The organism is uncultured Tateyamaria sp., from assembly GCF_947488715.1.
Lineage (GTDB): Bacteria > Pseudomonadota > Alphaproteobacteria > Rhodobacterales > Rhodobacteraceae > Tateyamaria.
The window spans coordinates 1-82,242 of the sequence record NZ_CANLAG010000011.1; the positions used below are offsets into that span (position 1 = coordinate 1).

82 protein-coding genes, 4 tRNA genes and 1 pseudogene are annotated in these 82,242 nt (G+C 58.6%); 47 read left to right on the forward strand and 40 right to left on the reverse strand.

Annotated elements, in window-relative coordinates; translation table 11 throughout:
• The first annotated feature begins 738 nt into the window (after window positions 1-738).
• The 3 genes and pseudogenes from Q0936_RS18655 to Q0936_RS18660 all read left to right on the forward strand — a co-directional run bounded on the left by Q0936_RS18655 (window position 739) and on the right by Q0936_RS18660 (window position 5,061).
• Window positions 739-2,790, forward strand: coding sequence for a calcium-binding protein (locus Q0936_RS18655; protein ID WP_299298071.1), 2,052 nt, complete (start codon window positions 739-741; stop codon window positions 2,788-2,790).
• Between the two features lie 12 nt (window positions 2,791-2,802).
• Window positions 2,803-2,943 (forward strand): annotated as a pseudogene (locus Q0936_RS20425) (calcium-binding protein); the annotation flags it as partial.
• A gap of 90 nt (window positions 2,944-3,033) precedes the next feature.
• Window positions 3,034-5,061, forward strand: a complete 2,028-nt coding sequence (locus Q0936_RS18660) for a calcium-binding protein (RefSeq protein ID WP_299298073.1) — start codon at window positions 3,034-3,036, stop codon at window positions 5,059-5,061.
• A 474-nt stretch (window positions 5,062-5,535) separates the two neighbouring features.
• On the opposite strand, the gene Q0936_RS18665 is transcribed toward Q0936_RS18660, so the two are convergent.
• The 6 genes from Q0936_RS18665 to Q0936_RS18685 all read right to left on the reverse strand — a co-directional run bounded on the left by Q0936_RS18665 (window position 5,536) and on the right by Q0936_RS18685 (window position 8,164).
• The gene (locus Q0936_RS18665) at window positions 5,536-5,964 is read right to left on the reverse strand and encodes a site-specific integrase (RefSeq protein WP_299298075.1); all 429 of its coding nucleotides are present in this window, start codon (window positions 5,962-5,964) and stop codon (window positions 5,536-5,538) included.
• On the reverse strand, window positions 5,888-6,466 hold the full coding sequence (locus tag Q0936_RS18670; protein WP_299298077.1) for a site-specific integrase: 579 nt from the start codon (window positions 6,464-6,466) through the stop codon (window positions 5,888-5,890). Before Q0936_RS18670 ends, Q0936_RS18665 begins: the two co-directional genes overlap by 77 nt.
• Before the next feature lie 132 nt (window positions 6,467-6,598).
• Entirely contained in the window at window positions 6,599-6,946 is a 348-nt protein-coding gene (locus tag Q0936_RS18675) for a DUF3768 domain-containing protein (RefSeq protein ID WP_299298079.1), read from the reverse strand.
• Between the two features lie 32 nt (window positions 6,947-6,978).
• Entirely contained in the window at window positions 6,979-7,620 is a 642-nt protein-coding gene (locus Q0936_RS18680) for a hypothetical protein (protein ID WP_299145880.1), read from the reverse strand.
• A complete protein-coding gene (locus Q0936_RS20430) occupies window positions 7,596-7,778 on the reverse strand; it encodes an integrase arm-type DNA-binding domain-containing protein (protein WP_363323320.1) in 183 nt (60 codons plus the stop codon). The genes Q0936_RS18680 and Q0936_RS20430 overlap by 25 nt, the downstream gene beginning before the upstream one ends.
• Before the next feature lie 310 nt (window positions 7,779-8,088).
• A tRNA-Thr gene (locus tag Q0936_RS18685) sits at window positions 8,089-8,164 on the reverse strand.
• A gap of 134 nt (window positions 8,165-8,298) precedes the next feature.
• On the opposite strand from Q0936_RS18685, the gene Q0936_RS18690 reads away from it, so the two are divergent.
• The gene (locus Q0936_RS18690; RefSeq protein ID WP_299145882.1) at window positions 8,299-9,174 is read left to right on the forward strand and encodes a hypothetical protein; all 876 of its coding nucleotides are present in this window, start codon (window positions 8,299-8,301) and stop codon (window positions 9,172-9,174) included.
• Here Q0936_RS18690 and Q0936_RS18695 read toward each other — a convergent pair.
• Window positions 9,171-9,602: a GFA family protein gene (locus tag Q0936_RS18695; protein ID WP_299298081.1), complete on the reverse strand. Its 432-nt coding sequence runs from the start codon at window positions 9,600-9,602 to the stop codon at window positions 9,171-9,173. The genes Q0936_RS18690 and Q0936_RS18695 overlap by 4 nt on opposite strands.
• 51 nt (window positions 9,603-9,653) lie before the next feature.
• Between Q0936_RS18695 and Q0936_RS18700 the strand changes: the two genes are divergently transcribed.
• Window positions 9,654-10,139, forward strand: coding sequence for a helix-turn-helix domain-containing protein (locus tag Q0936_RS18700; RefSeq protein ID WP_299298083.1), 486 nt, complete (start codon window positions 9,654-9,656; stop codon window positions 10,137-10,139).
• Between the two features lie 11 nt (window positions 10,140-10,150).
• Here Q0936_RS18700 and Q0936_RS18705 read toward each other — a convergent pair whose 3' ends face one another.
• Window positions 10,151-10,414 (reverse strand): DUF2312 domain-containing protein, encoded by a 264-nt coding sequence (locus Q0936_RS18705; RefSeq protein ID WP_299145888.1) that lies wholly within the window; start codon window positions 10,412-10,414, stop codon window positions 10,151-10,153.
• Window positions 10,415-10,521: 107 nt separating this feature from the next.
• On the opposite strand from Q0936_RS18705, the gene Q0936_RS18710 reads away from it, so the two are divergent.
• Genes Q0936_RS18710 through Q0936_RS18725 form a run of 4 tightly spaced genes read left to right on the forward strand, consistent with a single transcriptional unit; the run spans window position 10,522 to window position 12,080 of the window.
• Complete coding sequence (locus Q0936_RS18710) at window positions 10,522-10,764, forward strand: hypothetical protein (RefSeq protein ID WP_299145890.1); 243 nt, start codon at window positions 10,522-10,524, stop codon at window positions 10,762-10,764.
• Between the two features lie 14 nt (window positions 10,765-10,778).
• The gene (locus tag Q0936_RS18715) at window positions 10,779-11,198 is read left to right on the forward strand and encodes a YeeE/YedE thiosulfate transporter family protein (protein ID WP_299298097.1); all 420 of its coding nucleotides are present in this window, start codon (window positions 10,779-10,781) and stop codon (window positions 11,196-11,198) included.
• The gene (locus Q0936_RS18720; RefSeq protein WP_299298085.1) at window positions 11,198-11,629 is read left to right on the forward strand and encodes a DUF6691 family protein; all 432 of its coding nucleotides are present in this window, start codon (window positions 11,198-11,200) and stop codon (window positions 11,627-11,629) included. The genes Q0936_RS18715 and Q0936_RS18720 overlap by 1 nt, the downstream gene beginning before the upstream one ends.
• Window positions 11,630-11,639: 10 nt before the next feature.
• Window positions 11,640-12,080, forward strand: coding sequence for a TIGR01244 family sulfur transferase (locus Q0936_RS18725; RefSeq protein ID WP_299298087.1), 441 nt, complete (start codon window positions 11,640-11,642; stop codon window positions 12,078-12,080).
• Between the two features lie 4 nt (window positions 12,081-12,084).
• Here the strand turns inward: Q0936_RS18725 and Q0936_RS18730 are convergent, their stop codons facing one another.
• The 5 genes from Q0936_RS18730 to Q0936_RS18750 all read right to left on the reverse strand — a co-directional run bounded on the left by Q0936_RS18730 (window position 12,085) and on the right by Q0936_RS18750 (window position 18,103).
• Window positions 12,085-13,269 (reverse strand): hypothetical protein, encoded by a 1,185-nt coding sequence (locus Q0936_RS18730; RefSeq protein ID WP_299298089.1) that lies wholly within the window; start codon window positions 13,267-13,269, stop codon window positions 12,085-12,087.
• A gap of 96 nt (window positions 13,270-13,365) precedes the next feature.
• Window positions 13,366-16,047: a sensor histidine kinase gene (locus tag Q0936_RS18735; protein ID WP_299298091.1), complete on the reverse strand. Its 2,682-nt coding sequence runs from the start codon at window positions 16,045-16,047 to the stop codon at window positions 13,366-13,368.
• Window positions 16,047-16,340, reverse strand: coding sequence for a hypothetical protein (locus tag Q0936_RS18740; protein WP_299145899.1), 294 nt, complete (start codon window positions 16,338-16,340; stop codon window positions 16,047-16,049). The genes Q0936_RS18735 and Q0936_RS18740 overlap by 1 nt, the downstream gene beginning before the upstream one ends.
• A complete protein-coding gene (locus tag Q0936_RS18745) occupies window positions 16,337-16,711 on the reverse strand; it encodes a response regulator (RefSeq protein WP_299145900.1) in 375 nt (124 codons plus the stop codon). The genes Q0936_RS18740 and Q0936_RS18745 overlap by 4 nt, the downstream gene beginning before the upstream one ends.
• A gap of 93 nt (window positions 16,712-16,804) precedes the next feature.
• Window positions 16,805-18,103, reverse strand: a complete 1,299-nt coding sequence (locus Q0936_RS18750) for a helix-turn-helix domain-containing protein (RefSeq protein WP_299298093.1) — start codon at window positions 18,101-18,103, stop codon at window positions 16,805-16,807.
• Between the two features lie 232 nt (window positions 18,104-18,335).
• Between Q0936_RS18750 and Q0936_RS18755 the strand changes: the two genes are divergently transcribed.
• From Q0936_RS18755 to aat, 9 genes are all read left to right on the forward strand, one after another.
• Window positions 18,336-19,676, forward strand: coding sequence for a substrate-binding protein (locus Q0936_RS18755; protein WP_299298095.1), 1,341 nt, complete (start codon window positions 18,336-18,338; stop codon window positions 19,674-19,676).
• An 83-nt stretch (window positions 19,677-19,759) separates the two neighbouring features.
• Window positions 19,760-20,791: a branched-chain amino acid ABC transporter permease gene (locus tag Q0936_RS18760; protein WP_299298037.1), complete on the forward strand. Its 1,032-nt coding sequence runs from the start codon at window positions 19,760-19,762 to the stop codon at window positions 20,789-20,791.
• A 3-nt stretch (window positions 20,792-20,794) separates the two neighbouring features.
• On the forward strand, window positions 20,795-21,994 hold the full coding sequence (locus tag Q0936_RS18765) for a branched-chain amino acid ABC transporter permease (protein ID WP_299298035.1): 1,200 nt from the start codon (window positions 20,795-20,797) through the stop codon (window positions 21,992-21,994).
• Between the two features lie 12 nt (window positions 21,995-22,006).
• Window positions 22,007-22,771 carry an ABC transporter ATP-binding protein gene (locus Q0936_RS18770; RefSeq protein WP_299145911.1) on the forward strand — a complete coding sequence of 255 codons (765 nt, stop codon included), beginning with the start codon at window positions 22,007-22,009 and terminating at the stop codon, window positions 22,769-22,771.
• Window positions 22,772-22,783: 12 nt separating this feature from the next.
• Complete coding sequence (locus Q0936_RS18775; protein WP_299145913.1) at window positions 22,784-23,539, forward strand: ABC transporter ATP-binding protein; 756 nt, start codon at window positions 22,784-22,786, stop codon at window positions 23,537-23,539.
• 170 nt (window positions 23,540-23,709) lie between these two features.
• Complete coding sequence (locus tag Q0936_RS18780; protein ID WP_299298033.1) at window positions 23,710-24,921, forward strand: calcium-binding protein; 1,212 nt, start codon at window positions 23,710-23,712, stop codon at window positions 24,919-24,921.
• A 189-nt stretch (window positions 24,922-25,110) separates the two neighbouring features.
• Window positions 25,111-25,605, forward strand: coding sequence for an acetyl-CoA carboxylase biotin carboxyl carrier protein (accB, locus tag Q0936_RS18785; RefSeq protein WP_299298031.1), 495 nt, complete (start codon window positions 25,111-25,113; stop codon window positions 25,603-25,605).
• A 10-nt stretch (window positions 25,606-25,615) separates the two neighbouring features.
• A complete protein-coding gene (accC, locus tag Q0936_RS18790) occupies window positions 25,616-26,965 on the forward strand; it encodes an acetyl-CoA carboxylase biotin carboxylase subunit (protein ID WP_299298029.1) in 1,350 nt (449 codons plus the stop codon).
• A 102-nt stretch (window positions 26,966-27,067) separates the two neighbouring features.
• Window positions 27,068-27,709 (forward strand): leucyl/phenylalanyl-tRNA--protein transferase, encoded by a 642-nt coding sequence (gene aat, locus Q0936_RS18795; protein WP_299298027.1) that lies wholly within the window; start codon window positions 27,068-27,070, stop codon window positions 27,707-27,709.
• On the opposite strand, the gene Q0936_RS18800 is transcribed toward aat, so the two are convergent.
• From Q0936_RS18800 to Q0936_RS18825, 6 genes are all read right to left on the reverse strand, one after another.
• Complete coding sequence (locus Q0936_RS18800) at window positions 27,673-28,029, reverse strand: DUF2155 domain-containing protein (protein ID WP_299378349.1); 357 nt, start codon at window positions 28,027-28,029, stop codon at window positions 27,673-27,675. The two genes, aat and Q0936_RS18800, sit on opposite strands and share 37 nt — an antisense overlap.
• Complete coding sequence (gene mlaD / locus Q0936_RS18805) at window positions 28,026-28,478, reverse strand: outer membrane lipid asymmetry maintenance protein MlaD (RefSeq protein WP_299298023.1); 453 nt, start codon at window positions 28,476-28,478, stop codon at window positions 28,026-28,028. The genes Q0936_RS18800 and mlaD overlap by 4 nt, the downstream gene beginning before the upstream one ends.
• A complete protein-coding gene (locus tag Q0936_RS18810) occupies window positions 28,479-28,862 on the reverse strand; it encodes an NADH:ubiquinone oxidoreductase subunit NDUFA12 (RefSeq protein WP_299145930.1) in 384 nt (127 codons plus the stop codon).
• Between the two features lie 80 nt (window positions 28,863-28,942).
• A complete protein-coding gene (locus Q0936_RS18815; protein ID WP_299298021.1) occupies window positions 28,943-29,305 on the reverse strand; it encodes a RidA family protein in 363 nt (120 codons plus the stop codon).
• Between the two features lie 139 nt (window positions 29,306-29,444).
• Window positions 29,445-30,710: an ATP-dependent Clp protease ATP-binding subunit ClpX gene (gene clpX / locus Q0936_RS18820; protein WP_299145936.1), complete on the reverse strand. Its 1,266-nt coding sequence runs from the start codon at window positions 30,708-30,710 to the stop codon at window positions 29,445-29,447.
• A gap of 163 nt (window positions 30,711-30,873) precedes the next feature.
• Window positions 30,874-31,515 (reverse strand): ATP-dependent Clp protease proteolytic subunit, encoded by a 642-nt coding sequence (locus tag Q0936_RS18825; RefSeq protein WP_299145938.1) that lies wholly within the window; start codon window positions 31,513-31,515, stop codon window positions 30,874-30,876.
• Window positions 31,516-31,647: 132 nt separating this feature from the next.
• Between Q0936_RS18825 and Q0936_RS18830 the strand changes: the two genes are divergently transcribed.
• Both Q0936_RS18830 and Q0936_RS18835 read left to right on the forward strand, forming a co-directional pair.
• The gene (locus Q0936_RS18830) at window positions 31,648-32,856 is read left to right on the forward strand and encodes an FAD-binding domain-containing protein (protein ID WP_299298019.1); all 1,209 of its coding nucleotides are present in this window, start codon (window positions 31,648-31,650) and stop codon (window positions 32,854-32,856) included.
• 363 nt (window positions 32,857-33,219) lie between these two features.
• The gene (locus Q0936_RS18835; RefSeq protein ID WP_299298017.1) at window positions 33,220-34,713 is read left to right on the forward strand and encodes a malonyl-CoA synthase; all 1,494 of its coding nucleotides are present in this window, start codon (window positions 33,220-33,222) and stop codon (window positions 34,711-34,713) included.
• A 24-nt stretch (window positions 34,714-34,737) separates the two neighbouring features.
• On the opposite strand, the gene Q0936_RS18840 is transcribed toward Q0936_RS18835, so the two are convergent.
• Together Q0936_RS18840 and Q0936_RS18845 are read right to left on the reverse strand one after the other, a co-directional pair.
• Window positions 34,738-36,252, reverse strand: coding sequence for a response regulator (locus Q0936_RS18840; protein ID WP_299298015.1), 1,515 nt, complete (start codon window positions 36,250-36,252; stop codon window positions 34,738-34,740).
• Between the two features lie 39 nt (window positions 36,253-36,291).
• Entirely contained in the window at window positions 36,292-36,642 is a 351-nt protein-coding gene (locus Q0936_RS18845; protein WP_299298013.1) for an Hpt domain-containing protein, read from the reverse strand.
• A gap of 245 nt (window positions 36,643-36,887) precedes the next feature.
• Here Q0936_RS18845 and Q0936_RS18850 point away from each other — a divergent pair, with 245 nt between their 5' ends.
• Window positions 36,888-37,925: an adenylate/guanylate cyclase domain-containing protein gene (locus Q0936_RS18850; protein ID WP_299298011.1), complete on the forward strand. Its 1,038-nt coding sequence runs from the start codon at window positions 36,888-36,890 to the stop codon at window positions 37,923-37,925.
• Here Q0936_RS18850 and Q0936_RS18855 read toward each other — a convergent pair.
• Window positions 37,922-40,558, reverse strand: coding sequence for a response regulator (locus tag Q0936_RS18855; protein ID WP_299378351.1), 2,637 nt, complete (start codon window positions 40,556-40,558; stop codon window positions 37,922-37,924). The genes Q0936_RS18850 and Q0936_RS18855 overlap by 4 nt on opposite strands.
• 223 nt (window positions 40,559-40,781) lie before the next feature.
• On the opposite strand from Q0936_RS18855, the gene Q0936_RS18860 reads away from it, so the two are divergent.
• Window positions 40,782-41,513, forward strand: a complete 732-nt coding sequence (locus Q0936_RS18860; protein ID WP_299298007.1) for an ABC transporter substrate-binding protein — start codon at window positions 40,782-40,784, stop codon at window positions 41,511-41,513.
• On the opposite strand, the gene Q0936_RS18865 is transcribed toward Q0936_RS18860, so the two are convergent.
• Window positions 41,510-43,243 carry an alpha/beta hydrolase gene (locus tag Q0936_RS18865; protein WP_299298005.1) on the reverse strand — a complete coding sequence of 578 codons (1,734 nt, stop codon included), beginning with the start codon at window positions 43,241-43,243 and terminating at the stop codon, window positions 41,510-41,512. The two genes, Q0936_RS18860 and Q0936_RS18865, sit on opposite strands and share 4 nt — an antisense overlap.
• A gap of 222 nt (window positions 43,244-43,465) precedes the next feature.
• Here Q0936_RS18865 and Q0936_RS18870 point away from each other — a divergent pair, with 222 nt between their 5' ends.
• Window positions 43,466-45,355 (forward strand): SLC13 family permease, encoded by a 1,890-nt coding sequence (locus Q0936_RS18870; RefSeq protein WP_299298003.1) that lies wholly within the window; start codon window positions 43,466-43,468, stop codon window positions 45,353-45,355.
• A 119-nt stretch (window positions 45,356-45,474) separates the two neighbouring features.
• Here the strand turns inward: Q0936_RS18870 and Q0936_RS18875 are convergent, their stop codons facing one another.
• The 5 genes from Q0936_RS18875 to Q0936_RS18895 all read right to left on the reverse strand — a co-directional run bounded on the left by Q0936_RS18875 (window position 45,475) and on the right by Q0936_RS18895 (window position 49,522).
• Window positions 45,475-45,786 carry a cupin domain-containing protein gene (locus tag Q0936_RS18875; RefSeq protein WP_299298001.1) on the reverse strand — a complete coding sequence of 104 codons (312 nt, stop codon included), beginning with the start codon at window positions 45,784-45,786 and terminating at the stop codon, window positions 45,475-45,477.
• A 17-nt stretch (window positions 45,787-45,803) separates the two neighbouring features.
• The gene (locus tag Q0936_RS18880; protein ID WP_299297999.1) at window positions 45,804-46,547 is read right to left on the reverse strand and encodes a glucose 1-dehydrogenase; all 744 of its coding nucleotides are present in this window, start codon (window positions 46,545-46,547) and stop codon (window positions 45,804-45,806) included.
• Window positions 46,548-46,640: 93 nt separating this feature from the next.
• Window positions 46,641-47,951 carry a TRAP transporter large permease gene (locus Q0936_RS18885; RefSeq protein ID WP_299297997.1) on the reverse strand — a complete coding sequence of 437 codons (1,311 nt, stop codon included), beginning with the start codon at window positions 47,949-47,951 and terminating at the stop codon, window positions 46,641-46,643.
• Complete coding sequence (locus Q0936_RS18890; RefSeq protein ID WP_299297995.1) at window positions 47,948-48,442, reverse strand: TRAP transporter small permease subunit; 495 nt, start codon at window positions 48,440-48,442, stop codon at window positions 47,948-47,950. Before Q0936_RS18890 ends, Q0936_RS18885 begins: the two co-directional genes overlap by 4 nt.
• 96 nt (window positions 48,443-48,538) lie before the next feature.
• On the reverse strand, window positions 48,539-49,522 hold the full coding sequence (locus tag Q0936_RS18895) for a TRAP transporter substrate-binding protein (protein WP_299145958.1): 984 nt from the start codon (window positions 49,520-49,522) through the stop codon (window positions 48,539-48,541).
• Between the two features lie 329 nt (window positions 49,523-49,851).
• On the opposite strand from Q0936_RS18895, the gene Q0936_RS18900 reads away from it, so the two are divergent.
• The 3 genes from Q0936_RS18900 (at window position 49,852) to Q0936_RS18910 (ending at window position 51,244) form a co-directional block, all read left to right on the forward strand.
• Window positions 49,852-50,544 (forward strand): GntR family transcriptional regulator, encoded by a 693-nt coding sequence (locus Q0936_RS18900; RefSeq protein ID WP_299145959.1) that lies wholly within the window; start codon window positions 49,852-49,854, stop codon window positions 50,542-50,544.
• 9 nt (window positions 50,545-50,553) lie between these two features.
• Complete coding sequence (locus Q0936_RS18905; RefSeq protein WP_299297993.1) at window positions 50,554-50,940, forward strand: DUF1304 domain-containing protein; 387 nt, start codon at window positions 50,554-50,556, stop codon at window positions 50,938-50,940.
• 133 nt (window positions 50,941-51,073) lie between these two features.
• A complete protein-coding gene (locus tag Q0936_RS18910) occupies window positions 51,074-51,244 on the forward strand; it encodes a hypothetical protein (RefSeq protein ID WP_299297991.1) in 171 nt (56 codons plus the stop codon).
• Between the two features lie 158 nt (window positions 51,245-51,402).
• On the opposite strand, the gene Q0936_RS18915 is transcribed toward Q0936_RS18910, so the two are convergent.
• The 3 genes from Q0936_RS18915 to Q0936_RS18925 all read right to left on the reverse strand — a co-directional run bounded on the left by Q0936_RS18915 (window position 51,403) and on the right by Q0936_RS18925 (window position 53,725).
• Entirely contained in the window at window positions 51,403-52,596 is a 1,194-nt protein-coding gene (locus Q0936_RS18915; RefSeq protein WP_299297989.1) for a S8 family serine peptidase, read from the reverse strand.
• Window positions 52,523-53,086 carry a hypothetical protein gene (locus tag Q0936_RS18920; RefSeq protein ID WP_299297987.1) on the reverse strand — a complete coding sequence of 188 codons (564 nt, stop codon included), beginning with the start codon at window positions 53,084-53,086 and terminating at the stop codon, window positions 52,523-52,525. The genes Q0936_RS18915 and Q0936_RS18920 overlap by 74 nt, the downstream gene beginning before the upstream one ends.
• Window positions 53,087-53,149: 63 nt before the next feature.
• The gene (locus Q0936_RS18925) at window positions 53,150-53,725 is read right to left on the reverse strand and encodes a sigma-70 family RNA polymerase sigma factor (RefSeq protein ID WP_299378353.1); all 576 of its coding nucleotides are present in this window, start codon (window positions 53,723-53,725) and stop codon (window positions 53,150-53,152) included.
• A 150-nt stretch (window positions 53,726-53,875) separates the two neighbouring features.
• On the opposite strand from Q0936_RS18925, the gene Q0936_RS18930 reads away from it, so the two are divergent.
• The gene (locus Q0936_RS18930) at window positions 53,876-57,805 is read left to right on the forward strand and encodes a calcium-binding protein (RefSeq protein WP_299297983.1); all 3,930 of its coding nucleotides are present in this window, start codon (window positions 53,876-53,878) and stop codon (window positions 57,803-57,805) included.
• 662 nt (window positions 57,806-58,467) lie between these two features.
• Here Q0936_RS18930 and Q0936_RS18935 read toward each other — a convergent pair.
• Window positions 58,468-58,557: transfer RNA gene (locus Q0936_RS18935), tRNA-Ser, on the reverse strand.
• Between the two features lie 206 nt (window positions 58,558-58,763).
• Between Q0936_RS18935 and Q0936_RS18940 the strand changes: the two genes are divergently transcribed.
• The 7 genes from Q0936_RS18940 to Q0936_RS18970 are packed head-to-tail and all read left to right on the forward strand — an operon-like array spanning window position 58,764 to window position 65,236.
• Complete coding sequence (locus Q0936_RS18940) at window positions 58,764-59,660, forward strand: SPOR domain-containing protein (RefSeq protein ID WP_299146016.1); 897 nt, start codon at window positions 58,764-58,766, stop codon at window positions 59,658-59,660.
• Between the two features lie 18 nt (window positions 59,661-59,678).
• Window positions 59,679-60,842 carry a D-alanyl-D-alanine carboxypeptidase family protein gene (locus tag Q0936_RS18945; RefSeq protein WP_299297979.1) on the forward strand — a complete coding sequence of 388 codons (1,164 nt, stop codon included), beginning with the start codon at window positions 59,679-59,681 and terminating at the stop codon, window positions 60,840-60,842.
• Window positions 60,839-61,486, forward strand: coding sequence for a dTMP kinase (gene tmk, locus Q0936_RS18950; protein WP_299297977.1), 648 nt, complete (start codon window positions 60,839-60,841; stop codon window positions 61,484-61,486). Before Q0936_RS18945 ends, tmk begins: the two co-directional genes overlap by 4 nt.
• Window positions 61,487-61,543: 57 nt before the next feature.
• On the forward strand, window positions 61,544-62,659 hold the full coding sequence (locus Q0936_RS18955) for a DNA polymerase III subunit delta' (protein ID WP_299378355.1): 1,116 nt from the start codon (window positions 61,544-61,546) through the stop codon (window positions 62,657-62,659).
• Complete coding sequence (locus Q0936_RS18960) at window positions 62,656-63,456, forward strand: TatD family hydrolase (RefSeq protein WP_299146020.1); 801 nt, start codon at window positions 62,656-62,658, stop codon at window positions 63,454-63,456. The genes Q0936_RS18955 and Q0936_RS18960 overlap by 4 nt, the downstream gene beginning before the upstream one ends.
• Window positions 63,453-64,256, forward strand: coding sequence for an MBL fold metallo-hydrolase (locus Q0936_RS18965; RefSeq protein ID WP_299294933.1), 804 nt, complete (start codon window positions 63,453-63,455; stop codon window positions 64,254-64,256). Before Q0936_RS18960 ends, Q0936_RS18965 begins: the two co-directional genes overlap by 4 nt.
• A gap of 50 nt (window positions 64,257-64,306) precedes the next feature.
• Window positions 64,307-65,236 (forward strand): AEC family transporter, encoded by a 930-nt coding sequence (locus Q0936_RS18970; RefSeq protein WP_299146022.1) that lies wholly within the window; start codon window positions 64,307-64,309, stop codon window positions 65,234-65,236.
• Here Q0936_RS18970 and Q0936_RS18975 read toward each other — a convergent pair.
• The 3 genes from Q0936_RS18975 to Q0936_RS18985 form a co-directional block, all read right to left on the reverse strand.
• Complete coding sequence (locus Q0936_RS18975) at window positions 65,220-66,104, reverse strand: YihY/virulence factor BrkB family protein (protein WP_299294931.1); 885 nt, start codon at window positions 66,102-66,104, stop codon at window positions 65,220-65,222. The two genes, Q0936_RS18970 and Q0936_RS18975, sit on opposite strands and share 17 nt — an antisense overlap.
• A 153-nt stretch (window positions 66,105-66,257) precedes the next feature.
• Window positions 66,258-66,334, reverse strand: a tRNA-His gene (locus tag Q0936_RS18980).
• A 43-nt stretch (window positions 66,335-66,377) separates the two neighbouring features.
• Window positions 66,378-66,860: a GNAT family N-acetyltransferase gene (locus Q0936_RS18985; RefSeq protein WP_299294929.1), complete on the reverse strand. Its 483-nt coding sequence runs from the start codon at window positions 66,858-66,860 to the stop codon at window positions 66,378-66,380.
• Window positions 66,861-66,942: 82 nt separating this feature from the next.
• On the opposite strand from Q0936_RS18985, the gene Q0936_RS18990 reads away from it, so the two are divergent.
• Window positions 66,943-67,131: a DUF6324 family protein gene (locus tag Q0936_RS18990; RefSeq protein WP_299146024.1), complete on the forward strand. Its 189-nt coding sequence runs from the start codon at window positions 66,943-66,945 to the stop codon at window positions 67,129-67,131.
• A gap of 6 nt (window positions 67,132-67,137) precedes the next feature.
• Here the strand turns inward: Q0936_RS18990 and Q0936_RS18995 are convergent, their stop codons facing one another.
• From Q0936_RS18995 to Q0936_RS19005, 3 genes are all read right to left on the reverse strand, one after another.
• Window positions 67,138-67,920 carry a hypothetical protein gene (locus Q0936_RS18995; protein WP_299294928.1) on the reverse strand — a complete coding sequence of 261 codons (783 nt, stop codon included), beginning with the start codon at window positions 67,918-67,920 and terminating at the stop codon, window positions 67,138-67,140.
• 188 nt (window positions 67,921-68,108) lie between these two features.
• Window positions 68,109-68,813, reverse strand: coding sequence for an outer membrane beta-barrel protein (locus tag Q0936_RS19000; protein ID WP_299294927.1), 705 nt, complete (start codon window positions 68,811-68,813; stop codon window positions 68,109-68,111).
• Window positions 68,814-68,923: 110 nt separating this feature from the next.
• On the reverse strand, window positions 68,924-69,352 hold the full coding sequence (locus tag Q0936_RS19005) for an MmcB family DNA repair protein (protein ID WP_299146027.1): 429 nt from the start codon (window positions 69,350-69,352) through the stop codon (window positions 68,924-68,926).
• 152 nt (window positions 69,353-69,504) lie between these two features.
• Here Q0936_RS19005 and Q0936_RS19010 point away from each other — a divergent pair, with 152 nt between their 5' ends.
• The 6 genes from Q0936_RS19010 to Q0936_RS19035 all read left to right on the forward strand — a co-directional run bounded on the left by Q0936_RS19010 (window position 69,505) and on the right by Q0936_RS19035 (window position 74,092).
• Complete coding sequence (locus Q0936_RS19010) at window positions 69,505-70,791, forward strand: hypothetical protein (protein WP_299294925.1); 1,287 nt, start codon at window positions 69,505-69,507, stop codon at window positions 70,789-70,791.
• The gene (locus Q0936_RS19015; RefSeq protein WP_299294924.1) at window positions 70,788-71,543 is read left to right on the forward strand and encodes a hypothetical protein; all 756 of its coding nucleotides are present in this window, start codon (window positions 70,788-70,790) and stop codon (window positions 71,541-71,543) included. The genes Q0936_RS19010 and Q0936_RS19015 overlap by 4 nt, the downstream gene beginning before the upstream one ends.
• Before the next feature lie 98 nt (window positions 71,544-71,641).
• Entirely contained in the window at window positions 71,642-72,055 is a 414-nt protein-coding gene (locus Q0936_RS19020) for a DUF4437 domain-containing protein (RefSeq protein ID WP_299294923.1), read from the forward strand.
• Window positions 72,052-72,372, forward strand: coding sequence for a metalloregulator ArsR/SmtB family transcription factor (locus Q0936_RS19025; RefSeq protein WP_299146031.1), 321 nt, complete (start codon window positions 72,052-72,054; stop codon window positions 72,370-72,372). The genes Q0936_RS19020 and Q0936_RS19025 overlap by 4 nt, the downstream gene beginning before the upstream one ends.
• On the forward strand, window positions 72,369-72,788 hold the full coding sequence (locus tag Q0936_RS19030) for an SRPBCC domain-containing protein (RefSeq protein WP_299294922.1): 420 nt from the start codon (window positions 72,369-72,371) through the stop codon (window positions 72,786-72,788). Before Q0936_RS19025 ends, Q0936_RS19030 begins: the two co-directional genes overlap by 4 nt.
• A 392-nt stretch (window positions 72,789-73,180) precedes the next feature.
• Complete coding sequence (locus tag Q0936_RS19035) at window positions 73,181-74,092, forward strand: pirin family protein (RefSeq protein WP_299146033.1); 912 nt, start codon at window positions 73,181-73,183, stop codon at window positions 74,090-74,092.
• A gap of 40 nt (window positions 74,093-74,132) precedes the next feature.
• Here Q0936_RS19035 and Q0936_RS19040 read toward each other — a convergent pair whose 3' ends face one another.
• Complete coding sequence (locus Q0936_RS19040; protein ID WP_299294921.1) at window positions 74,133-74,732, reverse strand: TetR/AcrR family transcriptional regulator; 600 nt, start codon at window positions 74,730-74,732, stop codon at window positions 74,133-74,135.
• A 106-nt stretch (window positions 74,733-74,838) separates the two neighbouring features.
• On the opposite strand from Q0936_RS19040, the gene Q0936_RS19045 reads away from it, so the two are divergent.
• From Q0936_RS19045 to Q0936_RS19065, 5 genes are all read left to right on the forward strand, one after another.
• Entirely contained in the window at window positions 74,839-75,123 is a 285-nt protein-coding gene (locus Q0936_RS19045; RefSeq protein ID WP_299146035.1) for a hypothetical protein, read from the forward strand.
• Between the two features lie 136 nt (window positions 75,124-75,259).
• A complete protein-coding gene (locus tag Q0936_RS19050; RefSeq protein WP_299146036.1) occupies window positions 75,260-76,546 on the forward strand; it encodes a homoserine dehydrogenase in 1,287 nt (428 codons plus the stop codon).
• Between the two features lie 33 nt (window positions 76,547-76,579).
• Window positions 76,580-77,548 (forward strand): class II fructose-bisphosphatase, encoded by a 969-nt coding sequence (gene glpX, locus Q0936_RS19055; protein WP_299294920.1) that lies wholly within the window; start codon window positions 76,580-76,582, stop codon window positions 77,546-77,548.
• An 88-nt stretch (window positions 77,549-77,636) separates the two neighbouring features.
• Window positions 77,637-79,376: a single-stranded-DNA-specific exonuclease RecJ gene (recJ, locus tag Q0936_RS19060; protein WP_299294919.1), complete on the forward strand. Its 1,740-nt coding sequence runs from the start codon at window positions 77,637-77,639 to the stop codon at window positions 79,374-79,376.
• Between the two features lie 91 nt (window positions 79,377-79,467).
• Window positions 79,468-79,542 (forward strand) — tRNA-Glu (locus Q0936_RS19065).
• A gap of 481 nt (window positions 79,543-80,023) precedes the next feature.
• Here Q0936_RS19065 and Q0936_RS19070 read toward each other — a convergent pair.
• Complete coding sequence (locus tag Q0936_RS19070; protein WP_299294918.1) at window positions 80,024-80,701, reverse strand: NAD(P)H-binding protein; 678 nt, start codon at window positions 80,699-80,701, stop codon at window positions 80,024-80,026.
• 114 nt (window positions 80,702-80,815) lie between these two features.
• Here Q0936_RS19070 and Q0936_RS19075 point away from each other — a divergent pair, with 114 nt between their 5' ends.
• Window positions 80,816-81,718, forward strand: a complete 903-nt coding sequence (locus tag Q0936_RS19075; RefSeq protein WP_299294917.1) for a LysR family transcriptional regulator — start codon at window positions 80,816-80,818, stop codon at window positions 81,716-81,718.
• The last annotated feature ends 524 nt before the right edge of the window (window positions 81,719-82,242 follow it).

The window sequence follows — 82,242 nt, forward strand, 5'->3', positions numbered from 1 at the left end:
AAGATCAGACATACTAACCGCTCGTTTGTGAATCGTGAATCACCACAATAAGCGGAAATCAATGGGTCATAACCCTAATACGAACGTAGGCGCAGCACTTCGATCTGCGTGTCAGTGACGCGGTAGTAGAGGGTGAAAGGGATGCGGTTGATGTTCAGCTTATATACGCCGTCCACGCTCTCCAATGGATGGCCGAAAGATGCGCTTGACCTATCCTAGGGCATCTAGAGTACCAGTTAAGCTCCTTGCGGGCTTAAAATAGTTGCTCCAATTCATACACGAACACGGTTCCGACCGACGTTCGCACGGTGCCTCGATGGTCACCCTTAGCCTGGCAGATAACATCTCTCAAAATGTGTTCCGGATAGTGTGTACACTGGAACGTTAGGCGATCGCCCGCCGTCGCTGACCCTCACCTTTGAGTGGCAATTCAGTCTTGTCGGTGGACCACATTCAGCGCGTCGTTCTTGCTGTACGCAGGGAAAAAGCCAGCCGAATTGGAGACATTCGACGTAAGCCTCGATCTTTCCTTGCAGGCACTGCGACGTAAGGAAACAACAGAGATGCCATTTAGCGCTCTTTACCACATAGCTCTTCTATGATGACGTGTGCGGGCATCATAGAATTCTATTTTGAATGGTTTGCTGGTTTGCGCTCAAATGAACCTCGGGCAACGCTCCGAAACTGTAAACGTAAACGGCCACTGCTCTATACAGACTAAAAAGAAACGGGAACGCTTTGCCTGACCAGACTGCCACGCCGACCAAGCCTGCAATCGCAACTGGACCGTCTTTCGCAACGGTTACGGGCACAACAGGTGCCGATACATTGGACGGCACAATACGAGATGACACCCTGATCGGCGGTGGCGGAAATGATGTTCTGCAGGGCGGAGACGGCAACGATACATATGTTTTTGAACTTGGTTGGGGCTCTGACAGCATTGGTGAGTTTCCCGAAACAGCCACCACAAGTACACGCGACACTATTATGTTCGGCGAGGGTATCGCCTCAGATGACATTACTGTCGCGAGACAGGATGGGCACCTTTTTCTGACGCATTCGAATGGAGATCAAATTCAGGTCTTCTTTCAGTTCTACGCCTTGTCAGTGAATAGCCCCACCACGCGCCACCAGATTGAAGAGGTACATTTTTCTGACGGGACCGTTTGGAACCTGAACGATTTGCATCGGTTTCTCACGTCTGGAACGCCTGAAAATGACTATATAGTAGGCAATGGTACCGCCGAAACACTGGATGGGGGTGCCGGCAACGACCACATTTCTGGTTACGGTGCGTCGGACACGATCACTGGAGGCGCAGGAGATGACCGTCTCTATGGCGGACAGGGCGTAGATTTTTTCCATTACGGTTTGGGGTGGGGCAACGATACCATCCTGCCGTTTGACCGTGATATTGTGGTGTTTCACTTGGGCATCCTTCCCGATGACATCACACTATCCCGCGTTGGCAGCGATCTGCTTGTCACCCACACTGCTGGCGATAGTATCTTATTCGATAACCTCTACTACCCGGTAGTCGGCAATGACCTATTTGAAATTCGATTTGAAAACGGCACAGTCTGGACAATCGATGACATTGTGCAAATGGCGAATGTACCATCAATCGGCGATGATTATTTGGTTGGTGATGGCGTCAACAATGACATCGATGGGTTGGCTGGCAATGACACCATTGTCGGAACGGACGGTGATGACAGCCTGTTTGGCAATGACGGGAATGACACGATTTCAGGAGCGCGCGGGAACGATACGCTTCTCGGCGGCGACGGCGACGACTTTCTAAGTGACGGTTTCAATGACGGAGATGACGACAGCCTATCGGGGGGTGCCGGAAATGATACTCTTCTGAGTGGCTTCGGCGACGATGTGTTGTCCGGGGGCACCGGTAACGACAGACTGGAAGGCAATGACGGTGACGACGTCTATCTCTTTTCGCTTGGGTGGGGCAACGATACCATTGCTGACAATGACCCCAGAATTGCCAGTGGCATCACCTCAAGCTTTGACATACTCCGTTTTGATGCGTCGGTATTGCACACAGACATCACCATCGAACGCGTTGGAGATCACCTGATCCTGCGGCATGTCAACGGTGAGCAGATCCGGATTGTGTCCCAGTTCGACAGCCATTTCGCGCAGATTGACGAAATACACTTTGCTGACGGCACTGTTTGGACCGAAGCTTCTATCCGCTTGCTTCTCAACCCCGCCACAACCGGCGACGATAACCGTGTAGGCGGAGAAGGCGCGGATTTGATCGTTGGATTAGATGGCAACGATTCACTGTCGGGGCTGAACGGCGATGACACATTGTCTGGCGATGCCGGCGATGATCGATTGGTGGGTGGCGAAGGCGCCGATACCTATCTTTTTGAACTCGGGTGGGGCAACGACACGATTTCCGATACCTATTCATCGCTGTCCGCATCAGGCTCTTCGACGTCGGACGTTCTGATGTTCGGAGCGGGCATTCAGCCAGATGACTTCACCGCCACACGCGTCGGCAATGACGTGTTGTTGACGCATGTCAGCGGCAGCACAATTCTGTTGCAAAGCTACCTGTTCAGGCCAACGGACGGGATCACTGTGGATGCCATGTTTGCCGATGGTACAGTCTGGACAAGCGTTGATATTGAATCGCTATTGCTGGCTGGCTCGGAAGGCGATGACAGCATCATTGGCTTTGACCGCGACGAAGAGATTTTCGGGCTGGCGGGCGATGACACAATCCGTGCCGGTGAAGGCAACGATACAATCGGCGGATGATCAGGGAACGACCGGCTTTCCGGGAACGAAGGCAGCGACCTGATTGATGGCGCCACTGGACACGACACCCTCCGCGGCGATGCTGGTAGCGACACACTCATCGGCGGTGCAGGCAATGACTACCTGGACGGTGGAACGTCGTCTGACATTTACAGGTTTAACCTGGGCTGGGGTTACGACACCATCGCCCATGTACCTTCACCGTCAGACACCGAATTTGACGTCATAGAATTCGGCGCTGGCGTGTTTCTGTCCGACATTACCATCCGCTTTGCCCTGGGCGATTTGTACCTGTTCCACGAGAATGGTGATAGCATTCAGGTTTGGGATAGCAACGGTGCCTCAAATGGCATCTCTGAGATCCGATTTGCCAACGGGGATGTTGTCACTGCCAACGAATTGATGAGCCTGTTCTACGCATTCGCTTGGGCAACGTCGAGCATTCTCGGCAGCAGCGACGACGAAGATATCTTGGGAACTTTGTCCGATGACAGTATCGACGGGGGGGACGGAGCAGACCTAATCGCGGGGTTTGACGGCTATGACACGCTGGACGGCGGTTTCGGCTTCGACATCTTAGTAGGCGGGCTTGGCAATGACTCTCTGATCGGCGGTGAAGGAGAGGACGTTTATGCCTTTTCCCTGGGATGGGGACGCGACACTGTCAGCAATGTTGAAGCATTTCTGACCGATGAGAGTGCAGCGCTCACTCTTGAGTACATCTTGTTCGACACGGATGTGGACTTTGCAGATCTGGCGTTTTGGCGTCGTGGGGACGATTTTATTATCTTTCACCAAAACGGCGACTCTATCTTCGTGCGGGATCATTTTGCGCATGCGGCATTCGAGGTTGCCGCACTTGTGTTTGAAGGCGAAACAGGCGGGTTCATAGAGTATGATATTGATGGCCTTTCCATCGGTTTGCTGGGAAATTCCCCCCATGACAGCCTGGTGGGTGGCGCCAATGACGACACGATTTCTCTTGGGATCGGCAACGACAGCGCCGATGGAGGGGCCGGAAACGACAGCATCAATGGCGGCATCGGGTCTGACACTATTCGCGGCGGCGCAGGCAACGATACGCTTGTGGGAGAGGACGGCAACGACGCGCTATTCGGCGACGACGGCAACGACACTCTGATCGGCGGTAGCGGTAGCGATACGCTGATTGGCGGAGCGGGCAATGACACGATAGATCCAGATTCCGGTGATGACAGTATCGAAGGTGGCGGTGGGTTCGATCTGTTGGAAATCGATGCCAATGAAGCGGACCTGACGTTTGAAGCGCTAGACAACGAGCGCATTCAAATTATTGCCGATGGGATCGATACAATCTCTGGCATTGAAGAAATCGAACTTTTTGACACCGTGCTGACCTTCGAAGACTTGTTGGAAGGTTTAGGCATAGTCGGTATCAGCATAGGAGGCGCCGGCGCTTCTGCCATGCTTGAAGGCACATTGACTGACGACGCAATCGCGGGCGGCGGCGGAAATGACCCGGTCTATGGAGGAGCAGGCAACGATTTTGTAAATGGCGGCATCGGAGCCGACGAACTCAACGGTGGAACAGGCAATGACACTTTGTTGGGTTTGAACGGCTTTGACATAATCAACGGCGGCGATGGGAACGACAGCCTGAACTCTGGTTTTGGCAACGACACGCTTGATGGCGGAGCCGGCGATGACACCCTGTCAGGAGGGCTCGGCTTTGACAGTCTCGAAGGTGGAGGCGGAAACGACATTCTGCTCGGACTTAATGGCCGTGACACGCTGAGCGGTGGTTCAGGCGATGACAGTCTGACCGGTGGCAACGGCAATGACCTGCTAGAGGGTGGCGCGGGCAACGATACGCTCAACGGCGGGCTCTCCTTCGATACCTTGAATGGTGGGGATGGTGACGATCTGATCCGCGGGCTGAATGGTCTTGACGTTCTCAATGGCGGTGCGGGCAACGACGATCTTGAAGGTAACGCGGGCAGTGACACACTTGACGGTGGCTTGGGAGACGATCGCTTGCGTGGTGGTCAGGATGCTGATGTGTTTGTGTTCTCCAGCGGCGATGATGTCATCAGAGACTACTCAGTAATTGTCGACAGTTTACAAATTGATGCGGATCTCCTGGACGAGGCGGCGCCAGTGGGCTCTGACCTGGGCAACTATGCGTCAGTGTCGAACGGGAATTTGTTGCTGGATTTCGGTGAAGGTAACACCCTGACCTTGAACAATGTGACTAACGTCAACTTTCTTTTTGATGACGTGACTTTCTTCTAGCCGTTGGTGCGAATTTTGAAGCTGTACCGTTTTCGAGCCTGCCCACGCGCTCGTCTAAGCTTGATTTCTGTGTCCAAAGCTCTTTGTTGTTCGCGCGTTTGCAATAAAACTTGCTTGGTTGTTTTGGAATCCTCCAGCGTGGGTCTACTGCAATTCTTAGGTGTTTACTGCTTATGGTTTTTAATCACAGCGAAGGTCAGAAATACGGGCTGCGGCAGCATTAATTTCAAGGGTTGATGAATGTTGTTTACCTGCCGCGCATGTTCTTGGTTTTGCAGTTTTGCAAAGTCCGCTTTCTACGCTTCGTAGGCATTCATACAAGACGCAGCATTTTGCACTTTAGGCTCGCTGCTGTCATTTTCTGCATCACGGACAGCCGTGCGACCTTAGCACAGGATGTCGCCCCTATCCGCAACTGACCCTTAGTATCCGATCCTCAGACTCGCGCTATTTCTGTGCTTCTTGGCAGTGTGGTTATACCCTTCGGTTGGTCGTGATCGATGAGTGACCCACCGTGCGCTGGATATCTTCGCCCGTTGCCCCGGCCTCATAGGCGGCCGTATTCATGGTTGCCCGCGACATGTGCGGGAATGCTCGCACATCCCGCGCCGCTTTCTCCGCATACCACTGAAACAAATAGGCCAACGTGCTGCGATCCATCGGATGCCCCGGTTTACCGTTTATGCAGGCCTGGAAGAGATAGGCGTCCGCATCATCCCGATGGGGCGCAACATCCAGATACGCCCGGATCGCCGCCGCGCACTCCAGAATGATCGCCACCATATTCGTTTTTCCACCCTTGATCGTGAGATGCAGTATTGGGAACTCAGCATCGTAGGTAAAATCGCGAACCCGGAGGTTGGTGGGTTCTGACACCCGCGCCCCGGCGTAGAATAAAGACACGCAACAGCGCGCGGTCGCGCAGGCCTTGGGCGGTTTCGACGTTTGGCGCATCGAGCATGGCGCGCACTTGCCGCTTAGAAAGGGTGGGAGATTTACCTGCACCCATCCCGGCGTTGCCGGTTCTGGGCCGTCGCACCTCGGCCACCGGACTACTATACGTAAGCTGCTGGTCGGTCAGGTGTTTGTAGAGCGACGACAAAGCCGCCAAGCTGGCGGCGATGCTGGCAGGGGAGAAGCCTGCGGCTTCCATCGATGCACGCCATGCTAAAACATGGGCTTGTTTGACGCCATAGAGATCGTCTGGTGTTGTCATGCCTGTGGTGGCAACAAAAGAGTCAACAGCGCGATTATACGCATCACGCGTGTGGGATGATGAGAAATTCGCCAGCCAGACATTTTCAGCCCGCACGTCAGCCAGGGCGGTAAACGTATCAGTCTCTGTCATCTCGCGGTTGGTGACCTCAATGAGCTGCTTTACGGGTGCGCTCTCATAGTTGTTCATGCTCCTCCAATGGTAGCATAAATATTCCTGCATAAAGCAAGTATTGATGGAAGAATGGGAGCGATCTACTGAAAAGCAAATCCGGCAACAACCGCACATGAAAACCCCCGGGCAGGTGGCCGAGGGCTTTTCTCAATACTCTGACGCAAGCATGATCGTCAGCACGCGTGTCGTCTTCGAAAGATCCGTAGCTTCTGGTGAGCCACATTCGAGCCGGTTGTCATAAAGATCAATTTTCCAAAAGCAGGCCTCGCCCGCGAATTGAAACGAGCCAAACTCGTGCGTTCCGTAGGGACCGTCGTCTTCAGTGAAAGTGTCGAAGGCCTGCACAATTGCGATGACATCAAGCGGTGCCCCGCCTGTCTCCTCCAAGGTGCCTGCTATGCCAAGTGTTAAAACAATTTGGCCCAGAATGCCGGGTTCCCCCCTTCTGAACCGGTCGTTAGCGTCCTGAATGATTTGTGTTGCTTTGTCTGGCATGCCGTCCTCGCTGTCTTGACACGCCCGACCATTCAGGCGCATCGATCAAGCGAGGACGCAGCTGGTCTATGCCACTCCGGTTGCGGCTGTTGATAGCTGTTAGTTGGCTCGATTTCCGAAACGACTGACGGGTCTTCTGGCTGCCTCTCGTCTTCCGGAAGAAGCTGCACTGCCTCTGGCCCATCGCTTGGCGGGTTTGTGACCCCATGCAGCGCAAGTGCATTATTTGTCTCTGATTGCATCTCAAAGCTACAGACAATTCGGTCAATTGTCTTAAGCGCCTCGTCAGTTGACGTCCCGCGCCGTTCTATTTCAGCGTGCGCCCTTTCGAGTTGCTCGCGCAAAAACTTGTTCTCTTCTTCCTTGTCATGCAACCGCTCACGTACTTCGTCGAGCACGCTTGCAGAAGCATCCGCCTGCCGAATATCGAGCGCGCCAGTGCGCACCGGTTCGGACGCGTTCGCACTCAGTTCGTTTTTCTTTACAAACTTGTGGCCGTCTGAGTTGTCCGAGATCTGGTTCAAACCAGTTCGAACCGGGTCGAACATGTTCTCGGGTTTTTCCTGCATATTCTCTGTTTCATTTGGCGCACCTGTTCGGACAGGTTCGGACGGGTGCGCACCGGCAAGCGAGAATTCCTGATCGACCTTCAGGGCTGCCGCGCCGCGAAGCACCGTTCAATCGCATCCGCTACAGTTAGCCGTTGCTCATGACGCATCGCAGCTTGCCGCGCTTGGATCGGGTCAACACCATCGCGCAGTTGCCTACGCGCGGCAGATGCCCGCTCCCGAGCTTCGGAAAGCGGCACATCCGGCCACCGACCCAGACCCATTTCCCTTCACTTTCCTGCAACGTTGAGGCGTAACGTCCACTTCCCGGTCTCTTTCCGGCTCTTCACCAACATCAATCCTTGGCCGTCACAATGTTTGCACGGACCAAGGTTTTTGACCTGGAGTTGTGTCAACGCGTTCAAAAGTGTCATAGCCCACCTTTCCGCACCTAACTCCAGCCCACCCTTCGGACCACCTCAATATTTGGAAAAACAGTGAGGTGCTGTAAGGTGGTATGTTCAGGTTGCAACAAAAAATACCTATAAATCAAAGGTATTTGGACGTGACTTGCGTATCTATGAAAAAGTAGAATGGTGCCCCCACACGGACTCGAACCGCGGACCTACTGATTACAAATCAGTTGCTCTACCAGCTGAGCTATAGGGGCTTCGGAGCGGGTGTCTAATCATTGTGCAACAGACTGGCAAGATGAAAATTGCTCCCTTTGCAGAGGTTTTCTCTGTCCCGTTTTGCGGTATAGCTGACCTTCGAACGGGCAAAGCAAAAACTAGGCGGTGCAATATGCAACTGGTCCTGCACGCAGGCGCACATTTTACCGAAGAAGAACGGGTTATGCGCTGTTTGCTGCGCAACAAGGAAGACTTCTCCAAGCGCGGCGTTGCGGTGCCTGGACCTGGAAAATACCGGACGCTGCTCAAGGAAACACTGGCCGCTCTGCAGGACGCTGCTCCGGCTGTGGATGCGCGCGATGTGATGCTGGACCTGATTCTCGACGAAGAAAACGCCGACAGGATGATTCTGAGCCACATGTTCCTGTTCGGAGCACCACGGGCATGTGTGCGCAACGGGATGATCTACGAATCTGCCCCTGCCCGCCTGGCCGACCTGGCCAAGCTGTTTGTGCATGACGACATCGAAGTGTTTCTGGCGTTGCGCAATCCCGCGACCTTCCTGCCGGCCCTTTTCGAAAACGCACCCCAAGAAGACATGAACGCGTTCCTGCGCGGCGCTGACCCGTTTGCCATCCGCTGGTCCGACACAATCGCAGCCATCCGCAGCGCAGCGCCGGAGATCACCATTACAACTTGGTGTTTCGAGGACATGCCGATGATCTGGGCACAGATCATTCGCGAAATGGCCGGGCTGGAGCACGGTGAGAAAATCATCGGTGGTTTCGATCTGCTGTCCGACATCATGTCCGACGAGGGCATGAAGCGGTTCCGCGCTTATCTCAAGTCACACCCCACCATGACCGAAATGCAAAAGCGCCGCGTGATCTCGGCTTTTCTGGACAAGTTCGCCATCGAGGACGAAATCGAAGAAGAGCTGAATGCGCCCGGCTGGACCGAAGAAACGATCGACGCGCTGACCGACCTCTACGAAGAAGACATGCACAACGTCGCACGCATCCCCGGCGTCACGTTTATCGCGCCCTAACCGCGCGGCGGCAGACCGTCAAAGACGGGGATGTTGTCGGGCACCATATGGAACGCTTGAGCGTCACCATGGCATATCGCGACATGTGGTCGGAAACGCGCAGGGTCATCCAATGTCCCCACCTTGAGCACCAGCGCCGCCTGATCCTGCCGACGGGTCAAGACCTGCGTTCCGCACGTTGCACAAAAAAACCGGGTGACTGCGTTCTCAAGATCATCCAGCGCAAAGGATGCGGGCGTGCCATGGGTCCAGTCAAAGCTGTCAGGCGCCACCAGCTCGAAATACTGCGGACCGCCCCCGGCAAATTGCTGGCACGGGCGGCAATGGCACTGCCCCTTGACCAGCGGCTGTCCGGACACAGCATAACGCAAGGCCCCACAATAACATCCCCCCGTGCGCGGCGCGAATTTTGTGGTGTGTTCTGCCATGTCGCGATACCCTCTGTGCCAATAAGAGCAAAATGACAGGCCTGAGTTCACGTGTCAAACCCAGAATCCGACCCGATCCGCCAAAGCCCCGTACCCATGGACCAATGCGGCGCAGCACTCGCCCTTGATGTGCTGCCTGACCGATGGACATGGATGATCCTGCGCGAATTGTTTTACGGCGTGGGACGGTTTGCAGACATTCAGGACGACATCGGTATTCCGAAATCGGTGCTGTCTGGCCGACTTGCCAAGATGGTCGACAACGACCTGATCCTCAAGGAAGCATACCGCGACGGCACATCCCGCACCCGCCACGCATATGTGCTGACCCAAAAGGGGCGCGAGCTGGTGCCGGTGATCGTTGCGCTGATGCAGTGGGGTGACAAGCACATCAAAGGCGGCAAACCCGCGCTGGAATTCTCTGACCGGCGGAACGGCAATGCGGTCAAGTTCGGGATTGCACCAGAGGGCGGCGTGCTGCCGCTCAGACGGCTGACCTATACACCGGTTTGGGACCGGCCTGAAAACAAGGTCTGAGCCGCAGGCCCTCAGCTCATGCCGAGGGCTTCTTTGTACATTTCCAAGACCGCCTCTTCTTCGGCGATGTCATCCTTGTCGCGCTTGCGCAGGGCAATCACCTTGCGCATGACGCGGGTGTCGTAGCCGCGCGCCTTGGCCTCGGCCATGACCTCTTTTTGCTGGTCGGCCAGGTCTTTCTTTTCCATCTCCAGACGCTCGAACCGTTCAATAAACTGACGCAATTCGTCGGCGGTGACTCGGTAGCTCTCAGCGTTGGTGGATGTGTCAGACATGCGCGGCTCCTCGTGGCGGATGAACCCGCTGGATAACGGGGCGGACCGCCACCTGCAAGAGGCTCTGCGGCTTGCCATCTCTGCGCGGGTCCGATAGCCGATGCAGCATGGAACAAGAAGCCTCGTTTACCCTGTTTGACGGCCTGATCTGGGCCGGTGCGTCGCTGTCACTTTTGGGCCTGATTGGCCTGTTGTGGTGCATTGTGACTGTCTGGCGCGCGCGGCGTGCGAAGCTGCCCGACGAAGAAATGCGCGCCGTGATGTCACGCGTCCTGCCACGCAATATGGGCGCGCTCTTTGTGTCCGTGATTGGCCTCATGCTGGTGATCGTGGGTATTTTTCTCGGCTAAGGAGGCGCATGGGGATGCAAATCGCATGGATTTACGGCTTGATCGGGGGCCTGTGCATCGGCTCTGCGGCTGCCCTTTTGTTGCTTGGCACCGGTCGGATCATGGGCGCCAGCGGAATTGTCGGCGGATTGATTGACGGGAGCGGTTCCAACCGCGGCGCAACAGTTGCGTTTGTTGCAGGCCTGATCGGATTGCCCGCACTGATGTCGATGGGCGGCTGGCACGGCGACACCCAAGCCAGCTCAAACGTCGCCCTTCTGGTGCTTGGTGGCCTCACTGTCGGGATCGGGACGCGGTTTGCCAACGGATGTACATCTGGCCATGGCGTCTGTGGGTTGTCGCGCTTTTCCCTGCGCGGTCTGGTCGCCACAATCGCCTATATTGGCGCAGGCGCGATCACCGTCACCCTTTTGCGGTGGGGGTTGGGCCTGTGATGAAACTGGTAATCTCATTGCTCAGTGGTGCACTGTTCGGCGCGGGCCTGCATGTGTCCGGCATGACCGACACGGCGCGCGTGCGCGGGTTTCTGGATTTTGCAGGCAACTGGGATCCGACATTGATGTTCGTGATGGGCGGGGCGATTTTGCCGATGCTCTTGGCCTGGCGTCTGACCCGTGGCCGCGCCCCGTTAACAGGCGGTACATTTCCAACGCAGGCCCCGCAGGTCATTTCCCGACCACTGATTGCCGGTTCTGTCCTCTTTGGCATCGGCTGGGGGTTGGTCGGGCTGTGCCCAGGTCCCGCGCTTGCGTCGCTCAGCTATGGCGGCTGGCAAGGCATTGTGTTTCTCGGCGCGATGCTGACAGGCATGCGGAGCGTCCCACGCTTGCGCCGTGTACTGGACACCCGGACCACACACGCATAACTCTGTGCACATGGATATCAGGCAAATCACCCCGCAGTATTTCGTCGCCCCTCAGGTAGATCCGGCTGACATGGTCGACATCGCAGCCGCTGGAATAACCACCGTCATCTGCAACCGCCCGGACGAAGAAGTCCCGCCCGCATTTCAGGCTGACGCCGTCGAAGCCGCGGTACTTGCAGCAGGCATGCAATTTGTGCGCCTGCCTCTGACACACCAAACAATGACACCGGAAAACGTGCTGTTGCAGGCGAACACTGCCAGCGATGCCGACGGTCCGGTCCTTGCCTATTGCGCGTCCGGCACACGATCGACAGTCGTTTGGTGCCTGGGTCAAGCGGGTCAGATGCCCACGGCAGAAATCCTCGCGACAGCACAACGGGGCGGATATGACCTTGGGGCTTTGACACCAACGCTGGAGGCTTTGGCGCAAAACGCGGCCTCGTCCGAGTGACAGGCTAGCTCGCCACCTTCAGGTCCAGATCGGGCATATCCGCGAGGTCGGGCAGATCAGCCAGGTCCGGAATATCAGTGAGGTCAGGCAAGTTGTCCAAATCGGGCAACGCCGCGTCGACGTCCATGTTCACATCATCGGCAAGCGCCGGCAAATTGGTGACGTCAGGTAGATCGGCAATGGGCTCTGGCGCTGGTTCTTCGCGTGCAGCGGTTTGGTTTGTACGCCGACCCTGGTTGGTCAAATCCTCAACCTCGGGCATATCAACCATCGGGGCGTCACTGGCCCGGCGCAGCGGTTGTGTCGCATGGGCCGGTTTGCGCTGGGGTTTCACGGCGCGCACGCCGTCGACATGGCCCACCACCCCTTTGCCGACGATCCTGCCCGTGCAGGTCGAAATCTGGACATCCGGAAAATGACCGGGCGGCAAGACGAGCTCCTGACCCACTTTCAGCGCGTGCAGGGCGCTCAGCGGCATTTGCAGGCGACAGACAACCATGTTCAGGTCGGTGTTCAGGTCCATCACCGTCTTTACGAAATCCGGGCGATTTGATGTGTCAGCGTCATCGGATTCATCATCCGGGGCTGCATCCATCAAACCGGGTTTGGGGAGCACAAATTCGATGTCCCCCTGACGCGCACCACGCGATACATCAACGGTCAGACGGATCACCACATAGTCTTGGGCATCAAGGCTCATCGCCAAAGTGCGCGCATCGTCGGCCTTGGCTCCAAACCGGAACCCTTCGATCAGCGCCCTGTCATCCGGTTCGTCCAGAATGGGCGCGACACGTTCAATCAGTGTATCCAACAGCGGCGCACAGATTGCAGCATCCGTGCGGGTCATCGCACGGGTATCGCCCAGATCCGGGCGCACGGTGCCCATCGTCTGTTGCTGGATCAGCCCGCCAACAACCACCGGATCAATGGTTGCCGCAGCCGCGTAGCGACCCGGCCCATCAAGCAGCAGCAAGAGTTTGTCATCCGACAGAGCCGCCTCGACCGCGTCGCCCTCCACGGGCTGCACGACAGCACCGATCACAGCCATGGGCAGTTCCATCAGCGCATCCGCAACCCGCGCCAACGTCACGCGCATCGCCTTTTGCAACGTCATGGCCCGCGCCTTGCGCTCTTCACGCCCGGCGGCCGCAATGCGCCCAAGAACAGTGTCTTTTGTCGTGTCGCTCATATCCCCCGCCGGCATGCCGTCGTTGATGATGCCGTCAGGTTTAGGTCGGATTGGTTACCAACCGCTTTATGACCACGTTGCGTTGATGAAAATGACCTACTGCGCGGCCAGTGCCGCCAGTTGCGGCAATCGGACCACGAACACGTTCCCTTTCAGGGTGGGATCAAGCGTGATGTCCCCCCCCAAACGGGTCATGATCTCGCGGCAAATGGCAAGACCCAAGCCTGCGCCCGACCCATCCTGATCGTTGATGCGGGCAAATTTCTCGAAAATGAGGGCGCGTGCCTCGGGCGCAATGGGCGTGCCATTGTCACGGAACACAACTTCAACTGCGGTGTCCGTGCGGCGCACGTCGATCTCCAGGCGCGGTTCGGCCGCGTCGCAGTATTTCTGCGCATTGGTGATCAGGTTGATGAACACCTGATTCAGACGGTCCAGATCCGTCATGAGCCGTACAGGGTCCTCGCCCGGATGGCGCACAACCTCCAGATGCCGGGCCGAGCCCGCCTGCGCCGTCAGGATGGATTGCGCCAAAACATCCCCAAGCTGACCGGTGTCGAGGTTCAGGCTGACCTGACCGTTTTCCAGCACGCTCAAATCCAGCAAATCGTCCAAAAGGCGGGTCAGACGGATCGCCTCACCATGGATGATTGAGGCGTATTTCGTCTGCTCAACCTCACCCAAACCTTCGGTATCGCGCAAAATCTCGGAAAACGACCGGATCGATGTCATGGGCGTACGCAACTCATGGCTGATCTGGCTGAGAAACGCGTCCTTTTGCACCGAAAGAGCCGTCAATTTCTGGTTCGCCTCGCGCAACTGGCGCGCGGTGCGGGTCAGTTCATCCGATTTCGCCTCCAACCGGTTGGAGTATTCGAGGATCTGGGCAGATTCGTCGGCCACCGCCATCAGCTCTTGCACCGACACAGACGCGCCCCCAACCAACTGGCTGATCATCGCGTGGGCTGTCGCCGCCCCCACGGATGCAGCCAACTCACGCTCCAGATGTTGCAAAAACGCCTGTGTGGGTTCTGGCAATTGACCGTGCACGCCCTGCCGACGTGCCTCCGCGCGAAAGAGGATCTGTGCCTCTTCGGCGCCAAGGATCCTCTGTGTCATGATCATCAGGTCTTCGGATGTGGCGAGTGCCGCGTCCCAGCCGCGCGCCTGCGTCGAGTGGTCGAACACATTCACGAACTGTGCCCCCTGCAGGCGCTCAAGAGGCTCGGGGAAGGTGACAAGCGAGACGATCAGAAACACCGCCGTGTTCAGCGTCAGCGACCACGCAACCGCATGCACTGTTGGATCAATCCCCTCGATCCCGAACAGCGCAAGCGGGCGCAACCACCCAATCCCCCACAACCCGTTGTCAAATGTCGCCACGCTGAGAACCGCGCCGGGGCCGAAACTGGGCAGCAGCGAACAATACACCCAGACAGTGAACCCAACGACCAATCCCGCCAAGGCCCCCCAACGCGTTGCACCGCGCCAGAAAATGCCGCCCAACATGGCAGGCAAAAACTGTGCCACGCCAGCGAAGGAGATCAGGCCAATGGCCGCCAGCGCCGCTCCGCCCCCTGAAAAGCGATAGTAGAGGTATCCCAACCCAATGATCATCAGGATGGACGCGCGCCGAGCCAGGATCACAACATCGCGCACGTCACCCGACACCTGCGCACCCTCTGCCCGTGCACTCAACCAAACGGGCATCACCACGTGGTTGGACATCATAGTCGACAGCGCAAGTGTGGCCACAATCACCATCGACGTCGCTGACGAAAAGCCGCCAAGAAAGCTGAGTGTCGCCAAACCCACGCGCCCCTCGGACAGCGGCACAGTCAGAACAAACAAATCCGGGTTCGATCCTGCGGGCATCAGGTCGAGGCCGATCACGGCGATCGGCACCACAAACAGGCTCATCAACATCAGATACAGCGGAAAGGCCCAGCTTGCGATCTGCAGGTGCCGTTCATCCTCGTTCTCGACAACCATGACCTGAAACATCCGGGGCAAGGCCAGAAATGCCGCCGCCGACAGGGCCGTCAACGCGACCCAGCGGCTGCGGTCCATGTTCCATTGCCCGATGGGCGATGTGTCAATCCGGTCCATCATCGGGCCAAGGCCACCCGCGATGCCCCAGACCACAAACACACCCACTGCCAGCAACGCCACCAGTTTGACCACAGCCTCGACAGCGATGGCGATCACCACTCCGTCATGGCGTTCGTTGGCATTCAGGTTGCGGGTCCCAAACAACACCGTGAAAATGGCAAGACCAAAGGCCACCCAGAACGCCGCGCGAAACTGGTTCAGGCTGCCGGCGCCTTCGGGGCCGGAAAAGATCGACAATGACAGTGTGACGGATTGCAATTGCAGCGCGATGTAAGGCGTCACCCCGATCACCGCCATCACCGTGACGACAATCGCCAGCAAGTTCGATTTGCCGTAACGGGCCGAAATCAGGTCAGCCACCGATGTGGCCCGATGCACCCGGCCAATGCGCACCAACTTGCGCAGCGCCCACCACCACCCGATCATCACGAGGCTTGGCCCCAGGTAGATTGTCACGAACTCCATCCCCGACCGCGCGGCGTAGCCAACCGCACCGTAGAATGTCCACGCCGTGCAGTAGATCGACAGAGACAGCGTGTAGACCAAAGGCGACCGCAACCAGCCACCGCGCCCACGTGCAGCGGCCCGTTCTGCGAAAAACGCAATTGCAAAGAGAAACGCGACATAGCCGAGGCTGACGGCAATCAGCTGATTGACCGACGCCATCAGCGGTCGTCCCGTACAATGCCCTCGGTCGGGTCGGCACTGGCACGCAGCGCCCACCAAAGCGCCGCACCCGCCAAGATTAACACAACCCAGACGAAAAAGACGTAGACCACTGCGTCAGACATCGCCAAAGGCGCAGGCGCATCCGGCCCATCCGCAGCAGTCGGCCAAAACAGCGGGAGCAACCACAGCAGCACACCCGCAACAGGCAACAGGCGGAGCGCATCCATGATGCGCCGCCTGCGGTAACTGCGCCGCTCAAGAAACACCGGCGGAGGCGACGGTTCGGTCATTGCGCCAACTGCACCAGGTCGCGCACGGCCGTCATCACCTCGGTGTTGGAAAACGGTTTGGTCATGAACCGGCTGACCCCGGCCCGCTCAGCCATTTCGCGGTCACGGGACTGGCCGCGCGCCGTCAACATCAGAACCGGCAACGCCTGAAAGGCAGGGTCGGCGCGCAACTCGGTCAGGATGTCCAGACCGCTCTTGCCCGGCAACATATAGTCCAGCACGACGAGGTCCGGCCGCATGTCCTTGATCGTGGCAAGGGCCGTCGCGCCGTCCGAATGCGTATCCACCTGCCAGCCCTCACGGCTCAGCAAAAACCGGATTGCCTCGATGATGTTCAACTCGTCCTCAACGAGCAGCACATGCTTGCCCATGTCTGCGGTTCCTCCCTATTCGGCCGGCGGCGCGGGTTTTCCCGTCTGTCGCGCGCGGGCACTATGTGCGGTTTTCAGAAAGCTGTCAAAAGATCAGAAGCCATCGCTCAGGATAGATGGCTCGCGTCGACCCGCACAGGCCTGCACCGGACAAATGCGGCAGGCGCCACCCACATCGCGCATCTCCGGCCCGCCGCGCAGGTCCATTTCCGGCACCGGCAGCATCAACATCGTAGACTGCGCCAAAGGGGGCGCATTCAGCGTCACGGGCCCAAGCGTTTCGGACGCCGCATAGCAGTCGAACACAGCATTTGACCGCCCCGGCATACGCACCCTTTGAAACAACACCTGACCGGGTTGACCTAACGCCTGAAACAGCGGCCACAATGGGCAGGCGGACCCGTATCGCGGAATGATGAACCCCGGTATCCCCTTACGAAACAACAGGCTGCCCGCGCGGTCCGCCACAACCAATCCACACGCCAGGCCCGGCACAGCAGACAAACGGCGCAGAATGCACGGGACGGACACCCCAAAGCGGCGCGCAAGGGCCAGTGGGTCCGGCGGCGCATCTGCCAATGCCGCCCTTAGATCCGCCATCGCCACCCGCGCGGCATCACTGGACACACGGGTCAACACACCATGCGCAATGTGCCGTGCGGCCACGGACGTCAGCTCAGTCGCGGCACGCACCACGTCCTCAATCGCCGCCGTGCCCGCTTCCAGTTCAGGAAAGGCATAGTCATTCGCTTCCAGAAAGGCCTCGACATCTTCCTGCGCGGAATTGGGGGCTGCGGCATCTCCGGTCTCTGCATCCAGAAACCCCACAAGCGTCTTGGAACTCTCGGCCAGTCGTCGGCTGTCTGCGTCGATGTTCACATGGAAACGGTCGCGCCACTCTGGGTCCAGGTCCTTGTCCTCGGCCAGAATCGAAGCCGTGGACCGGATCGCAGCAGCGGTCGACAGCACCTCATGCACAGATGCAGCCAATTCGGGATCATGCGCGAGACGGTCGCTCAGGCTCTCGACCGTCCGCTCAAGGGCCGCAACCTTGCGGTGCGACGCCGCCAGCGCATCGGCCCAACCGGGAAAGCGCCCGGCGAACTCTTCGGCGCGCTCGACCTCAACATCGGTCATCGGTGTGCCCTGCGCCGCCTCGCGCAATGTCGCGATCAACGCGGCCTCTGCCCCTTCGGTCAGAGCCGATGCCTCGACCCCAAGCGCGCCCGCAATATCAAGGAGCAGCTTGCCCCCGATTCTGCGCCGATTGTGTTCGATCAGGTTGAGATAAGAAGCGGAAATGCCAATCTGGCGCGCAAGATTGGCCTGCTTGACGCCCGCCATCACCCGACGCTCGCGTATCCGTGTCCCGGTCAGTCCCTCACGCGCCATACCCGCCCCCTCGTGCCTTTGCCTGCCTTTTCAACGCTTTTCTGCGATGCAACATAAGAAAATTTACAATGTGTACCGTCGTATTGTGCATATGTTTACAAAATAGTTGTGAAAAACAAGGGGGTTATTGCGCAATTTTCTGACTTCGCCCCATAACGTATTTGCATCAAAAGGTGCCGTATGCCCCCGTTGAGGAGCGGGGTCATACACTTCAACACATGGGAGGATATTTATGTCCAAGATGAACCTGACACGTCGTGGTCTGATCCAGACCGGCGCGGTTGCCGGTGCTGCAAGCCTGACACTGCCGACGTATCTGCGCGCGGATGGCCACGCTGGCTTTACCAATGCGCCGACCGGCAGCACGGTCACACTCGGCTTCAACGTGCCTCAGTCCGGCCCCTACGCCGACGAAGGTGCAGACGAGCTGCGCGCCTATGAACTCGCAGTCGAGCACCTGAACGGTGGCGGCGACGGCGGCCTGATGAACACATTCTCGTCCAAAGCCCTGCAAGGCAACGGCATCCTGGGCAAGAAAGTCGAATACGTCACAGGCGACACGCAGACGAAATCTGACGCGGCCCGCGCTTCGGCCCGGTCGATGATCGAAAAAGACGGCGCCGTGATGATCACGGGCGGTTCGTCCTCGGGTGTGGCTGTGGCCGTGCAGGCGCTCTGCCAAGAGGCTGGCGTCATCTTCATGGCGGGTCTCACGCACTCCAACGACACAACGGGTAAAGACAAGAAAGCCAACGGTTTCCGTCACTTCTTTAACTCGTACATGTCCGGTGCCGCCCTCGCGCCCATCCTGGCCAACAACTACGGCACGGACCGCAAGGCCTATCACCTGACCGCCGACTACAACTGGGGCTACACGACCGAAGAAGCCGTGCGCACCTCGACCGAAGCCATGGGTTGGGAAACTGTTGCAGCTGTGAAAACACCGCTGACACAGACCGACTTCTCCTCCTACATCGCGCCTGTTCTGCAGTCCGGTGCCGACGTTCTGGTTCTGAACCACTACGGCGGGAACATGGTGAACTCGCTGACCAACGCGGTTCAGTTCGGCCTGCGCGACAAGCTGGTGAACAACAAGAACTTCGAGATCGTCGTTCCGCTCTACTCCCGCCTGATGGCGAAGGGTGCTGGCGCAAACGTCAAAGGCATCTTTGGTTCGACAAACTGGCACTGGTCGCTGCAGGACGAAGGCTCCAAGGCGTTCGTTCAGTCGTTCGGCACCAAGTACGGCTTCCCGCCGTCGCAGGCCGCGCACACATGCTACGTTCAGGCCCTGCTCTATGCAGATGCCGTGGAACGTGCCGGGTCGTTCAACCCATGTGCGGTTGCCGAAGCGCTCGAGGACTTCCAGTTCGACGGCATGGGCAACGGTCCAACGCTCTATCGCGGCGAAGACCACCAGTGCTTCAAAGACGTGCTGGTCGTGAAAGGGAAAGAGAACCCGACATCCGAGTTCGACCTTCTCGAAATCGTCGAAGTCACACCGACAAGCCAGGTGACTTACGACGCGTCGATCTTCGGTGGTGAGCTGGGTTCCTGTAACCCCGGCGCATAAGCCACTGAAAACATTGGGTGGGCAGTCATGCCCACCCCTCTGTCCCCGCGGGGACACGTCTCTCTCAACCAAAGGTTAAGCCGATGGAAGCGATCGTCCTTCAAATTTTAAACGGGCTCGACAAGGGCTCGGCCTATGCGCTGATCGCGCTGGGTCTCACGCTGATCTTCGGCACGCTTGGTGTGGTGAACTTTGCCCACGGCGCGCTGTTCATGATCGGGGCGTTCTGCGCCGTTACGCTCAGCCGCATCATCTCGGCCAGCCATACGGTCATCGACGAGACGCAAAAGGATTTTCTGGGCAACCCGCTCAAGGTGGACGTGCCCTATGTCTACGACTGGTTCGGCCAAGCCACCGGTGACGCCATTATCGACTGGGCTGTGCCGCTCTCGATCCTCTTTGCCATTCCGGTGATGATCGCAATCGGCGTCATCATGGAACGCGGTCTGATCAAACACTTCTACAAACGCCCGCACGCCGACCAGATCCTCGTGACCTTTGGCCTGGCGATTGTTCTGCAAGAGATCATCAAGTTTTACTACGGCGCCAACCCCATTCCGACCCCCGCCCCCGAGGCGTTCAAAGGGTCGTTCGATTTCGGGGCGATGCTGGGCTTTGACCCGAATATCATCATCTACCCCTACTGGCGCATCATCTACTTTGCCTTTGCCGCCATCATCATCGGTGCCGTGTTTGCCTTCCTGCAATTCACCACCTTTGGCATGGTTGTACGCGCTGGCATGGCCGACCGTGAAACCGTGCAGTTGCTGGGCATCAACATCGACCGCCGCTTTACGCTGATGTTCGGCATCGCGGCCGCCGTCGCTGGCCTCGCCGGTGTCATGTACACGCCCATCAACTCGCCCAACTACCACATGGGCATGGACTTCCTCGTGCTGTCCTTTGTCGTGGTCGTTGTGGGCGGCATGGGCTCCCTGCCCGGCGCTGTTGCTGCGGGCTTCCTGCTTGGCATCCTCGAAAGCTTTGCCTCGATGCGCGAAGTGCTGGCCGTGTTGCCCGGCATCAACCAGATCGTCATCTACCTGGTGGCCATCATCATTCTGTTGACCCGTCCTCGGGGCCTTATGGGCCGCAAGGGCGTGATGGAGGACTGACCCATGTTCGGATTGGACGCAAAAGACACCCGCCTGCTTATCCTGGTGGCCATCCTCGTGGCGCTGGCCCCCTTCATCCTCAACCCATTCCCCGAAGGCTCTGGCCTGGCGCAGTTCAACGCGGGCTACCCCGACCTGATGCAGCGTTTCGTGATCTTCGGGATCTTTGCCATCGGCTTCAACATCCTGTTCGGCCTGACCGGTTACCTCTCGTTCGGTCACGCTGCATTCCTCGGTGTCGGTTCTTATGCCGCCATCTGGATGATGAAGCTGCTGACCATGAACGTCGTCCCGGCCATCATCGTGTCGGTGATCGTCGCGGGCCTGTTCAGCCTTGCCGTCGGGTGGATCAGCCTGCGTCGCTCGGGCATCTACTTTTCGATCCTGACGCTTGCCTTTGCGCAGATGTCCTACAGCCTCGCCTATTCGGTGCTGACACCGATCACGGGTGGTGAAACGGGCCTGCAACCCAAGGTCAACGACCCCCGTGTTCTCGACGGCGCACTGGCCGAAGGGGCAACGCCCAAAGCCAACCTCTTTGGCCTGGAAATGGGATCAAGCTTTGACCTGAATGTCGGTGCATGGGCGTTTACGTTCAACGCGGGCTACTACCTCGCGGGCATCGTGATGCTGCTGGCCTTCTATCTGTCGATCCGCATCTTCCGATCGCCCTTTGGCATGATGCTGCGCGCGGTAAAATCGAACCAACAGCGCCTGAACTACACGGGCCTGAACTCCAAGCCTTACACACTGGCCGCCTTTGTGATCTCGGGCATGTATGCCGGTCTGGCCGGTGGCCTGATGGTGGCGATGGACACGCAGGTGGGCGCGGAACGCATGTTCTGGACCGCATCCGGCGAAGTTGTCCTGATGTCCATCTTGGGCGGTGTCGGCACGCTGATTGGCCCAGTGCTGGGTGCGGGTGCGATCAAGTACATGGAAAACATCCTGTCCAAGATCAACTCGGACATCCTGCACACCTGGTTCGCTTTCCTGCCTGACGGTCTCGAGGACTTTGTTGTCACGCTGATCTACCCGTTCATCGGCAAGGGCTGGCACCTGACACTTGGCCTGATCTTCATGCTGGTCGTGATCTTCCTGCCCGGTGGTCTGGTCGAAGGGGGTCAACGCATCGCCCGCCTGTTCGGTCGCAAGAAAAAGACCACAGACACGCCTGATGGCAAAACCACGCCTGCGGAATAAGGAGAGAAACCAATGGGTATTCTTGAAGTCAAAAACGTCGGCAAACGGTTTGGTGGCCTGCAAGCGCTGGGGGACGTGAACCTCAGCGTGGCCGAAAACTCGGTGCATGCCATCATCGGTCCCAACGGGGCGGGCAAGTCCACATTGCTGAACTGTCTTGTGGGCAAACTGATCCCCGACACCGGGTCGGTCATGTTCGACGGACAATCCGTGCTGGGCCGCAAACCCTACGAGATCAACCAGATGGGCATCAGCCGCGTGTTTCAGACGCCCGAGATCTTTGGCGATCTGACGGTTCTGGAAAACATGATGATCCCCTGCTTTGCCAAACGCGACGGGGCGTTCACGCCCAACGCATTTGTCGCGATGATGAAAGACAAGGAAATCATCGAAAAAGCCGAACAGATGCTCGAAGAGATGAACATGGCCGATGCGCGCACCGAGACTGCGGCGACCATGTCGCGCGGCAACAAACGGCGACTTGAGATTGGCATGTGTCTGGCGCAAGAGCCGCGCCTTCTGTTGCTGGACGAGCCCACCGCGGGCATGGCGCGAGCCGACACCAACAACACCATCGACCTGCTCAAGCAGATCAAAGACGAGCGGGACATCACCATCTCGATCATCGAACACGACATGCACGTGGTGTTCTCTCTGGCTGAACGGATCACCGTGCTGGCCCAGGGCACGCCGCTGGTCGAAGACACGCCCGAAAACATCAAGGGTCACCCCAAGGTGCGCGAAGCGTATCTGGGCGAAACCCAAGACGCGGCCTAAAGGAGCGATCAGATGAACGTCAAACCCGACTTTTCCAAGGGCATCAACCACGCCCAGACCGCGCCCGCGTTCCTGAGTGTCTGGGACATGCACGCCTACTACGGCGAAAGCTACATCGTGCAGGGCATTAGCTTTAACGTGCACGAAGGCGAGATCCTGGCCCTGCTGGGACGCAACGGTGCGGGCAAGACGTCGACCCTGCGGTCGATTGCGCGCATCGGTGATCCACAGGTCACGCATGGTGAAATCTGGCTGGACCACCAGCCGCTGCACAAGATGGCAAGCCACGAGGCCAGCCAGGCGGGTCTGGGCCTTGTCCCCGAAGATCGCCGCATCATCCCCGGCCTGACGGTCGAAGAGAACCTCAAGCTGGCGCAGATCGCCCCGCCCATCGGGTGGTCGATTGAGCGTCTCTATGACCTGTTCCCACGTCTGGGCGAGCGCCGCACCCAAGAGGGCACAACCCTGTCGGGCGGCGAACAGCAAATGCTGGCCATCGCCCGCGCCTTGGCGCGTGACATCAAGGTGCTGCTTTTGGATGAACCCTACGAAGGACTTGCCCCCGTTATCGTCGACGAAATCGAGAAGACCCTCGGCATTATCAAAGAGCAGGGAATCACAACCGTGATCGTCGAACAGAACGCGGTGCGCGCTCTGCAATTGGCCGATCGTGCGGTTATCCTGGACACCGGTGGAATCGTTTTCGACGGCACAGCGTCCGAAGTTTTGGAAAATGCCGAATTGCGGGCCGAATACCTCGCAATCTGAACGGGATACTTCCCGCAATACACGAAAAGCCGGCCCTATTGGGTCGGCTTTTTCATTTAGTGCGCAGTGTTCCGTCGTTCTGTTTCCAATCCGGAAACGTTGACGCGGAACTGTGGCAAAGGTGGCCAATTTAAGGCAAAATAGGGGCAGTTATCCTGGGGAATTATAACATGCCAATAGCACTGCCTGCACTTGCAATAACTTCGGCGCGAGGCCGTTTTGACCCGGCCACACTGAATGGCGCCACATACAACGGCTTCACGTACACAATAGATTTCAACCCTGTGCTGGAGATTGAGCAATTCAGCACGCAAGCCCGGAACTTTGTCTTTTTCGAAGACAACGAGGGTATCTTTTTTAACGACGGGATCGTGCGCGATCTCATCTCTGGCGCCGGAGATGCGGATGTGGTGATCGTCAATGACGGTATCATCGGCGAAAGCGACCGCACCGACCCGACCATCCTCCTCACTGGCACAGGCCAGCGCGTCGTGTCGAACGAAGGTTCGATCATCGGCAGCATCCAACTGGGAACCGGCTCGGATGTGGTTCACACCGCCGGTTTGATTGACGGTGACGTGAATACCAGCGGCGGCGATGACTACGTGGTCGTTGCCGACTTTTTCCGCGACGGCATCGCCTTTGAAGGCGAGATCACCGGGCGGCTCAACACAGGGTCGGGCGACGATGTTGTGGTGAATGGCGGCGTGATCGGCGACATCAACCTGGGCAGCGGCGACGACCTCTACCTTGGGCTGGCTGGCGAAGGCGACATCGCCGACGGCGGGCGCATCATTGCGGGTGACGGCAATGACACCGTGCGCGGCTCCAGCTCGGACGAGCTGATCTTTGGTGGCGCAGGTCGTGACGAGCTGGAAGGCAATGACGGTGACGACCGCCTCGCCGGTGGCGGCAACAAGGACACCCTGCGTGGCGGTGAGGGCGACGACAGCCTGATCGGCGGCGGGGGCAGCGACTTCCTTGCCGGTGGCAACGGGGACGATTTCCTGAATGGCAACAGCGGCCGTGACGACCTGGTCGGTGGACGTGGTGACGACACGATGCACGGCGGGTCGGGTGACGACGTTTTCTTCTTTACCCGTCAAAGCGGCGCGGATGTCATCTCTGACTTTCAGGACGGCGATCTGATCCGTCTGGTGCAGGTTGGCGTGGATGATGGGTTTGGCGGCACTGTCGATCTGGTGACATTTGACGCGGTGAACGCCTTTACCAGCTACGCCGATGGTAATGCGGTGATCGACCTTGACGGTCTCTATACGTCGTTGGGTCTGGATTACCTTGTCGGTGGCAACGAAGAGGACAGCATCACGCTGTTGAACGTCGCAGCCGACAGCCTGACCGAGGACGACTTCATCCTCTGACCTATGCTCAACCAACAGGCAAAGGGCGGTTGTTTCGGCAGCCGCCCTTTGTTTTTGCCGCATCCGCGATGCCGCTACGTCAGCAACGGCGCTTTCCACCGCGAAATTCCAACGCTATAAGCGGCGCTGAGCATCGCGGCGCGACCTTGGACGGTCCACGACGCACAAGCCAATCGGTTGAGGACGACAATGACAAAAAGCAATCACGACGCAGACGTGGCCTTTATCCAGGCGCTGGCCGAGCTGCTGCGCGAAAATGATCTGACGGAATTGCAGGTCAAACGTGAGTACGGTGAAGACGACAGCCTGAACGTGCGCGTGTCCCGGCATATGGCCCAGGCGGTCACCGCACAAGTCGCGGCCCCGATTGCAGCCGCCGCACCCGTTGCTGCATCAGCCCCCGCCCCGGCGGCCCCTGCTGCCGAGGCGGCCGCAGATCCTGCGGATCACCCCGGCGCGGTTACGTCGCCTATGGTTGGCACCATCTACATGCAGGCCGAGCCTGGCGCGCCCTCTTTCATCTCGGTAGGTCAGAAAGTGGCCGAAGGCGACACGTTGCTGATCGTCGAAGCGATGAAAACGATGAACCACATTCCCGCCCCCCGGTCCGGCACAGTCAAACGGATTTTGGTCGACGATGGCGCCGCCGTGGAATTTGGTGCGCCGCTTGTGATCCTCGAATAAGGGGCGAACGATGTTCAACAAGATCCTTATTGCCAACCGCGGTGAGATTGCCCTGCGGGTGATCCGCGCCGCCCGCGAGATGGGCATCGCCACGGTCGCTGTGCATTCGACTGCGGACGCGGACGCGATGCATGTGCGTATGGCAGACGAATCCGTCTGCATCGGTCCCCCCGCCTCGCCGCAGTCCTATCTGAGCTTTCCGGCCATCATCTCGGCCTGCGAGATCACGGGCGCCGAAGCGATCCACCCCGGCTATGGCTTTTTGTCCGAAAACGCGCAGTTCGTGCAGATCGTCGAAGATCACGGCCTGACCTTTATCGGCCCCACCGCCGAGCACATCCGCGTCATGGGCGACAAGATCACCGCCAAGGACACGATGAAGGCACTGGGTGTGCCCTGTGTTCCCGGATCGGATGGCGGCGTATCGACGCTGGAAGAAGCCAAGAAGCTGGGTGATGAAATGGGCTATCCCGTCATCATCAAAGCCACTGCCGGTGGTGGTGGTCGCGGCATGAAGGTGGCACAAACCGCCGCCGACATGGAAAGCGCGTTTATGACCGCGCGGGCCGAAGGCAAAGCCGCGTTTGGCAATGACGAAGTCTATATCGAGAAATACCTGACCACACCCCGCCATATCGAAATTCAGGTCTTTGGCGACGGCAAAGGCCGCGCGGTCCATTTGGGCGAACGCGACTGTTCGCTGCAACGCCGTCACCAGAAGGTGTTCGAGGAGGCCCCCGGCCCCGCCATCAGCGCCGAAGAGCGTGCGGCCATCGGCAAGGTTTGTGCCGATGCTGTGGCCAAGATCAACTATATCGGCGCGGGCACCATCGAGTTCCTCTATGAGAACGGCGAGTTCTATTTCATCGAGATGAACACCCGCCTTCAGGTCGAACACCCTGTGACCGAGGCAATTTTTGGTGTCGATCTGGTGCGGGAGCAAATTCGGGTTGCCGCGGGCCTCGACATGACGTTCCAGCAGGACGACCTGACGATCAATGGCCACTCTATCGAAGTGCGCCTGAACGCGGAAAAACTGCCGAACTTTTCCCCGTCGCCGGGGCGCATCACGCAGTATCACGCCCCTGGCGGTCTGGGCGTACGGATGGATTCCGCGCTCTATGACGGCTATGCGATCCCGCCCTATTACGACAGCCTGATCGGCAAACTGATTGTGCATGGCCGCGACCGCGCCGAGGCATTGTCGCGCCTGAACCGCGCGCTGGGAGAGCTGATCATCGACGGCGTCGACACGACGGTGCCGCTGTTCCACGCACTGCTCGCGGAAAAAGACATCCATACCGGCGAGTACAACATTCACTGGCTGGAACATTGGCTGGAGCGTCAGACCGATTGGTGACGGCAAATACATCGAATACAGGGCCGTCCCTCGGGGCGGCCTTTTCCATTTGAAACGAACGCGGTAGCGTCGTCGGCACGGGCCACAGGTGCAATCCACGACATGGAAGACCTAGCGATCACAACCAGCCTGCTGTTGCAGGGATACGCGTCCGGCATCTTTCCGATGGCGGAATCGCGGGATGATCCCGAGATATTCTGGGTCGACCCCCGGTTGCGCGGGGTTATGCCGCTGGACGGTTTCCATGTCTCTCGGTCGCTGGCCCGCGCGATGCGGCGCAGCACTTGGCAACTGCGCATGGACCATGACTTTGAGGCGGTTCTGGACGGATGTGCCGACCGGGCAGACACATGGATCAACCCGGAAATACGCAGGCTTTACATTGCCTTACACCACCAAGGTAACGCGCATTCCGTCGAATTGTGGGAGGATGAAACCCTGATCGGCGGCGTTTACGGTGTCACGTTGGGACGCGCGTTTTTTGGGGAAAGCATGTTTTCGCGGCGCACAAACGCATCCAAGATGGCACTGGCAGCAACAGTGGATCACTTGAACCGGGCCGGGTTTACCCTCTTTGACACACAGTTTCTGACGCCGCATCTGGCCAGCCTGGGTGCTGTCGAAATCACCCGCACCGCCTATCGCACCCGGTTGGAAGACGCGCTGAACGGCGAAAACACGTTTGAGGAAACCGACGTTGCGACGCTTTATGACGTGGTGCAGCGCATGACCCAAACGTCATAGCGCGCGTGTTCCATCGCATTCAGCGCGGGGGCTGACGCGATCATCCAGCCGGAAAACACGACGCCGTCGCGGCCCACTTCGGTGATTTGCAGCCCCGCATAGGCATTGCCGGACGGGTTGCCCGATGGGTAGCGACATTCGGTCAAGGTGATGTTCAGGCGCTCGAATTGAACGGTGCGACCGGCGGGCAATTCGATGTCGACCACTTGGCCGCTGAACTTGTCCAAGCCCCGCAACACCGCCCCTTCGGCGGTCTGGGTTTGTTGCTGCGCCATGGCGCCGCTTGCACATAGAACAAGCGCCGTGACCAGCCGTTTCATTGGCTGTCGCCGCCCGATACGAACTTGAGCAACAGCGAAATCAAGCTGACTGCGCCCTGTGTGTCGGTGATTTCATCGCCAGCGCCGAAATAGAACGGGGACCCACCGGGGACAATTTCGACAAAGTTGCCACCCAGCAGCCCTTCGGAGCTGATGATGATAGAGCTGTCGTCGGGGATTTGCGTGTCTGAGCGCACCGAGACCACGGTGTCCGCGCGGTACGTTTCGCTGTTCAGTGCGACGTCTGTGACGGTTCCGATTTTGACCCCGGCCAGACGGACATCCGTGCCAACATTCACGCCTTCGAGGCTGCGGAAACTGGCGGTCAGAGGGTATGCCGCCGACCCGCCAGAGCCGACGCCCGCCACCTGCGCGCCGTAGACACCAAAGGCAAAGGCCGCCGCAAGCACGACGCCTCCAACGAGAACTTCGGTGGTGTTCTCAGCCATTTATTCCGGCGTCCACGCTTCGTAGTCGGAGCGATCCGCGGGATCAGCGCGCCGGATCGAACCCGCTGGCGCGTAGGCCATTGCCGTTCCGGTCAGGTTCGGCTGGTGCGGTTTTTCCCAATCCTTGCGCGCCAGCGGCTTGTCCGTCGGCGGCTCGTCCCAGGTCCGGTGCAACCACCCGTGCCACTCAGGGTCAACACGGCTGGCCTCCGCCTCACCGTTGAAGATCACCCAACGCTTGCTGTCGTCTGATGTCTTGTAGAATACGTTGCCCTGCGCATCTTCGCCGACACGCTGGCCTTTGCGCCAAGTGAACAACTGGGTGTTGAGCGTCTGCCCGTTCCACCAGGTGACTGCACGCAGCAGGGTGTTGAGAATGCCCATGTTTCGCCTCCGACGCTTTGTTCCTGTCTATGCCGTATCACGGCCGCGCCGTCCAGTGGACACGCGCGCACATCTGCGCACTAGGCTGGCAACAGCGCAGTCACTTCGATCTCGATACGGAACTTGGGGTCAATCAGCCCACATTCGATCATCGTGGCCGCAGGTGGATTAGCCCCAAATGTCTCCGAGAGGATCGGCCAGCAGGGTTCAAACTCGCGGCGATCCGGCAGCATATAGGTCACGCGCACCACGTCCTGCCAATCCGCACCAGCATTGACCAAAGCGGCATGGATTGTGGCCAGAGCGTCGCGGCACTGATCCGTGACTGTGTCGCCCTGCCCCACGGTCCCGGCGACATGAACCCAGCCACCTGCCACCACGGCCCTGCAATAGCCGATCTTTGGTTCGAATGGGCCACCGGAATGAATGCGTTTGATCGCCATGACATGTCTCCTCTTGATGCGTTGCTATAGGGTGCAGAAGTGCAGGAAACGTCAACGCGTCGCGGACAAGAAATGCGCCCAGACATGCAAAAGGGCGGGAAAACCCGCCCCTTTTTCGAAGGTCTGACTGAGCGGAGGGTCAACCGGCCGAAGCAGGCTCTTTCTCCGCGTCGGCGTGGATCATCAAAGGAGCGGCATCCGAATTCACCGCCTCTTCGTTCACCACGACTTCGGTTACCGACTCGAGGCCCGGCAGTTCGAACATGGTGTCGAGCAGGATGTCCTCAAGAATGGACCGCAGGCCACGCGCACCGGTTTTGCGTTCGATGGCGCGTTTGGCAATTGCGCTGAGTGCGTCCTCGGTGAAGGTCAGCGTCGTATCTTCCAACTCGAACAGACGCTGGTATTGCTTGACCAGGGCGTTCTTGGGTTGGGTCAGGATGGTGACAAGCGCGTCTTCGTCCAGATCCTCAAGCGTGGCCAGAACCGGCAGACGTCCGACAAATTCGGGGATCAGACCGAATTTCAACAAGTCTTCGGGCTCGAGATCGGTAAAGACCTCACCCACGCCGCGTTCGTCGTTGTCACGCACATCGGCGCCGAAGCCCATGGCCGACCCTTTGCCGCGCTGTGCGATGATCTTGTCTAGGCCGGCAAAAGCACCACCGCAGATAAATAGGATGTTCGTGGTGTCCACTTGCAGGAATTCCTGCTGCGGATGCTTGCGCCCACCTTGCGGCGGGACAGAGGCAACCGTGCCTTCCATCAGTTTCAGCAAAGCTTGCTGCACACCTTCGCCCGACACATCGCGGGTGATCGACGGGTTCTCGGACTTGCGGGTGATCTTGTCGACCTCGTCGATGTAAACGATGCCGCGTTGGGCACGTTCAACGTTGTACTCGGACGACTGCAGCAGTTTGAGGATGATGTTCTCGACATCTTCGCCCACATAGCCTGCTTCGGTCAGCGTGGTCGCATCGGCCATGGTGAAAGGCACATCGAGAATACGTGCCAGCGTCTGGGCCAGCAGCGTCTTGCCGCAGCCGGTGGGGCCGATCAGCAGGATGTTGGATTTCGCCAGTTCTATATCCCCGCCTTTCTGGGCGTGGTTGAGGCGTTTGTAGTGGTTGTGGACAGCGACAGACAGGACACGCTTAGCCATCGCCTGACCAATCACGTAGTCGTCCAGCACGCCACAGATGTCTTTTGGCGTCGGCACACCGTCGGTCGACTTCAGGCCCGACGCCTTTGTCTCTTCGCGGATGATGTCCATGCACAGTTCGACGCATTCATCACAGATGAACACTGTTGGACCGGCAATCAGCTTGCGCACCTCATGCTGGCTCTTGCCGCAAAAGCTGCAATACAGCGTGTTTTTGCTGTCCCCGCCTGAATTCGTGGCCATGTCGCGTCCTTCCCGGCTTAATGCCGCCGTTTCTCAGGTGCCGGATGCCCCGGCCTACCCCGCGTTCCCGTCCAGCTTAGGACAGGGCCGCGGGGTCCACAATCGTCTTTTTAGCCGACCCTTAGGTCAAATCGCGCAAGCGTGAAAACCGGCGCAATTTTGATCAACTGCTCTCGTCATCGCCTTTGGCGCGGTTCTCGACGATCTCGTCGAGATGACCCCATTCCTTGGCTTCTTCGGGGGTCATCCACGTGTCACGATCCAGCGCACTTTGCACGGTTTCATAGTCCTGACCGGCGTGTTTGACATACAGCTGGTAGATCCGCTCGCGGGTGCGTTCGATGTGACGCGCCGAGATCAGCATATCAGCGGCCATCCCCTGTGCCCCACCGGACGGCTGGTGCACCATCACTTCGGAGTTGGGCAGCGCAAAACGCATCCCCGGCTCGCCACCAATCGCGATGACAGAGCCCATGGACGCGGCCATCCCGCAGATCAGCGTGGACACCTTGGGTTTGATGTACTGCATCGTGTCGTAGATCGAGAAGCCCGCTGTCACTTCGCCACCGGGCGAGTTGACGTACATGCTGATTTCCTTGGACGGGTTTTCCGCCTCGAGGTGCAGCAGCTGTGCCACGACAAGGTGGCTCATCCCGCTGTGGATCGGGCCGTTGATAAAGATAATCCGCTCTTTCAGCAGGCGCGAAAAGATATCATAGGCCCGTTCGCCGCGACTGGTCTGTTCAACGACCATCGGCACAAGGTTGTTGGTGAAATCGGTATATTGATCGATGGGATCGCGCATGGTGTCCTGCCTCGTCACACTTTGCGAGACCATACCCGCAAAGAAGTTACTTGAGTCTTAGTATCGCCGTTTGGGACCTGCAAGAGCACCTGATCGCTTGAAGCGTCTATTCCGCCCGCTAGCTGGGGCGACATGACAGAAGCACTTGAACGATTTTCACCAACCCGCACGGCCGGTCTTGAGCGGCTGCAAGCCTTTGTCCCGCGGGCCGGGTCGAAATACGCCGCGCGTCGCAACTTCGATCTTGGCCGGGATGGCCACCGGGGAGTGTCGACCCTGTCGCCCTATCTGCGCGCGCGCCTTGTTACGGAAGCCGAGGTGCTGCGCGCCGTTCTGAACCGCCACAGCGCGAACACGGCGGAAAAATTCATCCAGGAAGTGTACTGGCGCACCTATTGGAAAGGGTGGCTGGAGATGCGGCCCGGCGTGTGGCGTCAGTACCAATCCGAGGTTACCTCTGCCTTGAACGCTGTCCAGACGCAGTCCGGCTTGCGCCAAAACTGGGAGGCTGCGTGTCGCGGTGAGACGGAGATCGAATGCTTTAACACATGGGCACAAGAGCTTGTTCAAACGGGATATCTCCACAACCACGCGCGGATGTGGTTTGCTTCCATTTGGGTGTTTACGCTGAAATTGCCCTGGGCCTTGGGGGCGGATTTTTTCCTGAGGCACTTGCTGGACGGTGATCCAGCATCAAACACGCTTGGCTGGCGTTGGGTCGCGGGCATTCAGACCGTGGGCAAGACCTATCTGGCGCGCCCGTCCAACATCGAACGCTATACCGAAGGGCGTTTTGCCAACATCACCGGCCTCGCGCCCGAGGCACAACCCTTGTCGCCACCGCCGACGGTTGAACGTATGGCAATTCCCGCAATGCGGGCTTTTGACAAGAAGTTGCGCACCGGTCTGATTGTTCACGAGGAGGACCTGGGCATTGGTCATCTGTTGGATCAGGGCATAGAGCCTGTTGCGACGGCCTGTATCGGGACAAGAGACAGGTTATCGCCGCTTGCGGTTGCGCCCCATGTCCCTGCGTTTAACAAACTTGCGATTGAAGACACGGTGCAACGGTTTGCCCCACGTCTGGGCGACATCGCAGACCAGCCTGCGACACCTGAGGATTTGATGGCGTGGGCCAGCGAATACCAACTGGAGCAGATCGTGACGATGTACGCGCCTGTTGGTCCCACGGCAGATGTTCTGGCCGCTCTGTCTACCGGCGACGCGCCGCCATTGGTTCAGGTGCGTAGACCATTCGATACCAAGGCGTGGCCCCACGCAACGCATGGCTTTTTTCGGTTTAAGGCGCAGATTCCCAAACTGCTGGAGCAGATTGGGTGAATTGGGCTATTTTGGTTTTTCTACAAACACTTAAATCACACATCTAACAAACGACTCAAAGTCAACGCCGGATGATCCGGTAAATTGGAAATTGCATTTGAGTGACCACGCAGTTCTCAGTGAGATGTGCGCCGTAATCAAATGATTTAATGAAATACTTGTAGATATCCACAGGCATGGCGCCTTAGAAAATGGCAGTCCATTTGCGCGCAAGTCAAGCTGTGAAAAGAAAGCCTCGGTCGCGCATCCACCTGCACGGATACACTTGATCAAAATGAGCAACGGTTTGTACAAGTCTGAAGGGCGTCTACGACGCCTGCACCTGTCCACGTCGAGGGGCACCAACCAAAGGATGTCCGCACCGTGACAAACCATCTTTTTGATCACCTCATTGCGCCACATGCGGGCAACCCGGCGCCGTTTTTGGTTCAGGACGGCCAGTCGGATGTGACATACGCCGCTTTTGTAGAACGCACCGCGCAAATGGCGCACCGCCTGCGTCAGAGTGGGCTCGGGGTTGGTGACCGGGTTGTGGTGCAAGCCGCCAAGTCCATCGAGATGGTCATTCTGTACGCCGCCACTATTCAGGCAGGCGGGGTCTTTTTGCCGTTGAACACTGCCTACACCCGCGACGAGGTCTCTTACTTTGTCAACGATGCAACACCTGCCCTGATCGTGTGCGATGGCGCGGACCTGGCGCAGATGCGCGAGATTGCGGCAGAGGCACAGGTGCTGACACTGAACGCGGACGGATCAGGGACGCTGACGGATGGTCTGGATGATATGCCCGTGCAGTTTGACACCGTGCCGCGTGGGCCGGACGATCTCGCCGCGCTGCTTTATACCTCTGGAACAACGGGGCGGTCCAAGGGGGCAATGCTGAGCCACGACAATCTGTTGTCGAACACACTGGCACTGACCGACCTCTGGCAGATCACCAAGCAGGACCGCTTGATCCACGCGCTGCCGATCTTTCACACCCATGGGCTGTTTGTGGCGCTGAACACCAGTTTGCAGGTAGGTGCGACTGTGCATTTCATGCCCGGCTTCAATATCGATGCCGTGATAGACGCTTTGCCCATTGGCACGATGATGATGGGCGTGCCGACGTTCTACACCCGCTTGCTGTCCGATGACCGACTGACTGCTGATCTGGTGGCGGGTATGCGTCTCTTTGTGTCCGGCAGTGCACCATTGTTGGCAGAGACGCATGCCGCGTTCACAGAACGGACAGGACACCACATTCTCGAACGCTACGGCATGACCGAAACCAATATGAACACCTCGAACCCCTATGAGGGCGCACGTTTGCCAGGGACCGTGGGGCACCCCCTGCCCGGCGTTGAGGTACGCCTGACGGACGCGAACGGCGCAGAGGTGCCACAAGGCGACGTGGGCATGATCGAAATCCGCGGCCCCAATGTGTTCCAAGGCTATTGGCAAATGCCGGAAAAGACCGCGGAAGAGCTGCGCGACAACGGGTTTTTCATCACCGGCGACTTGGGCCAGGTCGATGATCAGGGGTTTTTGTCCATTGTCGGCCGCCAAAAGGATCTGATCATCACGGGTGGCTACAACGTCTATCCCAAGGAAATCGAGGACGTGCTGAACGATATTCCGGGTGTGGACGAAAGCGCAGTTGTCGGAGTGCCGGACGCTGATTTTGGCGAAGCGATCATTGCGGTTGTGGTGCCGGAAATGGGCGCATCGGTTGATGAGGACGCGCTGCGATCCGTGGTCGCGGACAAGCTGGCGCGTTTCAAACATCCCCGGCGCTATGAGGTGATGCAGGACCTGCCGCGCAACACGATGGGCAAGGTTCAGAAAAACATCCTGCGACAGCAGTTTGACGTTTGAGCCCAAGAGCGGCCTCGGCGCACCCTACTTGGTGAACGAGCGTTTGATCACAATCTCGGTGTTGTCCGGCTTTGGTGAGACAAGCAGCAAGCCGACCACGATCAGTGCCACGGCGATCCAGGCGGTGGACGACAGGGTTTCACCCAGCAGCAACATCCCCCAACCGATGCCCGCCATGGTCATCGCATAGGCGCTTTGGCTGGCGAACACAGGCCCAGCAAGGTCGACCAGTTTGAAGCTGGTGATCATCGTAAAGGCGATGACCACGCACAGGATCAACGATATCCACTCAGCGCGCCCAAAGGTGTCAGAGAAGAAAAGGCTGCCTTCGACCAGGATCGCAGAAGGTGCCAGAATGAACGATGACATCAGCATCATCACCCCGATCGCGGGGAGAAAATCGAGATCGGCAGGTTTCTTGGCTGCGACAAAAACCCATTCGATTGCATAGAGTGTGGGCAGGCTGAGAGACAGAACAAGCCACCACCACCCGGACCCCGCGCCCGACAAATCCAACTTGTCGAACAGCACAACAAACACACCGACAAGGCCAAATGTCAGGCCAATCAACCGTTGCGGCGTCGCCTTTTCCAACCGCGTGACGGAGGCGAAGACAAAGACGATAAACCCTTGAAAAGTAGCGACAAGTGCCAGCAGAGTAGCCTCAATCTGGCCTGCGAGGAACAGCAACACAACGCGCTGTAGAATGGCGGCAATGACCGTCCAGATGGCCAGAAATCCGATGTATTTCAGCTTGAACGTCTTGAATTGCCCACGCGCGGCGGCGATGGAAATATAGCTGGCCGCAAGAAACAGGTTCACCCAAGTGGCCAAGGCCAACGGTGTCGCACCTGCATTGGCCGCCAAACGTGAAATGGCTGGTGTTGACCCCCATAGGATACCCACCGTGATCACCAGAATGATGCCCTGCAAGGCGTGGATCATTTTGCGCAGACGCAGCTCGCGTTGATAAATTTCGCCGGCCATGCCCGTGAATACAGCCGCCAACTGGCCCAGCGCGTCCTTGTGTTCCCGCAGGTCGTCAATCTGCAGGCTTTCCGGTTTGAACTGGCCGGTTTCGACGATCTCCGCTGCCGCCGTCAGACGTTCGACGCGGACCAGATATTCCTTTTCCTGATCGCGGAACTCTTTCTTGGTCAAGGATGCCGTCAACCGAGCGCGCAGCAAGACCGGGTCGAAATCCTTGGGCAGAAAATCCTCGGCCCCCATCTCGATAGCTTGCACCACGCTGTCACGCTCTTCTTCTAGGGACGAGACGACAACCACGGGGATGTCGCGCAATTGCGGATCATCCTTCATGGCGCGCAACACGTCGAACCCGTCGACACCGGGCATGACGATGTCCAACAGCACAACGTCATAGTCCTTGGCGGCCAGCGCTTCTAGTCCCTCTGCCCCCCCTTCCGCCAGATCCGCATCATAGCCCAAGCGGCGCACCGCAGAGCGCAGTTTTTTGCGGCTGATCAGACTGTCGTCGACGATCAGGACGTTTGCAGAGTTTTCAATTGGCGTGGACATTTATGGGTTGGTTGTCACAAAAGGCTGGAAAAAATCGGTTCAAATAGTGGCGGGGTCAATCTCGGCCAATGCGGCCGTGTCGGCCGTCGACTGCTGTGCAATCTGGTCGACCAAAGCGCCGCTTGTGTCTGTGTCGCCTGCTTTGCACTGCGCCTCGAGCGTTTTGCTGAGGTCCGACAAATCGAGCGCGCCCAAGTCTTTGGCGTTGGATTTTAATGTATGTGCTGCAATCCGCACCTTGTCCCAATCATGCGCTGTGACACCTGCCTGCATATCGGCAACGAGTGTGGGTGCAATTTCGAGAAAGTCCTCGATAAATTCTGCCAGATCTTCGGGATCGCCCCCCACCAGATCCAACAGTTTCTTGAGCGCGTTTTGATCAATGGCCATCGGGGGGATGTACTCCAGATTATGTGTCGACCCCAAAGGAGCAGTTTGGACCATGCTGACCCTATTCCAGAGCACGTTTCAAGTGTCTTGGTCATCGCCCGCCCTGTTGGCGACGACCGGTGCAGACCCTGCGATACAGCGGAATGCGTGTCATCATTCAATTGAAGGATAGAAGTTTGACACACATGATGATTTGTCAGATTTTCAACTCATTCCATTAGATATTGAGAAAGCACGGCTTAATTTTGCAGACTTCGAGCCACAGCGTCCTGGTTGTTGACGACAGCAAGATCAACCGCCGCAAAATGGAAAAGGCGGCCCAAGTGCTGGGGCACGCGACCATTGCGGTTGAGAACGGCGCGGATGCGCTGGCTGTTTTGGCGACGGAACGGATTGATCTGGTTCTGCTGGACATCGAGATGCCGGTTCTGGACGGATTTGGCGTGTTGGCCGCGATGCGTGATGATGTGGCTTTGGTGGATATCCCTGTAATTGTCATTTCGGCCATCGAAGACATGGACAGTGTTGTGCGTGCCATCGAGTTGGGCGCGCAAGATTTTTTGCCCAAAGACTTTGAGAAGGTGCTGTTTGCAGCGCGGGTCGGTTCGTGCCTTGAACAAAAGCGTCTGATGGACTTGCGCGCGGACGCCTTGGCAGAGATTGAGGCCGAAAAGGCGCGCGTGGACGCGTTGCTTGGGGCGACACTACCGGCGGCGGCCATTTCAGAGTTGAAAAAGACCAATCAGGTCCGCCCCAAACGGCACGAAAACGTGGTTGTTCTGTTTGCGGATGTGGTTGGGTTTACCCAATTCTGCGACCTCAACCCGCCAGAATTGGCGGTGTCGCGCCTTCAGGGGCTGATCAACGGGTTCGAGCAGATCACGGCAGACGAAGGCCTCGAAAAGATCAAGACCATCGGTGACGCGTTCATGGCGACCGCCGGATTGTTGCAGCCGATCGCAGATCCCGTGCAAGCGGCGGCACGTTGCGCCTTGCAGATGGTGGCGGCAGCGCCTGGTTTGACACAGGGCTGGCAGGTGCGCGTCGGCATACATGTCGGCCCTGTGATCGCAGGTGTGATTGGTCAACAACAGCACCTGTATGACCTCTGGGGGGACACGGTGAACACAGCCGCGAGGGTTACCGGTGTCGGAACCCCTTCCACGGTGTGCATCACTGGCGATATCCACGCCCATCTCAATGGCCGCGTCACCGCTCTGGGCAATGTGAAGGTCAAGGGCAAGGCACCCTTGGACGTCTTTCAACTGGAGGGCCTGGATTAGGCGCGAACCGCTTCTTTTTGGCGCGCACGGAATGCTTTGGCCGTGTGCAGTGTTGCCACCAACGCTTCGATGTCGATGGGCTTGCTCAGATAGTCGTCCATGCCCGACTGCAGGTATGTGTCCCGCTCCGAGGCCATCGCATTGGCGGTCAACGCGACGATGTAAGGGCGTTCGCCGGGGTCGAGAGCATCGTGGATGTGACCGGTCGCGGTGATGCCATCCATCTCGGGCATCTCGATATCCATCAAAATGACATCGTAATTCTTGATCTTGGCTTGCAGGACGGCTTCGGCACCGCTGGCGACCACATCGGGGACAACACCTTTGTTCTGGAGGATCTTGGTTGCGACCTTGCGGTTGATCCTGTTGTCATCGACCAGCAGGATATCGAGGTCCAACCTGTCCGCACCCGCAGCACCTGTCTGATCAGCTTTGGCGCTTTCATCTTCGCCAGCGACGACCCTGCTCAGCAAATCCAGCAGATGACCGGATTTGGCAGGTTTGGTCAGCGTTCCGGCAAACCCGATGGCGTCGATTTCGGCGCGCAAGGTTGATTCAACCTGCCCCACCGAACTGAACAGGACCATTGGTGGCGTATCTGCACCCATCTTGGCCTTGAGCTCTACGGCCAGTTCGGCGCCGGACATATGGGGCATCTTGTAGTCCAGGATCACCACATCGTAGCCAGACAGGTCCGCATCCAGCGCCTCTTGTGGCGTGGCAAGGGCGTTGGCCTGCAGTTTCCATTGCCGCAGTTTTTCCAGCAGGATCATCCGATTGGAGCGATTGTCATCGACGATCAGCGCCTGTTTTCCGTTCAGATTCCGGATGCGCGCCTCGCGTTGCTCGCGGTCAGGCGCCGGGGCTGCCTCCACGCTCAGGACAAAGGAAAACTCCGTTCCCTTGCCAACTTCGCTCTCGACATGGATTTCGCCGCCCATCAACTCAACCAGCCGTTTCGAGATTGCGAGGCCGAGGCCTGTTCCACCGTATTTCCGGCTTGTGCTGGCATCGACCTGGCTGAACGACTTGAACAGCCGGTTCATGCGTTCGGCCGGGATGCCGATGCCCGTGTCACGCACCGCGATACGCACTTGCGTCGTCTCGCCGATGGCCGGTTCCGGGCCGTTCTCTATAGCTTCGATGGTCAAGACCACCTCGCCTTCGTCGGTGAATTTCACAGCGTTGTTCAGCAGGTTCATCAGGATTTGCTTCATCCGGATCGGGTCACCAAGGACGCCCGCAGGCACACCGGGCCCAATACGGCTGGCAAGCTCGATGCCCTGCCCCGCAGCTTTGGACACCACGAGGTCCAGCGCACTTTCGACGACGTCCGCTACGTCGAATGGCGTGCTCTCCAGCTCCAGCGCGCCTGCCTCCACCTTGGAGAAATCGAGGATATCGTTGATGATCATCAACAGCGTGTCAGCGGCGGTTGATATGGTGTCACTATAGTCGCGCTGTTCGTCGTTCAGTTCGGTCTCTTGCAAGAGCGTGCTCATGCCCATGATCCCGTTGAGCGGCGTCCGGATCTCGTGGCTCATCGTGGCGAGGAACGAGCTCTTTGCCTCGTTCGCCGCTTCGGCTTCTTCCCTTGCGAGTTGCAGTTCGGTGATGTCGGTGAATGTGGCGACCGTGCCGCCATCTTCGGTCTTGCGTTCGTTGATGCGGACCCAACTGCCATCCGACCGCTTTTGGACATGTGCGCCGGACGGGTTGCGATGCGCTTCGATCCGCTCTTTGATCCAGCTTTCCTCTCGCCCAACCGCGTCTTTGATCAAGCCCTGCGCAACCGCCTGCCGGATGACGGTTTCAAAGGTCGCACCTGCTTTTATCTCTTGCTCCAACCCCGGATACATCATCCGCAAATAAGTTGAGTTGGACACGATAAGACGGTCGTCATCATCATAGAGCGTGAAGCCATCGGTGATGCTCTCGATGGCGGTGGTAAGTTGCCGGCTGGTCTGGCGCAGCTCGACTGTGCGCGCCTCGACGGCCTGTTCAAGGGCATCGCGCGAGTCCTCCAACCGCTTCAGGTTGACTTCTTCACGCGCCAGCATGTCATTGAAGGCCGATATGACCTCGCCCATTTCATCGCGGCTGTTCCATTCTACGGGGTCGCGTGCACCGCCCTCTTCGACGGTCTGGATGGACTTCAACAGTCGTTCAAGCGGTCGCCCGACGATACGGCGATTGGCCAGTGCCGCCGAAATGATCACCGCCAGCAACAGTACACCCGCCAACGCCGCCGCCACGACCATGCGTTCATTGCGTTCCGCCAACAGACGGTCGTTGCGCAGTGCCAATTCAAATGTGCCGATGATTTCAGCGTCTTCGCCCGTACCAAACTGGATGTTGGTTTTTGCCTGCAGAACTTCGGCCAATTGGGTTGTTCGGCTCTGCGACAGTATCAACTGGTTGTCTTCGTCGCGGATGGTCAGCTGTGCCACGTCCTCATCGAGCATGATGGCGTCTGCCACAAGGTGGATTTGCTCGCGCGCGACGTTCCAGACGGGATCGGCCAGCACCTCGCTTTGCGTGGTCAGAATCTGCTCAAGCTTTCGTGAAATTGCCTGTTCGGCCCGGCCTGCGGAAATCCATTCGACGACGCCGAATACAAGTGCAATCGCCACGAGAACCAGCGGCGCCACAATCGATAAAAATTTAGCCTGTAGTGTCAATTGCTTAACTTTCGCCTTTGCAGTGCCGCCATACGGCACCGGTGCGGACAGAATACGCCGCAAGATTTTAAACGAACCAGTAGTAAACTCGCCGTCGATATTGCATCCTTCAATTGAAGGATGACAGGGTTTTTTCGCGTTGTTATCGACGGGTTTGAATTGAGGGATTTTTATCGTGAGAGCATATTTTTTGGCCGCCGTCGCGGGCCTGTTCCTTGGAACACAAGCGGCAACAGCGCAGACTTTGAACCTGGCGGCGACAGAATGGCCTCCGTTTTATGGATCGGAATTGCCGGACAACGGGTTTATGACCGAAATCGTGGTCGAGGCATTTGACCGCGCAGGATACGGCACTGACGTCTCTTTCCTGCCATGGAAACGCGCCTTTGAAGGGTCACGTGACGGCAAATACGATGCGCTGTTCACCATGTGGTATCGCGAGGAACGCGAAGAGTTCTTTATCTTCTCTGACCCGCTGCCATCCAACGAATTGGTTTTGCTGGTCCGCTCCGGCGAGGGTGGTTCATTTGAGGGCTATGACAAGCTGAAGGGAAAGACCGTTGGCGTTGTACGCGGATATGCCGCCCCTCCCGGTTTCGAAGAGGCCGGTCTGGACGTTTCCGAGGCGCGCGATGACGAGGAAAACCTGCGCAAACTGCTGCGCGGGCGTGTGGATATGGCACTGACGGACCGCATCGTGGCCCAGCACATCATCAACACCAAGATGGAGAACGAAGCGGAGAATTTTGGATGGATGGAGCCGCCCGTCCACATTGATGTTCAGTATATGGTTGTGCCCAAAGCGATCGACGGTAGTGCCGCTTTGATGGATGCGTTCAACGGATCACTGGCCGAAATGACTTCCGACGGCACTTTGGAAAAAATCATGGGCAAGCACGGCTTTTAAGCGTCGGACTGCCCTTTGAGATCAGCATGCGCCCAGTCCAAGATCTGGGCGTATTGCTGGTGGAACACCATGTAACCGCTGTTTGGAAGCACTTCGAGCGTCACATGGTCGAGCGCCTCTGACCAGCGCCGCGCGGCACCCCATTGCACGTTGCGGTCATGCTCTCCGATCACGAGGCGCACCGCCACGGGGCAGTCGGTCAAGAGTGGCCGCCAATCCTCGCGGTAGTTGAGATCGCCAAAATTGCCAACATGGCCCTGATCGCGGTGAACACGGCGACCATGCACCATAACGGGCAGGATATCGGGGCGCGTGATCCACTCAACATCTTTGGGCGACGCGCGCATCACAGCCTTGCCAAAGGCGGCTGGGCCGGATCGCATGACAAAAGCAAAACCGGCCTTACAAAGAAACTTGACCGACGCGGGAAAGTGCAATCGAGCATGCGGCAGCAGGTAATTGTAGCCGTTTGTCCCCTCAAGATCCTCATCACTGAGCACCGGCAAGAGCGGGTGGCACGCCGTGATCCCTGTGATCCGGTCGGGCAACTGGGCGGCCGCGGCCAATGCGTGGACCAGCCCGGATGACGACGACACAATTGCCACCCGGTCAATGCCCAGATGATCCAGCAGGGCCTGCACATCCGGCACAAAGTCACGTGGCTCGCTTGCCTCGCCTGGGTAGACCGTGGTGCGCCCAAAACCGGGGCGCAAAGGGCCAATAATGCGGATATTGCGACGGGCGGCCATCTGAACCGGTTCTTTGAACCAGACATCGCCAAACGCCTGATCGTGATACCACAACACCACGTCGCGCCCGTCTGTGGCGCCAAAATCCGAATAGTCCAGCAGCCGCCCATCCGGCAGCGTCAGCACGTGTCGCTGATCCTCGCGCGGGAAAAACGCGGTTTCGTTCCGCGCCTCCAGACGTGCGGCCACAAGATTGCCTTCGTCCACCTCGTGCATCAGTGCAAGGCCATACACCATACGTGTGCAATCCATCTGATCGACCGTTTCAGTCTTGGAAAAGATCGACTGAAGCTGGCTGCGCACGGTTGAAACAGCCGCCCTCCTGCGCCGCGCCATTTCCTTGACCTTCAACCCTTCGACCATCAACCGGATTACATCGATTTCGGCCCGGCTGAGATCGAACAAGTCCTGCAAGATCGGGCCAAGATGCGCCGGCCATCCCACATCGCCCGTCCGCAGGATCACCAGCGGGCGTTGTGTGCTGGGCTGCACATAGCGTTCCAGACGCACCAGTATGGGGCGCCCGCTTTGCTCATTGCGGAACCGCAAGACATCGTTGGGTGAATTCTGTCGGCCACCGTGCTTGGACATATCCATCACGCGGTCCTTGAGGCGAGCCGCATCGGAGGTCGAGATCGGGAGCGTCGCAATCGAGCTGTCAGGCACCAGATCATAGGCCGTCATCGCGGCCATGTTGGCATCCAGCACGTTGCCGTTTTCATCCAGAGCGGCGGTGACCTGCACGCGCTTGGCAAGCTCTTGATGCAGTGTTTCATCCGTTTCGCGCCGCCACGGCGTCACAATATCAACAAGCGCAGATGCCCTCTGCATGTGTTGTGACAACGCGCTGGCATATCCTGCCTCGCCGTTTTGCCGCATCGTGGTCAACTTCTCTTCGAGATTGACCATGAACGCGTCATAGGCGTCCGGTGTCGCCACCAGATCATATATTTCGTCGATGATAGAGCCTTCGGTCGCCATGACCGGACAATGGCGCGGGACAATGGATATGAAAAGACCCGACGCAGCCGTTTTGCCCGACGCGCCAGCATGTCTCAGGTGGGTCCTCAAGTGATCTCAGATGGCATGCAACGGGATTAGCCACCTATTTTTCGCAACACCACGGCCTGGTCCGTCAACTTCGCGGGATTGGACCTATGCGAAGCAGCCCGGCTTCGCGTATCATTTTCAAAGGGAGGAAAAATGGAAGCGACTGTTCTTACGTTCGAAATGACGGTGGTCCTTGGATTGCTGGCGCTTACGGTGTTTCTGTTTGTCTCCGAAATCATCCGAATAGATCTGGCTGCGATCTTGGTCATGGTGATCTTGGGAGGGCTGAGCGCCCTGCCCGGTCTGGAAAACCTCGCCAACCGGGCCGAGTTGTTTTCCGGGTTTTCATCGAACGCTGTGATCTCGATTATCGCGGTAATGATCATCGGGGCTGGGTTGGACAAAACCGGGCTGATGTCCAAGGTTGCGGCCTTGATCCTCAAACGCGGCGGCACAACCGAGGCGCGGATTATCCCGATTGTGTCCGGCACCGTCGGTGTCATCAGTTCGTTCATGCAAAACGTGGGGGCGGCGGCCCTGTTCCTGCCAGTGATCAGTCGTATTTCCGCCCGAACCGAAATACCGATGAGCCGCTTGGCAATGCCCATGGGGTTCTGTGCGATCCTTGGCGGCACGATCACCATGGTTGGGTCGTCGCCGTTGATCTTGCTGAATGACCTGCTGATTTCGGCCAACCAGACCCTGCCCGCCGACCAGCAGATGGAGCCGTTTGGCCTGTTCTCTGTCACCCCTGTGGGGATCATGCTGGTGCTGACGGGCGTGGCCTATTTCGTTTTGTTGGGCCGATGGATCCTGCCTGGGCAGCGCGGGCGCGGGGCTGACGCAGGTGCCGCGCGGTCCATGCAGGCCTATGTGGAAAATACATATGGCCTGCGCGCGGACATGTTCGAAGTCCGCGTGCCCGAGGGGTCGATCCTCATCGGTCAATCGCTGGCCGACATCATGGTTGCGCATCACATCTACATTCTCGGCACGTCCTACAAAGGGCACAAAGTCATCGCGCCAATGGCTGACACGTTGATCGAAGCACCTGCGCGGCTGGCGGTTTTGGGATTGCGGCGTGTCATCCATGATGAATTCGCCGAGCCCTACGGCCTCGAAATTCTGCCCGGACTGGACGTGTTCGCGGACGACTTTGCCGCGACAGAGTCGGGCGTCGGTGAGGTGGTTATTCCGCCCGGATCCACCGTCATCGGGCAGTCGCCGATTGACCTGCGCTTGCGCCAGACCCACGGGTTGTCAATTTTGGCGATCCACCGTGGCGAAGACACGCTTAGCCACGTCGAAACCGAGGATCACGTCGCCACGCATATCGGTCAGGTACCGCTACAGGCCGGCGACACGTTGGTTGTGCACGTCCAGTGGGAACGCCTGACCCGTTTGAAAGCGGACCGGGATTTTGTCGTTGTGACCTCGGATTTCCCACAGGAGGAGTTGCGTCCAAACAAGGTGAATTGGGCGCTTGGCTTTTTCCTTTTGACGCTTGGGTTGATCCTTTTTTCCGATCTCTTGCTGTCGTTGTGCCTTTTGGCGGGCGCATTGGGCATGATCTTGTCCCGCGTCTTGTCCATCGACGAAGCCTATGATGCGGTGAGTTGGAGCACGGTTTTCCTGTTGGCGTCACTGATCCCATTGGGTCAGGCCGTACAAAACACAGGCACTGCTGCGTGGATCGCCGACCAAATCCTGACACTGCTTGACGGTTGGCCGATCTGGTCGTTGCAGGTTGGCCTCGCCGTTCTTGCAACGGTCTTTACGCTGGTGATGTCGAATGTCGGCGCAACTGTTTTGCTGGTGCCATTGGCGGTCTCTATCGCCATTTCAGCGGGCGGCGACCCCGCCGTCTTTGCACTGACGGTTGCAATCTCGACGTCGAATTCATTCCTGATCCCCACACATCAGGTCAACGCCCTGATCATGGGACCGGCAGGTTACAGGGTTGTCGACTTTGTCCGTTCCGGCGGCATTATGACGGTCCTGTTTCTGGTTGTCTCGATGGTGGGGCTGTCGATCTTCTTTTAGGGATCCGCGGCTTTGGCGTGCCATGCGAGCCTTCCGGTCGTTCCGGCACAGCTTTGCTGGCTTGGCGCACTGCACCGCGACCGCACACTCATGGCATGCGGTCGCGCACCTGTTCCGCTCTAAAGAAAGTCGTCGCGACGCGGTGTAAAGCTGTCTACCAAAGTTCCTGGCACAAGGCATACGCATCCATGTGTCTGGCCTGACGGGATCACAAAGCTGTCTCCGGGTCCAAACTCCTGTTCGGTGTCACCCAGCGTGAAGCGGAACCGGCCACTTTCGATGTACGTCGATTGCACGTGGGTGTGAGAATGCAATGCACCGATGGCACCGGATGCTGCAAAACGAAAGGCGACTGTCATCAGTTCCGGGTGGTCCGAGAGGACCTGCCGCGTGACGTTTTCACCGGTTGATACAATTGGAAAAAGGGACAAGGGTCAGGTCCTTTCGGTTATGAAAACAGCATGCCGCCGTTCAGGTCCATGTTGGTACCCGTGATGAATGCGCTGTCGTCACTGGCGAGAAACAGCACAAGATTTGCAGCGTCATCCACATGGCCCTGACGTTTCAGCGGCGCGTTCGCCTCGAAACCGCGCCGACCGGCATCCGGTGTGTGAATGTTGTGAAAATCGGTGTCGATCATGCCGGGGCACAGAGCATTCACACGGATGTCGGGGCCCAATTCCTTGGCCAAGCCACGGGTCATGGTCATCACCGCCCCTTTGGCGGTGGCATAGGCAACGGCACCGGGTCCGCCCCCATCGCGCCCGGCCTGGCTGGCCAAGTTGATGATCGTGCCCGAGGTCATCTTGGTCAGGCACGCCTTGATCATCAGAAACGTGCTGGTCACATTGAGGCTCATCACGGCCTCCCAATGGTCCAGCGGCATTTCTGCGATGGTCTTGCGTGCAATCAGGCCGCCCGCGTTGTTCACAAGAATGTCGACACCGCCAAAGGCATCGACCGTCTGAGCCACCAGCGCATCAACGTCCTCCGCCTTGTTCAAGTCGCCTTGCACCGCAATTGCCCGTCCGCCAGCGGCTTCGATGGTTGCAACTGTTGCGTCTGCACCTTCCGAACTGGCGAAATAGTTGATGGCGACAGCCGCGCCTTCGGATGCGAGCTTGATCGCGACGGCCGCGCCGATGTCACGGCCTGCACCCGTCACGATGGCGGTTTTTCCTGCAAGTTTCATGTTCGTCCTTCCTGTTGCAAAGCCCATGCCTTGCCGTTTTCTAAATGGTGCCGCGCATCCCACGACGCGCAGACGTATGTGCACAAGGTGCGGTTATCTGAATGCGCCCGGCATGACCGTCTTGGGCAACCACAGCACAATCTCGGGAAATGCAGCCAGCAAAATGAGGATGATCAGCATCGGCGCAAGGATAAACACCACCTCGCGCAGCACCTGCACCACGTTCAATCCGCCGATGGCCGCCGATATCAACAGACAGAGCCCGTAAGGCGGCGTCACCAACCCAAACGCAAGCGACACGATGCCAATGATCGCAAAGGCAATCGGGTCCACGCCACCGGCCTGTGCAACGGGCATAAGGACCGTGCCTAGGATGATGATGGTCGGGATCGCGTCGATAAACAGGCCGAACAGCAAAAAGAGAAGCGCAATCAACAAGGCAGTTCCGAACGGCCCGAATTCCCAAGCGGTCAGCACGCTGACAATCAAACGAGGCGCGTTGTAAAACGAAAGCAACCAGCCAAAGGCCGAAGCCGTGCCAATGGCAAAGAGCGAGATGGCTGCAAAGCGGGCAGTATCATAGAGGATGCCGCCGAAATCTTTGACCGTGACTGTGCGGTAGACAAACATACCGAGGATGAGTGCATAGACCGCGGCGATGATGGCACTTTCGGTTGGTGTCACAAGGCCGCCCACGATACCGCCAATGACAAAAACCGGCGTCAACAGTGCCAACGCGGCGCCTTTCCAGGCGGCCCAGAATTCTCCCCAATTGGGCGACGCCGTCACGGGATAGTTGCGGACCTTTGCAAAGACATAGACCGTCGTCATCAGCGCCAGACCGATCATCAGGCCGGGGATCGCGCCCCCGAGAAACAGCGCGCCCACTGACACTTGCATGACACCGCCCCACACGATCATCAGGATCGAGGGCGGAATGATCACCCCCATCACCGAAGAACAGGCTGTGATAGCGACGGCAAAGCGGGTGTCGTAGCCTTCTTTCTGCATCGCGGGGATCAGGATTTTTCCGATGCCCGCGGCATCCGCGGTGGACGACCCAGAGATACCGGCAAACAGCATAGAGACAGCCACGTTCACATGCCCGAGCCCCCCCGGCATCCAGCCCGTCAGCACCCGCGCCAGTTCGATCAGGCGGTCCGTGACTTTGCCTGAGTTCATCAGGTTTGCCGCCAGCAAAAAGAACGGGACCGCCAGCAGGATAAAGGAATTGTAGGACTGGAACATCCGGTCCAGAACGATGAAAGGGGTTAGCCGCAGTTCCAGCAAAACGACCGGAATGGTCGCCAGGCCCAGGGCAAATGCCACGGGAATACGGATAAAGATCAGGATCAGGAAACCCGCAATCAGCATCGACGCGGCGGTGGCGGTATCAAGTATCATGACGCTGCACCTGCGCGCGCGCGGAACTGCGCAATGGTTTCAAACAAGCGGTATCCCGACAGAACAAGCCAGAACCCACCGGCAATCGGGACAGACACATGTGTGATCGCCAGGTTGGCGCGCATCATCACGGAACGCTGGTTGCCACCGAATTCGGTATATTCGATGCCGTAGACCAGAAACAGTGCGCCAAACACCATGATCGCGAGGTGGACAATGCCGGTCTGGATCAATTGCCCAATTGGGCTTGTGGCATCGCGGGTGATGCGCACATCGAAATGGGTGCCGTCCCAGACCGCAACGATGGACCCGATCATGACGATCCAGACAAACAGAAACGTCGCCAGCTCTTCGGTCCAGAGATAGGATGGGATCAAGCCCGTGTAGCGCGACAAGACCTGCATGGCGACAGGTATGGCCAATGCCCCCATCAACACACCGAGCAGAAGGCGCAAGCCGGCACAAAGCCGTTCGAGTAGTCGTCCAAGCATGATTGCCCTACGTCGTGCAGGGGTGCCAGCAATATCGGCACCCGAAAATGCGTCGACGAGCGGTTTGGGAGCCGCCCCGCTCGTCAACTTGGGAGATTACATGCCGCGCACGTTGTTCAAAAGCTCGGTGGCGCCAAGCTCTTCGGCATAGGCGTCCTGAACGGGCTGCACCAGCTCGAGCATTTGCTGACGACCGTCGAACTCGTGGATCACGATTTGACCGGCGTCGGCCATCTCTTTCAGGATCTCACCATCTGCACCGCTTTCCAGCGCCCGGCCAAAGGCACCGGCCTCAGCACCTGCTGCCATGATGGCCTCTTGCAGGCCTGCATCCAGACCATCAAAGATCTTGGCGGACATCACGATTGGGCGCACCGTGATCGTGTGCTGTGTCAACGAAATATGTGGTGCCACTTCGTAGAACTTGAGGTTCTGAATGGACGCCGCCTCGTTTTCAAAACCCGCAATCACACCGGTCTGAATGGCGTTGTAGACTTCGTTGTAGGCAATCGCCGAAGGTGCCGCGCCGACGGCATCAAAGGTCTGTGCCTGGATCGGCGCACCCATCACCCGCATGCGGTGGTCTGCAAGTTCCTCCATGTTGGTGATCGGCTCGGCTGAGGCCAGGTTGCGCACACCACCACCGTGGTAACCAACGATGACAATCCCCGCCTTTTCACGCAACTCAGCCTCGAGCGGGGCAAAAGCGTCAGATGCCAGGACCGCGTCCCAGTGTTCCAGATCGCGGAACAGGAACGGCATGTCCATCAACGGAATGGACGCTGAGAACACAGCCATGTTCGACGGTGCGAGAATTGTATAATCGACCGCAACACCCTGGTTCAGGTACGTCACATAGTCACTTTCGACGCCCAGCTCGCCATTCAGGCGGAGATCAAAGTCCACCGCGCCGTCGTAGTTGTCAGCGACCAGCCGTTCGAACTCGCGCAGCGTTTTTGTAAACGAGTGCTCCTCATCGAACATGCTCGCACCGCGCAAGGTCACGTCCGCCTGCGCGATTGCCGCGCCGCTCAGAAATACTGCCGCAACGGCCGTCGCTTTCAGAGAAAAATTGAACATTCTATCCTCCCAGATCAGGTTCAAGTCTTGTTGTTCCTTCGGCCCTCCCAGGCCGAGCATTACGTCCGAAATGCACTCTCACACGACAGGCCCGGCTGCACTCCCTCAAAGCGGGATCAGATGCAGGCGGTCAGCCGTCCAAAGCTGGAGCTTTCGGTCATAGGAGTATGTAAGCTCAAATCTTGTATACTAGTCAACCATTTTTGCAAAAGTCTCATTTTTTCGCAAATTTTGGTGACAGCCTCACTGCCGTAACATGTTACCTAGTATACAAAAGATCCCTGTTATTCTGCGCAAATTTCTGGCACAGTCCCCAAAAATGGAGGCGGATGAAGCAGACGATGGTCGCATTGGGAACACTTGAACGCACAACAAGCAGCGGCGTTGTGTTCGACACTTTGTTCGAACAAATTACTCGTTTGGAGCTTTTGCCCGGCACCAAGATTTCCGAAACTGACGTGGCAAAATCGTTTGGTGTATCGCGGCAGCCCGTGCGAGAAGCGTTCACGCGACTGGCCGGCCTCAACTTGCTCTTGATACGGCCCCAGCGCGCCACCATCGTCCGACCATTTTCACGCAAGCTGATTGCCAGCGCCCGCTTTGTACGCGCGGCGATCGAATTGGAAGTCGTACGCGCCGCCGCCAAGGACCGCGATACATCCATTGACGCGCCGCTCAAGGCGAACCTCAAACAGCAAGCCGATGCCGTGTCGGCGGGCGATGTCACGCTGTTTCACGAACTGGACTATCAGTTTCACCAACTGCTATGCGCGTCGGGCAAGCAGACGTTTGCATTCGCGATCATCGCTGAGAACAAGGCCCAGGTGGACCGGCTGTGCATGCTATCCTTGACCAGCAAAGAGGCGATGGAAGCGCTCTACGAGGACCACCAGACGCTTTTGAAGGCCATGTTCGGCGGCGATGCAAAGGCCGCCGACGACGTCCTGAGGGTGCATCTGGATCGTTTGACCCCCACAATTGATGCGATCTACACCACGCACAAAGGGTACTTTGATGAATAGGTTTTGGTTGTGAGACCGCTCTTTCTGACCTTGGTCGCTCTGATTGCCGTCCTGCACATCTACGTTGCGTGGTTCGAGATTTTTGCGTGGACAAGCCGTGGGCCGGTTGTTTTTGACACGCTGCCCGCGGAATTGTTCGCTCAGACCACCGAACTGGCCGCGAACCAAGGGGTCTACAACGCCTTTCTGGCGGCTGGCCTGATATGGGCGCTGTTCATCCGAGACCGTGTCTGGCAACGGCGCGTGGCCATCTGCTTTCTCAGCTTTGTGTTGGTGGCGGGCATTGCCGCAGCCCTGACGGTCTCGTTGCGCCCCGGCATGTTTCAAATCCTGCCGTCAAGTGTGGCGATCATTGTTGCGGCGCTGGAGAGACTTTTGGCCCGACGATCAGAGTAGTTTTCGCTCTGCTCAAGTCCGACAACTCCACAGTTTTTGCGCTTTAAGTGCCAAGCCTGTCAAACGGTTGGCGTAACGCCTACGACAAGTGCGCGAGGGACAATTGGCGGAGGCTGGGCAAGCAAATCGACACATGCTCGCACGTCACGCGGCGAAGACCTGCACATCCATCGCCGCATGGATGACGGCGTCGCAGTATCTTGGGCATGAGGACGTGACGATGGCTGTGCGCCACGATGGGCCTATAGATCGCGAAGAGCAAAGGCGGCTGGTCACCGGGCCAGATGGAGTGAACCAGCAGTGAGCTGATCCACAAGGAACTGTGGGACTTACGCACGCGAAAGACCAAACACTACGGCAAAAATACCAACCTAAAGAGCAGAGGTGGCGGAGACGAAATATCTATTCGTAACCGAGGGCGTTTTCAGGAGGCACAGCAAACATCGTTTTGATCCCGGTCGCTTATCCGCACCCTTGCACCTGCAAAAGTCCCGCACCGAAAATCGTATCGTGCCCTCTTGTCCCCAGATCTGCCGCTGCCGCAGTCAGAGACCTGCGGATCTCGTTGATCGATTGCCGTGTCAGAGTTTGATCTGCCGCGATCGCCGCTGTTACAAAAGGGGCGGCCATAGATGTGCCGCTCAAGATCCGAAGGCTTTTACCGTCACGTATGAGAACATCGACGCCGGGGGCTGCCACGTCGACGTGAACGCCGCGCCCTGCCTTGCGGAACACAGCGCCATCTCGGTCTACCGCAGTGACGCCAATCACAAAAGGAAACGCTGCCGGGTACAGTGGCGGTGCGTTCGGACCGTCATTGCCAACCGCTGCAACCAGAACCATTCCATTTCTCGATGCCTGTTCCAGTGCCCTATCCATCAACTTGTTGCGGGGGCCGGCCATACTGATGTTGACCACCCTCACGTCATTTGCGGCCAACCAGTCCAGCCCGCGCAGAATTGGAACAACCCCAGCTGCCTCACCGTCGGCAACAACGTTGGCGCTATAAAGCGGGCGACCTGCCAACCGGCCTGGCCCAACCAACAACGCAGCGACACGCGCTCCGTGTTCTGTCCCAGACGTGTTGGCACCGCCGCCAAAATCCTGCTGGATGATCCGGCCTGACGCCAGCGCAGTATCGCTTTTGGGAACACCGCCATCTATCATGCCCACGATAGCTTGGGCCGTGCAGCCCGACGACGGCCAGCCGATCATCGGGCCTGCATATTCCAAGCCTGCGCCTGTTGTGTTTTGAAGGAAGTAAAGGTGGTTCGCGCCCGCTGCCACACCAGGTACCGCTGCCTCAATCTCGGCAATGGCTTCTGGGATCGTTGTGCCATCGGGGATGTCAAACACAACCAACGTATCGTTCAATTCAGGCAGCGGATGCTGAGCGCGCACGACATATCCGAGCGCTTCAGCCGCAGCGACCAAGCGCTGCGGAGGCTCGGCTGTCAGAACGATCAGCTCATCCAGGCTCTCTACTGCCGCGCGTCGACCATCCGGCGTGGTCAGGAATGGGGATTGTGCGGGTGTGCAAGCAGCGATGAAAACGCAGAAGAAAAGCAACAAACGAACCACGTCAGTCCTCCGCAACCAATGACACAAGCGATGATGCTTCCAGGGTAATTTGGCCACTTTGCCTTGCGGCATCATTTTCGAAAGCGACCCAATACAAGCCCAGTGCGCTCGGCCCGTCCACAATCCGTGCGCCGGCTGTGCCAAGCAGTGCCTCAACCTCGGCCAACGTAGCGTCAGTTCGGAACGCAATGGCGAGAGATGGCAAGGCCGGTTCTTCGCTGACCGTTCGGAACAGGGGTTCATCGCGGCTTGTCGAAACGAGAAAGGCACTTTGAAGCAAGATCGCGGCGCCCAAAAACAGAGCTGCGATGCGCCATAGAGGGCGTTCTGTCGAATTGGCTGGCCGGGTGCGTTCGATTTCCGCGCTCAGCCGGTCCCAACCATCTGGCGCTGCGCCATCCTCTTCTGCGAGCGCGCATTTCAGCCCCCGCATCAGCGCCAACTCTGCGCGAAAGACCGGATCGGTGTCCGCTTGGGCGTCGATCCGCTTCATTGAATCTTCGTCGGTCTGGCCGCGCAGATATGCCAGCAATTGATCTTCGTCTTGTCCATCTGGCCGTGTCATGGCTACCTCACAACCGAATTACATCGTGCTTATTGGACGGGCGAGCCGCAGATTGGTTCAAAATCATTTTGCCCCCCTGCGCGACAAACATCGCATCAACAGCTGTTTCGCATGATAGATGCGACTTTTGACCGTGCCGTCGGATGTGGCCTCAACGCTGGCCGCCTGGGCGCACGTCATCTCCTCGTAGAACACCAGGTGAAGGGCGGTTCTCTGACGCTCAGGCAGCTGATCAATACAAGCTTTCAGGCGTGCGGCATCCTGCGATGCGCCCAGAACTTCTTCTGCATTCGGAGCATCGTCCGGAAGGGCTTCGTCCGCCTCGCCCAGCGTGACGCGTGCCTGTTTGCGGATGTGATCGACAGTCTTGTTCCGCGCCAATGTCAGAATCCATGACCGGACGCTTGAGCGACCCTGAAAGCCAGCAGCGCCCCGCCAGACACTGAGCATCGTATCGTGCACGATGTCATCTGCCTCGGCCGCATCTCTGATGCGAGGCCTGACAAAACGCGCGACCGCATCGGCGTGGTCTTGATACAGTTGCTTCATCGCTGACTTGTCGCCTTGCGCCACCCGCGCGACAAGGTCCACACCGTCCCGATCAGGGCTAAAATATGTCTGCTGCTCACTCATCCTCATGTGATGCACCACACCAGAAAGACCATTTCAAGCAGCATCGGCGAACTATCGCTTCCCCTACGTCAAAAAAATTTTGAACCGAGTGCGCGCCCCCCACGACCTAGCCACATGAAACGCTCAAATGGGCCCCAAGCGACAGGGAATAGATAGATGGCAAACATTAACGGCGACAACACTTCGGAACTCATCAATGGCACAAACGGCGCAGACGAGATCCGCGCCGAGGGCGGTAATGATACGGTAAATGGGCTTGGCGGCAACGACACCATCTTTGGCCTCAATGGCAATGATCAGCTTTTTGGCGGGGACGGCGACGACAGTCTCCGGGGCGGGGACGGCGCTGACACGCTGGAGGGTGGTGCGGGCGCCGATATCCTCGACGGCGACGGCGGTGATGATGTCGCCAGCTACGCGGGCTCGGACGCTGGTGTTCAGGTTGGTCTAAACTTTGGCGTTGGTTCCGGCGGACATGCCGAAGGCGACACGATGCGAGATGTTGACGGCTTTATTGGTTCGGACTTCAACGACCGGCTGGATGTAAACAGCAACCGCAGCAACCTGTTCTTCGACGGCGGCGATGGTTTCGACTCCCTGTTCCTGCAGGAGTTCCAGGATTTGCGGAACGATACCCTGCTGAATTTTGAGCGCATTGTGATCAACGATCAAACCTCCGGGCGCGTCGGCTTTGACATCCGGTCAAATCAGCTCGCTGATCTGCAAGAAATCAATGTGCGCAGCTTCGTCGGCGATGTGGATCTCTTTTTCGACATGGTGAATGGCGTAAACGCCGACCTGTCCGGCATCAACTTCACCGGTTTTGACGTCAACGACACAATTCGTATCGATGGTGAAGATGACGCCGACAACATTATCGGATCGACCCAGAACGATGAGATCGAGGGCCGCAACGGCAATGACACCATTTATGGCGGCGAAGGTGATGACACAATCAATGCGGGCAACAACAATGACGTTCTGATCGGCGGCGCCGGTGCCGACGAACTGAACGGCGGTAGCGGGCAGGATATCGTGGACTATTCAGCCTCTTCTGAACGGGTGCAGGTCACCCTGAACGAAGGCACGGGCGTGGGCGGCGATGCGCAAGGCGATACCTATTCCGGCATCGACGGGTTCATCGGATCAGACTTCGATGACCGCCTCCGCCTTACCGAGAACCGCGGCAACCTGTTTCTGGACGGCGGCGACGGGCGCGACACGCTCGAGCTTCGCGAGTTTCAGGATCTTCGCGACGACACGCTGTTGAATTTCGAACGCATCGTCATCAATGACACCACCAGCGGCAGACAAGGCTTTGACATCAACTCTGATCAGTTGGCCGACCTGATTGCGGGCGGGCTGAACGAGATCGCGATTTTCAGCAATTCCGGCAATGTCGACATCTTCATTGAGGTCGTGAACGGCGTCGATGTGGATCTGTCCGGGGTCACCCTGACCGGGTTTGACGGCGACGACATCATCCGTGTGCGCGGCGAAAGTGACGCCGATGTCATGATTGGCTCCTCCGGGGATGATCTCTTTGACGCAGGCTCCGGCAATGACAGTCTCGAAGGGCGCGGCGGTGATGATCGGATCGAGGGCGACGACGGCCGCGACACGCTGAATGGCGGCACGGGCGATGATGAGCTTTTTGGCGGCAATGGCGACGACCTGTTGATCGGCGGTGCAGGTGCCGATGACATGGATGGCGGCAGCGGCGAAGACATTGCCTCCTATGTGGGCTCAAACGCGGCTGTCACTGTCAATCTTCAAGACGACACCGGCACGGGTGGCCATGCTGAGGGTGACACGCTCACCGCGATTGATGGCGCGATCGGTTCGGCCTTTGGTGACACGTTGCTGGGTGACGGGCGCGGCAACCAGTTCTTCGGCGAAGACGGCAATGACAGTATCCGCGGCGAAGGTGGCAACGACCTGATCCGCGGCGGCAACGGCAATGACACGCTGCGCGGAGGCAATAACGAAGATCAGCTTTCGGGAGGTGTCGGCATCGACGCTTTGTTTGGTGACAATGGCAATGACGTGCTCGATGGCGGGGACGACAATGATCAGCTCAGCGGCGGTAGCGGGAATGACGTCCTACTGGGCGGCGCAGGGAATGATGCGCTCATTGGCGGCGCAGGCGCGGACGTGATGGTTGGCGGCGCGGGTTTTGACCGCGCCAGCTATGGCGGCGCGGGCGCAGCGGTCGTCGTGAATATGAACAATCCCAACGCCGGATCGGGCGACGCGGATGGCGACACCTTCTTTGAGGTTGAGGTGATCGAGGGGTCTGCCTTCAACGACCTCTTCATCGGCAACAGCGAGGACACCGTTTTCCGCAGCGGCCTGGGCGCGGACACCGTTGATGGTGGCGCGGGGGACGACTTTGCAGACTATGTGAGTTCAAATGCAGCGGTGCAGGTAAACCTGGCCGCGGCCACGCAGTCTGGCGGCCATGCCGAGGGTGACGTGCTGCTCAATATCGAAAACGTGGCCGGGTCCAACTTTGACGACACCATCGCCGGCGACGCACAGGACAACATACTGCGCGGCCGCGATGGGAATGACACCATCCGCGGGCGCGACGGTGATGACACACTCGAAGGCGGCGAAGGGAACGATGATCTGGCGGGCAACACCGGGGATGACAGTCTTACCGGCGATGCCGGGAACGACACACTCTCTGGCGGTGCTGGCGACGACACGTTGGAGGGCGGCGCAGACAACGACCTCCTCCTCGGCGGCGACGGTAACGATCAGATCGAAGGTGGCGATGGCAACGACGTGCTCATCGGCGGCGATGGCGCGGACACCATCCTCGGCGGCACCGGCAATGATCAGGTCACCGGGACTGCAGGGGATGATGTAATCGACCTGGGCGCTGGCAACGATGAAAGTTTCTGGCTGAACGGCGACGGGTCGGACACGGTGGATGGCGGCGAAGGGGTGGACACCCAGTTCGTTTCGCTGACCGACAGCACAAGCGACGTGCTCACGGTGTCGACCGAAGACGGCGTGACCGTGTTGGAGCGCACAAATTTCGGCACTTTCTCTATCGAGATGACCAACGTCGAAACAATCGACATCGATGCGCAAGGCGGCGATGATGTGATCAACGCCCAAAATGCCGAGGTTGCCCTCGAGGTCGACGCAGGTGCCGGAAACGATTTGATTGAGGGCGGCACAGGCCGTGACCAGATCGCAGGGGGCGCCGGCAATGACACCTTGTTGGGTGGTGAAGGCGATGACCTTGTTGTGGGCGGGTCTGACGATGACCTCGTCCTTGGCAATGATGGCAATGACGTATTGCGCGGGGATGATGGCCAAGACACCCTGTCCGGTGGCGAAGGTGACGACACGATCCAAGGCGGCATTGGCGACGACGACCTCAGAGGCGGTGCCGGCAGCGACTCACTCGAGGGCGGAGACGGCGCGGACTTGCTGAGAGGCGGTACCGGCGGCGACACGTTGCGCGGTGGTGCAGGCAGCGACACGGTTCTCGGCGGCGAGGATGACGACCTGATCCAGGGCAATTCCGGCAATGACACCGTAGCGGGCGAAGCCGGTGACGATGTCATCAGTGGCGGCTCTGGCAATGACCGGATCAGAGGGGACGAAGGGGACGATGTCCTGTTCGGCTCTTCCGGCAATGACCTCGTGACCGGCAACGAAGGCAGCGATACCCTGTCCGGCGGCACAGGGAACGACACCCTTGACGCTGGTGGCGGCGGTCGGAACCGTCTTGACGGTGAAGAAGGGAACGATGTTCTGCAGGGCGGAAGCGGTCGCGACCGGATGGATGGAGGTGCGGGCGACGACGTCATGACCGGCGCTGGTGGCAGCGACATTTTCATCTTCTCGGAAGGCCAAGATGTTGTCATGGACTTCCAGACGAACCTTGCAAACGAGGTTGTCGACCTGCGTGCCGTCTCGGAGATTGTTGATTTCAACGATCTGACAAGCAACGGACACCTGTTCCAGGACGGCTCAAACGTTGTCGTGGATGATCTGGCGGGCAATTCCATGACTCTATTAAACACCAACCTTGCCGATCTGACGGCTGACGACTTCCTGTTCTAAGCCCTGCTGGAACAAGGCATCGTAGGTCACACCATCAGTGTGGCCTGCGATGTCAGAAATCGGCACAGTCGAACTAACATGGAAGCCAAGAAGCGTGTCCTCTGACGACAGACGACCTTTCACGGTAAGGCTCGACGGGCTGCACAAAAAGAGGCGGGTTAATGCCCCACCCCTGATCTTTCGCTTCCAGCCTGCCGCGGTTGATAAGGATTTTTCCAGGCAAAGTCCGCTCTTTCCCACCACGGCGCTACCAACGCGGTCAAACAATGGCTTCACAGACTAGGGGTCCACTCGCGCGCATTGGAAGACCATGCAATCTGTCCGCAAGATCGTCTAAACGGCTTTTGAGGTTGCCAGTTTGCCCCCTTACGACCCATAGGCCTTTAGGCACATGCTGGCCAGCCACACGGCGCAGAACAGCACAAGCGTTGCCCAGTTCATCGTCAACGCCCAAAACCTTGGCCATTCGGAGCCGCGGACCACGTCGCACAGCCATGGATAAGCAAGCCGAGACGAGTAGCCCCGTCTGATCACTGGGAAACCGAATGCATGGCCATGCGCATCGGCTGGATCAAGCGTCGTGTGAACGCGGAAACAAGTGCGGGAACACGGAACTAGCGTATGGTATTATTGTTTAAAAACAAAACCCAAACAGGCAACAGTGGCGGAGGCTGTGGGATTCGAACCCACGGGACGCTCTCACGCCCAACGGTTTTCAAGACCGCCGCATTCGACCACTCTGCCAAACCTCCGGTGAGATTGCTTTACGGATCGTCGCGCGATTCGGCAAATACCCAAATCTATGGGGAAATTTGCCGATCCGGACACGGGACTCTTTTCAGAACCACCTCGACACGCTATGCTAACGCGAGAAACCCGGCAAAGCGGGAAAAAACACGTGTCGCAAAGGCACCGGCCAAAATGGCCCCACAGGCAACAGCAGGCAAGGACTTGGTCCATGAGCAGAACATATTCTCGTTCCACATTTCGTAGCAGCGTCACACTTGTCCTCGCTTTGGGCCTTTTGGCTGGGTGCAACGAAAACGGACAATTCGTGGCGATGGACGCGTTCAAGTCGAACACATCCACCAAAGACACCCCAAAATCCGGCGATGCCGTAAAGACCGTAGAACGCGACGTCGAAGCGCCCGACGTGTTCTCGGCCACAGAGGCCGGATTGTGGGACGGTCGACCATCGTTGGGCGGCGTATGGGTGGCACATCCTGATGTCACCGACCCCGAACGGGTGATCATCCGCAACACAACAAACGATAAATTTGTGGTTGGTGCCCTGTTCCGCCGTGAGCGGGATATTCCCGGTCCGCGCCTTCAGATCAGTTCGGACGCGGCCGAGGCATTGGGCATGTTGGCCGGTGCACCCGCGCAATTGAACGTGACGGCCTTGCGCAAAGAAGCGGTAAGTGTGGCGCCTGAAATTGACGCTCCGGTTGAGGCAGACACAGTTGCCGCACCGACAGACGTCACCGCCACCCCGCTGGACCCAATCCAAAGCGCGGCGGCGGCCATTGACGCCCCTGCCCCCGCAGCAACTGTGACAGGCATCGCGCCGAAACCAACCGCCCAGGCGACACCGGCCGCGGCGCGAGCGCCCACTTCGGGTCTGTCCAAACCATTCATCCAGATCGGGATCTTTTCGATCGAAGCCAATGCCGAGCGCACCGCAAAACAGATGCGCGGTGCGGGCATCATCCCAATCGTCAAAAAGTTCGAACGCAGCGGCAAACCGTTCTGGCGCGTGGTTGTTGGCCCAGCAGGGTCGACGTCAGAGCGCGCGCAGTTGCTGACCAAGATCAAAGACGAAGGGTTCACAGACGCCTACGCCGTCACCAACTGAACCACATAGGAGCCCACCTTGATCCGCACTCTTGCTGCCGCCACTTTGCTGATCTCGACGGCGTTGCCGTTGTCCGCCTTCGAAACGCGGGCAACCGCCGCGTATGTGATTGACCATACCACTGGTACCGTTCTTCTGAACAAGAACGCGGACGAGCCGCTGCCGCCCGCGTCTATGTCCAAGCTGATGACCCTCTATATGGCGTTTGAGGCTGTGGAACGCGGGCAACTCAAGATGACGGACGAGCTGTCGGTTTCGGCCCATGCCAACAGCTACGGCGGCTCGACCCTTTTTCTCAAACAAGGCGAGCGTGTCAGCGTCGAAGACCTGATCCGCGGTATCATCGTGTTGTCGGGCAACGACGCTTGCGCCGTGATTGCCGAAGCACTGAGCCCGGATGGCACAGAAGCCGGATTTGCGCGTCTGATGACCCGCCGCGCGCAAGAGATGGGCATGACCAACTCGACATTCGCCAACTCCAACGGCTGGCCTGCCGCAGGTCACCGGATGTCGATGCGGGATCTGGGGCTGTTGTCGCAACGCTTGCTGGCGGACTTCCCTGAATACTACCCCATGTTCTCGGAAACAGAGTTCCTGTTTGATGCGAACGAGTCGTCTAACCGGTTCAATCGGAACCCGTTGTTGGGTCTCGGTATTGGGGCGGATGGCCTGAAAACGGGTCATACCCAAGAGGCGGGATATGGCCTGACGGGATCAGCGAAACAAGGCGATCGAAGGGTCGTTTTTGTGCTCTCTGGACTGGACTCTGCTGCCGCGCGCGCTCAGGAATCCGAGGCTATCGTGAATTGGGCGTTCCGCCAGTTTGCCCAACGCACGCTGGTGACCCAAGGAGAACGCATTGCCACCGCAGCCGTGTGGGAAGGTGCGGAACCCGAGGTTGGTCTCGTGCCTGAAATGGACATCTCGGTTCTGCTGCCAATCCTTGCGGGCAAGGACGTGGCCGCCGAAGTCGTCTATACCGGTCCAGTTCAAGCGCCTGTGACGGCCGGAACACCGCTTGCAGAATTGGTCATTCAACCCGAAGGTTTGCCGGAACAACGCTTCCCGCTGGTTGCGGAAACCGATGTGGCCCATGGCGGGTTCCTTGCCAAGATTTCGACCGCAGCCCTGTCGCTGATTCAGCGCTTGAATGATGGCCCAGACACGCCCGGTGAAACGTGACGCAAGACGACGCTGCGCCGGGGCACTTTATCAGCTTTGAAGGGATCGACGGGTCGGGCAAGTCTACCCAGACGCAATTGCTGGCCGACGCGCTGCGAGATGCGGGCCACGACGTGCTGTTGACCCGCGAGCCGGGCGGCAGCCCAGGTGCTGAAGAAATCCGTGAACTTGTCCTAAAGGGTGATCCGGACCGCTGGTCGGCAGAGACTGAGTTGCTGCTATTTACTGCCGCGCGTCGGGATCATCTGGAGAGGTTGATCGAACCTGCGCTTGCGGAAGGCAAGATCGTGATCTGCGACCGTTTCGCGGACAGCACGCGCATGTATCAGGGCGTGAGCCGCGGAGACTTGCGGGGCAAAGTCGACACCCTGCATAGCCTGATGATCGGACGCGAGCCGGACCTGACACTGCTGATCGATATGGATCCTGCACAGGGTCTGGCGCGCGCCAAGAGCCGCAAGGGCACCGAGGAGCGGTTCGAGGACTTTGGCTCCGACTTGCAAGAGAAAATGCGCGCGGGTTTTCTGGAGCTCGCCAAGCAATACCCTGACCGTATGCGCACGGTTGACGGCACTGCGACTGTCGCCCACGTGGCGGCACAGATTTGGCGCATCGTTTCCGCGCATTTGGACAAAGCACAATAGCCGTTTGGCGCGGCCCGGGGCTGGCCCCTGACCTGCCATGAGTGGTAAAGCATCGCCATGGCCGACGAGACCCAAGATCCAACACGCGTGCCCGGCGCGCCCCACCCGTCTGAGACACCCCGACTAATGGGGCAAGACGCGGCGCAAGCGACGTTTCTGGACGCGTTCAACTCTGGCCGTCTGCACCATGCTTGGCTGATCACGGGGCCGCGCGGGGTTGGTAAGGCCACATTGGCCTGGCGCATCGCGCGGTTCCTGCTCTGCACGCCGGATCCGGACCCAAATGACATGTTCGGCGCGCCAGCGCCAAGCAGTTTGGATGTGTCAGACGAACATCCTGTGGCGCGGCGTATCGCGGCAGGCGCAGAACCAGGTTTGAAATCGGTACACCGCACAGAAAACGACAAAACCAAACGACTGCGTGATCAGATCACCATCGAGGACATCCGCGCGCTCGGCAGCTTTTTTCAACTCTCCGCCACAGATGGTGGTCGCCGAGTGGTCATCATTGACGCTGCGGACGAAATGAACGTCAACGCCGCCAATGCGCTTCTCAAAATGCTCGAAGAGCCGCCCGCGCGCACGACCTTGCTGCTGATTTGCCACCAGCCCAGCCGTTTGTTGCCCACCATCAGGTCGCGTTGCAGAACCCTTCGGCTCGGTCCTCTGGATGCGCAGGATATGGCCGCGGCGATGGCGCAGGCCGGTGTCGATCCGGGACCAGATAGTGCCGCCTTGGCCGAGCTGGGCGCAGGTTCAGTGGGGGAGGCAATGCGCCTGACACTGCTTGACGGTCTGCGTATTTATCAGGAGATTGTCAGCCTGTTGGGCACGATGCCGAACCTTGACCGTGCCCGCGCGCTGGCTCTGGCAGAGGCAGCGGCGCAACGCGGGTCGGATCAAAAACTTGACCTGCTTTACACCTTGATGGATGTCGCGTTGGCGCGGCTGGCACGCACTGGGGCTGGCCACCCCCCCACCGTGAACGCCGCCCCGAACGAAGCCGAGATTTTCCAACGCCTTGCCCACGACACACGGCAAGCACAGGCTTGGGCCAGCACCGCACAAACGGCTCTTTCACGGGCGCGTCATGGGCGTGCAGTCAACCTTGACCCTGCCGCGCTGGTCCTAGATACGCTCTTCAAACTTTCCGAGACGGCGCCCGCCCGATGACACCCGAAATCACCGACAGCCACTGCCACCTCGATTTCCCCGACTTTGAGGGCGGATTGCCTGAGATCATCGCAAACGCCGAAGCGGCGGGTGTGACACGGATGGTAACCATCTGCACCAAGCTCAGGTTGGAACCGCAGGTGCGCGCCATCGCAGAGACATATGCACCCGTGTTTTATGCAGCTGGCACACACCCCATGAGCGCCGCGGACGAGCCGATGGCGACGGTGGATGACCTGATTGTGCTGTCACAGCACCCCAAATTCGTGGGCATTGGCGAGACCGGGCTCGATTATCACTATACCTCGGACAGTGCGGAGGTGCAGAAACAGTCGCTGCGCATCCATATTGCAGCGGCCCGCGAGACGGGTCTGCCACTGATCATCCATGCACGTGCCGCGGACGATGACATGGCGCGTATCCTGGCTGAGGAGCATACAAACGGCGCGTATACCTGCGTCATGCACTGTTTTTCGTCCTCGCAAGCCTTGGCGCACGCCGCGCTTGATCTGGGGTTCTACCTGAGCATGTCGGGCATCACCGCCTTTCCCAAAAGCCAGGAACTCCGGGACATTTTTGCATCCGTGCCCATGGACAGACTGCTGGTCGAAACCGATGCGCCCTACCTTGCGCCGCCGCCACATCGCGGCAAACGGAACGAACCGGCATTCACCGCACATACCGCACAACGCGCGGCTGAAACGATGGGCGTAGACTATGCTGCGTTCGCGGAGCAAACCCAAAAGAACTTTGACCGCTTGTTTGCCAAGGCTGCGGCCTACACAGTGCCGGCATGACGGACAGTTTGACCTTTACCATTCTTGGATGCGGATCATCCGGGGGCGTTCCACGTTTGGGTGGACATTGGGGCGCATGCGACCCCGCCAACCCCAAGAATCGCCGCCAACGCTGTTCCCTGTTGATCCAGCGCACCAGCCCGAATGGCACCACCAGCGTGCTGGTCGATACGTCGCCCGATTTGCGCAACCAACTGCTGGACGCAGGCATCGGCCGCCTCGACGGCGTTGTCTATACCCACGCCCATGCGGACCACGTGCACGGAATTGATGACCTGCGCATGATTGTTTTTAACATGCGCGAACGCCTGCCTGTATGGGCGGACGGGGCCACTCAGGATGCCCTGCTGTCGCGGTTCGGCTATGTTTTTGTCCAACCCAAGGGCTCACCCTACCCGCCTATTCTGGAATTGAACACACTATCCAGTGATACCTTGATCGACGGACCGGGCGGGCCAATCACACTGTCGCATTTCGAGGTGTCACACGGGTCGATTGATGCGCTGGGATTTCGCGTAAACGGTGTCGCTTATCTGCCGGATGTGGCGTCTGTTCCGGATGATGCCTGGGCGCATCTGGAAAATCTGGATGTGTGGATCGTGGATGCCTTGCGCCGTGACCCGCATCCGACGCACAGCCATCTTGAGAACACACTGGCTTGGATCGAAAAGGTCAGACCCAAACGCGCCGTCTTGACCAACATGCACATCGACCTCGACTACGACACCGTTCTGGCAGAGACACCGGCGCATGTTGAACCCGCGTATGACGGCATGACAATCACGGTTCCGGTGACCTGACACCATTTCATTGATGGACCGTGTTGGTCCCCTGCTGCAGAGGCCTGACCATGCAAGCCCTTCTCGAGGTTATCCTGCCGGTCTTTGTCGTGATCGGGTTCGGCTATGTTGCTGTGTGGCGCGGGTTTTTCACGTCTCAGGGCGTTGATGCCCTGATGAAATTCTCGCAAAACTTTGCCATTCCCTGCCTGCTGTTCATGGCCATCGCAAACCTCGATCTGCAGGCAAGCCTCGATATCCGACTGCTGGCCAGCTTTTATGTGGGTGCCGCGTCTGGCTTTGCCGTTGGCACGGCAGCGGCGTTCTATCTGTTCAAAAGAAACATCGAAGACAGCATCGCCATCGGGTTTTGCTGTCTGTTTTCAAATTCCGTTCTGCTGGGGCTGGCCATCAACGAACGCGCCTATGGTCCGGATGCTTTGGCGGGCGCATACACGATTATCGCGTTCCACTCACCGTTTTGCTACGGGCTGGGCATCACGGCGATGGAGATTGCGCGCAACCGTGGGCAATCGCCGCTGGTGATGGTGCGCGGTGTGGCGCGGGCCATGTTTCGCAATGTGCTGGTGTTGGCCATTATCGCCGGTTTTGTCGTCAACCTTGGCGGCATCCCACTGCCCGGTGTTTTGCGTGACGGCCTCGACCTGGTCATTCGGGCGGCCCTGCCCACGGCTCTATTCGCGCTTGGCGGTGTGTTGATACAGTACAAGCCTGAAGGCGATGCACGGGTGATTGCCATGGTGTGCGCCGTATCGCTGATCCTGCATCCTGCTATTACGTGGAGCCTTGGCACAGCGCTTGCCGTGCCGAAAGACGTGTTCCAGCCCGGAGTGCTGACAGCGGCGATGGCGCCGGGTGTCAACGGCTATATCTTTGCCAACATGTATGGGCGCGCGCGCCGCGTCGCGGCCACGTCGGTTCTGGTTGCAACGGCGCTGACGGTTTTGACCGCGTGGATGTGGATTACGGTTCTGGGATAGACAGGTGCGCCCGACGCGCCCGGGCCAGTTCAGCGTTCAGCGCACCGCCCAGTAAGACCAGATAGGCGCTGATAAACAGCCACATCAGCATTACGATCACGGCACCAATAGATCCGTAGACCTCATTGTAGGTGCCGAAATTCCGCAGGTAGATCGAAAACCCAACCGAGGCCGCGATCCATCCAACCGCGGCAAATATCGCGCCGGGCGAGATCAGCTTTGGCCGTTTGCCTTTGAGGTTGGGGCCCAGCCGGTAGATCACTGCAAAGCCGACCAGCAAAACAGAAATGCCAACGCCCCAACGCAACACTTCGATACCAAAGCCGGCCCAAGGACCAAGTGGAACAAAGGCCAGTATCACTGGCAAAATCACGATACAGGCCATTGCGACAAGCAAAACGCCAATCAGACTGCCGGTTAGCAGAAAGGCACGCGCGTAATGGGATATGCCCGACCTGTTCGGGGCATCGTAAATCGCGTTCAGCCCACGCATCAGGGCCGCAACACCGGCCCGCGCCGACCAAAGCGCAAAACCAAAGGACACCAGCGATGCCCACCCCAATGTCAGCCCGTCCGTGGTCGACAGCTTAATGAGCTGTCCTGCCAACAAACGGTACACGTCCGCAGGAATCACCGCCCGAAACTCTTCCAACTGTTCGAGGGCCAGCGCCGGGTCCCCGACGATCCCCCAAAGTGCAATCGTGGCGGCAAGACCCGGGAAAACCGCGAGAATGGCGTAGAACGCCACACCCGCAGAGATTAACCCGAGGTTCTTTTCATCCATCAAACGAAACACGTGCTGTATCGCACGCCACCACAGCGCCGGGTTCTTGGGCGGGCGGGACGAAGACTCTGGAGATTCTGACATCGGGGCAGGTGGCTCTTTCATACGTCGACGACAAATAGCGCCGTAGGCGCAGATTGCCAAACTCCGGTGCCCGTTGAGCGTAGGCACAACCAGACTGAATGCTCTAACCTGCCAGTCGTCCTGCGCCGCGAAAACGTTTCGGATGTAAAGGGGTGGTACCACCTCCCCGGCTCGAACGGGGGACCTCCTGATCCACAATCAGGCGCTCTAACCTACTGAGCTAAGGCGGCACTGGGGTTCAAATACCCATGAGTCCCACCGAATGCAAGACCGTCAAAACCGATAAACCCACGTCTGCTCCACCAGATCCTGACCGAAGGAATGCACTGGTTTGGACACGGTCAGCTCCCATCCGGTGCGCGCATAGAGTGCGCAGGCTGCACGGTGGCTTTCATGCGTCCACAGCGTCATGCCAGTATATCCATTGCCTCTCGCAAATCCCATACAGCGTTGTAGCAACATGCGCCCAACACCCCTGCCCCGCGCCTGTGGCACCAACAGGAACAGGCGCAGTTTGGCCGTTTGCTCGTCGTGACGTACACAGAAAATCGACCCAAGGCGTTCACCGCCAGCTTCGGCGATCCACCCCTGTTCACAGGCCGGATCATGGTCCGACACATATCCATCCAGAATGGACCGGACCAATGGGCCAAAGGTGTCGTCGAACCCATCGTCGCTCGCGTACAGAAAGGCATGTTGATCAACCAGCCAATCGGTATCTTCTGCTTGGAACGGGCGCAGGATCGTTTCACTCATACGGACCACTGTGCACCGCGTCCGCTTGCCTTTCAAGCCCATGCAGGCTAGCACATCCGCTCTGTCAGCACCGGAGGCGACCATGGGCATCAACAGCGAACGCGACATCGAAGCCAACCTGCAAATCGGGCCAACCGATCAAGGCATGGTGCGCATCTATATCGAGGCCAAAGGCGTTGAAATCCCAATGGATTTCGACCCAGAAGAAGCCAGCGAAATTGCCGACGAAATCCGGGCCGCCGCCAAGGCCGCCGAGGCGATGAAGCGCTAAAAGCGGTCAGCCGCCCATTGCGTTCAACACGACGCTCAAAGCCTCGTATGGTTTGTAGTCCAGCATCAGAACCAGCGCCTGTGACATCGCAGGGCCATGGGGTGACAGGCCCGCGATGCTCAGGAAATAGGGCACCACGGCACCGAAAAACAGCAACACGCGCATATACAAAAAGAACAGCGACGGAACTTGGGAGACCGTCACAGTGACAAGCGTGTTCAATATCGACATGGTCCGTGAATAGGCTTTCCGCCTGTCCAGCCACAGGCGCATCGCTTGGTTCACGCCGAACACAACGTATTGCCAAAAGGTCTGTACCGTTGCCTGCGCGATCCCTACCCCGCGAAACAGAACCCAGAAAAAACCGAGCATCACCAGAATACCCACCAACTCCTCGGACGAACTTTGCCGCAAGGCATCAACTGCCGCGCGAATGTCATTGATCAACGTTTCGGTGCCGCCCGGATCACTTTGAATATCCGCGACCGTTTGCGCGTCCAGCTCTGCGAGGAGTTGCTCGATTTCGAGCTGCAGCTTTTGATTGCCCAACTCGGTCTTCAGCGCCGATGCAGGTGCCTGATCAATTGCGATGCGGTCCTTGCTCCAGCCCAGAACGCCTGAATAAATCGCCATGACGGCTGTGACCATCGCGGCGACGGCAGTGATGTATTTGACAGGGTCCCAACCTCCGCCGTTGCCGTCGTCCTCTTTGCTCAGCTTGCCTTCCAACCGGCCCAGATCGCGGCGGATGTCGCCAAGTGCGGTGGTGATGTTCGGATTATCAGTCATTGAAAAAGCCCTTTGGTCCAAATCGCGGCACAACCATACCGTGACTTTGACCGTCGGCCTAGATCGTTGCGCGCCGCGCAAAATGCGGCAGGCCACCCGACTGGACGGATGGCCTGCCAATCACGCAACTGCAGGGCACATGTTAAGATGGGGGCCACATACCGGGTCGCAGCGCGCGACTTGCCACCTCAGAATGCGATCCGTGCGCCCAGATTGAGCGACACGGCACTCACGTCACCACTTACCACACCGGTCGATGCACCCGAGGGGGCAAACCTGTTTGATTCCACATCAAAAAAGCGCCGATAGCGCGTATCGGCCGTCAACGTGACGCGGTCCGACACCTGCCATGCAACACCCGCGATCAACTGCGCCCCAAAAGCGGTGTCGCTTTCGTTGACCTGTACGCCAGGCCCGTAAACCAGGTCCTGCGAGAACCGACCAACACCCAAGCCCGCGCCGACAAAGGGGGTGACCGCGCTGCCCGTATCAAAATCGGCCAGAATGTTTGCAAACAGCGTGGTCGATTGCAGACCGCCGGATACGTTCACCTCAGGATTGGGACCATTGCCTGAAAACCGGATCTCGTCCGCATCTGTATCCGAATAGCTGAGGTCCAACTCGACCCGCACGCCGACGTTGTCCGTGCTCCATTGAGGCAACCGAAGGCCGACGCCGAGACCGAACTGGAACCCGTCGTCATAGTCGGTGTCGACGGTTTGCGGGTTGCCGCCGATGATACCGCTGGTGTTCAGGTCGCTGTTCAGAACCGCCCCACCATAGACAAAGCCATAGCGGCCACTGTCCTGGGCCATTGCGCCAGAGGCGGCGGCGGTTGCACAAAATGCGGCGGCAGTCAGCAAAGCCGCGCGGGAAGAAGCGTTTCGTTTCATGGTGTGGCATGTCCCTTGTTTCAAACGTGACACGATGAAAACGCGGGACAGACGGGTCTTATGCGATCACGTCAGATGACCGATCCGTGATCGATTGCGCGGCGCGCCTCTTACCACCCAAGCGCAGCGCCAGGGTCACGTAGGTTTTGCAATCGCCGGGCCGCATGGGTCGCAAATTTTTGCACCATCACCTTGCGCCGCGCGGGTGCAAGCTTGTCCTCGGGGGCCATGCGGATGATTTCGGCATCATAGGCATCTGCAATGACCAACCCGGTGCCTTCGGGCAATAGGTCGACCGGAAAATCGCCGTCCACAGCCCAGAAAAAGCGGTCACACCACTCCAGGTACCCTTCCCACTTGCCATCAGACATGAAGTCCGCGCGGCTGGACTTGCATTCGACAACCCAGATCTCGCCTTTGGGACCAAGCGCCATCACGTCCACGCGCAAACCGCGTGTCGGCACCAACTCTTCGACTGTGGCCCATCCGAGCGACGCCAAGTGGCGCGCGACCCCCCGCGCCAAAAGTTGGCCGGGCATCAAGGCGTTTTGTTCAAGCACGGTGTCCATTTTTCAAAATATGAACAAAACCTGAACAAATGCAAGCGCCGCCCACGCACTTGCGCCTTGGGCACCAGCGCTTAGGTTAACAAACGCGCTAGGCTGCGCCCTGACAGAGACGAGGACACCTGATGAGCAACGACACCCGCCTGACCGACGCACAGGCACGCGGCGTCAGATACGCCCGCGAACTCGAAGGGCATCTGAGCTGGCTCGACACGTTTTCGGGCACAGCCTTGGGCGTTCTCGCTGTGGCCTCTGGTATCTACACATATCTCGGTGTGTCGTCGCTCTTGGATGAAAACGGAGCGATGTCGGTCTTTGCCGCCATCGCCTATTCGGTTGCCGTGTCGGTCGGCATCTTTGTGTTCTGGTCCTATATGATGCGTCTTTTCCCGGCGGTACGCACCGCTCAGGCGCGCATCGGGTTGATTGTCGCCATGGGAGCGGGGTCGCTGGCGATTGTCGCTATGTCGTCGTGGTTGAACGCCGCCGCTCTGGCGGGGTCCGCTGCTGTTGAACAGCACCTTGCCAAAACGGTTCAGGACTACCAATCCAGCCTTGAGCGTGCGCACGAAGTGGCACTGACCGCGCAATCCCTCGAGCGCGATGTCGCACGTGTACGCCAGTCGTTCGAAGACCTGAGCGAACAGGAAGCCGCCGGTGCGCTGTCCGGATTGGCCGGTCGCGGCGCAGTGTTTCGTGTCCTGCGCCAGAAAGCGGCAGAGTTGTCCGGCCTGGAAGGACAGATCAGCGCCCAAACCCCACTGGTGGAGAGCGCATTTGCCGAGGGCAACGCCATTCTCAGCCGGATGCGTGCGCTTACCGTCGAACCCGGACCGGTAGAGGCCCGCAGCGTCGAGTTTTCGGAACAAGCCGTGCGGCTGGCCGGTCTGATCACCCAAATTCGACAATTGTCTGTGGCCCCTTTGGTTGAGCGCGCCGCACAGGACCTCGCGGCGTCGGTGGTTCTGCCAGAGCTGGACAGCACCACGGAGCAAGGGCGCACGGATCAGGCCGCTACCATTTCGTCGGTGCTCGAAGTATTGGCCCAGCGCGCCACGACCCTCGAACGCGCGGCTCAGGCCGTTGTGGCGCTGCAACCTGCGACGGACGTCACCTATACGCCGATCTCTTCCGCTGACGCCGTGATCCTTTATGCCCGCAATTTCGTGCCCTCATGGGCAGGTGCCATTGCCATTGACCTGCTGCCTGCGGTTTTGGTGTTCATCCTGGCCATCACACAATCCGCCATTCGTGGCGGACGCGAAGGTGCCGCAGTCGAAGACACCTTGACCCTCGCAGAACTGCGCGCAGCCCTTGCCGCAGTGCGCGACGTGGAAACCGCAATGACAGCACCCGACACTACGCCACCGCTAGCACCTGTTGCGCGCCCACCCGCCAAGGCTGCGGAATGAGCACGCAGCCTGTTCGCACGCGCGGCCCCGTCGCGCGCATCCTGATGGGGGTGTTGGTGTTTCAACTGGGCATTGGCGGTTTGCTGATCCTCGGCGATATGCAAGGCCTGCGGCTCCCGACCTTGGGTCCAAGCGCGCCCCGCCTGACCGAACCGGTGCGCCCCGGAGACCAACGCCGCACATTCAGGCCCGACCGCGACCGACCAGTTGTACAACCGGCCCGCAATCCCGGCGAACTGCCCGATCGCCTTGTACTGGCTCAAAGCGACGGCGCAACGTACCGGCTTGAGGGTGGTATCAGCGCTGGCGATGCTGACCGCCTGTCGGATATGCTGACCCAAGCTGAACCAGCACCGGACACCCTCATCCTGCAAAGCCCCGGTGGATCGGTACAGGATGCACTGGCGCTGGGCCGTTTCATCCGCTCGCAAGGCATCAGCACCCGGATGTTGTCTGGCGAATTCTGCTATTCTGCCTGCCCCTACCTGTTGGCGGCAGGCGTAGAACGTGACATCGACCCCGATGCATCTGTCGGCGTGCACCAGCACTACTTTGGCGAAAACACATTTCTACCTGCTGCTTTCGCAGTCGAAGATATTCAGCGCGGCCAAGGTGAGGTCATGACGTATCTCAACGACATGGGCATTGACCCATTGGTTATGCAGCACGCGCTCAGCACCCCACCCGACCAGATTTATGTCCTGCTGCCAGAAGAATTGGACACCTACGGATTTACCCAACCAGCGCAGTGACCAATGGGCGGTCTCATGCTGGAATCGCGCGCCTTGACGTGATACCAAAAGGTATCTAATTAATATGATACCAAATGGAATCATATTGGATGCCAAACATGAAAAAACTCGCTTTCGCGATATGCCTTGCGGCCACATCGGCCTTGGCCAGCGATCCCAAAATCACGCTTGCACCTGTTGAGACCCTCAACTGGGACACAACACCGGAAGGGGTGGCATTTGCCCCATTGTCCGGTGACCGCCACAATGGCGCCTATTTTGCCATGGTTGAATTGCCCGCAGGCACCGTAAGCCCAGCACATACCAAGTCAGCCACCATGTACGGTGTCATGATCAAGGGTCAGATGACGCACTCAATGCCAGACACGGCCAAGGCCCCGGTCGTCGGTCCCGGCGCATATTATGAAATCCCCGGCGGGCTCCCGCATGTCTCGTCCTGCGTATCCGCCACCCCTTGTGTCACGATGCTGTACCAGGACGGGCCATTTGATTTTGTTCCGGTGACACCATGACGGACCAGACACAAAATGCGTTTCGCGCGCTGGCCGATCCAACCCGCCGGGACATCCTGCACATGCTCACAACGCAGGACATGACCATCGGTCAGGTTGCCGGCCGGTTCGATATGACCCGCGCCGCCGTCAAAAAACACCTGACCGTCCTCACCGACGGTGGGCTCATCACGGTCGAAACACGGGGCCGCGAACGTATCAACCGCTTGAACCCCACCGGTCTGGCCCCGGTGCTGAGTTGGTTCGACATCTTTGACCACTTCTGGGACGACCGCCTCAGCGACCTCAAATCCGCCATCGAAAAGGACACCCAATGACCGAGACAGTTCTGCGCAAAACCATTTTCCTCAAGGCCCCACGCGAGCAGGTCTGGGCCTATCTCACCCAGCCTGAACACCTCGCAAAATGGTTTCATGCACCCAAAGAACCGCTCGCGGAAGGCGCGTCTCTGGAGCTGTTCGGCACCAAGAGCGGAGATCTACTGATCTGGGGAAAGGTTGTGACAGCCCGCGCGCCCGAGCACCTCGAGTACACCTTCACCGTCGGCCCCATGGGCGATGCAGTCAGCACAGTCAAATGGACCCTGCGTGAAGTGGCAGGCGGCACAGAACTGGCGCTGTTGCACACTGGCCTGCCACAAGGTGCGGCCGCCTTTGACCTTACCCTCGCCCTCGACAAGGGGTGGGACGATCATCTTATGCAGATGCGCGGCCACATCCACAACAACGGCTGAGCCCCATCTTCCGGTTGCGCCGCTTATCAGAGTGGCGCAGCCGGTCCATCAAACAGAAACGAAAAGGCGCCACAGGTCGCCTTGTGTCAGGCCCACCCGCGCCCTATGTAACCCAGTGACGGGTTCTGCCCTTCTTGTGGACGGTTGCATTCCGGTGGCCTTAAGCAATTCCGAGGGAGCTGGCTCTGTCCGGGCCCTGGCCCGGTTACCTGGCGCCCACCTGTATATACAGGTCCTCGGGAATGAGAGAACCGCACGGTTGAGGTGGTCCCGTCACATAAGCCACAGCGCGCCAATCCGCACGCGCGCACAGAGTTGGTTCGTTCCCGCAAATTGCGATCTTGCCTGACGCCGCTATCTTTGCAGCAACGCAAGGATGAAAGGAGACGTCCATGTCCCTCAGACCCACACTCGAAACCCGGCCAGCACAACCGACACTCGAGGGCGCAGGCGTACACCTGCACCGCGCATTTGGTTTTCAGGACCCAAGCGAACTCGATCCCTTCCTGCTCTTTGACGACTTCCGAAACGATGTGCCGGAACATTTTGAAAAAGGCTTCCCGTGGCATCCGCACCGCGGCATCGAAACGATCACCTATGTGCTTGAAGGCACGGTGGAACACAGCGATTCACTGGGAAATGCAGGGACACTTGGGGCAGGTTCGGTCCAATGGATGACGGCGGGGTCCGGCATCCTCCACCAGGAGATGCCACACGGCAACGCCAAGGGCCAGATGCACGGATTTCAGCTTTGGGGCAACTTGCCCGCCGCCCAAAAGATGACGGCACCACGCTACCAGGACATCACGGGGGCAGACATCCCAGAGATCACCGATGATGACGGCACCCATGTTCGGATCATCACCGGGACGTTCTGGGGGCAAACCGGGCCAGTGGATGGCATTGCCGCGGATCCCCAATACCTCGATATCTACGTCCCACCCGGCATAAAGAAAACCTTCCCCATCGACACGTACCGCCGTGCTTTTGCCTATGTGTTTCAAGGAACAGGCGCCTTTGCCGATGCTTCGGCCCCATCCGGGGTGCTGCTGGAAAAGGAAGTCGCGGGGCAAGAAGTCCACATTCGGGACATGTCCGGCGACCGCACGCTGATCCGGTTTGGTTCAGGCGACGAAGTGACGGTGCAGGCCGGACCTTCGGGCATCCGATTCCTGCTCATCTCGGGCGCGCCTATCGACGAACCGGTCGCTTGGCACGGCCCCATTGTCATGAACACGCATCAAGAGATCGAACAAGCCATGCAAGACTTGCGCAACGGGACTTTCATCAAACCGGCCCATTAGTGCGCCAAGGGTCGGTGGGTGGGCGCCTTTGACCGTGAGGTCAAACAGAGCCACCCGCCGCCCCGACCAAACGCCGGACCATGTCCCAATACTGATCCTGCACACCGACCAGACTGAGCCTGCCGCCCGTGCGGAACCAAGTGTTCACACCAGTCAGCATGGCGATCACAGCCAAGGTTGCAATCTTGCTGTCCGTGACCGCAAACGTGCCTGATGCCACCCCCGCCTGCAGAATCTCTTCCAAAACTGTCTCGTAGCGTCGCCGGAGCGATTCAATCTCCTCGAAATTGTCCGGCTCGAGATTGCGCAACTCCATATACGCAATGAAAACCGCATCGGGACGCTCATGGTGAAAGGCGATGTGAAACCGCACAAATCGCTCCAGCCGCTCGATTGGGCTTGCATCGGGAGCGTCACGGCAGGCCGCCAACAGTTCCACCATATGATCCCGCATCAACTCAAACAGCAGCGTCTGCTTGTCGGGCGTGTAATTGTATAGCGCGCCTGCCTGCACCCCAACTTCTGTTGCGATCTGGCGCATGGAAACCGCTGCGAACCCGTGACGCGCAAAGAGCGTCAACGCCGCTGCGCGGACCCGTGGCCCTGTGATGTCCGAATGTGATCCTGTGGTCCGTGCCATGGGCCGGATTTATCCCAAGCCGAGGATCAAACCAAGCGATGCTTGCACCACGCGGGCCCATGGTGCATCACCATGGCAACAGTGACCGACGTGGACCCGTCTTGCCATGCGCGCAACGCCCATCCTGTTCTGCCTGGTGCTCGCCGCCTGCGCACAATTTCCCGAGCTCGACAGCACGGTATCTCCGGATGTGGCCAACGCCGATTTTCCAGCACTGGTGCCTCTGGAACCACTCTTGGCGGCATCAGACCCGATTGTATCGGATCCGGACCAAACCACACAAACCCTGAACCGGCGCGTCGCCGCCTTGCGTGCGCGGGCCAATGCGCTGCAACGGCGACCGATCGTGGATGCCGCGACGCGCGCGCGGCTGCGGCAGGGCATCCGCTGAAACGGCAGGCAATCGCTGACCGAATGCACAATCGACACCGCGCCGCATTGCAGGGGCAATTGCACCCCCGGCAGGAACCCGCTACATCGCCTGCGACGCCGCGTCCTGCGGCATATGCCCAAAAAAGGACCACCACATGAACACGCCGCTGCGCCTTGGCATTGCCGGACTGGGAACCGTTGGCATCGGAGTGGTCCGCATCATTCGGCAACAGACAGCTCTGTTGTCGGCCCGTACGGGGCGTGAGATTTCGATTTCCGCCGTGAGCGCGCGCAGCCGCACCAAGGACCGTGGCGTGTCCCTTTCCGCCTATGCCTGGGAAGACGACCCCGTCGCACTGGCAACGCGCGACGATGTGGACGTCTATGTCGAGTTGATGGGCGGGACTGATGGCCCGGCCAAAGCGTCGGTTGAAGCCGCCATTGCCGCTGGCAAGGATGTTGTGACTGCGAACAAGGCAATGCTGGCCATACATGGGCAGGCACTGGCCGAGGCCGCAGAGGCGGCGGGCGTATCGCTGCGTTATGAGGCGGCTGTTGCAGGTGGTATCCCTGTGATTAAGGCTCTGACCGAAGGCTTGGCCGGAAACGAGATCAAGCGCATCGTCGGCGTGATGAACGGGTCATGTAACTACATCCTGACACGTATGGAAAACGCAGGGCTGTCTTACGCAGAGGTCTTTGCCGAAGCCGACGGCCTCGGATACCTCGAAGCTGATCCGCAACTGGATGTGGGTGGCATCGACGCCGCGCACAAGCTGGCCATTCTGTCGGCCATCGCCTTTGGCACCCGAGTGGACTTTGACGGCATCGAATTGGAGGGGATCGAACGCGTCAGCATCGAAGACATCCGTCACGCCGCCGACATGGGCTACAAGATCAAACTGCTGGGTGTCGCACAGCGCACCGGGCGCGGCCTGGAACAACGCATGATGCCCTGTCTTGTGCCGGACACTTCCCCGCTTGGACAACTGCAAGGCGGAACCAACATGGTCGCCATCGAAGGTGACGCCGTGGAACAGGTCGTTCTGCGCGGCCCCGGTGCGGGCGAAGGCCCCACCGCATCCGCAGTGATGGGAGATGTCTGTGACATCGCGCGCGGCACACGCCTGCCGGTGTTCGGCCAGCCAGCATCGACCTTGGACAGCGCGCCACGCGCAACATCCGTGCTGCCCGCCCCGTACTATTTGCGTATGTCGCTGGTCGACAAACCCGGTGCATTGGCCAAGATCGCCACAGTGCTGGGAGACGCGGGCGTCAGCATCGACCGGATGCGTCAATACGGACACAGCGACACCTCTGCCCCTGTCCTCATCGTGACCCATACTTGCACACGCGCGGCCGTCGACGCGGCTTTGGCATCCATGCAATCTACCGGGGTCCTTGCCTCGGACCCCGTCGTCTTGCGCATCGAAGCCGTTTGACGCCTCATATTTCAAACAAAAGGACTTTGTTTCATGACTGCTACCGCACAATTTCAGGATCGCCTCCTGTCGCTGGGCCTTGCCCGCGTCTCCGAAGCCGCCGCCCTCGCCTCGGCGCGACTGGTGGGGCATGGCGATGAAAAGGCTGCGGACCAGGCAGCCGTGAACGCGATGCGGGAACAGCTGAATATGCTGGACATCTCCGGTGTCGTCGTCATCGGTGAAGGCGAGCGGGACGAAGCGCCCATGCTCTACATCGGTGAAGAAGTGGGCACCGGCACAGGACCCGGCGTGGACATCGCGCTGGATCCGCTGGAAGGCACTACTCTGACGGCCAAGGATATGCCCAACGCGCTGACCGTGATCGCCATGGGGCCACGCGGTTCCATGCTGCATGCACCAGACGTGTATATGGACAAACTGGCGATTGGTCCCGGCTTTGATACTGACACTGTAACACTGGACATGTCGCCGGAAGAGCGTGTTGCAGCACTCGCCAAGGCCAAGGGATGCACCGCCGCGGACATCACCGTCTGCATTCTGGAACGCCCACGGCACGAACCCATGATCGCCGCAGTGCGCGCAACAGGCGCATCCATCCGTCTGATCACGGACGGCGATGTTGCGGGTGTCATGCACTGTGCCGATCCGTCCACGGGGATCGACATGTATATGGGCGAAGGCGGCGCACCCGAAGGTGTTCTGGCCGCGGCCGCGCTCAAATGCATGGGTGGCCAAATCTACGGCAAGCTGTTGTTCCGCAACGATGACGAAAAGGGCCGCGCGGCGAAGGCGGGCATCACAGACCTCAACCGGATTTACCGCCGCGACGACATGGTCACGCAAGATGTGATCTTTGCCGCCACAGGCGTCACGGATGGTTCGTTGTTGCAAGCGGTCCATCGTGAGCCCGGTTGGTTGACTTGCGAAACCCTGTTGATGCGGTCCAAAACCGGTTCGGTGCGGCGCATGAGCTACCGCACACCGACGCACACGGTCTGATCCTGGCAGCCTTGGGGACGGGTTTTGACCCCGTCCCTTGGGACTTTTGCCTCCGGCGGAGGTATTTGAAGCGAAAGGAAAGGGCTGCGTGGCATTTCTGGGTGTTGAACACTCGTTGACGGGACGGCGTTGGGTGGGTCCGGATGCTGCAACGGACCGGGCCGCTGAAACGCTTGTTCAACAAACGAGCCTGCCGCGTCCGGTGTGTCAGATCCTTGCCCGGATGGGGGTGTCGGCAAACGAAGCACAGGCATACCTCGCGCCGACATTGCGGGATTTGATGCCTGACCCACGCAGTCTGCGAGACATGGAACGTGCAGCGGCCCGGATTTTGGCCGCCGTGTCACAACGCCAACGGATCGCAGTTTTTGCAGACTATGATGTCGACGGAGGCAGTTCGGCGGCTCTGCTGCTCTGTTGGTTTCGGACGCAGGGCATTGCCGCGACGCTTTATGTGCCGGACCGGATCGATGAAGGTTATGGCCCCAACGAGGCGGCCATGTCCGCATTGGCGGCGCGGCACGACCTGATCATCTGTGTCGATTGCGGAACCCTGTCGCACGGCCCTATTGCGGCGGCAGATGGCGCGGACGTTATTGTCCTTGATCACCACCTGGGCGGCGAGACGTTGCCCGATGCGCTCGCGGTTGTGAACCCGAACCGACAGGATGAAAACGGCGATCTGGCGCATCTGTGCGCAGCGGCGGTTGTCTTTCTTGTGCTGGTCGAAGCCGGCAGGCAGATGCGCGTATCAGGCCACAGCGGTCCAAACCTGATGGACATGCTGGATCTGGTTGGTCTTGCCACGGTTTCTGACGTGGCCCCGTTGGTCGGCGTGAACAGAGCCTTTGTCCGGCAGGGGTTAAAAGTCATGGCCCGCAGGGATCGGCCGGGGTTGGTGGCTCTGTCGGATATTGCTGGCCTCGACACCGCGCCGACGCCTTATCATCTGGGATACATGCTGGGGCCGCGGATCAATGCAGGCGGGCGGATTGGGCAGGCGGATCTGGGCGCCCGCCTTTTGGCGACGGATGATCCGCATGAAGCAGCCGCGTTGGCGGAACGGTTGCACAACCTGAACGCAGAGCGACGCGACATCGAAGCCCGTGTCCGCGCAGAGGCCCTCGCCCAATGCGAGGAACGTGGCGCGGATGGGCCATTGGCCTGGGCCGCTGGGCCTGGGTGGCATCCGGGCGTTGTGGGGATTGTTGCCGCCAGATTGAAAGAAGCGACGCACCGACCTGCCGTCGTGATTGGTATCGAAGATGGGATCGGCAAAGGATCCGGGCGCTCGGTCTCTGGCATCGACCTTGGCGCGCCGATACAGCGACTGGCCGCCGAAGGTCTTTTGATAAAGGGCGGAGGCCACAAAATGGCCGCTGGCCTGACAGTGGCCGAGGACAAGATTGACGAGGCCATGGCCCGTTTGGCTGAATTACTATCACGGCAGGGTGCAGATGCGCTTGGCCCTGCGGACTTGCGCCTGGATGCAGCCTTGATGCCCGCGGCGGCGACAATCGAGTTGCTAGAGCAGATCGAAGCGGCGGGACCGTTTGGCGCAGGTGCGCCCGGACCGCGTTATGCCTTTTCGGCGGTCCAGATTTTGCATGCCAGCAGGGTTGGTGAAACGCACCTTAAACTCACCTTTGGCACGCAAGGTGGCACAAGGTTGGACGCAATTGCCTTTGGCGCCTTTGACACACCGCTGGGCCCCGCTTTGTCTGATCATGGCGGCGCGCCGTTTCATTTGGCAGGGCGGCTTGAAATCAACACGTTTCGCGGACGTCAGAGCGTGCAACTGCAACTACAGGACGCGGCGCCGGCCTGACACGAGGGATAGACGCGACAAACTGGTTCAAAGACGATTTTTCCGCTTGCGCCGGAATTGCCGATTAACTAGACAACCGCTCACACCATGTGTCCCGTTCGTCTATCGGTTAGGACGCCAGGTTTTCAACCTGGAAAGAGGGGTTCGATTCCCCTACGGGATGCCATGCATCCAATAAGTTAACGCGTTAATAAACGCTTACGTCTGGAGCGGTTTACGTTGTGAACAGCTGAGACACACTGATCGGTGTCTGTTGGCTCCATGTCCACGGATCGCAAGCCCTGAGCCCCACTGAGCAGAGTCAAGAACCACGCCTAAGCTTGGATCGGGGCGTATCAGCGTCCATCTCGAACTCAGCCCCCCGCCAGTGCACGTTGCACGGTACACAGATCGGGCCGGAACTCAGTCTGTTTTAGCTTCGAATTCCCAGACGCCTTGGATAGCAAAGTAGATGAAGTTTTGGAAAATGTGGCCCGTCATGTTTTCTGGTGCTGTCAGTTCACACAAGCTCTTACACTTTACAGCAACCTCGCAGTCTCATCGCTCAAAATTGCCCTTCGTTACAAACGAAACGACGGCCGTTTACCAACATGGGCGCGCCCTGTTGTCGGGCGCACCCGATGTCAAATGAACCGTTTTGAGAGTTATCAGGCCAATGTGCTGGTCGCGGAGTTTGAGAATGCTTTTGCACCTTTGTCATACCCCAGAACCGGATGCGCGTTGATCCATTCACGTGCAGTCAGTTCGTCAACGATAAAGCGCGCCGCGTCGACAAAGTGGATCTGGAAGTTCCCTCGATCCAGCTTCCCTTCTTGCGCAAGGAAAGGCTTGGTTGGCCCCTTGCGCAGGTAGGTGAGACGCACAATGGTCCATTCCAGGTCTGGGCTTTCTTCAAGGATCGTCTCCATCCGCGCCATGTCCGTATAGGTATTGATTAACAGGCGGCGCAGCAGTCTGGTATAGAAGCCTGGTGCCATATCATTGTCGACGGTCCCGCCAGATGAGAGCACCATAATGCGCTTTACACCAGCCGCGCGCATAGCGGTGCGGATGGTACGTGTCGCGTCGCTATAAAGTGTTGTGAACTTCATCGCCGCGCCAATGCCACCGTGGCCGAGAGTCGAGATCACGACATCAGCACCCTGCATGGCTGTGCTTAAAGTGCCCGCATCCGACAAATCGATCTTGGCAACCTTTACGCCTTTGATGTGCGACAGTGCTTCAGGACGGCGCACGGCCCCGATAACTTCGTGCCCTGCGGCAAGTGCTTGTGTAACGACCTCTTGGCCAGTTGTTCCATTTGCTCCGACGACAACGATACGCATGATGTGTTCTCCTGAGGTTCGATTGGGTTAAGTCAACGTCTTCTGAGGATGAATATGAGTGACACCTGCAATGCGATCCAATAATGAGATCACATCAGGTCATAAGGAAAACAGATGAGGGGTAACATTGATCTAAACCTGCTTGTTGTTTTTGATGCCGTCATGAAAGAGCGTAATTTGCGCGCGGCGGGGGAAAAGTTGAACAGGTCGCAACCTGCAGTCAGTCAAGCCGTGGCACGTTTGCGCGACCTGACAGGGGACCGGCTGTTTGACCGGAGCCCAACTGGGATCATACCAACGCCGCGTGCCGAAGTATTGTGGGCGGAGGTAAGGGACCCACTAGCGTTGTTGCAGCGGACGCTCAGCACCTCGAAATTCGATCCTGCGAAAATTTCAGGTGAGATCGTCTTTGGCGTGTCCGACGATATCCGTATCCTTCATTGGCCGCGTCTGGCAGAGGCAATCCTTTTGCAAGCACCCAATGTGACGCTCAGAATGGTTGAGACCAACCATACGTCTGTTTGGCTCCAGTTGCGCGACGGAACGTTCGACGTAGCGTTGACTGTAGCTGGCCAACCGCCCGCCGGGATGGGTGCTTGCATTTTTAACCAGGACGACTTTGTCTTACTGCACCGAAAAGACCGCAAAGCCCCGAAGACAGCAAAAGCATATGCGGATTGCCGCCAGCTTGCTTTGGTTTTCGACGAAGAACAGCCCGCCTACGCCGACGAAGCATTGGAAGCCGCTGGAGAAGCACGGCACGTCATTGTGCGCACCACGCGTTTTGACGCTTTGCCTCCTATGGTGGCCGAATTGGACGCAGTTGTTGCTCTTCCGCGTTCTATAGCGACACGGTTCGCAGAGACATTCGGTCTGTCAACTTCTCCACTGCCGCTCCCGTTTCCAACTGCAATTCAAAAAATCTGTTGGAACCAAAAGACGCGCAACGATCCTCAAAACAAGTGGCTCCGCGCGCTCCTAAGCGACGTGCTGAACGAAGCATGTGCTATACCGTAGGACACTTTCCCCTTAGCTGCCCCCTAAACTCTTAGCTTCATGGCGCTGTTCACCGGAAGCTGACATTCGCTGGGCCACAATGATTGGTCGAACGCGGCTTTGAGCCGGAACCTGACCGCATTGAACAGTTGACCAGAACCCAACCAAGCGTTGGGCCAGCGGTACCCAAGATGGCTTAACGCAGGCCGCGGGCTTTGCGACGTCTCGACTACGTCCCAGCAAGAAACTTTCAAACTGGGCGTAAAGACAGTCAGACCCGAAGCCAAACCCATGTGAATTGAACACGATGACCAGCCGATGGTGGTCTCCACATGTCGGCTGCTTGCGTTCTGCGGGCCAGTTGTCTCAGTCAGTATTTTCCGCAAACCGAAAGCGCAATGCCATCCGGCACCACACCAATTGCAGATCAAAGCGAAGCCTCATACGAATATCCTTAGGGCCAGGACACATTGAGTGTCAAAGCCAGTAGATAACGATTGCCGCGAGGGCGATTGCTGAAAGGAAGACCTTTGGGCACCTGTCGT

Coding starts and splice junctions, on each gene's coding strand:
- Q0936_RS18760 (WP_299298037.1), top strand. CDS start 19,760: ATGGAAGCGATCGTCCTTCAAATTTTAAACGGGCTCGACAAGGGCTCG.
- Q0936_RS19050 (WP_299146036.1), top strand. CDS start 75,260: ATGAACACGCCGCTGCGCCTTGGCATTGCCGGACTGGGAACCGTTGGC.
- Q0936_RS18900 (WP_299145959.1), top strand. CDS start 49,852: ATGAAGCAGACGATGGTCGCATTGGGAACACTTGAACGCACAACAAGC.
- Q0936_RS18745 (WP_299145900.1), bottom strand. CDS start 16,711: ATGGGCAAGCATGTGCTGCTCGTTGAGGACGAGTTGAACATCATCGAG.
- Q0936_RS18845 (WP_299298013.1), bottom strand. CDS start 36,642: ATGGCCATTGATCAAAACGCGCTCAAGAAACTGTTGGATCTGGTGGGG.
- Q0936_RS18780 (WP_299298033.1), top strand. CDS start 23,710: ATGCCAATAGCACTGCCTGCACTTGCAATAACTTCGGCGCGAGGCCGT.
- Q0936_RS18765 (WP_299298035.1), top strand. CDS start 20,795: ATGTTCGGATTGGACGCAAAAGACACCCGCCTGCTTATCCTGGTGGCC.
- clpX (WP_299145936.1), bottom strand. CDS start 30,710: ATGGCCACGAATTCAGGCGGGGACAGCAAAAACACGCTGTATTGCAGC.
- accC (WP_299298029.1), top strand. CDS start 25,616: ATGTTCAACAAGATCCTTATTGCCAACCGCGGTGAGATTGCCCTGCGG.
- Q0936_RS20430 (WP_363323320.1), bottom strand. CDS start 7,778: ATGGGTCTGGGTCGGTGGCCGGATGTGCCGCTTTCCGAAGCTCGGGAG.
- Q0936_RS18915 (WP_299297989.1), bottom strand. CDS start 52,596: ATGATGCCGCAAGGCAAAGTGGCCAAATTACCCTGGAAGCATCATCGC.
- Q0936_RS18985 (WP_299294929.1), bottom strand. CDS start 66,860: ATGAGTGAAACGATCCTGCGCCCGTTCCAAGCAGAAGATACCGATTGG.
- Q0936_RS18970 (WP_299146022.1), top strand. CDS start 64,307: ATGCAAGCCCTTCTCGAGGTTATCCTGCCGGTCTTTGTCGTGATCGGG.
- Q0936_RS19075 (WP_299294917.1), top strand. CDS start 80,816: ATGAGGGGTAACATTGATCTAAACCTGCTTGTTGTTTTTGATGCCGTC.
- Q0936_RS18890 (WP_299297995.1), bottom strand. CDS start 48,442: ATGCTTGGACGACTACTCGAACGGCTTTGTGCCGGCTTGCGCCTTCTG.
- Q0936_RS18880 (WP_299297999.1), bottom strand. CDS start 46,547: ATGAAACTTGCAGGAAAAACCGCCATCGTGACGGGTGCAGGCCGTGAC.
- Q0936_RS18885 (WP_299297997.1), bottom strand. CDS start 47,951: ATGATACTTGATACCGCCACCGCCGCGTCGATGCTGATTGCGGGTTTC.
- glpX (WP_299294920.1), top strand. CDS start 76,580: ATGACTGCTACCGCACAATTTCAGGATCGCCTCCTGTCGCTGGGCCTT.
- Q0936_RS18895 (WP_299145958.1), bottom strand. CDS start 49,522: ATGTTCAATTTTTCTCTGAAAGCGACGGCCGTTGCGGCAGTATTTCTG.
- Q0936_RS18810 (WP_299145930.1), bottom strand. CDS start 28,862: ATGGGCATTCTCAACACCCTGCTGCGTGCAGTCACCTGGTGGAACGGG.
- Q0936_RS19025 (WP_299146031.1), top strand. CDS start 72,052: ATGACGGACCAGACACAAAATGCGTTTCGCGCGCTGGCCGATCCAACC.
- Q0936_RS18955 (WP_299378355.1), top strand. CDS start 61,544: ATGGCCGACGAGACCCAAGATCCAACACGCGTGCCCGGCGCGCCCCAC.
- mlaD (WP_299298023.1), bottom strand. CDS start 28,478: ATGGCTGAGAACACCACCGAAGTTCTCGTTGGAGGCGTCGTGCTTGCG.
- Q0936_RS18975 (WP_299294931.1), bottom strand. CDS start 66,104: ATGTCAGAATCTCCAGAGTCTTCGTCCCGCCCGCCCAAGAACCCGGCG.
- Q0936_RS18755 (WP_299298095.1), top strand. CDS start 18,336: ATGTCCAAGATGAACCTGACACGTCGTGGTCTGATCCAGACCGGCGCG.
- Q0936_RS19005 (WP_299146027.1), bottom strand. CDS start 69,352: ATGCCCGGCCAACTTTTGGCGCGGGGGGTCGCGCGCCACTTGGCGTCG.
- Q0936_RS18775 (WP_299145913.1), top strand. CDS start 22,784: ATGAACGTCAAACCCGACTTTTCCAAGGGCATCAACCACGCCCAGACC.
- Q0936_RS18930 (WP_299297983.1), top strand. CDS start 53,876: ATGGCAAACATTAACGGCGACAACACTTCGGAACTCATCAATGGCACA.
- Q0936_RS18675 (WP_299298079.1), bottom strand. CDS start 6,946: ATGCCAGACAAAGCAACACAAATCATTCAGGACGCTAACGACCGGTTC.
- Q0936_RS19045 (WP_299146035.1), top strand. CDS start 74,839: ATGCGCGCAACGCCCATCCTGTTCTGCCTGGTGCTCGCCGCCTGCGCA.
- Q0936_RS18865 (WP_299298005.1), bottom strand. CDS start 43,243: ATGGCGACCGAAGGCTCTATCATCGACGAAATATATGATCTGGTGGCG.
- Q0936_RS18995 (WP_299294928.1), bottom strand. CDS start 67,920: ATGACTGATAATCCGAACATCACCACCGCACTTGGCGACATCCGCCGC.
- Q0936_RS18735 (WP_299298091.1), bottom strand. CDS start 16,047: ATGGCGTCGGTCAATCAGCTGATTGCCGTCAGCCTCGGCTATGTCGCG.
- Q0936_RS18830 (WP_299298019.1), top strand. CDS start 31,648: ATGACAGAAGCACTTGAACGATTTTCACCAACCCGCACGGCCGGTCTT.
- Q0936_RS18715 (WP_299298097.1), top strand. CDS start 10,779: ATGCAAATCGCATGGATTTACGGCTTGATCGGGGGCCTGTGCATCGGC.
- Q0936_RS18815 (WP_299298021.1), bottom strand. CDS start 29,305: ATGGCGATCAAACGCATTCATTCCGGTGGCCCATTCGAACCAAAGATC.
- Q0936_RS18870 (WP_299298003.1), top strand. CDS start 43,466: ATGGAAGCGACTGTTCTTACGTTCGAAATGACGGTGGTCCTTGGATTG.
- Q0936_RS18710 (WP_299145890.1), top strand. CDS start 10,522: ATGGAACAAGAAGCCTCGTTTACCCTGTTTGACGGCCTGATCTGGGCC.
- Q0936_RS19015 (WP_299294924.1), top strand. CDS start 70,788: ATGAGCACGCAGCCTGTTCGCACGCGCGGCCCCGTCGCGCGCATCCTG.
- Q0936_RS18925 (WP_299378353.1), bottom strand. CDS start 53,725: ATGAGGATGAGTGAGCAGCAGACATATTTTAGCCCTGATCGGGACGGT.
- Q0936_RS18695 (WP_299298081.1), bottom strand. CDS start 9,602: ATGGCAGAACACACCACAAAATTCGCGCCGCGCACGGGGGGATGTTAT.
- Q0936_RS18720 (WP_299298085.1), top strand. CDS start 11,198: ATGAAACTGGTAATCTCATTGCTCAGTGGTGCACTGTTCGGCGCGGGC.
- Q0936_RS18770 (WP_299145911.1), top strand. CDS start 22,007: ATGGGTATTCTTGAAGTCAAAAACGTCGGCAAACGGTTTGGTGGCCTG.
- Q0936_RS18725 (WP_299298087.1), top strand. CDS start 11,640: ATGGATATCAGGCAAATCACCCCGCAGTATTTCGTCGCCCCTCAGGTA.
- Q0936_RS18920 (WP_299297987.1), bottom strand. CDS start 53,086: ATGACACGGCCAGATGGACAAGACGAAGATCAATTGCTGGCATATCTG.
- Q0936_RS19040 (WP_299294921.1), bottom strand. CDS start 74,732: ATGGCACGGACCACAGGATCACATTCGGACATCACAGGGCCACGGGTC.
- Q0936_RS18730 (WP_299298089.1), bottom strand. CDS start 13,269: ATGAGCGACACGACAAAAGACACTGTTCTTGGGCGCATTGCGGCCGCC.
- aat (WP_299298027.1), top strand. CDS start 27,068: ATGGAAGACCTAGCGATCACAACCAGCCTGCTGTTGCAGGGATACGCG.
- Q0936_RS18965 (WP_299294933.1), top strand. CDS start 63,453: ATGACGGACAGTTTGACCTTTACCATTCTTGGATGCGGATCATCCGGG.
- Q0936_RS19070 (WP_299294918.1), bottom strand. CDS start 80,701: ATGCGTATCGTTGTCGTCGGAGCAAATGGAACAACTGGCCAAGAGGTC.
- Q0936_RS18705 (WP_299145888.1), bottom strand. CDS start 10,414: ATGTCTGACACATCCACCAACGCTGAGAGCTACCGAGTCACCGCCGAC.
- Q0936_RS19010 (WP_299294925.1), top strand. CDS start 69,505: ATGAGCAACGACACCCGCCTGACCGACGCACAGGCACGCGGCGTCAGA.
- accB (WP_299298031.1), top strand. CDS start 25,111: ATGACAAAAAGCAATCACGACGCAGACGTGGCCTTTATCCAGGCGCTG.
- Q0936_RS18990 (WP_299146024.1), top strand. CDS start 66,943: ATGGGCATCAACAGCGAACGCGACATCGAAGCCAACCTGCAAATCGGG.
- Q0936_RS18800 (WP_299378349.1), bottom strand. CDS start 28,029: ATGAAACGGCTGGTCACGGCGCTTGTTCTATGTGCAAGCGGCGCCATG.
- Q0936_RS19030 (WP_299294922.1), top strand. CDS start 72,369: ATGACCGAGACAGTTCTGCGCAAAACCATTTTCCTCAAGGCCCCACGC.
- Q0936_RS18825 (WP_299145938.1), bottom strand. CDS start 31,515: ATGCGCGATCCCATCGATCAATATACCGATTTCACCAACAACCTTGTG.
- Q0936_RS18960 (WP_299146020.1), top strand. CDS start 62,656: ATGACACCCGAAATCACCGACAGCCACTGCCACCTCGATTTCCCCGAC.
- Q0936_RS19020 (WP_299294923.1), top strand. CDS start 71,642: ATGAAAAAACTCGCTTTCGCGATATGCCTTGCGGCCACATCGGCCTTG.
- Q0936_RS18670 (WP_299298077.1), bottom strand. CDS start 6,466: ATGAACAACTATGAGAGCGCACCCGTAAAGCAGCTCATTGAGGTCACC.
- Q0936_RS18690 (WP_299145882.1), top strand. CDS start 8,299: ATGCAACTGGTCCTGCACGCAGGCGCACATTTTACCGAAGAAGAACGG.
- Q0936_RS19000 (WP_299294927.1), bottom strand. CDS start 68,813: ATGAAACGAAACGCTTCTTCCCGCGCGGCTTTGCTGACTGCCGCCGCA.
- Q0936_RS18750 (WP_299298093.1), bottom strand. CDS start 18,103: ATGGCGCGTGAGGGACTGACCGGGACACGGATACGCGAGCGTCGGGTG.
- Q0936_RS18910 (WP_299297991.1), top strand. CDS start 51,074: ATGCTCGCACGTCACGCGGCGAAGACCTGCACATCCATCGCCGCATGG.
- Q0936_RS18840 (WP_299298015.1), bottom strand. CDS start 36,252: ATGTCCACGCCAATTGAAAACTCTGCAAACGTCCTGATCGTCGACGAC.
- Q0936_RS18740 (WP_299145899.1), bottom strand. CDS start 16,340: ATGACCGAACCGTCGCCTCCGCCGGTGTTTCTTGAGCGGCGCAGTTAC.
- Q0936_RS18940 (WP_299146016.1), top strand. CDS start 58,764: ATGAGCAGAACATATTCTCGTTCCACATTTCGTAGCAGCGTCACACTT.
- Q0936_RS19035 (WP_299146033.1), top strand. CDS start 73,181: ATGTCCCTCAGACCCACACTCGAAACCCGGCCAGCACAACCGACACTC.